105 protein-coding genes, 2 rRNA genes and 1 pseudogene (1 of these 108 only partly in view) are annotated in these 115,343 nt (G+C 44.2%); 86 read left to right on the forward strand and 22 right to left on the reverse strand.

Translation table 11 applies throughout. The features are described from left to right. From MAMMFC1_RS07490 to MAMMFC1_RS07545, 12 genes are all read left to right on the forward strand, one after another. A 23S ribosomal RNA gene (locus MAMMFC1_RS07490) occupies positions 1–1,796 on the forward strand (it extends 1,109 nt beyond the left edge of the window). A 165-nt stretch (positions 1,797–1,961) separates the two neighbouring features. After that, positions 1,962–2,078, forward strand: a 5S ribosomal RNA gene (gene rrf, locus MAMMFC1_RS07495). A 673-nt stretch (positions 2,079–2,751) separates the two neighbouring features. Beyond that, positions 2,752–4,050 carry a phenylacetate--CoA ligase family protein gene (locus MAMMFC1_RS07500; protein ID WP_197723941.1) on the forward strand — a complete coding sequence of 433 codons (1,299 nt, stop codon included), beginning with the start codon at positions 2,752–2,754 and terminating at the stop codon, positions 4,048–4,050. Between the two features lie 21 nt (positions 4,051–4,071). After that, the gene (locus tag MAMMFC1_RS07505; protein WP_126307818.1) at positions 4,072–4,521 is read left to right on the forward strand and encodes a hypothetical protein; all 450 of its coding nucleotides are present in this window, start codon (positions 4,072–4,074) and stop codon (positions 4,519–4,521) included. Between the two features lie 720 nt (positions 4,522–5,241). Then, positions 5,242–5,766: an acetolactate synthase small subunit gene (gene ilvN, locus MAMMFC1_RS07510; RefSeq protein ID WP_126307820.1), complete on the forward strand. Its 525-nt coding sequence runs from the start codon at positions 5,242–5,244 to the stop codon at positions 5,764–5,766. Beyond that, positions 5,747–6,748, forward strand: coding sequence for a ketol-acid reductoisomerase (ilvC, locus tag MAMMFC1_RS07515; RefSeq protein WP_126307822.1), 1,002 nt, complete (start codon positions 5,747–5,749; stop codon positions 6,746–6,748). The genes ilvN and ilvC overlap by 20 nt, the downstream gene beginning before the upstream one ends. A gap of 393 nt (positions 6,749–7,141) precedes the next feature. Further along, entirely contained in the window at positions 7,142–8,689 is a 1,548-nt protein-coding gene (locus MAMMFC1_RS07520; RefSeq protein ID WP_126307824.1) for a 2-isopropylmalate synthase, read from the forward strand. A gap of 52 nt (positions 8,690–8,741) precedes the next feature. Then, entirely contained in the window at positions 8,742–10,406 is a 1,665-nt protein-coding gene (ilvB, locus tag MAMMFC1_RS07525; protein WP_126310506.1) for a biosynthetic-type acetolactate synthase large subunit, read from the forward strand. A gap of 390 nt (positions 10,407–10,796) precedes the next feature. Next, positions 10,797–11,744: an ABC transporter ATP-binding protein gene (locus MAMMFC1_RS07530; RefSeq protein WP_126307826.1), complete on the forward strand. Its 948-nt coding sequence runs from the start codon at positions 10,797–10,799 to the stop codon at positions 11,742–11,744. Positions 11,745–11,746: 2 nt separating this feature from the next. Continuing rightward, on the forward strand, positions 11,747–12,499 hold the full coding sequence (locus MAMMFC1_RS07535; protein ID WP_126307828.1) for an ABC transporter permease: 753 nt from the start codon (positions 11,747–11,749) through the stop codon (positions 12,497–12,499). 271 nt (positions 12,500–12,770) lie between these two features. After that, a complete protein-coding gene (locus MAMMFC1_RS07540; protein WP_158618682.1) occupies positions 12,771–14,075 on the forward strand; it encodes a DUF445 domain-containing protein in 1,305 nt (434 codons plus the stop codon). Beyond that, positions 14,072–15,415, forward strand: coding sequence for a DUF445 domain-containing protein (locus MAMMFC1_RS07545; protein ID WP_126307832.1), 1,344 nt, complete (start codon positions 14,072–14,074; stop codon positions 15,413–15,415). Before MAMMFC1_RS07540 ends, MAMMFC1_RS07545 begins: the two co-directional genes overlap by 4 nt. Positions 15,416–15,754: 339 nt before the next feature. Here MAMMFC1_RS07545 and MAMMFC1_RS07550 read toward each other — a convergent pair whose 3' ends face one another. Beyond that, positions 15,755–17,140 (reverse strand): PhoH family protein, encoded by a 1,386-nt coding sequence (locus MAMMFC1_RS07550; RefSeq protein ID WP_126307834.1) that lies wholly within the window; start codon positions 17,138–17,140, stop codon positions 15,755–15,757. 374 nt (positions 17,141–17,514) lie between these two features. Between MAMMFC1_RS07550 and MAMMFC1_RS07555 the strand changes: the two genes are divergently transcribed. Beyond that, positions 17,515–18,198: an NAD(P)-binding domain-containing protein gene (locus MAMMFC1_RS07555; RefSeq protein ID WP_126307836.1), complete on the forward strand. Its 684-nt coding sequence runs from the start codon at positions 17,515–17,517 to the stop codon at positions 18,196–18,198. Between the two features lie 84 nt (positions 18,199–18,282). Here MAMMFC1_RS07555 and MAMMFC1_RS07560 read toward each other — a convergent pair whose 3' ends face one another. From MAMMFC1_RS07560 to MAMMFC1_RS07570, 3 genes are all read right to left on the reverse strand, one after another. Continuing rightward, positions 18,283–18,972 (reverse strand): response regulator transcription factor, encoded by a 690-nt coding sequence (locus tag MAMMFC1_RS07560; RefSeq protein ID WP_126310507.1) that lies wholly within the window; start codon positions 18,970–18,972, stop codon positions 18,283–18,285. Continuing rightward, positions 18,950–20,029, reverse strand: coding sequence for a sensor histidine kinase (locus tag MAMMFC1_RS07565; RefSeq protein WP_126307838.1), 1,080 nt, complete (start codon positions 20,027–20,029; stop codon positions 18,950–18,952). Before MAMMFC1_RS07565 ends, MAMMFC1_RS07560 begins: the two co-directional genes overlap by 23 nt. Positions 20,030–20,298: 269 nt before the next feature. Beyond that, positions 20,299–20,961 carry a hypothetical protein gene (locus MAMMFC1_RS07570; protein WP_126307840.1) on the reverse strand — a complete coding sequence of 221 codons (663 nt, stop codon included), beginning with the start codon at positions 20,959–20,961 and terminating at the stop codon, positions 20,299–20,301. A 346-nt stretch (positions 20,962–21,307) separates the two neighbouring features. On the opposite strand from MAMMFC1_RS07570, the gene MAMMFC1_RS07575 reads away from it, so the two are divergent. Beyond that, complete coding sequence (locus MAMMFC1_RS07575; protein ID WP_126307842.1) at positions 21,308–22,570, forward strand: DUF1015 domain-containing protein; 1,263 nt, start codon at positions 21,308–21,310, stop codon at positions 22,568–22,570. Positions 22,571–22,686: 116 nt separating this feature from the next. Here the strand turns inward: MAMMFC1_RS07575 and MAMMFC1_RS07580 are convergent, their stop codons facing one another. After that, entirely contained in the window at positions 22,687–23,340 is a 654-nt protein-coding gene (locus MAMMFC1_RS07580; protein ID WP_126307844.1) for a TMEM165/GDT1 family protein, read from the reverse strand. Between the two features lie 495 nt (positions 23,341–23,835). Next, positions 23,836–25,512: an IS1634 family transposase gene (locus tag MAMMFC1_RS07585; RefSeq protein ID WP_158618614.1), complete on the reverse strand. Its 1,677-nt coding sequence runs from the start codon at positions 25,510–25,512 to the stop codon at positions 23,836–23,838. A 271-nt stretch (positions 25,513–25,783) separates the two neighbouring features. Between MAMMFC1_RS07585 and MAMMFC1_RS07590 the strand changes: the two genes are divergently transcribed. Both MAMMFC1_RS07590 and MAMMFC1_RS07595 read left to right on the forward strand, forming a co-directional pair. Then, positions 25,784–26,608 carry an SDH family Clp fold serine proteinase gene (locus MAMMFC1_RS07590; RefSeq protein ID WP_197723942.1) on the forward strand — a complete coding sequence of 275 codons (825 nt, stop codon included), beginning with the start codon at positions 25,784–25,786 and terminating at the stop codon, positions 26,606–26,608. A gap of 187 nt (positions 26,609–26,795) precedes the next feature. Next, entirely contained in the window at positions 26,796–27,944 is a 1,149-nt protein-coding gene (locus tag MAMMFC1_RS07595; protein WP_126307848.1) for a DUF362 domain-containing protein, read from the forward strand. Between the two features lie 171 nt (positions 27,945–28,115). On the opposite strand, the gene MAMMFC1_RS07600 is transcribed toward MAMMFC1_RS07595, so the two are convergent. Further along, a complete protein-coding gene (locus MAMMFC1_RS07600; RefSeq protein ID WP_126307850.1) occupies positions 28,116–28,502 on the reverse strand; it encodes a hypothetical protein in 387 nt (128 codons plus the stop codon). 444 nt (positions 28,503–28,946) lie between these two features. Between MAMMFC1_RS07600 and MAMMFC1_RS07605 the strand changes: the two genes are divergently transcribed. The 6 genes from MAMMFC1_RS07605 to MAMMFC1_RS07625 all read left to right on the forward strand — a co-directional run bounded on the left by MAMMFC1_RS07605 (position 28,947) and on the right by MAMMFC1_RS07625 (position 31,737). Continuing rightward, positions 28,947–29,195, forward strand: a complete 249-nt coding sequence (locus tag MAMMFC1_RS07605; protein WP_126307851.1) for a hypothetical protein — start codon at positions 28,947–28,949, stop codon at positions 29,193–29,195. Between the two features lie 68 nt (positions 29,196–29,263). Next, positions 29,264–29,731, forward strand: a complete 468-nt coding sequence (locus MAMMFC1_RS07610) for a helix-turn-helix domain-containing protein (RefSeq protein WP_126305634.1) — start codon at positions 29,264–29,266, stop codon at positions 29,729–29,731. Between the two features lie 10 nt (positions 29,732–29,741). Next, positions 29,742–30,413, forward strand: coding sequence for an IS630 family transposase (locus tag MAMMFC1_RS07615; RefSeq protein WP_126305635.1), 672 nt, complete (start codon positions 29,742–29,744; stop codon positions 30,411–30,413). Between the two features lie 123 nt (positions 30,414–30,536). Next, positions 30,537–30,698 carry a hypothetical protein gene (locus MAMMFC1_RS21405; RefSeq protein WP_158618683.1) on the forward strand — a complete coding sequence of 54 codons (162 nt, stop codon included), beginning with the start codon at positions 30,537–30,539 and terminating at the stop codon, positions 30,696–30,698. 63 nt (positions 30,699–30,761) lie between these two features. Beyond that, a complete protein-coding gene (locus MAMMFC1_RS07620) occupies positions 30,762–31,262 on the forward strand; it encodes a hypothetical protein (protein ID WP_126307852.1) in 501 nt (166 codons plus the stop codon). Positions 31,263–31,368: 106 nt separating this feature from the next. Continuing rightward, the gene (locus MAMMFC1_RS07625) at positions 31,369–31,737 is read left to right on the forward strand and encodes a MarR family winged helix-turn-helix transcriptional regulator (protein ID WP_269471884.1); all 369 of its coding nucleotides are present in this window, start codon (positions 31,369–31,371) and stop codon (positions 31,735–31,737) included. 40 nt (positions 31,738–31,777) lie between these two features. Here MAMMFC1_RS07625 and MAMMFC1_RS07630 read toward each other — a convergent pair whose 3' ends face one another. Then, positions 31,778–32,689, reverse strand: a complete 912-nt coding sequence (locus tag MAMMFC1_RS07630; protein ID WP_126307855.1) for a 4Fe-4S double cluster binding domain-containing protein — start codon at positions 32,687–32,689, stop codon at positions 31,778–31,780. A 111-nt stretch (positions 32,690–32,800) separates the two neighbouring features. Between MAMMFC1_RS07630 and MAMMFC1_RS07635 the strand changes: the two genes are divergently transcribed. The 3 genes from MAMMFC1_RS07635 to MAMMFC1_RS07645 all read left to right on the forward strand — a co-directional run bounded on the left by MAMMFC1_RS07635 (position 32,801) and on the right by MAMMFC1_RS07645 (position 36,096). Then, complete coding sequence (locus MAMMFC1_RS07635) at positions 32,801–33,631, forward strand: Cof-type HAD-IIB family hydrolase (RefSeq protein ID WP_126307857.1); 831 nt, start codon at positions 32,801–32,803, stop codon at positions 33,629–33,631. Between the two features lie 310 nt (positions 33,632–33,941). Then, on the forward strand, positions 33,942–34,598 hold the full coding sequence (locus tag MAMMFC1_RS07640) for a flavodoxin family protein (RefSeq protein ID WP_126307859.1): 657 nt from the start codon (positions 33,942–33,944) through the stop codon (positions 34,596–34,598). Positions 34,599–34,917: 319 nt separating this feature from the next. Beyond that, the gene (locus MAMMFC1_RS07645; protein WP_126307860.1) at positions 34,918–36,096 is read left to right on the forward strand and encodes a G1 family glutamic endopeptidase; all 1,179 of its coding nucleotides are present in this window, start codon (positions 34,918–34,920) and stop codon (positions 36,094–36,096) included. Positions 36,097–36,271: 175 nt separating this feature from the next. Here MAMMFC1_RS07645 and MAMMFC1_RS07650 read toward each other — a convergent pair whose 3' ends face one another. Then, positions 36,272–38,152, reverse strand: coding sequence for a PAS domain-containing protein (locus tag MAMMFC1_RS07650; RefSeq protein ID WP_126307863.1), 1,881 nt, complete (start codon positions 38,150–38,152; stop codon positions 36,272–36,274). 375 nt (positions 38,153–38,527) lie between these two features. Next, on the reverse strand, positions 38,528–42,331 hold the full coding sequence (locus MAMMFC1_RS07655) for a carbamoyltransferase C-terminal domain-containing protein (RefSeq protein ID WP_126307866.1): 3,804 nt from the start codon (positions 42,329–42,331) through the stop codon (positions 38,528–38,530). A 487-nt stretch (positions 42,332–42,818) separates the two neighbouring features. On the opposite strand from MAMMFC1_RS07655, the gene MAMMFC1_RS07660 reads away from it, so the two are divergent. The 15 genes from MAMMFC1_RS07660 (at position 42,819) to MAMMFC1_RS07725 (ending at position 57,977) form a co-directional block, all read left to right on the forward strand. Continuing rightward, entirely contained in the window at positions 42,819–43,634 is an 816-nt protein-coding gene (locus MAMMFC1_RS07660; protein WP_126307868.1) for a methyl-accepting chemotaxis protein, read from the forward strand. 368 nt (positions 43,635–44,002) lie between these two features. Then, complete coding sequence (locus MAMMFC1_RS07665) at positions 44,003–44,602, forward strand: GNAT family N-acetyltransferase (protein ID WP_197723943.1); 600 nt, start codon at positions 44,003–44,005, stop codon at positions 44,600–44,602. A gap of 91 nt (positions 44,603–44,693) precedes the next feature. Next, entirely contained in the window at positions 44,694–45,254 is a 561-nt protein-coding gene (locus MAMMFC1_RS07670; RefSeq protein WP_126307871.1) for an HD domain-containing protein, read from the forward strand. A gap of 492 nt (positions 45,255–45,746) precedes the next feature. After that, positions 45,747–48,506 (forward strand): sensor histidine kinase, encoded by a 2,760-nt coding sequence (locus MAMMFC1_RS07675; protein WP_126307874.1) that lies wholly within the window; start codon positions 45,747–45,749, stop codon positions 48,504–48,506. After that, the gene (locus tag MAMMFC1_RS07680; protein ID WP_126307877.1) at positions 48,472–49,161 is read left to right on the forward strand and encodes a response regulator; all 690 of its coding nucleotides are present in this window, start codon (positions 48,472–48,474) and stop codon (positions 49,159–49,161) included. Before MAMMFC1_RS07675 ends, MAMMFC1_RS07680 begins: the two co-directional genes overlap by 35 nt. A gap of 163 nt (positions 49,162–49,324) precedes the next feature. Next, the gene (kdpF, locus tag MAMMFC1_RS22885; RefSeq protein ID WP_126310509.1) at positions 49,325–49,411 is read left to right on the forward strand and encodes a K(+)-transporting ATPase subunit F; all 87 of its coding nucleotides are present in this window, start codon (positions 49,325–49,327) and stop codon (positions 49,409–49,411) included. A gap of 1 nt (position 49,412) precedes the next feature. Further along, the gene (gene kdpA / locus MAMMFC1_RS07690; RefSeq protein WP_174234368.1) at positions 49,413–51,119 is read left to right on the forward strand and encodes a potassium-transporting ATPase subunit KdpA; all 1,707 of its coding nucleotides are present in this window, start codon (positions 49,413–49,415) and stop codon (positions 51,117–51,119) included. 15 nt (positions 51,120–51,134) lie between these two features. Next, on the forward strand, positions 51,135–53,165 hold the full coding sequence (kdpB, locus tag MAMMFC1_RS07695) for a potassium-transporting ATPase subunit KdpB (RefSeq protein WP_126307880.1): 2,031 nt from the start codon (positions 51,135–51,137) through the stop codon (positions 53,163–53,165). A 58-nt stretch (positions 53,166–53,223) separates the two neighbouring features. Beyond that, entirely contained in the window at positions 53,224–53,799 is a 576-nt protein-coding gene (kdpC, locus tag MAMMFC1_RS07700; RefSeq protein WP_126307883.1) for a potassium-transporting ATPase subunit KdpC, read from the forward strand. A 67-nt stretch (positions 53,800–53,866) separates the two neighbouring features. Continuing rightward, the gene (locus MAMMFC1_RS22635; protein WP_269471870.1) at positions 53,867–53,992 is read left to right on the forward strand and encodes a hypothetical protein; all 126 of its coding nucleotides are present in this window, start codon (positions 53,867–53,869) and stop codon (positions 53,990–53,992) included. A 24-nt stretch (positions 53,993–54,016) separates the two neighbouring features. Beyond that, entirely contained in the window at positions 54,017–54,709 is a 693-nt protein-coding gene (locus MAMMFC1_RS07705; protein ID WP_126307886.1) for a response regulator transcription factor, read from the forward strand. Between the two features lie 296 nt (positions 54,710–55,005). Then, the gene (locus MAMMFC1_RS07710; RefSeq protein ID WP_197723944.1) at positions 55,006–55,497 is read left to right on the forward strand and encodes a CBS domain-containing protein; all 492 of its coding nucleotides are present in this window, start codon (positions 55,006–55,008) and stop codon (positions 55,495–55,497) included. A 485-nt stretch (positions 55,498–55,982) separates the two neighbouring features. Continuing rightward, positions 55,983–56,546 (forward strand): NADPH-dependent FMN reductase, encoded by a 564-nt coding sequence (locus MAMMFC1_RS07715; protein WP_126307890.1) that lies wholly within the window; start codon positions 55,983–55,985, stop codon positions 56,544–56,546. Positions 56,547–57,336: 790 nt separating this feature from the next. After that, positions 57,337–57,660, forward strand: coding sequence for a hypothetical protein (locus MAMMFC1_RS07720; protein ID WP_126307893.1), 324 nt, complete (start codon positions 57,337–57,339; stop codon positions 57,658–57,660). A gap of 32 nt (positions 57,661–57,692) precedes the next feature. Further along, complete coding sequence (locus tag MAMMFC1_RS07725; RefSeq protein WP_126307896.1) at positions 57,693–57,977, forward strand: hypothetical protein; 285 nt, start codon at positions 57,693–57,695, stop codon at positions 57,975–57,977. Between the two features lie 818 nt (positions 57,978–58,795). Here the strand turns inward: MAMMFC1_RS07725 and MAMMFC1_RS07730 are convergent. After that, complete coding sequence (locus MAMMFC1_RS07730; protein WP_126307899.1) at positions 58,796–60,076, reverse strand: IS110 family RNA-guided transposase; 1,281 nt, start codon at positions 60,074–60,076, stop codon at positions 58,796–58,798. A gap of 357 nt (positions 60,077–60,433) precedes the next feature. Between MAMMFC1_RS07730 and MAMMFC1_RS22640 the strand changes: the two genes are divergently transcribed. Further along, entirely contained in the window at positions 60,434–60,565 is a 132-nt protein-coding gene (locus MAMMFC1_RS22640; RefSeq protein WP_269471871.1) for a hypothetical protein, read from the forward strand. 719 nt (positions 60,566–61,284) lie between these two features. On the opposite strand, the gene MAMMFC1_RS07735 is transcribed toward MAMMFC1_RS22640, so the two are convergent. Further along, positions 61,285–61,680, reverse strand: a complete 396-nt coding sequence (locus MAMMFC1_RS07735; RefSeq protein WP_126307901.1) for a pyridoxamine 5'-phosphate oxidase family protein — start codon at positions 61,678–61,680, stop codon at positions 61,285–61,287. 138 nt (positions 61,681–61,818) lie between these two features. Between MAMMFC1_RS07735 and MAMMFC1_RS07740 the strand changes: the two genes are divergently transcribed. The 5 genes from MAMMFC1_RS07740 to MAMMFC1_RS07760 all read left to right on the forward strand — a co-directional run bounded on the left by MAMMFC1_RS07740 (position 61,819) and on the right by MAMMFC1_RS07760 (position 67,336). Continuing rightward, entirely contained in the window at positions 61,819–62,208 is a 390-nt protein-coding gene (locus tag MAMMFC1_RS07740; protein ID WP_126307904.1) for a winged helix-turn-helix transcriptional regulator, read from the forward strand. Between the two features lie 214 nt (positions 62,209–62,422). Further along, positions 62,423–62,626: a spore coat protein gene (locus MAMMFC1_RS07745; RefSeq protein ID WP_126307907.1), complete on the forward strand. Its 204-nt coding sequence runs from the start codon at positions 62,423–62,425 to the stop codon at positions 62,624–62,626. Positions 62,627–62,943: 317 nt separating this feature from the next. Beyond that, positions 62,944–64,974, forward strand: a complete 2,031-nt coding sequence (locus tag MAMMFC1_RS07750; RefSeq protein WP_126307910.1) for a 2-hydroxyacyl-CoA dehydratase — start codon at positions 62,944–62,946, stop codon at positions 64,972–64,974. Positions 64,975–65,013: 39 nt separating this feature from the next. Further along, positions 65,014–66,222, forward strand: a complete 1,209-nt coding sequence (locus tag MAMMFC1_RS07755; protein WP_126307912.1) for a 2-hydroxyacyl-CoA dehydratase subunit D — start codon at positions 65,014–65,016, stop codon at positions 66,220–66,222. Positions 66,223–66,319: 97 nt separating this feature from the next. After that, complete coding sequence (locus tag MAMMFC1_RS07760) at positions 66,320–67,336, forward strand: ABC transporter substrate-binding protein (RefSeq protein WP_126307915.1); 1,017 nt, start codon at positions 66,320–66,322, stop codon at positions 67,334–67,336. A gap of 296 nt (positions 67,337–67,632) precedes the next feature. Here the strand turns inward: MAMMFC1_RS07760 and MAMMFC1_RS07765 are convergent, their stop codons facing one another. Beyond that, positions 67,633–68,190, reverse strand: coding sequence for a TetR/AcrR family transcriptional regulator (locus MAMMFC1_RS07765; protein WP_126307917.1), 558 nt, complete (start codon positions 68,188–68,190; stop codon positions 67,633–67,635). Beyond that, positions 68,183–68,320, reverse strand: a complete 138-nt coding sequence (locus MAMMFC1_RS21410) for a hypothetical protein (RefSeq protein WP_158618685.1) — start codon at positions 68,318–68,320, stop codon at positions 68,183–68,185. The genes MAMMFC1_RS07765 and MAMMFC1_RS21410 overlap by 8 nt, the downstream gene beginning before the upstream one ends. 359 nt (positions 68,321–68,679) lie before the next feature. On the opposite strand from MAMMFC1_RS21410, the gene MAMMFC1_RS07775 reads away from it, so the two are divergent. Continuing rightward, entirely contained in the window at positions 68,680–69,477 is a 798-nt protein-coding gene (locus tag MAMMFC1_RS07775; protein WP_126307920.1) for a hypothetical protein, read from the forward strand. 391 nt (positions 69,478–69,868) lie between these two features. Here the strand turns inward: MAMMFC1_RS07775 and MAMMFC1_RS07780 are convergent, their stop codons facing one another. Together MAMMFC1_RS07780 and MAMMFC1_RS07790 are read right to left on the reverse strand one after the other, a co-directional pair. Beyond that, a complete protein-coding gene (locus tag MAMMFC1_RS07780; RefSeq protein ID WP_126307923.1) occupies positions 69,869–71,545 on the reverse strand; it encodes an ABC1 kinase family protein in 1,677 nt (558 codons plus the stop codon). 430 nt (positions 71,546–71,975) lie between these two features. Further along, on the reverse strand, positions 71,976–72,218 hold the full coding sequence (locus tag MAMMFC1_RS07790) for a helix-turn-helix domain-containing protein (RefSeq protein WP_126307926.1): 243 nt from the start codon (positions 72,216–72,218) through the stop codon (positions 71,976–71,978). A gap of 429 nt (positions 72,219–72,647) precedes the next feature. On the opposite strand from MAMMFC1_RS07790, the gene MAMMFC1_RS07795 reads away from it, so the two are divergent. Next, positions 72,648–73,688, forward strand: coding sequence for an HD-GYP domain-containing protein (locus tag MAMMFC1_RS07795; protein WP_126307928.1), 1,041 nt, complete (start codon positions 72,648–72,650; stop codon positions 73,686–73,688). Between the two features lie 227 nt (positions 73,689–73,915). Beyond that, positions 73,916–75,955 carry a methyl-accepting chemotaxis protein gene (locus MAMMFC1_RS07800; RefSeq protein WP_126307931.1) on the forward strand — a complete coding sequence of 680 codons (2,040 nt, stop codon included), beginning with the start codon at positions 73,916–73,918 and terminating at the stop codon, positions 75,953–75,955. Between the two features lie 269 nt (positions 75,956–76,224). Here MAMMFC1_RS07800 and MAMMFC1_RS07805 read toward each other — a convergent pair whose 3' ends face one another. Both MAMMFC1_RS07805 and MAMMFC1_RS07810 read right to left on the reverse strand, forming a co-directional pair. Then, positions 76,225–77,826 (reverse strand): PAS domain S-box protein, encoded by a 1,602-nt coding sequence (locus tag MAMMFC1_RS07805; protein WP_126307934.1) that lies wholly within the window; start codon positions 77,824–77,826, stop codon positions 76,225–76,227. Between the two features lie 26 nt (positions 77,827–77,852). Further along, positions 77,853–78,371 (reverse strand): V4R domain-containing protein, encoded by a 519-nt coding sequence (locus tag MAMMFC1_RS07810; RefSeq protein ID WP_126307936.1) that lies wholly within the window; start codon positions 78,369–78,371, stop codon positions 77,853–77,855. 170 nt (positions 78,372–78,541) lie between these two features. Here MAMMFC1_RS07810 and MAMMFC1_RS07815 point away from each other — a divergent pair, with 170 nt between their 5' ends. Both MAMMFC1_RS07815 and MAMMFC1_RS07820 read left to right on the forward strand, forming a co-directional pair. Next, positions 78,542–79,372, forward strand: coding sequence for an AraC family transcriptional regulator (locus tag MAMMFC1_RS07815; RefSeq protein ID WP_126307938.1), 831 nt, complete (start codon positions 78,542–78,544; stop codon positions 79,370–79,372). A gap of 99 nt (positions 79,373–79,471) precedes the next feature. Further along, complete coding sequence (locus tag MAMMFC1_RS07820) at positions 79,472–80,653, forward strand: multidrug efflux MFS transporter (RefSeq protein ID WP_126307939.1); 1,182 nt, start codon at positions 79,472–79,474, stop codon at positions 80,651–80,653. Positions 80,654–80,784: 131 nt separating this feature from the next. Here the strand turns inward: MAMMFC1_RS07820 and MAMMFC1_RS07825 are convergent, their stop codons facing one another. After that, the gene (locus tag MAMMFC1_RS07825; RefSeq protein WP_126307941.1) at positions 80,785–82,065 is read right to left on the reverse strand and encodes an IS110 family RNA-guided transposase; all 1,281 of its coding nucleotides are present in this window, start codon (positions 82,063–82,065) and stop codon (positions 80,785–80,787) included. Positions 82,066–82,422: 357 nt separating this feature from the next. Here MAMMFC1_RS07825 and MAMMFC1_RS07830 point away from each other — a divergent pair, with 357 nt between their 5' ends. Then, positions 82,423–83,013, forward strand: a complete 591-nt coding sequence (locus MAMMFC1_RS07830) for an isochorismatase family protein (protein ID WP_126307943.1) — start codon at positions 82,423–82,425, stop codon at positions 83,011–83,013. Positions 83,014–83,093: 80 nt separating this feature from the next. Here MAMMFC1_RS07830 and MAMMFC1_RS07835 read toward each other — a convergent pair whose 3' ends face one another. After that, a complete protein-coding gene (locus tag MAMMFC1_RS07835; RefSeq protein WP_126307945.1) occupies positions 83,094–84,029 on the reverse strand; it encodes an isoaspartyl peptidase/L-asparaginase family protein in 936 nt (311 codons plus the stop codon). A 349-nt stretch (positions 84,030–84,378) separates the two neighbouring features. Between MAMMFC1_RS07835 and fosX the strand changes: the two genes are divergently transcribed. The 9 genes from fosX to MAMMFC1_RS07885 all read left to right on the forward strand — a co-directional run bounded on the left by fosX (position 84,379) and on the right by MAMMFC1_RS07885 (position 91,476). Next, entirely contained in the window at positions 84,379–84,792 is a 414-nt protein-coding gene (fosX, locus tag MAMMFC1_RS07840; protein ID WP_126307947.1) for a FosX/FosE/FosI family fosfomycin resistance hydrolase, read from the forward strand. Positions 84,793–85,381: 589 nt separating this feature from the next. Continuing rightward, a complete protein-coding gene (locus tag MAMMFC1_RS07850) occupies positions 85,382–85,870 on the forward strand; it encodes an NUDIX hydrolase (RefSeq protein WP_197723945.1) in 489 nt (162 codons plus the stop codon). 177 nt (positions 85,871–86,047) lie between these two features. Further along, the gene (locus MAMMFC1_RS07855) at positions 86,048–86,848 is read left to right on the forward strand and encodes a serine hydrolase domain-containing protein (protein ID WP_158618686.1); all 801 of its coding nucleotides are present in this window, start codon (positions 86,048–86,050) and stop codon (positions 86,846–86,848) included. Positions 86,849–86,897: 49 nt separating this feature from the next. Continuing rightward, a complete protein-coding gene (locus MAMMFC1_RS21415) occupies positions 86,898–87,035 on the forward strand; it encodes a hypothetical protein (protein WP_158618687.1) in 138 nt (45 codons plus the stop codon). Positions 87,036–87,055: 20 nt separating this feature from the next. Continuing rightward, positions 87,056–88,360, forward strand: a complete 1,305-nt coding sequence (locus tag MAMMFC1_RS07860; RefSeq protein ID WP_126307959.1) for an O-acetylhomoserine aminocarboxypropyltransferase/cysteine synthase family protein — start codon at positions 87,056–87,058, stop codon at positions 88,358–88,360. A gap of 768 nt (positions 88,361–89,128) precedes the next feature. Next, positions 89,129–89,575 (forward strand): GNAT family N-acetyltransferase, encoded by a 447-nt coding sequence (locus tag MAMMFC1_RS07870; RefSeq protein WP_126307961.1) that lies wholly within the window; start codon positions 89,129–89,131, stop codon positions 89,573–89,575. A 250-nt stretch (positions 89,576–89,825) separates the two neighbouring features. After that, positions 89,826–90,251 (forward strand): MarR family winged helix-turn-helix transcriptional regulator, encoded by a 426-nt coding sequence (locus tag MAMMFC1_RS07875; RefSeq protein ID WP_126307964.1) that lies wholly within the window; start codon positions 89,826–89,828, stop codon positions 90,249–90,251. Positions 90,252–90,327: 76 nt separating this feature from the next. Further along, complete coding sequence (locus MAMMFC1_RS07880) at positions 90,328–91,080, forward strand: DUF169 domain-containing protein (protein WP_126307967.1); 753 nt, start codon at positions 90,328–90,330, stop codon at positions 91,078–91,080. A gap of 39 nt (positions 91,081–91,119) precedes the next feature. Beyond that, positions 91,120–91,476 carry an antibiotic biosynthesis monooxygenase family protein gene (locus tag MAMMFC1_RS07885; protein WP_232035798.1) on the forward strand — a complete coding sequence of 119 codons (357 nt, stop codon included), beginning with the start codon at positions 91,120–91,122 and terminating at the stop codon, positions 91,474–91,476. Between the two features lie 99 nt (positions 91,477–91,575). On the opposite strand, the gene MAMMFC1_RS07890 is transcribed toward MAMMFC1_RS07885, so the two are convergent. Beyond that, positions 91,576–92,091 (reverse strand): hypothetical protein, encoded by a 516-nt coding sequence (locus MAMMFC1_RS07890; RefSeq protein ID WP_232035733.1) that lies wholly within the window; start codon positions 92,089–92,091, stop codon positions 91,576–91,578. Between the two features lie 160 nt (positions 92,092–92,251). Between MAMMFC1_RS07890 and MAMMFC1_RS07895 the strand changes: the two genes are divergently transcribed. After that, the gene (locus tag MAMMFC1_RS07895; RefSeq protein WP_126307971.1) at positions 92,252–92,761 is read left to right on the forward strand and encodes a GNAT family N-acetyltransferase; all 510 of its coding nucleotides are present in this window, start codon (positions 92,252–92,254) and stop codon (positions 92,759–92,761) included. Between the two features lie 168 nt (positions 92,762–92,929). Here the strand turns inward: MAMMFC1_RS07895 and MAMMFC1_RS07900 are convergent, their stop codons facing one another. Next, on the reverse strand, positions 92,930–93,535 hold the full coding sequence (locus MAMMFC1_RS07900; RefSeq protein ID WP_232035734.1) for a DUF2271 domain-containing protein: 606 nt from the start codon (positions 93,533–93,535) through the stop codon (positions 92,930–92,932). Between the two features lie 584 nt (positions 93,536–94,119). On the opposite strand from MAMMFC1_RS07900, the gene MAMMFC1_RS07905 reads away from it, so the two are divergent. The 24 genes and pseudogenes from MAMMFC1_RS07905 (at position 94,120) to MAMMFC1_RS08020 (ending at position 115,336) form a co-directional block, all read left to right on the forward strand. Next, positions 94,120–94,278, forward strand: a complete 159-nt coding sequence (locus tag MAMMFC1_RS07905; RefSeq protein ID WP_126310514.1) for a penicillin-binding transpeptidase domain-containing protein — start codon at positions 94,120–94,122, stop codon at positions 94,276–94,278. A gap of 265 nt (positions 94,279–94,543) precedes the next feature. Continuing rightward, positions 94,544–95,548, forward strand: coding sequence for a hypothetical protein (locus tag MAMMFC1_RS07910; protein ID WP_126307975.1), 1,005 nt, complete (start codon positions 94,544–94,546; stop codon positions 95,546–95,548). A gap of 585 nt (positions 95,549–96,133) precedes the next feature. After that, the gene (locus MAMMFC1_RS07915) at positions 96,134–96,442 is read left to right on the forward strand and encodes a nucleotidyltransferase family protein (RefSeq protein ID WP_126307977.1); all 309 of its coding nucleotides are present in this window, start codon (positions 96,134–96,136) and stop codon (positions 96,440–96,442) included. After that, positions 96,439–96,792: a HepT-like ribonuclease domain-containing protein gene (locus tag MAMMFC1_RS07920; protein WP_126307979.1), complete on the forward strand. Its 354-nt coding sequence runs from the start codon at positions 96,439–96,441 to the stop codon at positions 96,790–96,792. Before MAMMFC1_RS07915 ends, MAMMFC1_RS07920 begins: the two co-directional genes overlap by 4 nt. Before the next feature lie 84 nt (positions 96,793–96,876). Beyond that, positions 96,877–97,080, forward strand: a pseudogene (locus MAMMFC1_RS07925) (N-6 DNA methylase); the annotation flags it as partial. 691 nt (positions 97,081–97,771) lie between these two features. Further along, complete coding sequence (locus MAMMFC1_RS07930) at positions 97,772–99,016, forward strand: MFS transporter (protein WP_269471885.1); 1,245 nt, start codon at positions 97,772–97,774, stop codon at positions 99,014–99,016. Between the two features lie 877 nt (positions 99,017–99,893). Further along, a complete protein-coding gene (locus MAMMFC1_RS07935; protein ID WP_126307983.1) occupies positions 99,894–100,130 on the forward strand; it encodes an acyl carrier protein in 237 nt (78 codons plus the stop codon). Positions 100,131–100,177: 47 nt separating this feature from the next. Further along, positions 100,178–101,470 (forward strand): beta-ketoacyl-[acyl-carrier-protein] synthase family protein, encoded by a 1,293-nt coding sequence (locus tag MAMMFC1_RS07940; protein ID WP_126307985.1) that lies wholly within the window; start codon positions 100,178–100,180, stop codon positions 101,468–101,470. 2 nt (positions 101,471–101,472) lie between these two features. Then, positions 101,473–102,735 (forward strand): beta-ketoacyl-[acyl-carrier-protein] synthase family protein, encoded by a 1,263-nt coding sequence (locus MAMMFC1_RS07945; protein ID WP_158618690.1) that lies wholly within the window; start codon positions 101,473–101,475, stop codon positions 102,733–102,735. Between the two features lie 24 nt (positions 102,736–102,759). Beyond that, positions 102,760–103,617, forward strand: coding sequence for a cyclase family protein (locus MAMMFC1_RS07950; RefSeq protein ID WP_126307989.1), 858 nt, complete (start codon positions 102,760–102,762; stop codon positions 103,615–103,617). A 67-nt stretch (positions 103,618–103,684) separates the two neighbouring features. After that, a complete protein-coding gene (locus MAMMFC1_RS07955; RefSeq protein ID WP_126307991.1) occupies positions 103,685–104,452 on the forward strand; it encodes an SDR family NAD(P)-dependent oxidoreductase in 768 nt (255 codons plus the stop codon). A 33-nt stretch (positions 104,453–104,485) separates the two neighbouring features. Continuing rightward, positions 104,486–104,944: a hypothetical protein gene (locus tag MAMMFC1_RS07960; RefSeq protein WP_126307993.1), complete on the forward strand. Its 459-nt coding sequence runs from the start codon at positions 104,486–104,488 to the stop codon at positions 104,942–104,944. A gap of 29 nt (positions 104,945–104,973) precedes the next feature. Next, positions 104,974–105,426, forward strand: a complete 453-nt coding sequence (locus MAMMFC1_RS07965) for a hypothetical protein (protein WP_126307995.1) — start codon at positions 104,974–104,976, stop codon at positions 105,424–105,426. A gap of 63 nt (positions 105,427–105,489) precedes the next feature. Further along, positions 105,490–105,756, forward strand: coding sequence for a TIGR04076 family protein (locus MAMMFC1_RS07970; RefSeq protein WP_126307997.1), 267 nt, complete (start codon positions 105,490–105,492; stop codon positions 105,754–105,756). A 30-nt stretch (positions 105,757–105,786) separates the two neighbouring features. Next, positions 105,787–106,728: an aromatase/cyclase gene (locus MAMMFC1_RS07975; protein ID WP_126307998.1), complete on the forward strand. Its 942-nt coding sequence runs from the start codon at positions 105,787–105,789 to the stop codon at positions 106,726–106,728. Between the two features lie 49 nt (positions 106,729–106,777). Then, on the forward strand, positions 106,778–107,848 hold the full coding sequence (locus MAMMFC1_RS07980; RefSeq protein ID WP_126308000.1) for an alpha/beta hydrolase family protein: 1,071 nt from the start codon (positions 106,778–106,780) through the stop codon (positions 107,846–107,848). Between the two features lie 263 nt (positions 107,849–108,111). Continuing rightward, positions 108,112–108,729 carry a TetR family transcriptional regulator gene (locus MAMMFC1_RS07985; RefSeq protein WP_126308002.1) on the forward strand — a complete coding sequence of 206 codons (618 nt, stop codon included), beginning with the start codon at positions 108,112–108,114 and terminating at the stop codon, positions 108,727–108,729. Beyond that, positions 108,713–109,705, forward strand: a complete 993-nt coding sequence (locus tag MAMMFC1_RS07990) for an HlyD family secretion protein (protein WP_232035736.1) — start codon at positions 108,713–108,715, stop codon at positions 109,703–109,705. The genes MAMMFC1_RS07985 and MAMMFC1_RS07990 overlap by 17 nt, the downstream gene beginning before the upstream one ends. After that, positions 109,702–110,598 (forward strand): ABC transporter ATP-binding protein, encoded by an 897-nt coding sequence (locus MAMMFC1_RS07995; RefSeq protein ID WP_126308004.1) that lies wholly within the window; start codon positions 109,702–109,704, stop codon positions 110,596–110,598. The genes MAMMFC1_RS07990 and MAMMFC1_RS07995 overlap by 4 nt, the downstream gene beginning before the upstream one ends. After that, positions 110,599–111,510 (forward strand): ABC transporter ATP-binding protein, encoded by a 912-nt coding sequence (locus MAMMFC1_RS08000; RefSeq protein WP_126308006.1) that lies wholly within the window; start codon positions 110,599–110,601, stop codon positions 111,508–111,510. It abuts the gene before it with no gap. Further along, complete coding sequence (locus MAMMFC1_RS08005) at positions 111,507–112,631, forward strand: ABC transporter permease (protein WP_126308008.1); 1,125 nt, start codon at positions 111,507–111,509, stop codon at positions 112,629–112,631. Before MAMMFC1_RS08000 ends, MAMMFC1_RS08005 begins: the two co-directional genes overlap by 4 nt. A 276-nt stretch (positions 112,632–112,907) precedes the next feature. Next, entirely contained in the window at positions 112,908–113,519 is a 612-nt protein-coding gene (locus MAMMFC1_RS08010) for a TetR family transcriptional regulator (protein WP_158618691.1), read from the forward strand. A gap of 151 nt (positions 113,520–113,670) precedes the next feature. After that, positions 113,671–114,930 carry an MFS transporter gene (locus MAMMFC1_RS08015; RefSeq protein WP_232035737.1) on the forward strand — a complete coding sequence of 420 codons (1,260 nt, stop codon included), beginning with the start codon at positions 113,671–113,673 and terminating at the stop codon, positions 114,928–114,930. 193 nt (positions 114,931–115,123) lie between these two features. Further along, complete coding sequence (locus MAMMFC1_RS08020) at positions 115,124–115,336, forward strand: hypothetical protein (RefSeq protein ID WP_126308014.1); 213 nt, start codon at positions 115,124–115,126, stop codon at positions 115,334–115,336. The last annotated feature ends 7 nt before the right edge of the window (positions 115,337–115,343 follow it).

Below are 115,343 nucleotides of genomic sequence, written 5' to 3' on the forward strand. Positions count from 1 at the left end.
ATAGCTCACTGGTCGAGAGATTGTGCGCCGAAGATGTCCGGGGCTAAAGCACGGAACCGAAGCTATGGCAGACGCAAGTCTGGGTAGGGGAGCGTTCTTATTGGGTAGAAGCAGTACCGGAAGGAACTGTGGACTGATAAGAAGTGAGAATGCCGGTATGAGTAGCGAAAAGGAAGGTGAGAATCCTTCCCACCGAAAGCCTAAGGATTCCTGAGGAAGGATCGTCCGCTCAGGGTAAGTCGGGACCTAAGCCGAGGCGTAGAAGCGTAGGCGATGGACAACTGGTTGACATTCCAGTACCGCCCGGAGTCGATTGAGCAAGGGAGTGACACAGGAGGGAAGTTAAGCGCGAGGATGGAAAGTCGCGTCTAAGCTGGTAGGGAAGAGAGCAGGGAAATCCGCTTTCTTAAAACCTGAGAAGCGATGGGGAGCTGTTAGCAATAACGGCGAACTTAACGGGACCACACTGTCAAGAAAAGCTTCTAGCGAGACAAAGGGAGCCCGTACCGCAAACCGACACAGGTAGGCGGGGAGAGAATCCTAAGGTGCGCGGGAGAACCCTCGTTAAGGAACTCGGCAAAATGTCCCCGTAACTTCGGGAAAAGGGGAGCCTATAGTGTGAATACATGAAACGGTAGGAGCATAAGTAGGTTGCAAAAGAGAGGCCCAAGCGACTGTTTAGCACAAACATAGGTGCCTGCTAAAGCGAAAGCTGACGTATAGGTGCTGACACCTGCCCGGTGCCGGAAGGTTAAGAGGAATGCTCAGCGCAAGCGAAGGTATGAATTGAAGCCCCGGTAAACGGCGGCCGTAACTATAACGGTCCTAAGGTAGCGAAATTCCTTGTCGGGTAAGTTCCGACCCGCACGAAAGGTGTAACGACTTGGGCACTGTCTCAACGAGGGACCCGGTGAAATTGAAATACCTGTGAAGATGCAGGTTACCCGCGACTGGACAGAAAGACCCCATGGAGCTTTACTGCAACCTGACATTGAATTTTGGTAAAGAATGTACAGGATAGGTGGGAGACTAAGAAACATGTACGCCAGTATGTGTAGAGTCGATGTTGGGATACCACCCTTTCTTTACTAGAATTCTAACGGCAAGAGTAACGAACTTCCGGACAGTGTCAGGCGGGCAGTTTGACTGGGGCGGTCGCCTCCGAAAGAGTAACGGAGGCGCCCAAAGGTTCCCTCAGCGCGGTTGGAAATCGCGCGCAGAGTGCAAAGGCAGAAGGGAGCTTGACTGCGAGACAGACAAGTCGAGCAGGGACGAAAGTCGGGCTTAGTGATCCGGTGGTACCGAGTGGAAGGGCCATCGCTCAACGGATAAAAGCTACCCTGGGGATAACAGGCTAATCTCTCCCAAGAGTCCATATCGACGGGGAGGTTTGGCACCTCGATGTCGGCTCATCACATCCTGGGGCTGAAGTAGGTCCCAAGGGTTGGGCTGTTCGCCCATTAAAGTGGTACGTGAGCTGGGTTCAGAACGTCGTGAGACAGTTCGGTCCCTATCCATCGCGGGCGCAAGAGACTTGAAGGGAACTGCTCCTAGTACGAGAGGACCGGAGTGGACTGACCAATGGTGTACCAGTTATCCCGCCCGGGGTACAGCTGGGTAGCTACGTCGGGAAAGGATAAACGCTGAAAGCATCTAAGCGTGAAACCAGCCTTAAGATGAGGTCTCTCATTCGAAAGAAGTAAGGCCCCTTGCAGAAGACAAGGTAGATAGGCCAGGTGTGTAAGTGGAGCAATCCATTGAGCTGACTGGTACTAATAGGCCGAGGGCTTGACTTAAGCAGCGAACCAAATCTTTGCGAGTGATAGCGAGCAAAAAGATTTGTGTGAGTCGCTTAGTTCCGAGCGTTAGCGCGAGGAACATCATTAATCCTAAATGCGAACTTTCTTCTGTGTTGTTTTCAGGGAATAGATCCTTTATGGAATGTTTACCTGAATTAAATATCCGGTGGCGATAGCTAAGGGGATCCACCTGTTCCCATACCGAACACAGTAGTTAAGCCCTTAAACGCCGAAGGTACTTGGTTGGAAACGGCCCGGGAGATTAGGTAGTTGCCGGTTGATAAAGGCACTCACGATATGTGGGTGCTTTTGTTTTTCCTTAAAGATAATTACTAGCCCCCAGGTTAAGCCCTTAAACGCCTGTGGAAGATACTAACGTATCTCTGAATGTCTCCTGCGTGTCGCAGATAAGAGTCTCCAAGTACATGTGCTACACTTGCTGGATTTATCGCGTAAACACGGAGGACTTGGTTGGAAACGGCCCGGGAGATTAGGTAGTTGCCGGTTGATAAAGGCATTCATGAAAGTGGGTGCTTTTGTTTTGCTGTGATCGTTTTCCAGGCTGAGATTGAGCTGAGACCTCAGATGGAATAGGCGCTGCCTTACCTTGCTTTAATGCTCTAAGCGGGGTATATTGATTGAATATTCCAAAATAATTTTTTCACAAATTAATTCTTGACATGAATAGAGGATATTTGCTATATTAAACACATAATACTGTATACAGAGCCGTTCGGCGGCAGAATTTAATGGTCTGTCGTCGGCCGTGCCAAACAGGAAGTGTGTCTAGGGTTCCGGCCAAGTGTGGTGACTGGTCCGAGCGGCACAGGGCTCACGCGAGCCAACACCGTGGGTACAAAACGCCCTAGCGGAAAGTTCCGGACTTTTTAGTACGGAATTTCCCTAGGGTCTTTTGCCTTTTCTTATAGTTGGCCTATGAGGGGGAAATACTTTGTATTGGAATCAACCGGCAGAGACCATGGAAAGGGAACAGCTGCGTTCTTTGCAGGCAGGCAGGCTAAAGGAACTGGTGGACCGGATATACCGGCAGCAGCCTTTTTACCGCTCCAAAATGCAGGAACAAGGTTTGTTACCACAAGACATCAATAGTTTAGAAGATATAGCCAAACTTCCCTTTACTGTTAAACAGGATATGCGGGATAATTATCCTTACGGTCTCTTTGCCGTCGCACCAACCGAGATTATTCGCATTCACGCATCAAGCGGAACTACCGGCCGGCCGACGGTAGTAGGCTACACCAAGCGGGACATTGGTATTTGGTCCGAAGTAATGGCCCGTGCTCTTACCGGTGTGGGCGTCACCAAGCAATCATTCGTACAAATTGCTTACGGCTACGGTCTGTTTACAGGGGGGCTGGGCGTACATTACGGTGCGGAACTTATTGGCGCCTCGGTCATCCCGATCTCTAGCGGCAATACTGCCAGACAAATCATGTTGATGAAAGATTTTGGCACCACCACTATCGCCTGTACTCCCTCATATGCTTTGTACATTGCGGAAACTATGCGGGAAATGGAGATTGATCCGCGCAAGACTTCGCTGAAAGTAGGAGTATTTGGGGCGGAGCCCTGGTCGGAACGTATGCGGGGCGAGATCGAGGAACAGCTGGGTATAAAGGCTGTTGACATCTATGGATTGAGCGAAATCATTGGCCCGGGGGTTGCCTGCGAATGTCTGGCGCAGAATGGACTGCATATTAATGAAGACCACTTTTATCCGGAAATTATCAATCCGGTAACAGGCGATGTACTGCCTGACGGTGAAAAAGGGGAATTGGTGCTGACAACCCTTACCAAAGATGGAATGCCCATGATACGTTACCGTACGCGTGATCTTACCATGCTGGAGCGGGAGGTCTGCTCATGCGGCAGAACGCTTGTCCGCATGAGCAAGGTTCTGGGCCGGAGCGACGATATGCTGATCATCAGAGGGGTAAATGTATTTCCGTCTCAGGTGGAAACTGTTCTCTTAAGTATTGGAGAGACTTCGCCTCATTATCAGCTAATTGTCGACCGCAAGGATAACTTAGATTGTCTGACTGTTCTGGTAGAGGTGACTGACGATTTATTTTCTGATGAAGTAAAAAGATTAGAAGCCTTAGAACATAAAATTAAATCGGAATTAGCCAGCGCTTTAAGTGTCTCTGCTACTGTACGGCTGGTTGGCTCCAAAACTATCGAGCGCAGCGAAGGAAAGGCCAAGCGGGTAATTGATAATCGGAAGCTATAACGAGTATAGGGGGAATCTAAGATGATCATTCAACAGATGTCCGTATTTGTTGAGAATCAGCCTGGTAAGATGGCCGAAGTCCTAGGAACCTTAAAAAGCAATGGCGTAAATATTCGGGCGCTGGCACTTGCTGACACTGCCGATTTTGGTATTCTCAGAATTATTGTAAATGAACCGGAAAGGGTTAGAAATATATTGCGGGAATCCGGTTTTACCGTTCGTTTGACGCCGGTGTTAACCATGATTGTGAGTGATAACCCCGGTGGACTATATGAACTGATTAACCTGTTAAGCAACGCCGGGGTCAGCATTGAATATATGTATGCTTTTGCTGCATATGGTTCGCAGGATGCCAGAGTAGTACTGAAAGTGGATAACTTAGTGCTGGCGGAAAGGCTGATATCCGGTGAAGATAAGCAGGATCCGGCGGTTGTTGAGAGGGATGGTACAGTTCCCGGCTATTATTGGTAGTAGCATTAACAAACTTTAACAAAAAAAGTTCGTGTATTTCACTTGACAAGGAACTAACGTGCTGGCATAATGGATACAAAGTGTTACATGATTGTAAGAAAGCGCATCTAGGGTTCCGCTGATTAACAGGCCTGGTCCGAGCGATGCATGGCACGGCGTGGTGCCCCGTGTTACACCGTGAGTAAAAAAGACTCTGCGGCAAGTTTCTTACTGAATGCTTGTGAGAAATTTTCCCAGAGTTTTCTTATATCTTCAACTTAAATTTGGCGACTGATTAGAAATGTTCAGATGCTAGGCGTGACGAGGATTGCGCAGTGCCGCGTACTGGGTTTGTACGCAAGCAAGCAACCGCAGAAACAACGACGCAGATGGGCGTTTGCGTTTATAAGCAGTCGTATAATGAAACAAGTAATGATTGGGTTAAAGCGCTTCAGCTAAAAGCCGCTTTCAGAGATGCCGGTGGTTGGTGTAAACCGGTGCGGTGCTGACGCCGTTACGTCGCCCATGAACTCTTTTGCTGAAACGTATAGTGCGAGTTGTCATTATACATTAGGTAAAAGCGTTAGCCGGACGTTACCCGGCAGATACCCAAGATGAGTCTTGGGTGTTGCAACGAGTAAAAGTAGGGTGGTACCGCGGAATTGCCGCCCCTACCGGCGGATACGTCTGCCGGTAGGGGCGGTTTTTTATTTTATCCAAAAAGAAAGGGGAGTGGCAACCATGCAAAACATCATTTCCATATTAGTACAAAACCAGCCTGGGGTGCTGGTCAGGGTAGCCGGTATGTTTTCGCGGCGGGGGTTCAATATTGACAGCTTGACTGTGGGCGTCACTCAGGATCCGGAATACTCCAGAATTACGGTGACTGTACGGGGGAATCATACTTTCATGAACCAAATAAAATACCAGCTGGAAAAATTGGTAGAAGTTGCCGCTGTTCAGATTTTGCCAAAAGAAAACTCGGTTGCAAGAGGGATGGCGCTGATCAAAGTAAACGCCGGCGACAAACGGGGGGAATTGTTAAAGCTCTCTGAAGTATTTCGCGCATCTGTCGTGGATATTACCGATACGGCAATAACTTTTGAAATTACCGGTGATGAAAGCAAGATTGAGGCTTTTGCCAACGTGCTTACCCCATATGGTATTCTGGAAACCATTCGCGCGGGCCTGGTGGCACTGGAGCGTGGTGAAAATACAATTTATAAAGTTGAGGAGAGCGACGAATATGAGCAAAATGTATTATGAACAGGACGCTATGTGGGATCTGATTGTAAACAAAACAGTTGCCGTTATTGGCTATGGCAGCCAAGGCCATGCCCATGCGCTGAATCTGACCGACAGTGGCGTAAAAGTCCTTATTGGCTTGCACGAGGGAAGCAAGTCGGCGGCCAAGGCTAAAGCCGACGGACTCCCTGTACTTAAAGTGAGTGAAGCAGCAGCCCAGGCTGACATTACTATGATTCTCATCCCGGATGAAAAACAAGCAAAAGTGTACAAGGAAGAAATTGCTCCCAATTTAAAACCCGGTTCAGCTCTGGCATTTGCCCATGGATTTAATATTCATTTCAATCAGATTACGCCGCCGGCGAATGTGGATGTGTTTATGGTGGCGCCCAAAGGACCGGGGCATTTGGTACGCCGGGTGTTTACCGAAGGTAATGGAGTACCCTGTTTGCTGGCTGTTCATCAGGACTATTCCGGTAAGGCCAGGGATTTGGCCTTAGCCTATGCGAAAGGAATCGGCGGCGCCCGGGCGGGAGTCTTGGTTACCACTTTCAAGGAAGAAACGGAGACCGACCTGTTTGGTGAACAGGCTGTATTGTGCGGTGGCGCTTCCGCACTGGTAAAAGCCGGTTTTGAAACGCTGGTGGAAGCCGGTTATCAGCCGGAAGTGGCATATTTTGAGTGTCTGCATGAATTGAAATTAATCGTTGATCTGATGCATGAAGGCGGCCTGGCGGCCATGCGTTACTCTATCAGTGATACCGCCGAATACGGCGACTATATGACAGGAGCGCGAATTGTCACTGATGAAACCAGAGCAGAGATGAAAAAGGTGCTGGCGGAAATCCAAAATGGCACGTTTGCTAAAAACTGGATCTCCGAGAATCAGGCTAACCGGCCGATGTTCAGCGCCCGCCGCCATCTGGAAGCTGAGCACCAAATAGAGGCGGTAGGCAAAGAATTGCGGGAAATGATGACGTGGCTCAAGAAATTTAAAGCATAAGTAACTATTTGGCTTAAAGTAGGGAACTGCTTATAAACCGTCATCTGCGTCGTTGCTTCTGCGATCCTCACTCCAGCGTACATCCCAGTACGCTTGCGTTCCGGTCCTCGTCGCGCCTAGCATCTAACGATTTCTAAGCAGTTCGAGGCAGTAGATAAATTAACGGATACAAGATTACTTGTTGTTAAAGTGGAAACCGCTTATAAACCGCCAGATGTGGGTCGCTAATCTGTAATTCTCATTACAGCATAGGACAAGTAACGCGCAATTTGGCGATTTCTAGGCAGTTCTAGGCAATGGCAACATGGTCTTTTTTGATACTCGGCCCCTCAAGAACGATTCGATGTGATTGAGGGGCAAAAATATAAATTGGAGAAAGAAGGGGTAATGAATATGGAAACTCGCAGGATCAAGGTGTTTGACACCACCCTCCGTGACGGTGAGCAGACGCCGGGGGTAAGTTTGCAGACAGAAGAGAAGATTGAGATTGCGCTGGCCCTTGCAAAGCTGAACGTAGATGTTATCGAAGCCGGGTTTCCCATTGCCTCGCCAGGAGATTTCGATGCTGTCAGTCAAATCGCCCAGCGGGTTAAGGGTCCCACTATCGCCGGTCTGGCCAGAGCCAATCAAAAAGACATTGAGACCGCCGGTCAGGCGGTAAAACACTCCGATCGTCCACGTATTCACACCTTTATAGCCACCAGCGATATTCATCTGGAACATAAGCTTAAAATGAGTCGCAACGAAGTGCTGGCACGGGCGGAAGAGGCGGTACGCTATGCAAAAAGCCTGGTGCCGGATGTGGAATTTTCGGCCGAGGATGCTTCCCGGTCCGACTGGGACTATCTGTGCCAGGTATATGCCGGCGTCATTGCCGCCGGGGCAAATGTCATTAATGTCCCTGATACAGTAGGCTACACCACACCGGACGAATTCGGCAGGCTGATTCTCTATATCAGACAGCATGTGCCGAACATTGACCAGGCCGTAATCAGCGTACATTGTCATGACGACTTGGGAATGGCGGTAGCCAATTCTCTGGCCGCAATTAAAAATGGAGCGGAACAAGTGGAATGCACAATCAACGGTTTGGGTGAACGGGCCGGCAACGCTTCGCTGGAAGAACTGGTTATGGCTCTTAATACCCGCAAGGAGTACTATCAGGCCGGTACGGATATTGATACCCGGCAAATTTACCGGACGTCCCGGCTGGTCAGCACTCTCACCGGAATTGTCGTTCCTCCCAACAAAGCTGTAGTGGGAGATAACGCCTTCGCTCATGAGTCCGGTATCCACCAGCACGGAATGCTGAATAATTCTCTCACCTATGAAATTATGCGTCCCGAGACTATCGGCATTAGCCGGAATGCCCTGGTTTTAGGCAAGCATTCCGGCCGGCATGCCTTTGAAGAAAGGCTGCGCCATTTAGGCTATGAACTAGGTCCGGAAAGGATTAATTCCCTGTTTGTTAAGTTTAAAGATTTGGCCGACAGGAAGAAAATGGTTTTCGACCGGGATATCGAAGCCTTGGTTGCGGAAAAGACGATTGAAAAACCGGAATGGTTTCAACTTATATATCATCATGTGGCAAGCGGCAATCAGACCGTCGCCACCTCGTCGGTGCGGCTTCAGTCAAACCATGGCATATCTGAGGCGGCAAGCTGCGGTGGCGGCCCTATTGACGCCACTTTTAAAGCAGTTGAACAGGCAGTGGGATTTGCCGTTGATTTAAAGGATTACCAGATCAAGGCGGTTACCGCCGGGGAAGATGCCTTAGGGGAAGCCACCGTGTGGATTGAACGGGACGGAAAAATCTTCACCGGCCGGGGACTCAGCACCGATGTCATAGAAGCAAGCGCTAAGGCTTACCTGAATGCGATCAACAGAATGCTGGCTGTCTGTGGTCATCCGGAAGTAGCCAAGGCGGCGGGAGGTAACTAAGTATGGTTCGCAGTATGACAATGACGCGGATTGAGGTGACGATCAAATGCTGATGACGGGCGCCCAGGCTATTGTGGAATGCTTGCACAAGCAGGGAGTTAATACCGTTTTTGGTTACCCGGGCGGAACCATATTGCCGCTCTACGATGCATTGTACGAAGCGCCGGTCAAACATGTCCTCACTACCCACGAGCAAGGCGCCGCCCACGCCGCCGACGGTTATGCCAGGGCCAGCGGCAAAGTAGGTGTATGTATAGCCACTGCCGGGCCCGGAGCCACCAATCTGGTTACCGGGCTGGCCAATGCTTTTATGGACTCGGTTCCGGTTGTGGCCATTACCGGACAGGTACCGACCGGCCTAATCGGACGGGATGCCTTCCAGGAAGTTGACATTACCGGTATTACCATGGCGGTAACAAAACACAATTTTCTGGTAAAAGATATAAAAAAATTACCGTCAATTATTGAACAGGCATTCGCTATTGCCTCCTCCGGACGGATGGGTCCGGTACTGGTAGATGTGCCGCGGGATATACAGGCGGCCCAATTTGATTTTTCCCATAGTATGGATAAAATTTCTTTTAAGGATTGCCATAGGCGCCACTACCCGGATAATAATGGCGCAGTTCAGCAAGCGGCGGCGGCCGTTAATGCGGCTATTCGCCCGGTGATTTTAGTAGGAGGCGGGGTCATAGCGGCCGGAGCCAGCCAGGGTGTAATCGAGCTGGCTGAGCAGGGCGACATTCCGGTGGTCAGTACCCTGATGGGAATCGGCGGTTTTCCCGCATCTCACAGCAACTACCTTGGCATGACCGGCCTCCATGGTCTTCGTTTGGCCAACCGGGCAGTACAGGAAGCGGATGTTCTAATTGTTATCGGCAGCCGGTTCAGTGACCGGGTAACCGGCGACAGGAGCCGTTATTCCCAAGGTAAGGCTATTATTCATATTGATATTGACCCGGCTGAAATTCAGAAAAATGTGGCTGCCCATTTAGGCTTGGTTGGCGATATGGTAAGCTTGCTTGCTGTCTTGAACCGGTACGTTGAAAAGCAGTCTAGAACCCAGTGGCGGCAAACCATTAATTCCTGGCAGGAGGAGCAGGCGGTATCCGTCTGCGCGGGAAGTCTTTCAGCGCCATGGGTTATGGAGGAACTAAACCGGCTGACTGCTAGTCAGGACACCATCTTTGTGACCGATGTGGGTCAGCACCAGATGTGGGCCGCCCAATACCTTAAAGTGGAACGTCCCCGCAACTTTTTATCTTCGGGCGGTCTCGGGGCCATGGGTTTCGGACTGCCGGCGGCAGTGGGCGCACAATTGGCTGCCCCGGAAAAACGGGTGGTACATATAGCCGGGGACGGCGGTTTTAAAATGACTGGCTGTGAACTTTACACTGTTGCTGTTCAGAAACTGCCGGTTATATCCTTAATTATCAATAACAGCGGCTTAGGCATGATCAGGCAGCAACAGAAGGCTTTCTACAATAGCCGCTTTTCCGCCGCCGTCCTTCCAGCCGCCGTAGATTTTACTTTATTTGCCAATTCCTTTGGGATTCAAGCGTATTCCACCAGCAGCAAAGACGAATTTACCCAAGCGTTTGCGACTGTGTGGGCACAAAACAAACCGGCGGTGATCGTAGTCAACATATCCTGTGACGACATGGTTTCGCCGATGCTGCTGCCCGGTGGCGCGTTGGATGAATATATCGATATATAAAATTGGAATTTGGTTGCTTAAAGCGGGGAACTGCTTATAAACCGTCATGCTGCGTCGCCGCACTATCTGCGTTGCTGTCATCTGCGATAAGTTAACTTGCGTTGATAACACTAACGAAATCAGAATCGTGCTCCTGCGGTCTGACTATGATAGTAGAACCGTAACTAGTAAACTTCATTGCAATAAGTTTTTTTCATATGCAACGGTATCTAACGATTTCTACGCAGTTCGGGGCATTTGGCAAACTGAGTAATACTAAAATTAAATTAATATGGAAAAACTTTCAGGGACAGTGATATGATAGAGGTATCACTGTCCCAAAAGTTTTAAATGCAAAGAATAAGCGGTTCGAATGCATTTCTTCTCTAACGTTCGGTTTTTTTTGAAGGGGTGAATAATAAGTTGAGTGATCTTACTCCTATCATCCGGGCTGAGAATCTGGGAAAAACTTATGGTGATTTCCAGGCGCTCAAAGGGGTTTCTTTTGCCATTTATCCGGGGGAATGTTTTGGATTTATCGGACATAACGGTGCGGGTAAAACGACGACCATGCGGATGATTTACGGCATGTCCAAAGTACAAGAAGGCAGTCTGGAATTGTTTGGCGAACGAATAAGTCTGACTCCTCCCGCTCTAAAGGCACGGCTGGGCGTTGTGCCGCAGGAGGATAATCTTGATCCTGACCTGTCGGTCATTGAGAATCTGGCAATCTATGGCGGCATCTACGGTTTAAAACAATCCGAGGCCAAAGCAAGGGGATATGAGCTGCTGCGTTTTATGGGCCTGGAAGACAAAGAAAATCATAATGTTGAAAAGCTGTCCGGCGGGCTCAAACGAAGGCTGGTTATCGCCCGGGCCCTGATCAACCGTCCGGAAGTTGTCATTCTGGACGAACCAACCACCGGTCTTGATCCCCAGGCCAGGCATCTGGTATGGCAGAAGCTTCGCGGCCTGAAAGTAGAGGGGGTAACGCTGCTGTTGACGACTCATTATATGGAGGAGGCGGCTCAACTCTGTGATCGGCTGGTAATTATGCATAAAGGCATTATTCTCGATGAAGGCAGTCCGCAGGAATTGGTTTCCCGCTGCGTTCTTCCTTTTGTAATTGAAGTCCGGTTGCCCATGTCGCGTATACCGGCCGGCATAAACGAAAAGGTTAGGCAAGCCGGCGGCGAAGTTATTCAGGTAGCGGAAGGACTGTTTTTATATTTCAGGGATGGACAAACCATATGGGATCAGCTTGCGGCATGGGGACTTCCCCCGCATAGCTGTTTTATGCGGCCGGCAAACTTGGAAGACGTATTTTTAAAATTAACCGACCGGGGAGGAGCGATGTAGATATGTTCGCGGCACTTCGAATTTTACGGCGCCATTTGGCAGTATTCCGCCGCATCTGGTGGACCAATGTCATGTTTAATTTTATTGAACCATTCCTATATCTTACTTCATTGGGGTACGGCCTGGGATCTTTTGTCCAGCAGATGGAAGGGGTGAGCTACATCCAGTACATCGCTCCCGGCATGGTAGCGTCTTCCGCCATGTTCGCCGCTACCTTTGAATGCACCTATGGAAGCTTTATCCGGCTTCACTACCAGAAAACCTTTCAGGCTATGCTGGCAGGACCGGTGACAGTACGGGACATTGTCATCGGTGAACTGGCCTATGGCACTTTTAGAAGCATAGTGTTCGGCATAGTCATATTGGTTGTAATTACCCTGTTGACTAACGTACAATCCTTCTGGGCTTTATTGATTCCCGTATTCTTAGTGGTTCCGGGCGTTGTCTTTTCCATCCTGGCGATGTGCTATACCGGTCTTACTCCCAACATCGACAACTTTAATTATTACATCACCTTGTTCATCACACCCAGCCATCTGTTTTCCGGGATTTTTTTCCCTATCAGCGCCATGCCGTCCTGGGTAGGGACGCTTGTCTGGTTTAATCCGATCTATCACAGTGTTGAGGTTTGCCGGGCCCTGGCTTTGGGTCAGCCGGATGCGGGACTATGGCTGCATGTGGGAATTCTGGCTGCCGCCGCCCTCATTTTGCTGCCTTTGCCGATACGGCTAATGGAAAAAAGATTAATTACCTGATAAAAAAAGCTGCCAATTTGATTGGCAGCTAAGCAGAGAGTGTGGGGGACGGACCCTTGGGCGGGGGAAAAGACTAGCGATAGGAAAGGCGTTTGGAAGTTTTGAGCTCCTTCCTTTCACTCCTATTTGCTGTTATTGTAGCGCACATTTTGCAGGAAATCAAAACGCCGGTAAGGCGGATTACCAGTCTGGCGTAAGGATATAGAGGAATACTAACATTTAAATTATGTAATCTTTGTATTGGACAAAATTGATGGGGTATTTCATTTGGTTGGGAAACAATATACTCGGTGGTGATGGTGTTTTCATGAACGAATGCAGCAATAAACGGGCAGCCATGGTTACGTTGGCTGCTGTTACTCTTGGCCTTTTGGTGAGCTATCCATTCAAAGAAACATTTATCGGCGGCGTTGTCGTCAGTGGCTGCAGTGCGGCGATGATTGGCGGCATTGCTGATTGGTTTGCCGTTACCGCTTTGTTCCGCCGTCCGCTGGGAATACCCTTTCGTACGGCTTTGATTCCCAACAACCGGGAACGAATTTTTGAAGCCATTGTTACAATGGTGGAGAAAGAACTGTTGTCAATGGATAATATCAAATTAACTTTAAAGCAAATCAGTTTGACAGAACTTGCACTGCACTATGGAAATGCTGTTGAAGCCAGGGAGCGTCTACAATTAATTCTCGGACATGTGATTGAAGATTTTCTCTTCGCTATTCGCGTGGATGAAGTACATAAAACATTGCTTCATTTTTTAAAGGACAATGCCGACGAAATTAAAGTGGCTCCTCTGGTTGGGCAGGCTGTGGAATGGTCTGTGCGTGAGGGGTTTGCCGATAGTTTTCTCGATCTTTTGGTAAGGGAATTTGAGCAGATGGCACGGCAGGAAGAGACCGTTCAATTGATTGCCAAAATCTACCGGCGAGCAATGGCGGCTTACTCTTCCCGGCAGAACCAGCGGAAAGTGGCAAGCTGGATACTTGAAAACCTTTTACATGTTGCCCCCGAGACGGTAGCGGCGGTTATCCAGGGAAAATTACTTGCCTATTTGGATCAACTTCACGATCCTGAGCAGTGTGAACGGCGCAAAATGAAGGTGTGGCTGCTGAAATTAGCTAAAGATTTAAAAACCGATTCCGAGTTTCAGCGGCAGGCCGAAAAGTTAAAAAAGAAGATATTATTCCAGCCAGAGCTGGAAAATTACCTGACCGCCTTATTTTGTGAAATGCGCACTGTACTGCTCGAAAATTCGGCCAATATGCGCAGCTGGACAAACAAGATCATGGAACAGTTTGGACAGTTTTGGTCCGGGGTTGCCTGTGATTCAAGCCAGCGGGAAGAAATTGACAATATGCTAAACAGCGGCCTAAGTAAATGGATTGACGCTCATCATACGGAAATCGGCAGCATGGTCGCGGGATATTTGCGAAGATGGAGCAGTGATGAACTGGTATGCTACATTGAAACAAGAGTGGGTAATGACCTGCAAATGATCCGTATCAGCGGGTCAGTGGTAGGCGGTGTTGCCGGGATGCTTCTGTTTTTGCTTACATCCTGGCTGGGGGTGGCGCGATGAACAAGCAGAAAGCCAACATCATTCTTGCCCTCGCTTTCCTAGTGTTTAGTCTGGCTGTGGCCGTTAAGTATTATTATCCGGCCGGCTTTTGGGCCAGGCTGCTATTAACCGTAGCGGAAGCAAGTCTGGTTGGCGGTATTGCCGATTGGTTTGCAGTGACGGCATTATTTCGTAAACCTTTGGGCTTTCCGTATCACACCGCCCTCATTCCGCGTAACCGGCAGCGAATTATAGCGGCGTTGGCTAACGCTGTGGAGCGGGACTTTTTGAGCAAGGAATCCATAAAAGCGCGGTTAGAGAAAGCAAGAGTGATGGAATGGATTATCAAGCAGGCTGACAGCAGAAGGACCGGCGTACGCCTTCGCCGGTTCATCTCTCAGATCGTTGAGGAGGCAATTGCTACCATCAATCCGGCGGTTGTCGGCAAATATTTGAATCAGGCGATAAAAAACGCTCTAAAATCGCAGCCAATCGCTACTTATGCGGCTGCCGGCGCCCGTTGGGCACAGGGGGAAGACAAAGACAGATTGTTGTATGAAGCCATTTTGGATGAATTGATTGAGTTGGTACGGGATTCTAAAACACGGGAAGCTATCTTTTTCTATCTTGAAGGAATTAAACAGAAGGAAGCAAACAAAACGTGGCTCGCCAGCGTATTAACCGGGGTGATGGAACAAACGGACAGTTTGAATCTGGTAGATGCCGCCATTGCTCTGCAGAATGAGATAATCATAGCATTAGCGGAAATGAGAGTGGAGCAGAATCACCCGATTTGGCTTTGGTTTCGTGAAGAATTGACCGTTGTGGTGGAAAATCTGGAAACAAACGAAAATTGGATTGCGGCAACTGACTTATGGAAGGACGGCGTTTTAAACCGTATTGATCTCTCCGAGCCTTTGGCGGCGGCAGCTGCCAGCGCCCTTCATTCGCTAGGCGGCAGTCAAACCGCGGCGCCGGCAGGTTCAGTCAGCCGGGGTGACTCGCGGCAGTTCATAGTTGATTCAATCATGACTGAAATAGAAAAGTACTGGGAAAAGTTTAAAAACAACCGGAAAATGATGAACCAGGTAGAAACCTACATCCGGGAACTGATTCTACAGATCGTGGATAACGAGCATCATTTAATTGGTGAAGCTGTGCAAACGGCGCTAAACAGGCTGACGGATGAGGACTTAAACTACTTTATTGAAGATAAAGCCGGCGATGATTTGCAATGGATACGCATCAATGGCGTGGTAGTCGGCGCTGTAGTCGGGCTATTTCTCACCCTATTTTTGCATTTTATTTATGATCCGTACTTAGTGCCAACAATACGTCAATTGGTTGAGATTCGCCTATAAGTGGGGAACTGCTTATAAGCCGCCATCTGCGTCGTTGCTCCTGTGGTCCTCACTACAGCGTACAACCAGTACGCTTCCGTTCCGGTCCTCGTCGCGCCTAGCATCTGACGACTTCTAAGCAGTTCGTGGCTTTTGATAGGTTGGCCAATTATAAGGAAGAGGTTGACGTAAAAGCAATATGGCAACACACATCTGCAGAAGCGGAAGCAAAAAATAAAAGCGCAAGACATTGCACTTGAAGTGGTGCAAGCTTGCGCTTTTCATATCGATACATTTCCCTAACGGATAGTTATTTTTTTCGAACATATTTAGTGTTGGGAGAGCCTTTTTAAATATAAGTTACAGCCGTAAGGACGCTTCGGCAGCCAGGGGTGACCGTTCGCACTCGTCATGGTTCAGGGTGACCTGGAAGCAGAGCTTGCTGCCCTTCATTTTTTCGGATGCATAAACTAATCCGTTGGTACGGCTGTCTAAAAAAGGATGGTCAATTTGTTCCGGGTCGCCAAGGAGTATGATTTTGGTACCTAGGCCAGGCCGGGTAATTACACCTTTTGCCTGGCGAGGAGTGGAATTTTGCATTTCGTCGAGAATAATCCAGTATTTTTGCAGTGAGCGGCCCCGCTGATAGGCCAGAGCTTCCGTCTGGACGATATGTCTATCAAATAGCATTTGTACGGTATCTTCGGCCTGTTCAATTTCCTTCGGCTCAGTCATGTTATGACCCGACATAAGGGTGAACAGGTTGTCGCGGATGGCGCGCATGTAGGGGTCAATTTTATCCTGCTCGGAACCCGGCAGATAACCTAAATCCTCATCCATCGGTACATTGGGTCGGCAAATCAGGAGGTGATGATAGGCCCGGGGCCTGCAGTCCAGGTGGTTGTACAGGCCGACGGCCAGAGAGTAAAAAGTCTTGGCAGTGCCGGCCGGACCCTTAATAATGACAAGCGGCGCTTCTTCCGCACTGAGCATGAGGCATTCTTGCATGAATACCTGCCCGACATTGCGCGGTGAAACGCCGAAAGGGTTACGGTTCCGATATCTAAGATGCACAATTTTATTCCCGTCAAAACGGCCAAGAGCGGTATGTCGGTTGTTATCAGTGGAACGAATGAGAAAAAATTGGTTGGTAATCAGTTCAATCGGAACCAGGTTATGAGTACCTTCATCAAAAAAGCTGAGCGCTGCCGGGTCAATGTAATTGCTGTCATCAGCATGGAAGGAGTTGATGATATGGGAGGAGGTATAGACAACGGCTCGACCGGTATATTGCTCTTCCACACTTGCGACTTTTTCGTTGCGGAAATCCTCTGCTTGGATGCTGAGGATGGCGGCTTTTACTCGCATATTGGTATCCCGGCTTACTAAAATAGTGTGCAAATTGTCTTCGGATAAACCTTTGCAGACCTGCAAAATCCTGTTGTCGGCCTTGGTGCGGTCCCAGTATGGCGGCATTTCGGTGTCAAGGTGATTAGACTCGATACGTAAAAGCCCGCCCTGATCATTGAGAGACACGCCGGTCAAGAGATTGCCTTTCAGCCGCATAGCGTCAATCATCCGGCTGACAAGACGGCTGTTGGCGCCGCGCTCACTGGTTTCGGACTTAAACCTGTCAAGTTCTTCCAAAACCACTTCGGGAATGATTACCGTGTGTTCGTTGAAAGCATTAATAGCGTAGGGAGAGTGTAATAGAACATTCGTGTCAAGCACATAATACTTTATCAACGCAATCCCCCTTTTTTTGATCTGACTTAACCTTAACATTGCAACAATTTAGCCTGGAATAATCCATCCTATAATCCATTTTACTAGAATGATATCACCAATATGTTAGCATTTTATTAAGTCCGCCTTAAAATGCTAAACTGGGCTGTTAGCTCACCACCTCACCAGATAATGCATATAGTACAGGGTAAAAAATCGAAACACAGTTGCCGTGAAAAAGGGTAGTCCTTAGCCTTTGCCAACAGAAATTTGACGCAAGCTATATATTTATTATACTGCTTATAGGCCTATTTGGCTATATCACGAAATTCAATCGAATTTCAGGAGAATTTCAGTCAATTTTAGTCAATCTTAGTCATGGTGGTGAACAAAAAATGAAATTTGGACTTATTGGCGTTGGCCGTATGGGGAAGGTTTTGGCTAGCAGGCTGTCTGCCCATGCGGATGTACTGATTTACGACCGGGATGGAGTTAAGCTGAATGAGGTAGCAGATGAATTAGGCCTTATGGCGGCAAATGATCTTGCGGAGATCGCATCGCTGGGAACAGTCGTCCTGGTTGTGCCTGATAGAGAGGTGATCAGCTGCATCAAGGATTTTAATTTGCTCAAAAGACCGCTTCATGTTATTAACGTTGCCACCAATGTAGCTCAACACGTTCTGGAAGAAACTGCAGCAAAGCATGTCCGTTGCATTGGGGTAAAATTTGTGGCCCATGCCCGCGAAATGGCTTTGGGCTCAGAGCCGGTAATTATTGTTAATGAATGGCCGGTGGAATTAACCATGCTGGCTGCGGAAATCTTTGCTCCGGTTGGAAAAATTATTATCGGGCAGGCTGATCAGGTGAGTCTCATTAATACCAAAGCAGTAGAGATGGCGTTGACGGCTGCCGTTGAGATTGAAGAAGCTCTAACCAAAGAGCACTATTATGATCCGGATATTATAAAAAGCGCTATCCGGCAAGTGGCGGCAGGCGCTTTAAAAGGATACGCCGACGGAGATCTGGGACCTTTTGCCCGGGAAATTGTTCAAGCGATACGGGCAAAAATGAAAAGATAAAACTCGTTTAGCTTTTCATTTTTGGAACCTGATAACAGACAAGGAAGAGGCATGACTCTCTTTAACGGGAAGTCATGCTTCTTATTATAACGGATTAAATCTATAGCCTGTTCCCCACAATGTTTCGATATACTCCGGGTTCGACGGGTCTTTTTCAATCTTTTTACGTATTTTTTGGATATGCACGGCTACGGTTGCCGTATCTCCATAGGACTCATCGCCCCATATGCAATCAAAAATATATTCCTTGGTAAAAACGATGTTTGGATGCGAAGCCAAGAATACTAAAAGTTCATACTCCTTTGTTGTCAGTTGAACCTCTCTTCCGTTCACAAAAACCTTGTGCGATGCCGGATTGATTTCCAGCCCTTTATGCTGTATCACTTGGGAAGCTGCTGTGTGTCCTTTAAGGCGTTCGTATCTCTTTATATGAGATTTGACCCTGGCTACCAGCTCGGCTGGGCTAAAAGGTTTCACTAAATAATCGTCGGCGCCAAAATCCAAGCCTCTGATTTTATCAATATCCTCGCCTTTGGCTGAAACAACAATGATTGGCACTTCCAGTGCTTTTCTGGTCTCTTTAATAATTTCATAGCCATCTTTGTGGGGCAGCATCAAATCCACAACAATCACATCATACATGCCGGAGACAGCCTTTTTCAGTCCCTGCAGTCCATCCGGAACGATCTCCGCCTTATACCCGTTTAATTGCAGAAAGTCGCGCTCCAGTTCAGCGATATCCAGATCATCCTCAATAATCAAGACGCGTTTCATCATAAACCTCGCTTTGGGTATTTTGCAGAATCGGCAACATGATTGTAAAGCAAGTGCCTTCATCAGCAATGCTGGTAGCAGTAATTTTTCCTCCATGGGCTTCCACCAGTTCCTTGGCTATGGCCAGTCCCAGGCCGGTGCTCATGAAGTCTTTTGTGCGCTCGGGGTCAATGCGGAAAAAACGGTCAAAAATAAAGGGCAGTTTATCTGCGGGGATTCCAGGTCCGTTGTCTCGGACATCAATGCAGACAAAGTCATTACGGTGGTACATTTTAATCTCTATGGACAAATTATTATCCGGTCCGTGTTTGACTGCATTATTAATAATATTATTAAGGGCCTGATGGAATCTTTTTCCATCTATGCCGACACAACCATCCTGCTCCAATTCATCGAGATATTGAAACCTGATTTTTCGTTCTTCAAGATCGAACTTGTATTCTTCCATTAGATCATTCATGAAATCCCGGATTGACACCGTTTCAAAGTGAAAATCTAATTTTTGCAGGTCCAACTTCGAAAATAAGAAGAGGTCGTCAATGAGTTTATTGATATAGACCGTGTTATGGTAAATTGTTTTTAAATATTTATTTTTGGTTTCGGCATGTTCGACCGGTCCGTCCAATAGTGCCTCAATATAACCTTGAATTGCCGTGATTGGTGTTTTCAAATCGTGGGAGATATTTGCAATTAATGTTTTTCTATTTTCCTCGTATTCGGCTTTTATTTTCTCGCTTTCATACAGTTTTTGGGCCATTTCGTTGAAAGAAGCGATCAACAAACCAATATCGTTTGGCTTGTCATACTCTATTTTTATATTATAATTGCCTTTGGAAATTTCATCCACACCTTGCCTGAGTTTTTCAATTGGTGTAAATATTCGTTTTTCTAAACGCCAAAGGAAGATAAAATGAATGACTTCCTTGATACCGATCAAAACTGCGAAAAAGATGCCGACGCCTTTGATGCCAACCCAGCTAAACAATAAGTAGAGGATGATTATGTTGAACAATACAGCAGCCGGGCGAATATAACGAAAATATCTGTGATATCTCATGAATTCCTTATGATGATGTCGCAAAAGGGTTGCATGAACTTTTCGCCGGTTTTGTTTATCCGGCCAGGAGTGGATGTGATGGTTGTCGCGTATAATCAGGATCACCTCCCTTTTATTACTAAAATATCACCATATTGTCTATTCCTTACCAGGGATATAAGGGCGCAAAAATGCTATTTGCGCCCTTAATGCACGGTTTCAAGACCTTATAACACTGCGAAGTGTCCTGTCAACTGATTTATTTTGCTATTATAGTTTTATACTTTGTTTTACCAGGCAAAGGACAATTCAGCCATTGCTTTAAATTTATGCTGTTCATTTTGGTCGTCTTTTTGGTTTCCGTCGAAGTCCATTATAATCTTCTCAACTTCATAATTTTTATTGATGAACATGTTAAACGTGAAATTGTGGTTTTCCATACTGCAGAACTCTTTCATAAAGACGTGATCCCCGTGATGATGGCACGTAGTATCTGCATGGCTTATTTTTTCCCGGATTAACGCTTTCATTTCTTCCGGTAAATCCCTGGCCTGCAGCGAAATAATGATGGTTTTATCGTCTTGCTCTTCGGCTTGCATGCTATTTAAGATGCTGAATGCAAAGGCAAGCTTATTCAGTTTTCTTTTTATACCCCCGGAATTAGCAGCATGATGACGGAGCATGTGCTTCATAAATTCATGACGCCTGCTTTCAGCCGGGTACTGCCTGGTAAATTCGGTATTGCTTTCATGCTTTACCTTTTTTCCCTCATAATCCAGGTCGGTTGAGATCTTGGCTTTGGTCTGCCCGGTTACTAAATTTTTTTCAAATTCATTTTGCAGGAAAAAAATTTTTGTTTGGTCTTTTTGCACTTCCACTTTTACGGCACCATTAAAAACCTCTTTGTCTTTCATTGTTTTGACTACGTCATACAAAAGCTTAATTTTATTCATGCCCAATAACCTCCTTATTTTCCCTGTGATGAGGTTATTATAAACAGCAATTTTAAATTGGCTTTAAAGCATTTATTAAAAATTTATAAAGATTCATAAATAATTTATTCAGCAAAATTTGCAATTAAAGATGATGCCTGTTAAGATCTGATAAGACCCTTTATTTTTAACAAAGAAAATATAATACTATTAAAGGACTTTATTCCCTCCCATGGAATTTAAAAGGAGTGTCCGATAAGCGGTTAAACGGCCTGCTTGGCTTTGCCTCTACAGAATGAATACATAAACCCGGCTGTGCCAATTCTTTAATGCGACTATATAGTTAAACACTTAAGGAGGAAAAATAGTGGCTGTTGTAAAACCATTTAGCGGCTTGCGCCCTGTTCCCGCATTAGCAGCGAAAGTGGCGTCGCTGCCTTATGACGTGATGGATTCGGAAGAAGCCCGCCAAATAACCAGGGACAATCCGTATAGTTTCTTACGGGTAACTAAATCGGAAGTTGATCTTGATCCGGGAATAGATGTTCATTCGCCGGTTGTCTATACAAAAGCAAGAGAAAATTTGGAGCAATTTATCAGGAATCAAATCCTGGTTCAGGATGAAAAACCATGTTTTTATATTTATCAACAGAAAATGGGACAACATATCCAGGTAGGTTTGGTGGCTGCCGCCTCAGTTGAAGAATACCAGCAAAACATTATTAAGAAACATGAACTGACACGGCCGGATAAAGAGCAGGACCGTGTAAATCACATCGTTGCTACCGAGGCTCAGACCGGTGCGGTATTTCTGACCTATAAAGCGGATGAAACAATCAACTCTTTAATAAACGGATGTTTACAACAACAGCCTGCTTATGATTTTACTTCGGACGACGGGATTAGTCATACGCTGTATGTAGTGGATGAACCGGCAAAAATCGCTGCCATTGAGCAAGCCTTTAAAAAAATCGACTGCCTCTATATTGCTGACGGGCACCATCGCTCCGCTGCCGCTTCGCGGGTATGCGACCTGTGCCGCCAGGGCAATAAAGCCCATTCCGGTCAAGAAGAATATAACACGTTCCAAGCCGTCATTTTTCCGCACAACATGATGTATATTATGGATTATAACCGGGTAATGCAGGATTTGAACGGCTTAACCCCGGAACAATTTTTAGCGGCAGTTCAGGAGAAATTCACTATTATTGCGCAGCAGGGAGCATTTAGACCCGGGCAGCCGCATTCTTTCGGCATGTACCTTGGCGGGAAATGGCATCAGCTTGTCGCCGGGTCCGGGTCCTTCCCCGAAGATAATCCGGTGGCTAAGCTGGACGTAAGTATCTTGCAGGACAACCTGCTGAATCCAATCTTAGGTATTCAAAACCCGCGTACAGACAAGCGGATTCATTTTGTGGGCGGTATCCGGGGAATGGAGGAATTGGAACGGCTTGTGGACAGTGGCAAATATACTGTGGCCTTTTCCCTGTTCGCAACTTCTATCGAAGAATTGATGGACATTGCCGACGCCGGCGAAATCATGCCGCCCAAATCAACCTGGTTCGAACCAAAATTGCGGGATGCCATGGTAGTGCACCTGGTCCCTTGCGCTTCCTATCTGAACCGTTAGCAGGAGTGTTCACTCGGCCTGACGGTATTGTCGACACATACGTGAATAAAAAACCGGCTTGTTGCCGGCATTTTAGATTAACCCCCCCTTTTTTTCATCAGGTGATAGCCTTTAAACTAGTCCGGCATCGTCTTTTCCGCCCGGGAAACCAGATGCATACATATCATCAGTACGGTAAGACCGGCAATGATTACTGACGGTGTAAGCACACTTCGCGGCAGGGATTCATATAACCCGAAAAGGCCAAACAAAATAAATACAATTGCCGCAAACCATTTAACAGTCCTTTCCGGTATTTTCCTGCCTAATACAATCCCGATGAGAATTCCGATAGCGTCAGCGATCATCATGCCTGTGGTAGTACCTATCCATACCGGAATGATGGAATTAAATTGCGCAGCTAATGCCACCGTGGCCAGCTGAGTTTTGTCACCCATTTCAGCTATGAAGAAGGCAATGGCCACAGCCCAAAACGGACTACAGCTTGTGGCCCTGTCTTCTTCGTTTAGCTTGTCCCCGCGAATAGTCCACAGCCCGAACAGAATAAAAGCAGCGGCAGCGGCAATCTGAATATAAGTCAGCGGTATAAAACGGGTCAGGTAGTTGCCGACCACCACGGCAAATAGGTGGTTTAATACCGTTGCGGCAAAGACTCCCCACATGACGGTTTGCCACCGGTAGCGAGTGGCGAAGGCCATAGCGAGGAGTTGGGTTTTATCTCCCATTTCCGCTAAGACAACAAAGACAAGAGACGTGACAAATGCGAGCATTGTTAGATCCTCCTTAGATGTAGTATATATAAAAAAGGAGACCTTTAGTATGACATTAGTTGTCATACTAAAGGTCTCGCTAATTGACGTTCGTCAACAACAGAGCCAGACGGTTTCCCATCAGCATGTTGACTCTGTTCTCCGAGCTACTCCCCTTTAGAAGTATTATGTTATATTTCATTTTAGAGTAAATACAGTCAATTGTCAACTATTTCTAAAGGAATAATCGGCAGACAGATTGCCAGCGTGAATGGACGTGAGAATGATAGTGGATCATATTTTAAAGGCGCTCATCTCGTCGAGATGAGCGCCTTTAAAATTGGAGAAACGTTTTTTGTTCTTACTCATTTTTCGCACCCTAATGTAAGCAATAAATAGTAATATGGTCGAGTAATTCAGAAGAGCTAAGGAATGTGCATCACAGACTTTTTTTTATAACAAGGGCAACTTGAATAAGCCCATGCTTGATGAGCCAATCACGAAATTTTCCTGGCACTATTCAAATTGAATGCCAAGTAGATCCATCCAAATGGGAAACGCTTTCAAATCTTCGTTACTTTGACACTCACACCTGTAATCTGGCCCTTCCCGGATCAGCACATAGGACTTGAATAGTATCAGCAACATCTCGGCTGTTGGCTGGGTCAGCTTGGCCCGATTCATCCCGATTCTCGGAGTCTGCGAATATCCTGCCAGTTGCTGACGAACCCGAAATTGCATCAGTCCTCGAATCAACAGCGCCACGGACAATAACATTAACAAAGCATCGATACGTCCTGGTTTCTTGAGAAATATCTGTGCCGCCAGCGCGGGTTCCTTGAGCGTCCTAAACTGTACCTCAACTCGGTGCTGCTCCTTATATTGGCGCAACACTTCGCGGTCAGACATCGCTTCTTCGGCTACGTTGGTAATCAAGACAAAACTCTCATCTTTATAACGGAGTAGATCGCATTTGTCGGTTTTCTCTCGGAAGATCTTGCCCTGCACACGCCAAGTCGTTTCTGTGATTGGAGGTTTAGGTGTTTTTCCCGGATTGCCACGTGATCTCTTTTCCACCGTGGTAGAGTCCAGGTTCCACTCCCATTCATAACAAGAATTCTTATGTTCCTGGTCGAATAACTGGGCTGCTTTACGGGCATCTGCTTCACAAGCAAACGGTCGATCCGCCAGAAGGGCTAGGGCCTTCTCCAAGGAATTTCGGTCTTTGGCTAGAATCTTGTCTACCCGCTCCCGACCGGCACTGGTTTTGACTACGATTAGACGGTATACCGATCCATCTACCCATTCTCGAAATCCTTGTGTCTGGTACTGGGCGCACTGTTTGCCTTCTCCAATCGCACCTTGAGAAACCCAATTTCCATCAGACTCAAATGCCAGTCGTTTTACCCGAACCGCCAGTTTCCGATAGAAAGCATCTGGACAGCGAGAAATGAACTGGACAGGGGTAGGCCGCTCTGTAAAAATCTTCAGGGTTGGCAAATTAATAAGCTTGGAATCGGCAATGTAGACCATCTTCTCAAGCCGCTCTCCATAGGTTTCCGTTAGAATATTGAGAGCCAAGCGGTTGAATTCTGTATCGGATGTATTGCCATCAAGCGGTAGACTGACCAGCGGAATTCCATGCTCATTGACGACTTTGCCCAAAACGACTTGTTTAAGATCCGGACGATGATCTTTACTATACCCATGGCAGACAGATAAACCTTGATAGTCTTCCTCCTCACATTCTTCGTAAGCACCAGCCAGAGTGATCGACGTAGTATCACAATGAAGTCTGTCTACAGGAACATCATAGGCAGCAAGACCCGCCAGACTAATCCGGCTAAACAAGGTTTCCGTACCGAAGGCACTGATTTTATCGAGAGTTCGAGCAATGGCATCGTCGGAAAAGTCTTCTGCCGCTAGACCTTCGCCAAATAGCATCGCAATATCGGTTCCGTAGAATGTTTTCCAGATGCGATAGAGGGGAGTGCGTGTATCGGCAAATGTTGATAATACTACACTCTTGGCCAAAAGACCGGGAGAAACTTTACATTGTTTCGAATCCCATTCTACGGATCGGTTAATGGTCTCGACGAACCCTAATTGATTCAAGTACTGATTTGCGACAACCGGAGCAAACGGCGTCTGTTGCTGCCGTTGCTCCAGGCTTGATGTTCCTTTCCAGCCCATGGTGTTCCCTCCATTTCCTTGATATGGATAGATTCGCCATCGGCCTTTGAAAACCATTTTCTTTTTGTATTTTCTAGAAAAATTTTTGTATTTTCTCACGAGACTGCGAAATATGGGTTCTTAATTGATTTTATAGAATATAGGCATCAAAAAAGGAAAAAATATGCTGGCGCAAACTTCCGGCTTCTTTCATATTATGTAATATACAATGCCGGGGAGTATACAGGCACGGTTTTCTTCGGAAACTAAGAAATGAATGGGGGGATTCCATTTGAATATTTCCGATTTGTTTTGGATATTTATTATCTTTATCACATTAGTCCCTATGTTTAAGCAGCGGAGCATAACCCATAACAGGCTGCAATATTTGCGAAGTATTGAACGAAAAAGAGGCACGCGGGTGATCAGCCTCATCCACCGGCAGGAAGCGGTAAGCCTGTTGGGAATCCCAATATCCAGGTATATAGATGTTGAAGATTCAGAGCAGATATTAAGGGCGATACGATTGACACCTGACGAAATGCCGATTGATCTGATCTTGCATACTCCCGGCGGCCTGGTTTTAGCCTCCGAACAAATTGCCAGGGCGATGATAGAGCACCCGGCCAAAGTGACGGTATTTGTACCGCACTATGCAATGTCAGGGGGAACGATGATCGCCTTAGCGGCCGATGAGATTGTGATGGATGCCAATGCCGTCCTTGGGCCGGTTGATCCTCAACTCGGCAAATATCCGGCGGCGTCCATTGTTGAAGTAGTAAAGAAAAAGGATATAAACCAGATTGAGGACGAAACATTGATCTTAGCGGATATGGCGGAAAAAGCATTGCATCAGGTTGAAAATTTTGTGCAAGAGTTATTAGAGGATAAGATGCCGGCAGAACAGGCTCGCGCGGTGGCCAAAATTCTTAGTGAAGGCAGATGGACTCATGATTATCCCATAACCTATGAAAAACTTCGGGAGATGGGGCTAAAAGTCAGGGACGATCTTCACCGGGAAGTTTATGTCCTAATGGAATTATATCCTCAACCGGCGCAACGGCGGCCATCGGTACAATATATACCGCTTCCTTATGATGATGAGGTAAAAAAATAAACATGGGCTATGAATATGAAAAGGATTTTTAAAAAAAAGATTACACCCTTGACAAGGGAAAATGGAATCGGTTACTATTAATTCGAAAGTTATCGAATTTTGTTATTGTATAAACGAACTACTGCGAGAGATTGAATGCGGAATAATTCCATTTTCAAAGCAGGTTAAACGGGATAGGAGGTTTAGAGTGTATAAAGTAAGTATAGCCAGATGTGCCAATTATCAATATAACGAGGTCGAAAAGTCGGTATTTCAGTGCCTTGATAAAATCCCGGAAATAAAACAAAAGATCAAATCTCAAACAAAAGTGTTGGTTAAGGCAAATCTTTTAAGAGGGAACGACCCGGAAGATGCCATCACAACTCATCCTGGCGTCGTACAGGCGATTGTACGATATTTACAGACTTTGGGCTGTAAGGTGATAATTGGCGACAGTCCTGGATCTGCCTTAAGCTATAATGAAAAACTGTTGCATTCCGTTTACAAAATTACCGGCATGATTGATGTTGCCAATACTACCGGCTGTGAATTAAACTATGACTCTGCCGTTATTGAAGTCGTAAACAGGTCGGCCCAAGGTGTTAAAAATATGCAAATTATCAAAATCGTAAACGATGTTGATTTTGTTGTATCGGCTGCCAAATTGAAGACACATGTGATGATGACCTACACTGGAGCTGTAAAAAATCTGTTTGGCGTAATCCCGGGACGTACGAAAATTGATTACCATCTAAGAATGAATAAGGCTGACAATTTTGCGGCCCTTTTGGTGGATATATGTGAGTATGTGAAGCCGGTTTTCTCTGTGATTGATGCGATTGAAGGAATGGAAGGGGATGGACCGGCGGCAGGGGATAAACGGCATGTGGGACTTATCTTGGCTTCTGAAAACCCTTACGCCTTGGATTTGGCGGCGATCCATGCCATCGGCATGGATCCCCAGGCTGTCCCAACAATGGTTGAAGCCGAAAAGAGGAACATTTTCAGCAATAATTTGAAAAATATCGAAGTTAAAGGCGTACAGTTACAAGAAATCCAGCTAAAACCATTCAAATACCCGGTTACCAAAAGTGTTAATGAATTAGGCGGAGTCCCTAAATTCGTTGAGAATTTTGTTTTAAATCATATGCGGCCTAAGCCTATATTTAATTACCAGACATGTGTTTCATGCGGTTTGTGCGTCGAGAGTTGTCCGCCGCGGGCTATTAAAATGCTGAATAACAAGCCGGTACTGAATTCCGACCGGTGCATCCGGTGTTTTTGTTGTCATGAGTTATGCCCCCAGAAGGCAGTACATATTAAGAGGAACTGGTTATATGAAAAAATATTAAAGTGAACTCGTTTAGCTTCTGCTTCGGAATTGGATAAAGTAATAAGCCTTGAGGCGGCATCGTTGTAGTCATTCTCAAGAGCTTCTGAAAGCTTCACTTGTGCGTTAGAAAATCCATTTCTTCAAAATACAATATTTCTTGGGCCGAAAAAGAAACCTGCCAGTAGCAGGATTGAACTATTTTAAGAATTTGATAGTCATTTCAGGGTAATATTTGAATTTGGTTGCAAATGGGTGGGAGATAAAGCCCGGCTCATCTTGAATCATTTTCTCAACTGTGCTTTTTTCGAGAATAGCATAAGGCTTAATCGTCCCAAAAGGTGTGTGTATTTCCGATGAAAGAATCCCGTTATCAATGCGGGAAAATTTAGCATTTTCTAAAACCACGGTATAGTCGCCCAAAACGTTCCCATTCTTTGTGAGGCGCATTCCAATTAGATTTTTCCCTGATAGGAATGACTTAATTGCTGAATATAGCGTATGATGGTTCTGCTCGAAGGCATCAATTGCTCGCTTGCAGAAAGGCAAAAATTCTTCTTGCATGAATTTGTCAGTGTCACTCACGCTTATCACTCCCGTTATTGGTATATTGTTCTTTCGAATAAACTTTCGCCACAGTCACCTGAGTATTCCTCTTTATCTTGTTATGTATTATGGCTAAATATACCGTTATCATTCGTCTTTGTTTTGTCACTATTCCGCTAATTATCATACGAATGTAGGTGATATCCACTCCCAGACCTGATCCGGTTTCGTGATTGTCAGATTCCTCAATAAATATGGCTGGATGTATTCCCTCCTCTCTTTAGCCTAAAACCAAGACTATATATTTCATCGACTAATTCTTTTCAAAACTTAACAGTTATAGCATTATCAGGAAATATAAGTTATATATTTAAAAATTTTTAAAAAACTTAATAATCGACTAAATTTTTCCGATATATTTAATAAGTATCTTTATAAATGGGCTGGAACATATTTAGCAAAAAAACAGGGAGGATGATAAACGTGAAAGCGAAAAAATTAGTTAGCTTACTGGTTTGTATGGTTATGTTATTTGCCCTTACAACAAGCGCGTTTGCTGCTTCGGGCACAAAATCTGTAACTGCCTCTGGGTCGATGGGCCTTGTTCTTGACGGCAACAAGAGCGGCCAATCAAATATAGTAACATTTAATGTTTCCGGATTACCCACAAATGCTGTCGTAACCAAGCTAGAATTAACTACTAGCAGTATGTCTAGTGTAGTGACATATTGATATTTAAACAAGAGTGCTAGCTTATAATCCCGCTTTATGTTACGCTAAAAGAAAACGGCGGTGAAACTATGGCTAGACCTAAAAAATATATTGTTATCCTGACGGATTCTGAATTAAAGGAGTTACAATCACTCCTTCGAAAGAAAAATACCTCTCATACTATTCGCTCTAGATGTCAAATTCTCATTGATCTGGATGAAGCTCATGGCAAAGTTCTGACCCATGAACAGTGTGCAAAATCCAATGGTGTCTGTATCGCAACCGTTCATAATACACTAAAAACATATGCTTCCGGTGGCATCCCTGCTATTGTGAAGTTGAAGAGAAATGTAAATTCCGATCAGGCCAGACGCCTTGTAGACGGACGCGCAGAAGCAAAAATCATTGAACTTGCCTGTGGGCCTGCACCGGACGGACATGTGCGCTGGACTCTCCGTCTGCTCGAAGAAAAATCACGAGTTGTGCTTGATACACCTGTAAGCCGGGAAGCCATCCGTCGCACTTTAAAAAAACGAACTTCAGCCTCACCTCAATGAGTACTGGTGTATCCCACCAAAAGAAAACGCCGAATTCGTAGCCTGCATGGAAGACATTCTAGAGGTATATGAAACACCCTATAATCCAATGCGTCCCGTTGTCTGCATGGATGAAAAACCTTACCAGCTTCTGGGAGATGAACGAAAACCGCTGCCAATGCGTCCCGGTGCTTCTCAAAAGATAGATTCGGAATACGTAAGGGAAGGAACCTGCAGTATATTTGTCTTCACGGAACCTCTTAGTGGTACAAGACATGTCAGTGTACGCGAACGGCGTACTGCTGCAGACTGGGCGGAAGAAATCAAATATCTTGTGGATGTCATGTATCCCGATATGGATAAAATCGTTCTGGTAATGGACAACCTGAACACACATAGGCCAGCGTCCCTTTATAAAGTCTTTGCGCCGCAAGAAGCTCGAAGAATTATAAAACGCTTAGAACTGCATTACACACCCAAACATGGAAGCTGGCTTAACATAGCAGAAATTGAGCTGAATGTTATGACCAGACAGTGCCTTTCCCGGAGGATTGATACTATATCCCGTTTAAAGGAAGAGTTGCAGTGCTGGAAAAATGAACGCAACCAGAAAGTATCGAGAGTTAACTGGCATTTTAGACTGGATAATGCCAGAATAAAACTTATATCTTTGTATCCCAAATTTGAGATCCAACAACAGTAATATTACGTTACCCCTCGTTGATGTTTACTATAAATATCAACGTGTCGATACACTAGTACAGGTGTCATTATACAAAAGGAATTACTTGTAAAACACAGCACTGGCAACTGGGCATCAGTACCAATGAGCCAAGGCGCACACACCGAGACTATAACCAGCGGAGCCATTCTCAATAAACCAGCCAACGGCACTTGGTCTGCCTGCTTCACCGGCGAGAATATCTCATCTAGCACCTCATCCAAAACCTTCAAAACGGTCAAATTAACAGTATACTATAGCTACTAAAATGTAATTAAGTTTCTTTTTACAAGAATTATCACCATTCCAGCCCAGGCAATAATTCTACTTTTGAAAAAAGAAGGTGAGATCATTATGCTTCACTCAATCAATCATAGTATTACTAACTTTACTGGCTACACAAAGACGTCGCCTAAGATGTCGGAATCTGCATATGAGAAGGCTATTCAAAACCTTGCCGCCAAAGAGGCCACTAAAGGCGTATTCCATAGCGGCAAGTCAGAGTATATGAGTTTGCTGAAAGACTATGTATCCGTCGCTTCCCCCGATAGACGCAGCCTGATAAACTATTTATTGCGTAATTTGCGTTGCTGCAGCTTCGACGATTTTGGAAACATAGATTACGCAGAACTCAAAGACGAAAATGGAAAAACCATTGGAATCTATTCACAAACGTATGGATGGAGCATAGTTGGTTCTTCTGCCGAAAACGCCCGTGAGAGTCATTTTTGCGCAATCTATAACGAAGCCTGGAATGCAACCTATAATAATAAAGGCAATACGTCGAGCGCAAGTAGCGCGTCGAACAGTTCTTTTGAGGCAACTGTGTAATACCAAAATAACCAATAATATTTTCACCAATGGAATCTAAAACACCGTATCGGCAGGTAATCACCGCCGAAACGGTGTTTTTTAGTTGATACCATACTCCCAAACCTTGCCGCGAGATACAAAGATCGGTTCTTCCCAAGAATGCACGGCAAGCAAATTGATTGAATCACTACGTATTGATGCCGGTTATTTAAGCAGGATTCTAAAACGTTTTGAAAAGGAAGGACTGTTGCAGCTGCTACATTCCCCGGTTGATAAGCGAATTCAATTGCTTTGCTTAACTCCTGAAGGGCAGGGAGTACTAAAAAAACTGGAAGAAGCATCAAACAATAACATTAAAAAACTTATCTCAGGACTCGCAGCGCACGAGCAAGCAAAGATAGCTAAGTCTATGACGGATATTCAACGCATTTTGGCAAAAGATAACACGAAAAGCATCAAAATACGTCAGATTCGAAGAGGGACAGGGAAATGAATAACTGGATTTATAACGAATCTAGACATTGCGGCAGTTTTTATAAGAGCAAAGCTCGTAAATTCCTCTGAATAATTGTGAGTTCATAGTCGGTCAGGTTCAATTTTTGCAGAGTATAACGTGTAGTTTCAGGAAGTCCGTCATAATCACTCGCGGATAATATCAGGTCTAGCTCACGCTCACTAAGAATGTCCGCAAACTCATTGGTTTGGCTGACGTGCTTATTCTGAGGGCAGGCAAGTTGACATTTTATACAACCCACCAGGGAGTTATGCCAGTTGCTGTCTACCCAAAGCGGAAATGGTCCGGGAGACTCATTGATATATGTAAGACATTTCTCGGCGTGGATAATATTTCTGTTTAGGTCAATACACCTGGCAGGACAGCTGTTTAAACAAACTTGGCAGTCTTCACACTCCGGCATTCTTTGTACGTTTTGCCATGTACCCGAGCTGACCGGCATGTCTGTTACCAATGCGATCAGCCGATAGAAGCTTCCCATACCACGGATGTAGGAAATGTTGTTCCTGCCGTAATAACTGAGGCCGCTTCTGACGGCAAGGAGTTTTAACGGAAGCTTGGCCCGAACCAAAGAAAAGTTTTCTTTCTTTAACTCGCGCTCCATAATATTTAATACTAGATTATCCGCTGTCGTATAGACGTAGGTGGGCGGCACAAGGATCGTTTGTTTTGTTCCTCGCCACATAATGTGGAGTTTCGTAATCGGCTGCGGCACTGCTGCGACGATAATCGACTGAGGATTGGATAGTACTGGGGAGTAATCATATTGAAACCCGTTCAAATAACCCCATAGCTTATTATTCACAAGGCCGGATTGAAGCAGCTCCGCCATTTCCCGCCGGAGATTTTGAAGATGATGAATAGGTACGATCCTTGCCTGGCAGCCGTTATTTTCTAGTTCGGCAAATAAGGCCGTTCTTAAAGACTTCATGTAAATCCCTCCCGATATGTAACTCTCATTTAATAATGCCGGTTACGGTGGTATAATTATAGAATTAGAAAAGGTATACAGCCAAAATTATTTTAAAGAAAGGACGCGTTTATGGCGTATAAATTAGTCTGTATTGATGTTGACGGGACACTTTTGAATAAAAAACATAAAGTTACCGAAAGAACAAAAGAAACAATATTGAAGGCGCATAAGCTGGGCATTCATATTGTGATAAGCACCGGACGAATGTATACTGATGCCGAATATTATTCAAATCTTATTGGTGTGAAGTCCCCGGTGATAGCGTCAAATGGAGCTTTCATAAAAGATAATAATAAAGTTATTTATAAGAATATTCTCGGCGAAAGCTTATCGCTGGAATTACTGGAAATATTTCGTAAGCACGGCATAAAGCCTTATTTTTCTACTCCCAATAAGTTCTATTATGGAAGTATTATATTTAAGCCTTTTTATATTGCAACTAAATTATTAGGCATGAGAACCAACAAACTAGATATGAAATATGTATTTTCCTGGCAACAGTGGCAAAAACTATTGCATAAAGAAAAAGATAATATTGTAAAATGTGAAATTATATATAGAAATCCAGCTTTAGTCACTAAAGTGCGGCAAGAACTAAAGAATACAAAACAATTAGAAACCGTCGATTCTTCAAAATATAGTATTGAAATTACCCGCCAGGGAGTCTCTAAAGGAAAAGCGGTAGCAATGCTGGCGTCTCTATATGATTTGAAACGGGAAGAGATAATAACCATTGGCGATAGTGAAAATGATTTATCTATGATAGAATACGCCGGTCTGGGCATTGCCATGGGAAATGCCCTGGATATTGTAAAACAAAAAGCTGATTACATAACAAGCTCTAACGACAATGAAGGAGTAGCCAACGCTATAAATAAGTTTATTTTTGGAAATATATAGTTTTCAAGAATGAGTTACAATCGTAATGCTAGGATAAGCGTAGGTTAAGCGGCAGCGTCGAAGCGTTCCTAGCATTACGATTAATAGAAAATCATTTTTGAATTCCATATAGATTCTAAATTCGGATTAATTCTTTTTTTCGGGCAAACAATTTTTTTATCACATGCTTCATCTTTATTCATCATATTGCTTTCTTTTTTTGAAGGAATTACAGTAAAGGTAATTCCTTCCTTACTTATAGAAAAGGTGGTATACTTGGCTTAAATTTTACCATGAGTACCACCGAATCGCAATTAGGGAGGGGTTATGCATGAAAATTCTCGCGGTCAACGGTAGTCCAAGAAAGAACTGGAATACGGCAACATTGCTGAATAAGGCGCTGGAGGGTGCCGCTTCACGAGGAGCTGAGACGGAATTAATCCATCTTCACGATCTCAATTACAAAGGTTGTATCAGCTGTTTCGCGTGTAAAACCAAAGGCGGTCAAAGCTATGGCAAGTGTCCCATACAGGATGACTTGCCGCCAATTTTCAAAAAAGTGGAGGAAGCAGATGCTATCATTTTAGGGTCACCCATATATTTTGGGAGGGTCACCGGTGAAATGGCATCATTTCTCGATCGGTTGCTGTTTCAGTATTGTGTATACTCTAATTCTCCCCAATCGCTGTTTCCAAAGAAAATTAATAGCGGGTTTATTTATACAATGAATGTTACAGAAGAAGAGATTAAGGGATATTTTGATCAACATCTTATTTTTAACGAAAAGGTGCTGCGACGCGTTTTTGGAGAATCAGAAACTCTCAGCAGTTTTGATACTTATCAATTTGAGGATTACTCAAAGGTAGTTGTAACCCGTTTTGATCCGGAAAAGAAAGCAAAAAGGCGCAAGGAAGTATTTCCCATCGACTGCAGCAAAGCCTTTGATATGGGGGCCAGATTTGCTGGAGCATCACCAGCACAAATTTGAGTGCCTTATCCATATTGTGTAAATGCTTGTTTGGTATCGATACAAGAATGGCAAGGTAACAGAATACCGTGAAACGTTGAGGTATGTCGAAGGAACTGTCCCAATTACATATTCCTTCGACATACTTTTTTTGTCTGAATTGTAAATTCAATGTAATATTTTTGCAGGAAATTAATTTAACATATAGAATATCTTAAATATGTTGCCAAATTTAAAATTATAAGGAGGTGAAAATAGAATAAAGAGGGGGTGGTAACTTAAGACAAAGACTACTGTCAAAGAAAGCACTTCCAAAATAAGAAAAAGGAGATTATTAGCTATGAAAAAAAAAGATTTGTTTAAAACAACAATAACATGTTTAATCATGTTATTGGCTTTGACTCTAATTAGCATAGATATTCAAACATACGCACAAGGTACAACTGAAACTAAGGAAACAAAGGTTATAGAAGAACCAATAACCAAGGAACCTACGGATAATAAGGATACTAAAGAAACTAAGGATAATAAGGAAACCAAGAATACTAAGGAAACCAAAACTGAACCAGAAGCGGTAACCAAGGAACCTAAGAGTGTACAAGAGCCGGGAACTAAAGGCGACGAGAGCATACAAGAGCCGGGAACTAAAGGCGGCGAGAATGTACAAGAACCGGGAATGAAATTACAACCGGTTACTGTAAAAGAATTAGGGATAACTGATGAAGACGCCAAAAATCAAATTATCAAACGGCATGGCGAGGACTTGGCAAAACATATGCAACTTCGCGTAAAAGGACCATTATCATCTGAGCCGCAGCAAAAGAATAGTAAATTCAGCGAAATACGATTTTCAAAACCAGCTACCGATAAAAAAGCCAATAACTTTTCTGGTTACATATCAGACATTCCAAAAGGAACTTTATTGGGAGCCGAGGGACGATTCAATGTACCCCAGGTGACAAATGACGGTCTGCTTTCTGCTTGGGTGGGTGTTGCGGATGCTACTCCTGATCAGCCTAAAGTAGTACAAGCCGGCGTAGAGTTTAGTTCATATCGCCAAGCTTGGGTTGAATTTTTCCCTGGTGAACCACTTTGGGTGCCTGCCGAATTCTCTATTAACCCGGGAGATTCTATATATATTGATGTTGCACAGGATACGATGTCTGGCGCCTGGACCATTTTAATAATCAACGAAACAACTAAAAAGTGGTATTGCGATGGGTTTAGTACAGATGTAAAATTTGACGCAAAACAGGCATGTTGGATTTTAGAAGTTCCCACGGCAAAAGATCAAACCGGTCAATTTATCAGCCCGCCTCCTACTCACGCTGATATTACGCACTTCACAAAAGCAGGCTGGGAAAAAGGGCAGTCCTATACTGTTTCCAGAATCAATGACGATAGTATTGAGGCGCTTTATAGATTCTCCCTCACTGACAAGCATGATTCAATACTGTTCAGTCCTAGTAATATCAACCCTGATGGAATGAGTTTTGACGTAAATACCAGCATTAAATAACTGTGAACACCCCCTAACCACTATAAGTGGTTAGGGGGTACCTTTGCTTGATACAATTTTTTAACGAAACTTCTGTTATATCCCAATGCGGTTTGTTGCAGTAATGAACCGCGGACCTATTTTGTTATATAGTTATATAAGTAAGGAAAAAATTTCCAATGTATGAGGTTAAATCTCATTCCGTTTTAGCATTAAAAGTAATTATAAAGCGGGTTCCCTTATCTTTCTTGGATTCTACCTCTATAATTCCGTTGTGGCGCCGCACAATCCCGGCACAAACAGAAAGCCCTAGCCCAGTGCCGTTTTCCTTGGTAGTGAAGAACGGGTCAAATATTTTTTCCCGATTTTCCTTACAAATTCCGCAACCGCAGTCATCAACACATAAGGAAACCGTATTGCCTTCAACAATAGTTTCAATAGTTAGCGTTCCGTGTTGACTCATAGCTTCAATTCCGTTTCTTGTAAGATTTAATAGCAACTGTTTAATTTCTTTTTCATTCAATAAGAGGTGAGGCAACTCTTCGGCTAGATTTATTTTCAATTCAATACCTTGCTCCATTGCGTCAGTGGATATAAGGGGAATAATTCCTTTGATTATGGCATTTAAGTCTTGTTCTTTATACTCTACCAGCTTATTTCTCGCCAAAGAAAGGAAGTTAGTAATAATCTGCTCAATTCGTTCTAATTCGCCTAAAACAATACAGAACTGTTCTACCATATCGTCTGGAACTTTTTTATTCAGGAATTGCAAATAACCTTTTATTACCGTCATAGGGTTTCTAATCTCATGCGCTACCCCAGCCGCCATTTCGGCTACTAAATTTAGACGGTCAAGTTTTACCATGTCTTCCTTAAGTTTTTCATATTCGGTGATATCATGGATTATTGTCATAGCGCCAATAATCGTATTTTTGTAATTACGAAGTGGAATTGCGTTAATTAAATAACAATTTCCATATGCGTTTTTTAAATAACAATCTAATGATTCTACTCCGTTTAGCGCTTGCTGACAGGGTGAGTTTTCCCAATTAAATCCTAGTGTTTCTAAAAGATATTGTCCTGACCTGCCTAGGAATTCTTCTTCTTTAAAATTTGATATTCGTTCCCAATAGGCTTTATTTACTGCGATAACGTTACCTTTGTTATCATATAGAACAATTCCCAAAGGGCATAATTCAATCAACTGGTTTAGCTTTTTATTTTCAGTTAAATATTGGTTTAAGAGTTCGTGCTGTTTTTTCTGGTTTTCTTCTCTAAATTTTTCATGCTCAGTTATATTGCTATTTATTCCAATAGCCCCAACAATAGCGCCTGTTGCTTGCTCCCTTACGGGTAACACGCTCATTAGGTATTTTTTTTCTGATGCAGTTAAAAATTCTTGACTGGTTTCAATCCCGTTCAACGCTTTAGTAATCGCAGATTTTTCGTGGTCAATCCCTAAATATTCATTGATGAGTTTATATTGTTTACCAATAAGGTCAACCCGGTTAGACGAAATATCTTCTGTAAATGCCTTATTTACCGAAACTATTTTTCCGTGGTTATCAACAATATAGATAGCCATCGGACATAAATCGAGTAACTGGCTGAATTTTGCGACTTGATTAGAAAGGGTTAGTTCTGATAATTTTCTTTCTGTAATATCCGTAACATTACACATAACTGCTTCAATTTCGCCGCTAGATGTGACGATCGGACTTATCAAACATTCAAAATAGTCATATTGCCCTTGTATATTAAGAATGTCTATGCAATTTTCATAGTCAGCAGTTCCAGTATTAAATACCTGTATTATTTTTTCATCCAGCCGCTCAAATGCTTCAGAGGGCAAGTTAATAAATTTTTTCCAATCTCTACCTATCATATCAGCCGGTTTTAAACCAAAATATCTTGCGCCCATTTCACTTATATAAAAATATTTGAGGTCTTTATTCATAATACTGACAAAGTCAAACTTAAATTTAAATTGCGGCTGAAATTTTAGTCTGTTAGCTAATACCTTTTCCAATTGTTGGTCAGTCGCAGCTAAACTTTTGATAAGTTCCTGTAATGGCATAAAAACCTCCAAAAATATCATGATAGCTTAAAATTATACATTCAATAAGGAAATTCCTCCAGCGGTAGTATTTTTTTGTTAAAAATGTAAATTATTAATAAATTCGACAAAATTTTACTTTGATACTTATTCAAAAATATAACAGCAACATCATGATATTAATGTGTAGCTTATTCATAATAGCAGAAAATGCATTTGAGGGAAAGTTTTTCTCTTCCCACAAATGCATTTTTAATAATTACCTAATTACCTAATTACCTAATAATTTTTTATCTTGATAATGAGTCAAGACTCCCGCCCCTACAGGCGGCGTTAATTCAGGTGGAGTAGACTCTCCACCTGAATCCCCGATGTTTCAGCGATGCTGAAACGAGTTCACTGTTTTATATAAGAGGTAAGACATGTTGGTGTTGTTTTTGTTTGAAATTCGATAATCTGTATACTTTCATCTTTTTCCGGATTCGCACAATTACTTAAAGTAGCAGCGATTTCTTTGGATTTATAAAAATCAATATATTTTTGCTGCCGCTTTTGCAACTTGACTTTAATTATACCTTTGTAAATCAGATCAATAACACAATCTTTGTAAGCAAGCGCTGCTAATACCGGTTCTTCTTCCACTATCATTTCCAAAACTTTATATACATCTTCATCTATTAAATATTCACTGTAAAATTGATTTTTCGAATACAAAAAAAACTTTTTATTATTACTATTAAAAGAATAATCAATTTTTATATTTATGTCATCCGATAGCTGTAGGTATAATTTATCCCATTCCACTGAATTCAGCCTGTCAATTTGTTCAAAATATTCTTTTACCTTTTTATTAATTGCTTGCGTAGGGTTATAAATGGATTTTGAATAAAAACTGTTTCCCTCTTTTTTTATTAGAATGTAGCCAAAGTTTACCGACGATATACCGGAAGAGTTAAAATTTTGTATCCACATATCCAATTCATCATTGTATTGCTCAAATGTCTGCTTAAAAGGATAGTGGCAATGTGGTACGGAAAACAAAATATCATTTCTGTCGGCAGTAGTCAGTATTAACTTATCCGCCTTTGCCGTTCCCCACCACTTGTTCAATTTTTCTTCATATTGGTGAACATTCACTAAATCGGAAACAATAAAAAGACTTCCTGTATTGTTAAGGTGTAAATCAGCATTTGTGATAATGGCTTCTAATATTTTTTCGCCGTTATTGCCGCCGTCTCTAAAGTTCAAATTACTGTTCGGACTTGGAACAAAAGGCGGATTTGCTAAAATAGTATCAAATTTTTCATTGCCAATAGGGGTGTAAAGATTACCCTCAACAAACCTTACATTGGATACTCCGTTTAGCTGCGCATTAAATCTCGCAAAACGTATAGCCCGCGGATTGATGTCGATCCCAATGACTTTCTTTCCATAGCAGCTGGCTGTAATTGCCTGGATGCCGGAACCTGTACATAAATCAAGTATATTTTCGGACAGATACTTCGGTACAGTATGTACTAAACCTAAACTGTCCATTCCAATATACATAACCGGACTTTCCTCAATATGGTCTTCTTCTTCATAGATCATATAGCGATGGTCGGTAGCTATAAAAAACTCATGAATACAGTATATATCGACTCTGGAAGCAAATAATTCTTCCCTTGGAATAATAATTCCTATGGTGCATAGGGTCTGGAAACAATAATCCCCAAGTATATCTATCATTCTTTCTTTGCTTAGAGAATGGCGCAACAAAAATAATCTTATCAGGTCTTCCAGCTTTCCTGCACCAAGTTTATGATTGCTGTAGTAATGAATATAAGTTGGCTCGATACTTTGCAGGGTTTCAATCGCAAGCAATTTACAGATATTGCTTTCTGAATAGCCATGTATTGTAAGGCTGTCACTAAACTGCTTAAGGGTATTATATAAGCTGAAAGCCTCATTGCCAAACTGTCCCAGTGTAATATCCGTAGGGACATTGATACTGTCGCTTTTTCTTCTAAATGTTTTATCGGTTAAATTGTATCTCTTAAGCTGTTTTGCTGCCCATTCCAATTTTTCCCGGAATACTTTTTCCGATAAATTTAACTCCAGCCTTAATTCCTCAAGCTCATCGTCTGTCCCTTTATAGCAGAGCATTAGCAGCCGCACTTCTTCATAAGTAAAAAATTTTGCAGGAATTAACCCGGATAAATCCTTTATTTCCGACATTCCCAGCGGATCCAGCAAAAGTAGCAGATCTTTTTCTAATTGGGCTGAAAAATGCTTGCCAAGGGGACTTTTAGCGAAAAAAACAGATGTTTCTTTATAAATTGCTCCTTGGGAAGAAATTCTTTCCAATTCATTTCTTGTCCACATTAAATTTTCCGTTTTGCCAAAGAAAATAGCTTCATCCAGCTGGTTCATCAAATGAGTAACATCTATTCTTTCTTCCGTTAAACCATGAGGATAATCCGATTCCTGCAATTGTGCCAGATGCTCTTCATAGCTTAATACAAGTGAATTTTTCTTTCTTATCCAATAGCCTTCAAGGCTAAGAAAATCTATATCGGTTGAAAGGAATGTGCTTATGGCCTCTTCCGGCGTTTCAATAATTGGTTGTCCGGCTATATTGAAGCTCGTATTTAAAATAACCGGACAACCGCCTCTTTCTTTAACCATTTTATGGCACAAATCATAAAAGAAGGTGTTTTCTTTCGTAACTGTCTGAACTCTACCCGTACCATCATGGTGAGTAACAGAAGGAATTTGATCATGGTATTCTTTTTTGATATTGGAAACTAACAGCATAAAGGGAGATGCTACAGCCTGTTCAAATATTGTAGATATCTCTTCCCAAGGTATTACCGGGGCAAAGGGCCTAAACGCTTCTCTGAATTTTACTCTATAATTCAATATGTCTTTCATTTTTTTAAAAGTTGGATCGGCAATAATTGATCTATGCCCTAAAGCTCTGGGGCCAAATTCCGAACCGCCTTCAAACCTGGCAATGATATTCCCTTTTGACATCTGAACCGCACAAGTTGAAACCATTTCGGGATAAGAAAGCTTTTCCACAGTGATTTCATTTGCGAACTTATGAATAGCAGCTTCTATTTCAGTTTCCGTATAATCTCTGCCAAGGGTTGCTTTCTCCAGTTTGCAGCGAACGTTACCCTTCTCAATGTTATGATAGGCCCAAAAGGCATTGCCTACAGCAATGCCTGCATCCCCGGCTGCCGGGAAAACAAAGATATCTTCCAAATTCAGTTCTGTTAAAAGCGTATAGTTGGCAACTGAATTTAAAGCTACTCCGCCCGCGCAGCAAAGTTTTCGGCAATTCGTTTGCTTAATTGCAAGTTCAACAATGTGTAACAGTGCCTCTTCCAATTCTGATTGAATTTTATATGCCAAATCTACAATATAAGGTCTAAGGTAGGCTTTCCCTTTTCCATCGTCATATAACTTTTTCAGTGCTTCTACTTCCAGAAACAAGTCATAGGCGGAAATATCTATACTGTAACTGTCCGGTTTGGCCTGTAACCACTCATGCCATTTATCGCAATAAGTTCCATAAGGGGCCAGTCCCATGAGCTTTCCGGCTTCCGGTATTGCCAGGTTTTTTCCAATGGCGGTTGAAAAACCAGCTAATTTTGTAATAAATTCATAGACAAACCCAAGGGTGGAAAGCGGCGCCAAATATGCTTTGACTTTTTCACTATGTAACAATTTTATCTCAGTTCCCTTGGCAATATACAAGCTGTATGATTCTGTAAGCCTCTCTCTGTCTGTAGTACCTGAAGCATCGGCAACAAGGACAATTGCTTCGTCAAAACCGGATGGCCAATACGCTGTATAAGCATGAGACAAATGATGACTTGGAATCCCATAGATTTTAGCCGATACTTCTTTGGGAAAGGCTCTTTGCAATATATCTATCGAATAGTCTATTCCCGGCATATTGGCGGTAATAGTGGAAACCTCATTCATTCCAATATCGCATTTTCGCAGACAATATTGAATCGCTTCATGAGGAATCTGAATATTTCTACAATCTCCCAATGATTGGTGCAAAAAACCTATACTATTTTTTGTCCGATCCAATCGTTCTTGCTGGATTGCTGTTTCGATATTTCCATTTTTTACAATTGCTGCTGAACGATCATGCCCAAGGTTAATTCCTAAATGATATATTGATCCATCCGAAGTCGCCATAAATTATTCCTCCCGATAAATCGTTTCCCAATTGTTTATAAGACCCGCTTTTGCGGGCGATAGGCAATGAAAGCCAATAAGCAAAATAAAAATACTGTTACTGCCATAAGCTGTGCTGCAAGCTAGTTTTTATATTTATTCCTAAAAAAGGAAAAAAGTTAGTATTACAGGTTTTTATTGGAAATTATTCGTCAGATATCTTGTTTTTCCTTCAAAAAAATTGATAAAAATATTTTTTTTGCAAGTAATAAGACAAAAATGGGACAATTTTCCTAAATTATTGGTACGTTTCTACTCAATTTTGCTTCGAACATTCCTCTTGCTTCACATTCAGGTGCTCTAAAGAATGTTTTCCTTGCCTCAGAGCGGAAAACAAAAGTGGTAACCAGCAGGAGTTTATCAATATTGTGAGAATTATGAAAAGAGTATAGTTGTTTCCGCTAAACTATGTCGTTATAAATAACATTATACATGGGGGCGAAAAAATATGAAAAAGTTACAGGAGATCATTAGTGCTGCCGAAACTTGCCGGGATGCAAGCGCGCTTGATTGCAACATTATCGTCTGTGATGCCGAGGCCAAAATCATCCACTTTGTACCGGCGAAATCCTTTGTAACCGATGTCCAGGTGGGTGCTATTGCCCAAGGAAAAGCAATCCGCGAATGTATTGCTCAAAAGAGGGTTGTTCATAGCATAATTCCTGAACGTATATACGGTTTACGATTAAAGTCGGTACTTTGTCCTATTATAGAGGAGGATGGACAATTGTCGGGAGTGATTGGTACCGCCTCTAGCTTAAAAACACAAGAGCTGTTACATAATGCGGCGAAAACCATTGCCGCAACTACGCAGCAAATCAGCACTACTTCCCAGGCATTGGCTGAGACGGCCTGTCACTTGGCTGAAGATTTAACCGATGTAAAAAATGGCATGGAACAGGTCTTGCATGAAATTGATAAGACAGATGATATATTGCAGTTTGTCAGCAATGTGGCCAGTAATTCCAATTTATTAGGGCTAAATGCAGCAATTGAGGCTGCCCGGGCCGGCGAACAAGGGCGGGGATTTGCCGTTGTCGCTGAAGAAATCCGCAAGATGGCCGTTGATAGCGATGAGTCAGTAAAAAATATCAGAAATATTCTTCAAAATATTCAGAAACAAACACATGCGGTAGTCAAGACGATATTGTCCGCTGTTGATGTAGGTCAGCAGCAGGCGGCCGCTACCCAGGAGATATCGGCTACTTTAGAACAAATGTCAGCATCAGCGGCAGATGTAACTAAGGTAGCAGAAATGAAATGAGCTAAAAGTATTTCCATTATTGGCAATGTTTATATTTTATATATCTACATAAATTATTTTATAGCATTGGGATGCAGCTACTTTCTGCCACAATATGGAGTTGCCCATTGTACAGAAGTAGAAACCAAATATAAGATATATTTCATTGCTGCCAAATGGTGAGAGCCGTTTGCCAGCAATGGAGGGAAGCAAAAAGAACGTCTTTCTGCTTCTTTTTGTTCTCAAATGCCATGGGGACAGTTCTCGTGACATAATTATGTCACGAGAACTGTCCCCCAGACAACATACCCCAGACAACACGGGATAAAATGATCACAATTGTTTATTAACGTTAAAGGAATTGGAAAGGTATTGATAATATGGTGTCAGTGGAGACGGAACGACTTGTTATTCGTAATTTTAAAGCTGATGATTGGTATGATTTATTTGAATATCTCTCACAAAAAGAAGTACTCAGGTATGAACCAAGAACTGAAAGTAACGAGGAAGAGTGTAAGAAGATAGCTGCCGAACGCGCGCAGGGTAACATCTTTTGGGCCGTGTGTCTTAAAGAAACCGGTAAAATGATTGGACATTTATATTTTGCGCAGAGAGAACCATATGATTATTTGACATGGATGCTAGGCTATATCTTTAATCCGGCTTATTATGGACAAGGTTATGCTACCGAGGCATGCCGAAAAATGTTGCAGTATGCCTTTGAACAATTAGATGCACATAGAGTTATTGCATTATGCAATCCGGAAAACACAGCCTCCTGGAGGTTATTGGAACGGCTGTCAATGCGACGAGAGGGTCATTTCCGAAAGGAAGTTTTTTTCAGAAAAACAGATGATGGAAACCCAATTTGGCTTGACGGATTTCAGTATGCTATATTGGCGGAAGAGTGGAACAAAGAGCGTAATAATAATTTGATATTTGAACCAATAATTGAAGCTTCATCTTTGGCGACGAAATTCTCTTATTAGTATTTTCGGAGCTACCATAGTATATATGTTTTTGATACAAAGCGACTTTTTAACGAATCTAATACATTGAACTGAAAAAGGAGGCAATTAAATGAGCTACATACCCAACCTGGTGGAGGCACGAGCTCTGCTTGCTAAGTACAACCGGGAGAAATTTCATATCCAGCACGGCGAGACGGTTGCAGGAGTAATGGGATGGTTTGCCGCCAAACATGATCCGGAAAATGAGGAGTTCTGGCGCGTCGTCGGTATGCTTCATGATATTGATTACGAACTGTATCCACAGGAGCACTGTGTGAAAGGCGAAGAAATCATGCGCAATGAAGATATTGACGAGAGGGTGATACATTCGACGCTCAGTCATGGCTATGGTCTGACCGGAACGCCGTATAAGCCTGAAAACGTGATGGAAAAAATATTGTATGCGGTCGACGAGCTTACCGGTCTGATCTGGGCGGTATCGCTTTTGCGTCCGAGCAAGAGCGTGTCTGATCTTGAATTGTCGAGCGTGAAGAAGAAATTCAAAGCTAATAACTTTGCTGCCGGATGCTCTCGCGACGCGATTCGCCAGGGCGCACAGATGCTTGGGTGGGAGCTTGACGAACTTATCAGCGAGACAATACTCGCCATGCGGACTCTTCCAGCGGAATAGAAGGGGAAGCTAGGATGCCAACAAATTGCCAAGGGGACAGTTCTAATGACACGAAGTATAATATTGGATTATGTCATAAGAACTGTCCCTATGACAAGAAGACTGCTCTATTGATCTTTGCATATTTATAAAAATAAGAGCGATATCTCATGTGGTTTTATTGAGATATCGCTCTATTCTTTGTTTTCAAGTGGCATAAAAAACTGAACTATATCAATTTCTAAACCATCTGTATAGTGCCAGGGGGACAGTTCTTGTGACATAAAGTATAACGTTGGATTATGTCACAAGAACTGTCCCCTGGACAACTAGAGCTACTAGATTTTACTTTTTTTTTATATCAGGATGCTGTTTCTTAATATCGTTTTTACAATGATTAGAGGTACAATAATAAATAAGTGCCGTTCTATGCTTTGTTGACGGCAAAATAAGATTGAAATATTGCTTCAATAGGGGATATTATAAGAGTGCTAATAGGAGTTGATATGGCACATGAAAAAAGAGGAGGAACGTCGGCCTGATCCTGAAGAGCTACTACAGCAAATTCATAAAGAGCATCGTGGTAAGTTGACAATTTTTTTAGGGGCGGCCGCCGGGGTTGGAAAAACATACACCATGCTGGAGGCCGCGCATGACCGCCTGGCAGAAGGAGTGGGGGTAGCAATTGGCTGGGTGGAAACACATGGACGGGCAGAGACTGGGAAATTGGTGACAGGCTTACCCCGAATTGCTCCTAAAATTCTAAAATACCGTGGCAAGAATTTAATGGAAATGGATATCGACGCCATCCTGGACCAAAAGCCGGAACTGGTTTTGGTGGATGAACTGGCACATACCAATGTGACAGGCTCCCGTCATGTCCGGCGCTTTCAGGATGTAGAGGAATTATTAAATGCCGGGATCGATGTTTACACAACGCTGAACATTCAGCATATAGAAAGTCTAAACGATGTGGTTGCCCAGATTACCGGCGTCATTGTCCGGGAAACGGTGCCTGATTCGTTTGTTGAGCAGGCCGACAACATCCAGTTGCTTGATATACCGCCGGAAGACTTGATTAAACGTTTAAAGGATGGGAAGGTTTATATTTCCGGTCAGGCCCAGCAGGCGTTAAAAAGCTTTTTTCGTCCGGGCAATATCAATGCCCTGCGGGAACTGGCCCTGCGGTTTACCGCCGGACGGGTCGATCAGGATATGGCGGAATATATGCGACAGCATCACATTGACGGCCCCTGGCCGGCAGCCGGCCGGGTGATGGTCTGCGTCAGCGCCAGTCCATTTTCGGCTCAGCTTATCCGGGCAGCCCATCGGCTGGCAAGAGGACTACGGGCTGATTTTCTGGCTGTTTATATAGACACCCCGTCACGCAGTTTTCCCATGGGAGAGAAAGAGCGGGACCGGGTTTGGCGTAATTTGCGTCTGGCGGAGGAACTGGGTGGTAAAATTGTCACGGCGGTCGGCAACGACATTGTAGAGGAAATGATAACGGTCGCCCGCAACGAAAATGTAACAGCTGTCGTGATCGGCAAACCGCGCCACAGCCGCTGGCGGGAATTTTGGCAGGGGTCGCTGGTGAATAAGCTGATCCGGCAGAGTGAGGGTATCAACGTCTATGTCATTCAAAGCAAGGCCGAGGCTGAAGCTCATTCCGCCATCAGCACGGCCCGGCCTGACGTGCCGGCGATACCCTGGCTGCCTATTGCCGGGGGCCTGTTAATGGCGGCGTCGGTAACGGCGGTAGGCTGGCTGGGGCGGGAGCAACTGGCACAGGTGAATATTGCCCTGCTGTACTTACTGCCGGTTTTGTTCAGCGCTGTCCGGTGGGGTCGCTGGCCCTCCTATGTTACAGCAGTGGCCAGTGTTTTAACATTCGATTTTTTATTTGTCCCGCCGTTGTTGACATTTACGATGACTGATATTCGTTATTTATGGAGCTTTATCATTTTCCTGGTCATTTCCTTTGTGATCGGCGGCCGGACGGAAGTGTTGAAGAAGGAAGTGCGGCTGACCCGGCAGCGGGAAACCAGTGTGCGTACCTTATATGATTTTAGCCGCCAGATTGCTGCGATCATTGACGTAACCCAGATTGCCCGGACGTTTGTTAGACACACCGGCGTAGCGATTGGCCGTAATACCGTACTGCTCTTGCCGGAGGCACAGGGAAGTCTAAAAGTAGAAGCACGGTATGATGCCAGTGCACCGGATGGCCGGGGAGACCAGTCGGAATTGCCAGCCGCAGAACATGCAGTGGCGAATTGGGTGTGGGCCAATGGCCAGGTAGCAGGGCGGTCAACCGAGACGTTGCCCGGCGCCGACTTTTTATTCGTGCCGCTGACCGTCGACTGCCGGACGGTGGGGGTGTTTGGCATCCAACTGGGTCAGCAGAAAATGACGCAGGAAGAACGGCAGCTCATTTATGCCTGGGCCGGCTTGGCGGCCATTGCCGTGGAACGGGGGAAGCTGACCGAAGCCGCCCGTCAGGCAGCGCTATTAAAAGAGTCCGATCGGTTGCGCACGGCGCTGTTTAATTCGGTGTCTCACGAACTCAGGACGCCTTTGGCGGCAATTAGCGCGGCCGTTGCCACCCTGCTGGACACGGGGGCGCAATACAGCGCCGAAATCCGGCGAGAATTGTTGGAGACAGTCAAAGACAGCGCCAACCGGATGGAACGGGTGGTGAGCAACCTGCTGGACACCGCCCGGCTTGAAAGCGGGATGCTTCAGCTAAAAATTGACTGGTGTGATGTGGAGGATATTGTGGGCACGGCGATTCGCCGTATGGGTGAGGCAACGAAAAATCATGTCCTGCGGACTCGTCTGGCCCCTGAATTGCCGCTGCTGCGGGCCGATTGCGTCTTATTGGAGCATGTTTTAGTCAATTTGCTGGATAATGCCATCAAGTATTCGCCTCCCGGCACGGAAATCACCATTGCCGCCGAGCAAAACGGGCCGGAAATTATTGTGTCGGTGAAGGATAGCGGTTGCGGCGTTCCCATGCAGGATCTGTCAAGAATCTTTGAAAAATTTTACCGTACGCCGCAGCAGGCAGTACAGGTTGCCGGTACAGGGCTGGGTTTATCCATTTGCAAGAGCATTACGGAAGCCCACCGGGGACGGATTTGGGCTAAGAATAATCCGGGTGGAGGAGCAAGCGTTGCCTTTTCTATACCTGTACCCGATAACGGCAGTAGGACTGTGGTAAAGGAGGGTGAGTGGAATGACGGAAAAAGGCCTCAGAATTTTAGTGATTGATGACGAGCCGCAAATACGGAAATTGCTGAATGTTTCCTTACAGGCGTATGGTTATCAATTAAGCGAGGCGGCAAATGGGCTGGGAGGAATTCAACAGGCGGCGGTTTTTAAACCTGATCTGGCTATTGTGGATCTGGGGCTGCCGGATATGGACGGCAAAGAAGTCATCCGGCAAATCCGCGACTGGTCGGCAATGCCCATTATTATTTTGACAGCTCGTGATCAGGAACAGGAAAAAATTGCCGCGTTGGACGCTGGCGCGGATGACTATATCACCAAGCCATTTGGCATAGGCGAGCTCATGGCCCGAATGCGGGTCTGCCTGCGGCGGATAGCTGCCAGCGACAACGAACCGATATTGCACTGCGGTGGTTTGGCTGTCGACCTGCTGCAGCGGCGGGTCACTGTGGATGATCGGGAAATTAAACTGACGCCGACAGAGTATGAATTGATCAAATTTATGATCCAGCATGCCGGGCGGGTGTTGACGCATAAGCAATTGTTAAAGGCGGGGTGGGGCAATTCCTACGGGGAGGATACCCACTACATTCGCATCTACATTGGCCAGTTGCGACGCAAAATTGAGCAGGACCCGACGCAACCCCGCTATATTGTCACCGAATCGGGCATTGGCTATCGGCTGATGGGACGTTAGACAATCTTGAATGCCAATATAAAAAAACAGATTGCTTTACCATAAGCAGTCTGTTTTTTATTTTTTACTTTTTTTTTATGCCGTAAGCCGATCTTTTAACAACATCTTTACCCCAGCCAGGGGTACAATAAAGCTGAAGTTCAAAGGAAATAGGAGGGAAACTATGGCTGACTTATGGTTGGCAGGAATTATTGCCATATTGTTACTGGTATACTTACTTTACGCTTTGTGGAAACCGGAGGAATTTTAACATGATGACAGATATTGTATTGTTTGGATTGTTCATCGCCGTGGTATTGCTCCTGGCCTGGCCGTTGGGCAAGTACATGGCCAAAGTGTTTACGATGGAAAAGACATTCCTTGATCCCGTGTTTCAGCCGTTGGAGCGGCTGCTCTATCGACTGGCGGGGATCAATCCGGAACAGGAAATGAATTGGCGGCAGTATGCCGGAGCGCTTCTGATATTTAACCTGTTGGGCGCGATTTTAGTTTTCCTGATTGAAGTCCTGCAGGGATCGCTATTTTGGAATCCCGCTGACCTTAGCGGCGTAACGCCCTGGCACTTGGCCTTCAATACGGCGGTCAGCTTTATGACCAATACCAACTGGCAGTCCTACGGCGGCGAATCAACCATGAGCTATTTCACCCAAATGACGGCCCTGACCGTGCAGAATTTCGTTTCGGCAGCCGTGGGTGTGGCAGTGGCGATGGCCTTAATCCGGGGCCTGACAAGAAAGACGGTTTCGACCATCGGCAATTTCTGGGTCGATCTGGTGCGCAGCATATTCCGCGTTTTGTTACCTTTATCCATTGTATTTACCTTGATTTTGGTTCAACAAGGGGCTATACAAAATTTGTCGTCTTATCTGACGCTGCAAACGCTGGATGGGGCGGAACAAACGCTGGCAATGGGACCGGCGGCTTCCCAGGAAGCCATTAAAATGCTGGGAACCAATGGCGGCGGCTTCTTTAACGCCAATTCCGCCCATCCCTTTGAGAACCCCACGCCGTTAACCAACTTTTTGCAAATGGTAAGTATTTTTCTCATTCCCGCCGCACTGGTGCTAACGTTCGGCCGGATGGCCCATGGCCGGCGGCAGGGATATGCCGTGTTGGCGACCATGGTGTTGTTGTTTTGCCTGATGTTGGCCGGTACCTATTTCAGTGAACTGTATGGCAACCCAAACCTGGCCGGTTTGGGCGTGGATGCTCCCACGGCGATGGAAGGCAAGGAAGTCCGGTTTGGTATTGGCGGTTCAACCTTGTTTGCCACCGTGACGACGGCGGCTTCCTGCGGTGCGGTTAATGCCATGCATGACAGTTTCACACCGCTGGGCGGATTCTTCCCCTTGTTGCAGATAAAACTGGGAGAAGTCATTTTCGGCGGTGTTGGCGCCGGGTTTTACGGCATCATGCTGTTTATCATCCTGAGCATGTTTATCGTTGGCTTGATGGTGGGTAGAACACCGGAATATCTGGGGAAAAAAATTGAAGCCCGGGAGATCAAAATGGCTACGCTCGCGGTGCTGCTTCCTTCGGTTACGATGCTGACCAGCAGTGCCATTGCCGCAGTCACAGAAGCAGGGACATCTTCTATTCTCAATCCCGGACCGCATGGCCTGAGTGAGATCATGTATGCGTTTGCTTCTGCCGTAGGCAATAACGGCAGCGCGTTTGGCGGCTTGAGTGCGAATACCTTCTTTTATAATTTAATGCTGGCAATGGGGATGTTGATTGGCCGTTTTGCTGTCATTCTGCCTGTTCTGGCTATTGCCGGCGGTATGGCGGAAAAGAAGATTTCCCCTCCCGGACCCGGCACTTTCCCCACAACCGGCTGGCTGTTTGTGGTGCTCTTGTCTGCCATCATCCTCATCGTCGGTGCGTTAACCTGTTTGCCGATACTGACTTTAGGGCCTATTGTTGAGTACCTGCTGATGCTGCAGGGGACTACGTTTTAAAAGGAGCGAATGGGAATGAATACTCGCAGCAGTTTTAATAAAGAGATCCTGGGAACCGCCGTGCGCGACGCTTTCCGGAAATTAGACCCGCGCACGCAATTGCGCAATCCGGTCATGCTGATCGTATATATCGGGGCGATTATCACAACCTGGTTTACTGTACGCGATTTTGTGCTGGGAGGCGGTCAGTCGACCTTCTTTACCCTGCAGATCACGCTATGGCTATGGTTTACCGTCTTGTTCGCCAATTTCGCCGAAGCGGTCGCTGAAGGACGGGGTAAGGCGCAGGCCAATGCCTTGCGCAGTACCCGCAGCCAGACCAAAGCCAAGAAAGTCACCGGCAGCGGGACGACCCTGGTGGATGCTGTCGAACTGCGCAAGGGTGATGTGGTGCTGGTGGAAGCCGGGGATTTTATTCCCGGCGACGGCGAAATTCTCGAAGGCATGGCATCGGTTGACGAAAGCGCCGTGACGGGAGAATCGGCGCCGGTCATCCGCGAAGCGGGCGGCGATAAATCTTCGGTCACCGGCGGCACCCGGGTATTGTCCGACTGGATTAAAATCCAGATTACGGCCAATCCCGGCGAAACTTTTCTCGACCGGATGATTTCCCTGGTAGAAGGGGCAAAACGGCAAAAAACGCCTAATGAAATTGCCCTGACCATTCTGCTGATTGGCTTAACCATTATCTTTTTGTTCGCCGTGACCACACTGGCCCCCTTGGGGATTTATTCGGGGATTAACATATCGGTCGCGGTTTTGATCGCCCTGCTGGTCTGTCTGATCCCCACGACTATTGGCGGACTGCTTTCCGCCATCGGCATTGCCGGTATGGACCGGCTGCTTAAGCGGAACGTGCTGGCCATGTCCGGCCGGGCGGTGGAGGCTGCCGGTGATGTGGATGCGCTGCTTCTGGATAAAACCGGCACCATTACACTGGGCAACCGGATGGCCACCGAGTTTATCCCGGCTCCCGGCATTAGTCCGGAGCAACTGGCCGATGCGGCACAGCTTGCCTCGCTGGCCGATGAGACACCGGAGGGGCGGAGCATCGTTGTATTGGCCAAGGAAAAATACAACCTGCGGGAACGAAATTTAACCGCCATGGAAGCCGAGTTTGTCCCGTTTACGGCTCAGACCCGCATGAGCGGCGTAAATGTAAAAGGCCAGGAGATTCGTAAAGGTGCGGTGGATGCCATTAAAAAATATACCCAAGGGCGGGGCGGGTCCTTCCCTGATGCCGTTGACAAAGCTTGTGAGACGATTGCCAAGAGCGGCGGAACGCCCCTTGTCGTGGCAGAGGGAGCGCGCGTGCTTGGCGCCATTCATCTGAAAGATATCGTGAAAGGCGGCATTAAGGAACGGTTCCGGGATCTTAGGCAGATGGGCATCAAAACCATCATGATTACCGGTGATAATCCTTTGACTGCCGCCGCCATTGCTGCCGAGGCCGGCGTGGACGATTTTCTGGCCGAAGCAACGCCTGAAGATAAATTGCGGTTGATTCGCCAGTATCAAGAAAAGGGCATGCTGGTTGCCATGACCGGCGACGGCACCAATGACGCGCCGGCACTGGCCCAGGCCGATGTGGGCGTGGCCATGAACAGCGGCACGCAGGCTGCCAAGGAGGCCGGCAATATGGTCGACCTGGACAGCAATCCCACCAAGCTGATTGAAGTGGTGGAAATCGGCAAGCAGCTTCTAATTACCCGCGGCTCCCTAACCACCTTCAGCGTGGCCAATGACGTCGCCAAATATTTTGCCATCATTCCCGCCATGTTTGCCGGTGCTTTTCCGGTGCTGAACGTCTTCAATGTCATGGCTCTGGCCACTCCGGAGAGTGCGATTTTAAGCGCAGTGATTTTTAACGCCCTGATTATCATCGCCTTGATACCGCTGGCCTTGCGCGGGGTACAGTACCGGCCGGTAGGAGCCGAGGTACTGCTCAGACGTAACATCTTGATTTATGGGGTGGGAGGAATTGTGGCCCCGTTTGTTGGCATCAAACTGATTGATTGGATCATTGTAGCGCTTGGCTTGGTCTAGTGATGGCAGCAGTGAGAGATGAATGTCACAGAATAGAACGAAAGGGTGTTGAAAAAGTATGTTCCGACAATTTGTAAGTGCGGCAGTAATGCTTGTTGTGCTGACCGTTATAACCGGTTTTATTTATCCGTTGGCGATGACCGGCGTGGCGCAGGCAGTATTTCCCGATCAAGCTAACGGATCGGTCATTATCCGGGACGGAGTGCCGGTAGGTTCCCGATTGATTGGCCAAAATTTTACCAGTCCCGGCTATTTCCATAGCCGGCCGTCGGCGGCTGGCAAGGATGGTTATGATGGGGCTAGCTCCTCCGGTTCTAACCTGGGGCCAACCAATCAGAAGCTGGTGGACACGGTGAAAGACAATGTGGAAAAAGTACGGGAAGAAAATGGGCTGCCTGAAGGGGCTGGGGTGCCTTCCGACTTAGTGCTGGCATCAGGCAGCGGTCTTGATCCCCACATTACGCCTGATGCCGCTTATGCCCAGGTTGAACGGGTTGCCGGGGAGCGCGGGCTAACGGTTGATTCGATGCGGCAACTGGTGGAACGGCATGTGGAAGGAAGGCAATGGGGCATTTTTGGCGAGCCCCGCGTCAACGTGCTGGAACTGAATCTGGCACTTGATGCGTTGAAGTGAACTCGTCCAGCTAAGGCTGAACATCAGGACTTCGGTGGGGGACTCTAACCCCCACCGAAGCAGCAAAGTGGAACTCCCACTTGCAGAAGTGGAAGTCTTGGAATTAGATAAATGTCATTGGCTGGAGGACAACACTGAGCCCGTGGGCAAGGTGTTATCCTCCAGTACCAGTGTGGGTGCACTGGACTGGTAGTACTACGATAGAGCAGGTGAAAACATGGCAAGTAATCGGATACGAATTTTAGCAATTGACGGGGACCTAGCGATGATTCGTTTGTTGCGAAAATCTCTCCGTGACAGCCACTACAAATTTCAAGCTGCCTTCAACGGAAAGGCAGGGATTGCTCAGTTCGAGAAAACGTTACCGGACGTGGTGACAGTTGATCTGGACTTGCCGGATATGGAAGGACACGAAGTAATCCGACAAATACGGCAAAGCTCAGACACTCCCATTATTGTAGTTACGGCGCGTAATCAGGAGACGGATAAGATTATGGCGCTTAATGGCGGGGCCGATGATTATTTGGCAAAACCGTTGAATCCTGATGAATTTTTGCTTAAGGTGCGTTTGGCATTGCGGCATCACATATTTGCAGGGGGTAAGTCTGTTGTTGTCTGTGGTGATTTAGTTATTGACTTGCTTAAGCAGCGGGTCGTCGTGGATGGTACCAGTTTGTATTTGTCGCCTATGGAGTATAGGATACTCGGCATTTTAGCCGGACAACAAGGCCGGGTTCTGAGCTGCCAGTATTTGTTACAGGCAGTCGGCAGACCGTTTACCCTGGCGGGTGAAAAGTACATCCGACAGTACATTGCCCAAATACGCTGCAAATTAAATGGTAATGTCCTTGATCGTTATATTAATACCGTGCCGGGATTCGGATATCAATTACGGTTACAGCCGGGCTAAGAGTGGATAAATCGTAGAATTGATCTAGGGAGAGGCGAAAGTATATGGCTAGTAATGAGATTCTCTTATTAGCGGTTGGCATGTTTTGTTTTGGGTTTGTATTCGGATTATGGCTTTTCCCATGGATTTTTCGGCTAAAATGAATAAAAAGGGTGTCCACATAAAAGACACAAAACCAAGGATTGGAAAAGGGTGCTATGATAACATTAACCACGTGTACCAAGCATATAAATCGAAATCGGTGTTAACCAATATCAAAGAAGTTTACAGGTTGAGAATTTGAGGCGATTTATAATATGCAAAGATACAACAGAGCAAATGGCAGAGAATTGATGGATACAGAAAGGAAATTAATGGATACAGGAAGGAAAGAAGAAAATATTATCCTTTTATTAACCCCGAAAGCAACGGTTGCATTTCTGTACGATCACTGTTCCCTGAGGCAGGGACTTGAAAAAATGAGGTATCATGGATATACGGCCATACCGGTCATTACAAAGGATGGAACTTATATCGGAACGGTCAGTGAAGGAGATTTTTTATGGCATTTGCTGGACAGTGATGTGTACACTATGAAATTACAGGAGGAATATTCCATTTTAGATATACTCCGAAAAGGCTGGAATCTTGCGGTGAAAATTGATACAATCATGAATGAGTTACTTCTTCGTGTTATGGATCAAAATTTCGTTCCGGTAATTGATGACCGGGGAAAATTTATGGGGATTATAACTCGAAAAGACGTAATAAAGTATTATTATAATTTAATGAAAACAAATAAAACTTGAGACTAAAATAACGGGCATAAAGTCCAGATCCTAATGGAGGAGGCCAGTGAAATCATTACGAAGTATAGGACGATTTATATGGTAACCCTTAACGGAATAAGTTTCGCGTACGATTATAACTATAGAATATTGTATTATTCAGTTGACGTAATAAGTGTAAGCAAGGAGGCTGTTGATGGACGATTACGTTGACTAATATCATTGAGAGACTTGAAAAAAAGGGTCTTGTTGAGCGAGTCCGAGGCGAAAAAGCACCTGAACAAGCCAAGAAGCCAAGTCGGCAAACTAAGAAATGGTGTTATATCTGCAAGACGCCACCGCCACCATTTACTCGTTCACAGCTGAACCCAGTATTATAAGTTAAGCCTTAGAGTGCCATAGGGGACAGTTCTGTTGCCATGAAGTATATAACATTAGATTATGTTACAGGAACTGTCCCTTAGACAATATAAATTTGTATGGTGAGGAGAAAAGGAGTGAATCGCATGGCAGACGTAAAAATCGCCGTTATTGTAGGGAGTCTCAGAAAGGATTCTTTTAACCGAAAAATTGCCAAAGCCTTGATGTCCTTGGCGCCGGCCGGTCTGGTGCTGGAAGAGGTGGATATCGGGCAACTGGCAATGTACAATCAGGATTTCGATGATGAGAGTATTCCACTTGCGGAATGGACAGCTTTTCGCGAAACCATGAAGCAGTATACCGGTGTGCTTTTTGTAACGCCGGAGTACAACCGTTCTGTTCCGGCCGTTTTAAAGAATGCTCTGGATGTGGGGTCAAGACCTTACGGTCAAAGTATCTGGAATGGCAAGCCAGCTGCAATTGTAAGCGTATCGCCCGGCGGGTTAAGCGCCTTTGGCGCAAATCATCATTTGCGGCAGTCACTGGTATTTTTGAATGTTCCTGCCATGCAGCAGCCTGAAGCCTACATTGGCAATGTCGCAAATCTGTTTGACGCCGCCGGTGAATTTGTGAATGCAGAAACCAAGGAGTTTTTGTATAAGTTTATGCTGGCATTTGCAGAATGGGTAAATAAAGTTGAACGGCAGTAATTGTAGAAATGTGCGCCTTAGCGGGGCTGTCTTAGTGCGACAGCCCCTACATATCAATTAATCATCTGAATTAAAATGAACATGAGCGCCAATGGGACAATTCTCATGACCTGGAGTGAACATTAGATTATGCCATAAGAACTGTCCATATGACAGCACCTTTTATTAATGCTAATATCCTCAGCAATGAACGAAGATACTTGGTTCATGGGTTTTTCTATTTAGCTAAGGTCCGTTGTAGTAATAAACAACGGACCTATTTTGGTCTTTTCCGGTTTTATAATATTTTTTCTTTAGCCATCGCGCTAAGCGATTTCGTTCTTCTTTGGCACATTTATAGGAAAATACCAGTGAGTCGAAGAACAGTCACCTGACTCGCTGTTCAGATCATAGTTGGCATTGAGCTTGGAAAAGACGGCCTCGAAATCTCAGTCGAGCATGACCTCATTGTTCTGCATAAGCATGAACTGGCTGTGTATTCTGCGATAGCACAAAAAATGTAATTACAGCCTTTAAAACAACCATCGCGTAGCTCCGGGCGGGGGTTGTTTTTTTTTGAGACACACCGTTTTATTTAGCTATAAAAAATACAACATAATATCTATATAAAATATAAAGAAAATATAAAAATTGCATATAAGGATGCTATTCCCTCACAAGCAAACTTCAAAAGGAATAAGCTGACAATAAACTAGCGATGAAAAATTATGTTACATCATTACATCAATGGCAGCCCGGTTTTGGTAATACAGTATGGGACCCTATTGGAACCCAAAGGGAGGGGTTTAGCTTGGTATCGATTTTTAATTTGACCCCCATGGAGATCGTAGCAATCGCCGCCATTGTTGGCATCTCTTTTGCGCTTCCTTTGTCAACCGATGAAGACGCTGTCTTCGGCAATGTTCTCGATCTTGCCGCCGAGATGGTTTTTATTATCGCCGCCCAACGCATATTGATAAAAAACACCTTGGCGGCGGCTCCAGCCCCCGCCAAAGATTCCGCCGCGAACCTCCAAAGGCAGATCAACAAGCTGCAATGTCAGGTGGCCAAGAGGTCGGCCGTCCTGAAACGGTGCACGGCGACTGGTAGCCCGCAGAACGACTTTGCCGAATAATCAACAAAAAGCCAATAAGGAGTTGTTTAAATGTGGCTTCGATTTTTAACCTAACCCCCATGGAAGTCACCGTCACAGCCGTTATTGTCGGTCTTGCCTTCGGCTTGCCGCTGACCGTCGACGAACAGAATGTGTTCGGCAACGTTCTCCTTGCTGCCGGCTATGTCATTCTCATCATCGCCGCCCAGCGTACGCTGATTACCAATGCTGAAACCGCAGCGCAGGCGGCAGCGTCGACGCAGAGCATGCAGGCGCAGATCGACGATCTACAGAGGCAGCTTGCGGCAATGCCCGAAGTGCCGGAGGCGGTAAACTAGCCTTGCTATTATAGACAGACGTTAAGGAGGATTACTTATGCGTTTGGATTTTTTAGATCGCGCCAGTTTCCGCGGTTTCAGCAATACCGATATAGTCCGCTGCTTCGGCTGGATTCTCGGCGTTATTGTCATTCTCTTACTGGCCATCGAGCCAGAGTCCTGGTACCGAGCCGAGACGAAACCCACCTCGACAACTACCGAAACGACGGCGACGCTGTCAGCGTCATCGCCGACCGCAGAACGGCCACAACGACCACTACGGCATCAGAATCGAAGCCATCGACCTCTCCGAAAGCCAGACCGCCGGTTAAGCCGTTAACCCTCGGCGATCTGTATCCGCGTCCGCACCTGTCGGTGCAGTCATTCCTCAAGGCCTGTCGCAGTAACCGCGAAAAAACATCGCGGATTTTGCCGGATCATCCTCGATCTTTTGAAAAAAATGCCTAGCTGGCAAGCGTTTCGCCGGACGGCGCGTGGCGCAGCGAAGAAGGAAGGAATATGGCCGTGGCTTCTTCGTGATAATGACTTGATCTTTTCCTTGGGGTGTTTCTTGGGGCGATTATTATTTTATTTTGCTGGTTGAGCCGGACTCCTTTTTCGGCGGTACAAGCTCGGTGGTAGACTGGCGCGAAACGATGTTTACGCAGCTATTAAGAAAAAAGGATTTAATTGTTTGGTGGGGGCCGGCGATTTACGAAAGCAATCTGGTAATATGTCAAGCTCATAAAAAATAAATATCGTAAGCAATGCGCCAAAAAAGGGTAAATCTAATAAGCTCTTTCCTCAAGAAGGAGAAAAAAGTTAAAAAATGGAAGTCATTAAATTTGGCTTACTCTACTTTTAGAGTAAAGCTGATGGTTGGCCAGCAATCCAAAAATCAGCCGGATAAATTTACGAGCAGTAAGTGCGAGTGCGCGTTTATGCTGATGAGTTTTAACTTCATCGTATTTCTTGTGGTAAAAAGCTGCGTATTCCGGTATATGGTTCTTAACATGACTGGCAGCTTCAATTAGATAGTATCTTAAGTAGGAATTGCCAGCTTTTGAAAGAACGGTGTCGTCAGCCCTAAAATTGCCGGATTGATTTTCACGCCAAACAAGACCGGCATATTTAGCAAGAGCACTGTGAGAGTTAAAGGCGTCGATGGAGCCAATCTCCGCAATGATGCCGGCAGCGTAAACCGGGCCGATGCCAGGAATGGACAACAGAGAGTGATAAGCATTTGGGTCAAGCCCCTTGAGGTTTTTTTCAATTGCCTTATTAATGGCCTTTATTTCGGACTCATAAGCGGAAATAAGGTTGAAAGATGAGGCGATAGAGAGGGTTAAAGGTTCATATAGGCATTTATCCAATCGGTAAGAATTGCGAGCTGCCTGCTGAAGTAAAGAGGCTGTATGGCCAGGATTTACAAACCGGTTTTTACCTTTTTGGCCAATATGATCAATCAGTGCTTGCAGCGGCATATTGGCCATGTCCTCGGTAGAGAGGAAGTCGGTTAAAACCGAAGAGGCCGTAGCACCGTAATGGTCGGAAAACGGCTGCTGATCTTCGTCGAGCATAGAAAGTTCACTGAATTTAAGAAATATATTCGAGAGCATATAGGTTTTCTCGCGAGTAAGCGAAGCGGCGATATGTAAACGATGGCGGGTCAGGCGTTGCAGAGCAAGAAACTGGCTGCCGCGCCAAGGCGCAGTAGTAATTCGGCCGACTCTGGCAAAATCAGCGATTACAAAAGCGTCAACAGCATCGTTTTTCCCTAAGTCGATGTACGATTTTTTGTAATTGGCAATCATCTTGGGGTTCAAACAATAAACGTGAGTATGAAATGGCATTAACAGCTCACAGGAAGACAAATAATTGGCGATATGAATTCCGTAGAAAGACGTGGACTCCAAAGCAAGCATCAGCTTGTTGATGTCACGGTTTCCGTAAAGGAAGGCATGAAGTTTTTCGGCCATTTCAATGGCTCCCGGGTGATTGTTCGGTACAGAAAACCGCAGAAGTTTCTGTGCTTCGTAATCAATAGCACAGACGACATTTTCTCGGGAACTTACGTCAATCCCCACAAATAAAGTAGAAAGAAGATCCGCCTTCTTCATAAAACTTCACCTCCTTTTTGGCAAAAAATAGGGAAGATAGAAAGGAATACCCTGATCTTACTCACTGACCGCACCCTCGCATAATCAGCATTCATCTGTGAAAGCAGCTTGCTGGAAAGCTTTCGCCCAGAGACGCAACATCTGTGTTAGCGGTATTGGATGAATAAGGCAGGCGTCACGCTTTATAAGCAATAACCAAAAGGTTTTGCAGGAGAGATCAGACGTTACCTTTGCTAAATTCTCTTACGAATATTTTAGCATCAGGGGATTCAAATCCGGGTAGTAAAAAATAAAATAAGCTTTGTAAACAATGGCGGATTATTGCCTACAAAACTTATTATACGAGGAGGGATGGCCATGACCTTTGGCTGCGGCTGTCAAAATTTCACCGGTACCAACAAAGGCCATTGTTGGGCCTGGATTATTGCGATAATAATTCTTGTGTTCTTTTTTACCGACCTGGATGACTGCTTCAAAACCAGTCTCTGAATTGGGGAGGAGTTCCCGTGGGATACTGTACCGGTGGTCACGGGGTTTGGCATAGGGTTCCTGATACTCATCATCGTTATTTCTATGTTTATCGCAGGTGCGGGCTTGTAGGACGACAATATAGATTCATCATGGTCCTGAGAGGAAGGGGGAGATGTTCAGTGACGAATCGTGGTTGGGGGTGGTGCCGGTGGGACTGGGAACTGCTTATCGTCCTCCTCCTCATTATCCTGTTCTTGATATTCATCACCGTGGAAGGCGAGGCGCCTTTTAGTTAGCGAACTGATACGGGATATAACCGAGGGGGGCTGTTGCGCTAAGAGAGCGATGTGCGAGTCTAAGGACGGTTCTAGCAGGGTTCAATCGGAAGTTTTGCGGGGCAAAAAGGCTCAACAAGTAGTGAAAATACTACAATGTTGAGCCTCTAAACTATCTACGCGCAAAATTTTTGATTGCCCGAAAAGTGCCATGGGGACAGTTCCGATGACATGAAGTATAACATTGGATTATAAGAACTGTCCCCTAGACAACACAACCTTTCTCCCAAAATACAGGTAACACCCGGTACAAGTCGCACCGGCAATTGTAAAGCGAAATAACAAATCCAATGTCATTTCTCCAGCCTCCTAACAATGTGCTTCTGGATAAAGTAATTATGACTCTTTTGGTGTTTACCGACTTGACGCTTAATTTACGACCATAATATCCCTTGGTGTTGTTTAAACTGTCAATGATCTTTTTTCACCCGATATAGTTTGGTATACTGCCTGGACATTGTCTAAAGAAAATATCTCGAACTTTCCATCGCCCACGGCGTATAAGTTACCGAGAGAAGGCATTACTTCCAAGGCTTTTCGTTGTGTTTCCTCAGTAGTGCAGAACACCGCCTTGCCGCGAACGCGGAGGGTATTGAATTCGGCGTCAACACAACAAATTTCCACATGGGGGTTAGCCACAAGCTGCTTGTACATATCTTTTTGATTAGAAGTACTAAAAGCTAACTTTCCGTTGTAGTCCATTACAAACCCCAGTGGTCGAACATGTGGATGATCTCCGCCGGCTGTCGCAAGATAAAATACCTTGTTTGTTATTAAAAAACTCAAAACCTCTTTCATTGTAGATCGCTCCTTTATAATATCTCTTTTGTTCTTGAATTGCTTATGATATTATTTTATTATAATCTCAGTTAAATACAAGTACGCATATTATAATGATAAAGTATGAAAAATCATACCATAGATAGGAGACTATATATGAGCGAGAAGGTTATGGATGAAACATATGTCGCGGAGAATCAGCTTTGCCCGCTTCGTTTTACTGTCGATGTTATAGGTGGTAAGTGGAAGCTACCAATAATTTGTATGCTTGCCAACGGTCTACCGACAAGGTATAGCAGTATCAAGCGCAAACTGACAGGTATAACAAATATGATGCTGTCGCAGTCGCTAAAAGAATTGGAGGCATCTGGTATTATCCATCGAGAGCAGTACAATGAAATTCCGCCTAGAGTTGAATACACGCTGACCGATAAAGGGAAAAGCATTATCCCGCCCTTGATCAAGCTAGCCGAATGGGGGGCAGAGCATATGCAGGAAGGTAAGACATGCGCGGTTTTTTGCGATACATGTCAATCGATAAAATAGTAAGTTGTTTTACACCACCGATATTTATAGAAAATCCCTCGTTGTCTGGGTCGAGTAGAAGCACATCCCTCACGGCGCGCACCCCTCAAAGACCGGACTTGCCCTATTAAGGCATCCGGCTCTTCTTTTGGCTTCTGCGATTAAGTACTTCAAACAACTTACGCTGAGAGTGTCATGGGGACAGTTCTTGTGACATGAAGTATAACCTTGGATTATGTCATCAGAACTGTCCCCTAGACAACACAACGATATGCTGATGACGGAAAAATACGTTTCCGGCGTCTACGACACCGCCATTTTTGAATTTGCCGACAGCAATATCCGCCAAACGTTTAACCACATCCAAAAAGAAGAGCAACAGCACGGCGAGGATCTGTTCCATTACATGCAGGCCAACGGCATGTACAATGTCCAATAGTTTTTCCATCCATTGGCCGGGTAAAACGCTTTCGCCCCCTGCCAGGCTGTTGAAAAACTTCGCTAATGTGTGTTTTTCAAGCTTCAGGCCTCAGGCAAATTATGTAGTTATAATTTAATAATATTGACAAGAACATATTTTAATTATAGAATAATTAAAATAATAGTTGACTAGCAGAAACAACTAGAGGCTATATCTCCGGTGATCCGGCGATAGGGCCTTTTCTTTTTTATGTAAATAAAACGGTAGTCTTTTAGAAAAATCAACTCGACAAACGATCTTTTTAAAAGCTGCAGATGAAAAGGAGTGAAGTCAGCATGAAGATTATTGAGGTATTGGACCAGAAAATAGCGGGTGATATACAAAAAATTAAGGTGATTGGGATTGATATTGGTTCCCGTACAGCCAAAGCAGTTTTATTTCATGATGATGAGTTATATACCGCGGCAATTCTGACAGGCATTGACATGCAGGAAACGGCGAATGAATTGGTGGCAGACCTGCTGACACAATCCGGTTTAAACAAAACAGATATAAATTATATCGTTGGGACTGGTTATGGACGTGTAGCCATGAAGTTTGACAATCCTTACCAGATTGTTTCAGAAATTTCCTGTCATGCCATGGGTATACATTATCTGGCTGCGGGAGTAAAGACGATTATTGATATCGGCGGTCAGGATTCTAAAGCCATCAAAGTCGATCCGGAAACTGGCCGTGTGGTGGAATTTGTCATGAATGACAAATGTGCGGCGGGTACAGGACGCTTCTTAGAGAAAGTCGCGCAGCTGTTGGATTATAATTTGGATGAGTTGGGGACAGAAGCCCTTAAAGCACAGAAGTTATCGGATGTAAGCAGTCAATGTGTGGTGTTTGCTGAGTCGGAGGTCATTTCCCGGCGGGCTAAAGGTGAGCTGCGGGAGGATATTGCTGCCGGTATTCATTATGCTGCCGCCCGGAGAGTGCGTAGTCTGTTAAGTCAGGTTGGACTGGAACCGGGGCTGGCTTTTTCCGGCGGGGTATCCAATAATGCTGGCATGAAAAAAGCAATTGAAGAAGTAATTGGCAGCCCGGTCAGTCCTATTAAACTGGACGCGATTTATGCAGGCGCACTGGGGGCGGCCATTTATGCTCACAATTACTATTTAGGAGGGATGCAGACAGGAGAAGCGGAAAGGGAAAATCGCAGACTGGACCTTACTGCTTTGGAAAGCAGGATTGCCCAGCATCATGAAGCGATTATCCACGGTGCCGGCGGGCAAAAGAAGGTTGGTTATTTATGCACATATACACCGCTGGAATTAATAAATGCCGCAGGGATAGCGCATGCAAGGCTGTTTAAAATGGGCAATACTGAGGTTGTGGCTAGTGGGGAGCAAATTACTCAAAGCGTATTTTGTGACTTTACGAAAAGTATACTGGGAGCTTTTAAAGAAAATGATGCCTTATATAAATCCCTCGATAAAGTTTATATTTTCTACACATGCGATTGTATTAAGAAAGTAGGAGAAGCAATCGGGGAATTCTTTGCACCATCAGATATATACACATTACCACGCCTGCGCCATAAAGATTCTTCGCGCGACTATTACCGGACAGTGATTCTTCATTTCCAAAAAAGTCTGGAAGAATTGTCCGGAAATATAATTACCGAAGAAGCAGTACGTGAGCAAATCAAATTATACAATAAGGTGCGAGTGCTGTTGAAAAAAATATCTGAGCTACGCAAGCGGGAAAATCCACCCATTACCGGCAAGGACTTTTTGGAATTGATTAAGGGCTACCACTATTTGCCGCCGCAAGGCTTACTGGAGTTGTACGGACGGATCTATGACAATCTGGCAGCTGTGCCGAATAAGGGACAACGCAAAATCCGCTTGATGATGGCCGGCGGCATTGTGGCAGACGGCGACCGCCGCTTACTGGAATTGATCGAAGATGATATCGGTGCAAGGATTGTGGTGGAAGACCATTGTACCGGTGTGAGAAATATTTTGCATACAATCAATGAAGAAGGAGATCCATATCAAGCGCTGGCTGAAGGTTATCTGGATCAATCCCCTTGTACACGGATGAAGCCCCTGGGAGAAAGCGTTGATATAGCAGGCGAGTTAGCTAAAGAATATGATGTGGATGGTATTTTATACGTGTATCTGAAGTTCTGTCCTTGCTATGGCATGATTAAACATGAATTTTTTAAACATTATCAAAAATTGGGCATTCCGGTTTTGGAATTGCCAATTGACTATTCGGCTAGCGACCAAGGTCAGTTGAAAACCAGACTGGAAGCATTTATTGAGGTGTTGGGAGAAAGAGCAGGTTCAGTAAGGCTAAAAGAAGCGCATTAGCGTTGTATTAAATATAACAAGAGAGGAGAAGCCGATCACATGCAGATTGAAGATATTAAAAGCCCCGTGGATTATCTTATTTATAGTAAAAATGAGATTCATGGTTATTCACGGGCCATAGGAAAATTGTTTGATCTTTCCACTTCCTATATTTCAGATGCTGAGAAAGCCTATAAAGAAGGGAAAAAAGTTATCTGGAGCAGGACTAACGGCTGGGAAGTGCCACTGGCATATTCTTGCGGCATCATACCGGTTGCTTTTAGTGAAATGGGACGTCTGAGTGATTTTGAGACGATGCGTATTGGTGAGGAATATTACCAGTTTCCGCCGGAAACCTGTTCTATGGTGAAATGCACAGTCGGCCAGTGGCATAAACGAAAAAGCAAGAGTATTAACCGAATCCTGGGGGCGGGGGTGGCTTGTGAACCATTTAATCTGGCTTTGGAACTGATGAAACAAGCTGGTTATGATGTTCATACGGTTGATGTGATTTATCGTGCTCCCGGGATGAAGGGAGATGAACTTGAAAATTTGGTTGAGTTCTTTATCCGGCAAATTTATGATACCGTGGAATGGCTCACCGGCAGTAGAAAGATTGATGAAGATAAATTAAAGCAAGAGATACAACGTAAGAACCAATTAATTTCCAAAGTGCGAAAAATCTTGGAATTGCGAATAGGCAACCCTTTTTATATGCGCAGTCTGCCGGCTATTTTTTTGCTTACCGGTCTGAATGCGGGCTATTTTGGCAAGCCTGAGGAATATGAAAAGGTATTGGATTTATTAATCGAAGAATTAGAAAATGCCCCGGTCAATGAAGAAGATTTGAAAAGAGTTATTCCATTGGTTTGGGTGGGGAATGCCGGGCAAGAGTTTGGTGTTTTTGAAGTTATTGACCAGGCAGACGGAGCTTTACTAGGCTTTAGGGGATATCCATTTAATATTTGCCGGGAGGATATCCCGCCGGTAGAAGCATTAGCCCGGCATGTATTGGGCAATCAGGACGCCGGAGCTTCCGTTTATGTACAGCAGGTACTTGAGAAGGAAGCCCAGAAAGTAAATGCCCGCGGGCTGATTTTATATGGTTATCTTGGTTGCTCTTACAGCACGATTGCCAGGGAAATGTGGGGAGATCATTTCAGAAAGCAAGGGATTCCAAGTATTAACCTGGAGGGAACTTTTCAAATAGGGCCTCCCAGTGGGCAAATACTGACCAGAATTAAGGCCTTTACGGAGATGCTTGCCTAAAAAACCAATACCTGGGGTTGTAAATCATAAAAAGATAAGGGGTTATTTGTACCTGCCGACAATCTTTGTTGAGTACAATATAAAGGGGAATTCTATTATGAAAAATAGCAGCAAATATAAAATGATCATAAGTATGGCACTCATTTTGGCAGCTATCCTTATCATACAGGGGTGTTCATTCCGCGAGAAAGGGAATAATGTCCAAACAGTTGATGAAAAACAGTATAATATTATAAAAGTTTCCACCCCTGCGGAAGTTACAGTTCCGTCGGTCTATTTTGTGGGAGAGGAAATGGGCTTCTTTGCTGAAGAGGGGATAAAACTGGAATATGCCGGAGTGGTCCCGTCCACTCAAGTGATAGCTTCCGTTGTGGCGGGGAAAATGGATGTCGGTGGGATACACCATGTCAGCAGGACCATAACCGGCATTGCCGCAGGAGCTAAAATTAAGGCAGTGGCGGCAGGTAATGAAACTACTGAAAAATTACCCTTTTTGGTATATGTGACCTTAAAAGACAGTCCAATTAAAACAGCTCAAGATCTTATTGGAAAAAAAATAGGTACGCGCATATCCGGAAGTATCAATGAATACTTGCTTTATAGCTATATGAAGCAACATAATATAGCTGATCCCAAAAATAAAGTAGAATTTTTGGTAATGAAAGAACCGGAGATGGAGCAGGCTTTGCGTCAGAAAGATATTGATGTGGCGGGATTCAGTAAAACACCTGATTTTATAGCGGAAAGAGGAGAGTTTAAAGTACTCTTTAGCGATTATGATGTCTGGGGTAGCAATGGCGGCGGGGCACCGTTTTATTTTTCTGAGCAATTTATTAAAGAAAAGCCGGATGTAGTCAAGCATTTTGTCGCTGCTGTGGCCAAGACCAACAATTGGATCAATGAAAATCCGGAAAAGGCTATTGAAATTACAGCTAAAAGAGCTGGTAGAGATATTAAATGGATTAAGAAGGGTCATTTTGCCCCAAATGCTATTATCAAGGATGAGACTGTTCAGCTATGGATTGATCAGCTAACGGAATTTGGTGAAATTAAAAAGAAAGTAACATCTAATGAGGTTTATACCAACGAATTTAATCCATATTTTAACAGATAAAGCTCACGCAATGGTAAGGAATACAAAAGAATTAGTTGGCATAATTGGGCCCCTCAGGGAAATGATTGACGGTGTTCCGTATATATTGAATAGATGTTTCTGGGATAAGGTTACGCCTATTAGGGATTGAGTTATGTTCGCCTAGACTTTTGTTTAGGCGATATTTTTATTTACAGGACAGGTACATTGTCCCAAGGATAAAAGAACTATAAGTAGCTAAGAGGTGATAAAATACCCAAGTGGGATGAGGAATCTGTCCCTATGTATCATAGGATTGTATAAAAGCGTGATTTCCACTATATTATGATTTTGTTCCATCCGTTTGATACTGCATCCTTCGCTGTATCTGTCAGCTCTTCCAAGGACATTTCAGAGATGGAACTAAGCCAGTTGGTATATATACCTACAATACCTGAAGCAATATATTCTGCATATACATTAAATTTCTCAGCAGACATGCCAGACTTGGTATAAAAAGATTCCTTGATGGTATTTTTAAGTATATCCTTACATTCTGTTTGGAGGAATGCATAAGAAGTGGTTTCCGAAATACGGCGATATAGGCCGATATCCTCCATCATAATTTTATTGAGGCCTTGAAAGAAAGAATTTATATCAAAAGTTTGGTTCTTTTTCAGTAGCATCAGCACTTTGCCTGCCAGTTCGGTTTCAAATTCTTTTAAAATATCGGCAGTGGAATTGTAATGAAGATAAAATGTTTTTCGATCTATGTTTGCTAAATTTGCTAACTCAGTAACTGTAATCAGATGGAATTCTTTGCTTGGAATGAGCTGTAAAAAAGCTTTGCGTATGCCTTCTTTCGTTTTAACGATTCTACGGTCAATTCTATTCATGATAATTCTCCATTCCGCCGCTGTCACTGGCGGCACAAATAGTAATAAAAAAGATGTGCGACTTCACCATGTTTATTATTATTAAGCCGAGGAGAAGATAAGCTAGATTTTCCACCTTCAACAATTCCATACAAACGTCAAAGCAGTTGTTAATCGACAGCAACTGCTTTGACGTTTGTATGGAATCAGCCGAAAAGTATTGGGTTCCAGTGTTTAATCTTTTGGAGGATTCTATCCGCATTACTGTTGCCAATCCCAAATGGGTTATAGCTGTTTAAGATAATAAAGACGATATCTATTTGGGTGTGCCATTTTTTAGCGACTACGAAGTATTTTTCACGCTAATCTCCTATGTTAATCTACAATTTTGGTAGTTTTGTAGATTAATACGCACTATCTAATATATTATAATTGATTTCATTCTAAAATCAATTATAATACACACATGGGGAATAATCAATGACTGTAGATTATTAAGGAGGTCCACTTATGCTAGAGAAATTATTTTCATTCTATCCGGGTAATTATTCATTGGAAGATTTCACCTACGCATTTAGTCCGGATAACCCTCAATTTGATTTGGTTCTGGGTATTGCATTACTTACCTTTTTCTTAGGATATATAGAATATATATATAGTTTTCAGTTGGTAAGGAGAGAAAAGAGTGCGCCCTATCCTGTATGGATGCATACTTTTTATTTTGCACACGATTCAATGGGCGCTATCGTATTTGCACTTGCTTCAAAAACAACTGGAGGTTTTTGGTTTTTCACAGCAGCAGCCGTTGCACTTGTAATATGGAATTTATTTGAGGTATATAACCTGTATAAATGCATCTACGTAGAACGTCAGGAAATTTGGGGACATCTGCATGATGAACCGGTTTCAGTAAAAGAAGCATGGTTCAGAGTGATCGGTCAGATCATAATTTTTATAGGCGTTGTAAACCTGTTTAGGGTATTTATGAATGATCCTTATATGTTTAAATGGTTTATTTTTACCAATATATTAATCGCCATCGCACCCGGTTTTTACTGGGAGAAAAGAAAAACACAGATTGGTGCTTCATATAAGCTGGCTATTGTGATACTTCTTGGTACAATAAACTCTTTCACCCCACTTAATATGTGGGTATTGGTCAGCGATTATTTTTCATTTTCCAATAATCCTTGGTTTTATCTCATAGGAATCGTAAGTATTGGATTCGCAATCAGAAATATAGTAGTTCTTAAGAAAATGTCACAAAAGCCTAGCCATATGGAAGATGGGACAAAGACAGTCTGGTAAATTCGTGTTAAAAACGACAAGTTCTAGGAAAAAGATATTGAAGTATGCTTTTTGACTTTAGCCATTTTTATTGCTTCTGTGGCAATTAAGTAAATTATTCGAACCCCTTGCGGCCGCGATATGTAAAAAGAACCGACTTAGGGCACCTCATGGGAGTGGAGAGTTGTATGAGTCAAAGGACCGTCCCGTGCGCCACGAAGATTTAACTACAAATCAAGACGGCGCAGCTGTGAATCCTGCCGGGGGCGCCATGAAAAAAGGCTTTACGAAGTTTTCGTAACGTCTTTTTTCTATAGGAAAGTATAACAACGAGAAAGAACTGCGGGATAACAAATACGTATTGCCTTGCCCACTGGAGGCATATAATAGATGCATAGAAACAGGCTGCAATTTATAGCTTGCCTGACCGGATAATGGCGTACAACAGCCAAATAAACAAGATCATAGCGATGACAAACCCAATCTCCAGTACCGGAATATTCCAAAGCGGGGAAACTTGGCCGACGAGGCTGGAACTGATAATGACACTGGCCATGATCATGCTGAAGGCCAACAAAATGATGCCGAAGGACAGCCGGTTGCTAATCCGTTCGATGGTTTTTAAACTATACTCCATATCCGGTATGATGATCTCTAGACGTAATCGGCCATGTTTTACTACGGTGCTCAGTTCCTGCACATGGCGGGGCAGATTCAGCATCAATTCCCTAAAATCACTTATGGTGTGCCATACCATTTTGCCCAGAGTTAGGGGATGGAGACGTTCCCGTAATAATTTTTTCCCAAAAGGCTCCGCGACAGTAAGTATGCTAAGCTGCGGGTCCAGTCTTTCAACAATTCCCTCCATGGTCAGTAACGCTTTGCCTACCAATGCAAGGTCGGCTGGCATCTTTATTTTGTGTTTCTGTGCGGTTGCAAAAATTTGAATGATTGTATCACCCAGGCTGATTTGACTTAAGGGAACTCCATAGTATCTTTCTCTTAGCAACTCAATATCATCGTGGAGCTGCGTCCGGTCGACCCGGTCAGGAACAATTCCCATGCGGAAAATCGTTTGGGCCAACTCTGCTGAGTTTTGCCGCATTAAGCCAATAACGAGAGAAGCCAAATGATATTTTTTTTCAGAGCTGAGGCGGCCAACCATGCCAAAATCCAGGAATGCGATAGTTTCGCCCGGCAATACCAGCACATTGCCAGGATGAGGGTCGCCATGGAAAAATCCTGCTATAAAAATTTGCTGAAAAATTTCTTTGGCAAAGTGCTCCGCTATGTGGGAGCGATTGTAGCCCTGCTGTTCTAACTGTTCCAGCTCACTTATTTTTACTCCCTCAACATAGGCTGCTGTCAACACTTTTTGCGAAAAACATTCCCAATATACTGTTGGAATATAGATAGTGGGATCCGCTTGATAGTGCTTCAGAAATTTTTCGGCATTGCGAGCTTCAATAGTATAGTCCAACTCAACGAGGAGTGACTTGGCGAGTTCATCAATCATATCCGTCAGTTGATACGTCTCAGCCCAGGAAAAACGACGTTCTGCCAGGACAGCCAGCTCACGCAGAATTTCTAAATCGGTTTCGATCATGGCAGCAATGCCTGGACGTTGAATTTTCACCGCTACTTGTTGACCGGTTTTTAATTGCGCCCGATGCACTTGCCCGATGGAAGCGGCCGCTAGTGGCTCCGGGTCAAATTGCTGGAATAGTTCTTCAAGGTCGGCCCCCAATTCTTCCTTTAGCAAAGTACGTACTTCGCTAAAGGGAAAACTGGGGACGTCATCCTGCAGTTTTTCTAACTCCGCAGTGATTTCAGCAGGCAGAAGGTCCGGTCGTGTGCTGGCAATTTGTCCTAACTTAACATAGGTTGGACCCAATTGTTCAAGCAGCAGTCTGATGCGTTCGCCTAAGCCGCCGGTATTGTTTTTGCCAACTACCGGATGGGAGCGGTGACCATAGGGGATGCTCTGGGGCAAGCCTATTTCTTCCACAATATAGTCAAAACCATGATTGAGCAGGGCGGCAGCAATCTCACGATATCGATTGATATGGCGTATCTTTTTGCCAAACATAGATAACCTCTCCTAAAGAAACAGCGTTACGGTTGCATAGCCTTTCATCTTTTATATACCCGGCTACTGACGGAGAATATACATACTTTCGCTCGGATAAAGATTCTTTTGGCAAGCTATAATAAGCCGGGATAAAAATATTCACATAAGAAGGGATGTTTGCTGTGAAAAAAATAGGGTTGGCCTTATGCGGTGGCGCGGTGAGGGCGTTAGCCCATATTGGTGTGCTAAAGGTATTCAACCGTGAGAAAATTGGCATTCATTCAATTTGTGGCACCAGAAATTGCCACGGGGACAGTTCTGATGACATGAAGTATAACGTTGGATTATGTCATAAGAACTGTCCCTATGACAAGACGTTGCTCTATTGATCTTTGCATATTTATAAAAATAAGAGCGATATCTCATGTGGTTTTATTGAGATATCGCTCTATTCTTTGTTTTCAAGTGGCATAAAAAACTGAACTATATCAATTTCTAAACCATCTGCAATAGCAAAAAGCACATCTAATGAGTAAGCTTTTGTGGAATTCGGTGCTTCTATCTTAGATAAATAACTCTTGCTGATGCCAATTTTATCTGCCAACTCCTCTTGGGAAAGTCCTTTGCGAATGCGGTAATGGACGATTTTTTTAGCAATTTGGCGATATCGTTCGTCATTGCTAGTTTTCATAAGTGGGCTCACCTCTATAACAAAATTATAGAGGCCTTTTTGCCAGAGGTCTTTTCACTTATGGTGAAATAAAATTTTAATAAATTATTGCACTATTAGTGAAATATATGTATAATGAATTAATAACGACTGGCAATATAAGTAAATATCTTATGTAAAAAGATGCTCATAGTTATTCCTGTTTGCATAATATTTAATAAACAATAATTGCCAACCTTTTTTGCAATTCATCTTAACTTTCCATGCAGCTTTTATGAAAATATTAGCCACAACTATCTCATTAGGATAGTGGCGGATAATATTTCTTTTCAAAGTCTTCCTCGCCAGGAGATTGTTTAACTAACCAACCAGTGGCATAATTATTTTAGCTTAAGTTTCGTAATTTGTTGGCAAACAGCGGCGCTAATATCAGGTGAGGTAAGAAAAAGTATGAACGGAAAAAAATGTCCTACTGCAGATGCTAGACCGGGCATGAAACTTGCAGCATCCATAATAAAAGAGAGCGGTCAAGTTATTCTGGCCGAAGGTACCGTTTTAACAGATACCTTTATAGAAAAACTGAAACTTTTGAATCTGGAATTCGTAGAGATTGCAGAAAATACAGCAGAGGAAGCACCTACCCCTTTGGCGAGTGTTGAAACTTTTGATGCAGTTTATGACGATACACTTCAAGTAATTGACAATTGTTTTTCTACTATGCGATATTTTAAGGAAGTTCCCTTGATGCAGATGAAAGAATTGGCTGATACTTCCATTGATCTAATGGCTGATACGACGGGAGTCCTTAGTTATCTGCAAATCGTAAGAAAACAGGATGATTATACTTTTCGTCATTCCATCAATGTTGCAATTATCTCCGGTATAGTAGGAAAATGGGTGGGAATGTCAGGAGAAGAATTAAAGGACTTAATTTTTGCCGGGTTATTGCATGATATCGGCAAGACACAGATACCGCTTGAAATATTAAATAAACCGGCCAAATTAACGCCCGAAGAAATGAAAATCATGAAAAATCATACCATTAAAGGCTATAAAATGCTTCTGGGAGAACTTGGAGCTCATGAAAGTATATTATGTGGAGTATTGCAGCATCATGAAAAAATTGATGGAACAGGCTATCCTTTCGGGATAAGCGGGGAACAAATTCATCCTTTTGCAAAAATAATAGCTGTTGCAGATATTTATGATGCTATGACATCAGATCGGGTTTACCATATAAAGCGAACACCTTTCGAAGTGATCGAAGAAATAAAACAAGAAACCTTTGGCAAGCTTGATCCCGCCATTTGCATAACATTTTTACGCAATATATTAAATTATTTTATGGGGGCAAAAGTACTGCTAAGTGATGGCGAAGAAGCCGAAATTATTTATCAAAGGAACCATGCGTACCCTACTGTTTGCACACGGGATGGAAAATTTATTGATTTGGAAATAAACAGAGATATTTCTATTGTTGGCTTCATATGAAAATTTGTTTTTTTTCTAATTAATAAACCTACTTCGTCATTTTAGAAGGGGGGAGAATGTAAATGTTTTACAAATATGCTGCATTAATTCTACCAGCATCGGGTATAAAGCAAAAATGTTAAAAAACTCAGTTATCAAAATCAAAATAACTGAGTTTGAAAAATCAAAATAATTGCTGACAGAGAACAAAGACAGCACTTATATTTAGATGGGAGATGTTTTATTCTATGAAAATCACCAGTATGAAAACCAAGTTACTTATCATCTTATTACCCTTTTTTATTCTAGCTTTTGGAGCATTAGGCGGGATAAGTTATTATCTTTCCCAAGAGGCTCTGAGCCAAAGCGTTGATAAAACAGTGGAAGCAATCAGTTCAGACTACGCCTCCCGTGTTGCAGGTCAAGTATACAGTGCCAAGGTTCAGTTAGAATCATTCGCAGGTCTTAAACGAATATACGATCCTACTGACAGGCAAGCACTTAGAGACGCTTTATCTGATTGTAGCAAGCGGCTCGACATTTTGGAGAATATAACATATATAGCGCCAGATGGTGAAGCTCTGCGACCAGACAACAGTACCGTCAACCTGGGCGACCGTGAATATTTTAAACAAGTCATTGCAACCCAAAAACCGGCTGTTTCCGATGTTCAGATGAGCAGGACAACCGGAAAAGCAGGAATAAATGTTGCTGTTCCGGTCCTTTATGAGGGGAAATTAACCGGCGTACTGACTGGTTCTATTTCGATAGATAAAATGAACGGGGTGGTCAAGGAAGCAAAATTCCAGGATACCGGGTATGCATTGGTACTGGATTCCAATGGTACGGTCATCGTACATCCCCGTTTCCCCGAAATGCAAGGCAAGCTCAATCTCGCCCAAAAGAAGATCAATTCTGAATTAAAGCTACAGCAATCCGAACTTGACGACCGTCTGGTAAAGCTAGTTCAAGAAGTTGTCGCTTCAGGTAAGACGGTGCGCGGCAAATATCAATTTGTTGACGGCATCGACAGAATCGGGACCATTACCTCTATCAATCTGCCAGGCGGCCAGCGCTGGTTTATGATGGTAACAGCGCCGGAAGCCGAAGCAACCCATGAATTAAGTGCATTAAAACATTCCATGCTCTGGGGCTCATTAGCATGCATCTTGCTGGCTGTTGTATTCATTTTCATTATAAGCAAACGTATTGCGGCCCCTATCACGCTGATTCGAGATGAATGCATCCAGTTGGCGCAGGGCGATCTGCGAGAACGCCCAATCAATGTTTCCGCCTATGGTGAGGATGAGATTGGGCAATTAACCAGAGGTTTCAAAGAAATGCGAACCAGCCTCTATGCACTTGTTGCAAAAGTATTGTCTCAAGCCGAACAATTGGCGGCATCCAGTGAAGAGTTAACCGCAAGCGCTCATCAATCGGCGGATGCGTCCAACCAGATAGCCAGTTCCATCGCTGAAATCGCCAGCGGTTCAGAGCAACAGGCAGCGGCAGCTAGCCAAGTTGTCAAAGTAGCGCAAGAATTGTCGGCAAGAACCGAGCAAATTTCCCTTACCGCGCAAGAGGTGTCTTCTATTGCCAATTCTACAGTACAATCAGCGGAACAAGGACGTCAGTCAGTAGAGCGGACTGAGGAGCAAATGAATGAAATCGGTAAAGAATCGGCTGCACTTGAATCTGCTATTGGTGACTTAAGCAAAGGCTCTAAAGAAATCAGTGAAATTGTCACCTTGATTGCCGCTATTTCCAGCCAAACCAACTTGCTTGCCCTAAACGCTGCCATTGAAGCGGCAAGAGCAGGGGAAGCGGGACGGGGATTTGCGGTTGTGGCTGAAGAAGTCCGTAAGTTAGCGGAAGAATCAAATTTGGCCACACGAAAGATCGATAGCCTTATACAGCAAAATCAGATCAACATGGACCGTGCCGTTGCCGCTTCCCAAACTGGAGCGGAAGGTATCAAATCAGGCATCCTAATGGTTCATAGCTCAGGAGAAACCTTTAAGAATATTGTCGAAGCAATTCTCAAATTATCTGGACAAATCAAAGATATCGCTGGAGCTATAAACCAGATGGCTGAAGGCAATCAGTCTCTATTCACCGCCGTTCGAGAAATTGAGGCCGTTGGCAGGGCATCGGCGGCAGAATCGCAAACAATCTCCGGCGCGACCGAAGAGCAAGCTGCATCCATGCAGGAAATTGCAGCTTCAAGTCAAAACCTGGCGCAAATGGCCACAGACTTAACGCAAGCCGTCAGTAAGTTTAAGATATAGTAGGGCTCTGGATGGAGAGGCAAGCCCGATGCTGTATAACTACTTAAAATGCAATTGCTTTGGTTACGAACCAGACGAATAACCGATTAACAAGTAAGTTTATGTAAAAGGAGTGCCAAAATGGCACTCCTTATTTTTGGAGAGCATATTTTATCCATCCCCGCTATCGCTAGCTTATTCTCAGAAATAATACGCCTGTCCCTTGTTTTACTCTTGTTTTGATAAGCGTCGCCGGTTTAGTTAGTTGAATGCAAACAGCAGCTTGCATGTTAGTGATTTAAAACTTTCATTAGATTAAGAGCTGTTGCAAGATTCAGGCGTGTTTCGTAAGAATCGAGAGAAACATTTAATATCTGTTCAATTCGTTGTTTTCTAAGTTGGATGGTTTTATGGTGGAAATGCATTTGTGCGCCTATTTCTTTAAAGCTCAAGCCCGCTAAGATTTTTTCCAGTGTTTCAATTAAATCAGGGTATTCCATCAATGGCCCGATCATCTGAGTGACAAAGGCTGCCGCCTCATCCGTAAGGGCGAAGGGGGCAAGAACCCGATAAACCCCGCAGTCTTCGTAGTGATATTTTTTTTTGTCCGGCCATACCTGCTTGCCAATTTGTACGGATGTTTCGGCGTTCTTTAAACGATTGGCAAAGTTTGACCAGCCATCAATGTAATTTGCGATTCCAATGTTAACGGGCAGATCTGGCAAATACGTTGAAACATACTTAATGTAATCATCAGCTATGTCCAGTTCTTTGTCTTTGCGGGAAGCGGCAAGGGAGACGGGGCTTATGATACCCACTCCTTTAGTGGTTTCCCAAGCAATAGTATTTTTCTTCCGGTTTACATGATCTACCAAGGCATCAGTAATTTGTTGTTTGCGATATATATTGTCTTCATTCTTAGAAAGTATATCAATATTGTCGAGAGCGAGAAAATAAAGAGAAAAATTTTCGGGAATATATATCTTATTCTGCCAGCCCGAATCTTGAACTTCAGAATAGTTACAGTCGTTTCGAGTGGCAAGCTGGTTAAAAAAATCACGCTGCTTATGGCGTTCATAGGTATGTTGTAAAAGGCTTTCGGCTTTCTTTCGTGCACTAATGTTTCGTGTAACACCGATGAATCCAATGATATCGCCGTCACTATTGCGGGCAACACTTACTGATGATTCCAGCCAGATCATGTTTCGATTCTTACTGAGTTGCTCCCATTCTATAAGGAAAGAGAGCGGGGCGCTATCATTTTCCATAAATACGTCGATCGCCTTTCGAAAGACGTCTTGTAAATATGGTAGCGGCGTTTGAGTTACCGGCTTTTCTTTAAACTCTGCGACAGTAAACCCCAACAGCCTTTCAATTGAAGGACTGATATAGCGGACAATCATTTTATTATCTAAAAACCAAATCACGTCATCAGTATTTTCGGCGATTAGTCTGTATTTTTGTTCGCTTTCCTTAATTATCGCTTGGTTTTTCTCAAGCGCGGCAATGTATTTTTGTTCTTTTTCGGTCGCATCCTTCAAGCGTATAATCATGGAATTAAATGAGCTTGAGAAATCTCCCATGAAATCAACGCGTTGGCTATAGTCGCCCGAGGCAAGCATACCAGTTTGCCATGTCAAATGCCGGAGATTCGATTGTAAAGTTTTTAATAATCCAGACCAATATCCGCGCAAATTTATCTTTTGCGATAAGTCTCCTTCGGATAACGCATAGGAAAATTCACGAAGAGCCAAAAGGTCCTCCGCCAATTGTCTAATCCCCGGGTATTTATCGGAATACTCGGACAGTTTTGCGGGAAAAACCTTATTTTGTGTCAAGTCATTTAATTGTTTGATCAGCTCATCAATTTCGCCTTTTAATTCCGTACTCACTTTAATAACCCTTTCCGAAAGCAGGTTTATTCCTTGCAAATTTTAGCGACAAACCGGCAGGTACGGTCACCGGTACACCAGCAGTCTACTTCCTTTACCGTGAATTTCTTACCGGTAAAGCTTTCTAAGAGGCCGGCAATAAAACCTTCATCATATACGCATATCTGATAGTCCAGCTCAGGTAACCCGGAACAATCCAAATCTTCCGAGATGCTCAGCACGTACTTTCCTTGTTCAAAATCGCTCGTTTCTAGGCGTAAAATACCAATCGCTTTATCCGCAAGAATGGATTGCAAAGATTTGATAAAGTCATTGAAATTTTCAGCTTCGTTCATGGCATTCTGATAAAATTGTTTTCCCGCTAGCATTCCAGATTCATAAAATAACTTGTCTGCCGTCTCTGAGCCATAATTAGTTTCCAGCACATCACGAAAGCAAAACTGCATCAGACGGTAGATCTCCGTTCTAACCATAGGTCCCAGATTAGGCCGGCCTTCTTTAACATCTCCCAATAGATCCCAACTAAACTCGTACTTTCGCTCCATAATATTACTCCTCATAATAATGCAATTTTTGCTAATGTTCGCGATGGGATACTATTTTTCCTGCGATTCTTTAGAAAAAAAGCGGATCTACTATTGTATACTAGAAATAGAATTTATGAGACATTCGTGCCGACAGTGAGTTCTCAATCAATGAAGCATGGAGGAAGTCAATGTACGTAAAAAATCTCTTTTTTCATATTCATTACTGTAATTGCAGACAATCTAATGAATATAGGAAATATCAGCGTAAAATTACCAGAACACTTCAGCACCATGAACTCATTTTTATTAGCGGAGGGAGTGGCAGCATTATAATTGAAGAAAAAAGATATCCAGTTAAAAAAGGTATGCTGTTCTACATATCCCCGGATGTTTTACATTCAATAGAAACAGATATTAAAGAACCTATGTGCTTTTTATCCGTACATTTTAGTTATGCTTACGTAAGCTTTAACGACAGCAAATGGGCTATCAGAAGCGAAGTGAAAATACTTCCATTACAGCCTGCGCAAGAATTAAAGGATTATTATTCTATAGAGGATATATTTAAAAAATTAGTTGATAGTTGGATTATGAAACTTCCGGGATATGAGTTTATCACTAGGACGTCTCTGCAGCAGCTATTAATTGCAATTTATCGAAATAAAAGTAGGCAAAATCAAAATTACTCGACTTCTTTAAAAGTAGAAAAAGTTATTGAATACATGCATCAAAACATAAATCATAAAGTGACCCTGCCTGCATTAGCAGAGAAGGTGCAGTTGTCATCCTTTTACCTGTCAAAGGCTTTTAAAGAAATAACGGGATATTGTGTAATTGAATATTTTAATAAAATAAAGATTGATAAAGCCAAAGAACTTATTGTCGAGGGTGATAAAAAAATAAAAGAAGTGGCACAGGCGCTTGGCTTTACAGATGAATTTTACTTTAGCCGGATATTCAAAAAAATTGAAGGAATAAGTCCTTCGAAATTTTACAGCAAAAATGTCCATGGAGTCTAATATAGTGCATGGTATAGAGCCTATCTGCCGGGTTAAGATATTGTTGTCAATTCTTCATGTACAGAGGAATGAAACTTAGCAGAAGGGGGGCTTGTATCCATGCTGATTTGGGAAAGAAATTTGCTTGTTTGTTGGTTTGGGATGTTTGTAACAGGCGTGGGAATGAGCCAGATCGCACCAGTGTTGCCGCTTTATATAGATCGTCTCGGGATACACGACACAGCGCTAATTGAGCAATTTTCAGGAATTGCTTTTGGCATTACCTTTATCATATCCGCTGTTTTTTCACCAATCTGGGGCCAGGCTGCTGACCGGTTTGGACGAAAACCAATGCTCCTGCGGGCGAGCCTTGGCATGGCAGTCGTTATATTCAGTATGGGGTTCGCCCAAAATGTATATCAATTGATCGGACTGAGGTTGCTGCAGGGGGTGATAACGGGGTATAGCACAGCCTGTACTACTTTGATTGCCACCCAGACAGATATGGAACATGCGGGATGGGCTTTAGGTACACTTTCGACGGCAAATGTTGCAGGTTCGCTGCTTGGACCCGTGATTGGCGGGTATGTGGGAGAGAACCTGGGGCTGCAAAATGTATTTTTTCTAACGGGTGCACTGATGCTGATTGCCTTTATTACCACCGTTTGTTTTGTAAAGGAAGTTTTTATCCGCCAAGACAAAAAGGAGATTAGTGCTAAGGAAGTATGGAATGCTATTCCCAATAAAAGTTTAATCACTATCCTGTTTGCGACCTCTTTTGTATTAACTTTGGCGTTATATTCCGTAGAACCAATCATCACAGTGTATGTAACCCAATTATCCAGCACTACCAATCATGTTGCTCTAATAGCTGGGATGGCCTTTTCCGCTTCAGGTCTGGCCAATATACTTGCTGCTCCAGGATTAGGCAGCCTTTCTGATAAGATTGGAGCACAGAAAGTTATGTTAATCGCCCTCGCAGTGGCCGGCCTTACTTTCATACCGCAGGGCTTTGTGAAAGATCCTTGGCAGTTAATGATGCTTCGCTTTCTATTAGGCCTAGCGATGGCAGGACTGAATCCTTCTGTGAATACTTTGATTAAGAAAATTACACCGGCTTCTCTCACTGGGAGGGTTTTTGGTTTTAACATATCGGCACAGTACTTAGGTGTATTTGGCGGTTCTGTTTTAGGTGGGCAAGTGGCAGCCTACTGGGGTATCAGATATGTATTTTTCATTACAAGTACATTATTGCTGATCAATGCAGTGTGGGTTTATTTTAAAGTGTATAAAAAAACTTAGAAAATAAAATTAGCAATCTGGTAATATGTCAAGCTCATAAAAAATAAATATCGTAAGCAATGCGCCAAAAAAGGGTAAATCTAATAAGCTCTTTCCTCAAGAAGGAGAAAAAAGTTAAAAAATGGAAGTCGTTAAATTTGGCTTACTCTACTTTTAGAGTAAAGCTGATGGTTGGCCAGCAATCCAAAAATCAGCCGGATAAATTTACGAGCAGTAAGTGCGAGTGCGCGTTTATGCTGATGAGTTTTAACTTCATCGTATTTCTTGTGGTAAAAAGCTGCGTATTCCGGTATATGGTTCTTAACATGACTGGCAGCTTCAATTAGATAGTATCTTAAGTAGGAATTGCCAGCTTTTGAAAGAACGGTGTCGTCAGCCCTAAAATTGCCGGATTGATTTTCACGCCAAACAAGACCGGCATATTTAGCAAGAGCACTGTGAGAGTTAAAGGCGTCGATGGAGCCAATCTCAGCAATGATGCCGGCAGCGTAAACCGGGCCGATGCCAGGAATGGACAAGAGAGAGTGATAAGCATTTGGGTCAAGCCCCTTGAGGTTTTTTTCAATTGCCTTATTAATGGCCTTTATTTCGGACTCATAAGCGGAAATAAGGTTGAAAGATGAGGCGATAGAGAGGGTTAAAGGTTCATATAGGCATTTATCCAATCGGTAAGAATTGCGAGCTGCCTGCTGAAGTAAAGAGGCTGTATGGCCAGGATTTACAAACCGGTTTTTACCTTTTTGGCCAATATGATCAATCAGTGCTTGCAGCGGCATATTGGCAATGTCCTCGGTAGAGAGGAAGTCGGTTAAAACCGAAGAGGCCGTAGCACCGTAATGGTCGGAAAACGGCTGCTGATCTTCGTGGAGCATAGAAAGTTCACTGAATTTAAGAAATATATTCGAGAGCATATAGGTTTTCTCGCGAGTAAGCGAAGCGGCGATATGTAAACGATGGCGGGTCAGGCGTTGCAGAGCAAGAAACTGGCTGCCGCGCCAAGGCGCAGTAGTAATTCGGCCGACTCTGGCAAAATCAGCGATTACAAAAGCGTCAACAGCATCGTTTTTCCCTAAGTCGATGTACGATTTTTTGTAATTGGCAATCATCTTGGGGTTCAAACAATAAACGTGAGTATGAAATGGCATTAACAGCTCACAGGAAGACAAATAATTGGCGATATGAATTCCGTAGAAAGATGTGGACTCCAAAGCAAGCATCAGCTTGTTGATGTCACGGTTTCCATAAAGGAAGGCATGAAGTTTTTCGGCCATTTCAATGGCTCCCGGGTGATTGTTCGGTACAGAAAACCGCAGAAGTTTCTGTGCTTCGTAATCAATAGCACAGACGACATTTTCTCGGGAACTTACGTCAATCCCCACAAATAAAGTAGAAAGAAGATCCGCCTTCTTCATAAAACTTCACCTCCTTTTTGGCAAAAAATAGGGAAGATAGAAAGGAATACCCTGATCTTACTCACTGACCGCACCCTCGCATAATCAGCATTCATCTGTGAAAGCAGCTTGCTGGAAAGCTTTCGCCCAGAGACGCAACATCTGTGTTAGCGGTATTGGATGAATAAGGCAGGCGTCACGCTTTATAAGCAATAACCAAAAGGTTTTGCAGGAGAGATCAGACGTTACCTTTGCTAAATTCTCTTACGAATATTTTAGCATCAGGGGATTCAAATCCGGGTAGTAAAAAATAAAATAAGCTTTGTAAACAATGGCGGATTATTGCCTACAAAACTTATTATACGAGGAGAGATGAAAATGGAAGATTTAAAATCAGCAGCAACCGAACTGCTGAAAGCAGACAAAACAGCACTAGTAGTTATTGACTTGCAAAAAGGGATTGTAAACAGGGAGCTTTCACCGTATACGGGGGCGCAGGTGCTTCAGAATACAGCCAGGCTCGTCGATGCGTTTACAGCAAAGGGCGCTTTTGTAGTTCTGGTAAGAGTTTCGTCCGTTGACGGAAAAGACATGTTTAAGCCACGGGTGGATCTGAAAGCCAATCCGGTGCAGTTCCAAGAAGGATGGGATAATCTTGTACCTGAACTGGCGAATATTAGAAATGTGCATGTAATTACCAAGCGGCAATGGGGAGCGTTCTATGGTACCGATCTTGACTTACAGTTGCGTCGTCGCGGGATTGATACTATTGTATTATGCGGTATTTCCACTGGGATTGGCGTAGATACTACTGCAAGAGAAGCTTATCAACATGCTTACAATCAAATTTTTGTGGAAAATGCTATGACAGCTTCAACAAAAGAAGAGCACGACTATGTTTGTAAATATATCTTTCCAAGAATAGGTCAGATCCGGACAAGTGAGGAAATAGCGCTTTCATTAAGATAATTTAGTGGTAAGCAACCTCTGTTAAAACATTGACGAGTGCGGCATCCCCCGTTCAATAGACATGGCAAGGATACTGGCGGTTAATCCGGGTAGGTTCCCACCCAGAAACTCTCTTTCGAACCGGCTTTGCCCCGGAACATGCCGGTGGTGTTGAACGGCATGGCAATATTGCCGTCCCTGTCGACGGCAACCAGTCCGCCGCTGCCTGGGGGCAGGCTGGTGTAGATCAGGTTATCCGCCGCCTGCTTAAGGGTTAGTCCGGCATATACCATCTGGGCATGAATGTCAAATGCCGCGGCCCGGCGGATGAATTCCTCGCCATGGCCGGTGCAGGAAACGGCGCAGGTGCGGTTGTTGGCGTACGTACCGGCGCCGATGACCGGAGAATCGCCCACCCGGCCGAAATGTTTGTTGGTTATGCCGCCGGTAGAAGTGGCTGCCGCCAGGTTTCCCGCCATATCCAGCGCAACGGCGCCGACGGTCCCCAGCTTTTCCTGGCGGCTGCCGCCGTGGTCAAGCAGTATGCTGCCTGCCGCCAGCGCCTTCTGCCATTGCTGGTAACGCAGATCGGTGGAAAAATAATTGTTGTTGACCCGTTCCACGCCCATGGCGTCGGCGAATTCCTCCGCACCGCCGCCGGCCATGAATACATGGGGCGACCGCTCCATAACCAGACGGGCGAGATGAACGGGGCTCTTTACCGTGCGCAGGCCCGCCACCGCACCGCAGGCCAGGTTGGTGCCGCTCATAATGGCCGCATCCAGTTCGTGAAAGCCGGCGTGGTTGAATACCGAGCCTTTGCCGCAGTTGAACAGAGAATCTTCCTCCAGGGTTTGTACTGCGGCTTCCACCGCATCCAGAGCGGCGCCGCCTGCCGCCAAAATATCGAGAGCCGTCTGCAGGGCCGCGGCAAGGCCCTCATGGTACTTAGCCAGACGGTCGGGGGTAAGTTCGCTCATTTGGTCCGCTCCGCCGTGAATAGCGACGGCGAAGGGCCGGGGTGAGACAGAGTGCATGGCCGATGCTCCTTCTAATGTAGTTTATTGGTGCTCATATAAAGTTTGGCATAACTTATCGACTTCCTTCTTAGAATCTATTACAGACAGGCAAAAATGTTTTGGTCGATCGCTAAAATCATTTATGTTATGTACCTTATAGTATGCCATTGCCGGCCAACTGATCATGCTTTTTTATTTTTCCAAGGGAATTTATTTGACATTGGTAGGCTATTTAAGCTAATGACCCAAAAATTAGTGATTTCCGTAAGGGAAAATTATTCTAAATTCAATTTGGAAATGGGACTACTTATTTATTAGCAAGCGTATAGAGTTGCGTATTGATTAGATAAAGGATGAAAGTATATATATGATTGAAAGCGTAAGCCATATTACGTTTGTTGTGAAAAATTTAGACCGGACTACTCAATTATTTAAAGAATTATTTAATGCTAAAGAAGTTTATTACAGTGGTGAAAAGAAACATTCTTTGTTTAAGGAACGTTTTTTTATTATCGGTAATCAGTGGATAGCTGTTATGGAAGATACAAATATACTTAACAGGACTTATCATCATGTGGCATTTAAAATATCAGATTCTGAGGTAGATAAGTATTTGAATAAAATTAAAGCTCTAAATTTAGAATTAAAGCCTCCAAGGGAAAGAGTAACTGGAGAGGGATATTCCATATATTTTTATGACTATGATAATAATTTATTTGAGCTTCATACGGAAACATTAGAAAAAAGATTAGCTTCATATACAGAGATAGATGATATGTAAATGGTTATAGAAAAGAAGAATACGACAAAAAGCTACAGGAAAACATTACCGATCTGCTGGCAAGAATGAAACGGCAGGCGTACAAGCCGCAACCGGTAAAGCGAGTGTACATCCCCAAAACGGATAACAAGACAAGACCGCTAAGAATACCCGCCTTGCGACAACGTCCCCGCGACAACGTAATCGGAAAGCCAACAATGTGTATTTGGGGAGGATTCAGTATAATTAATAAAAGAGATTATTGCTAATATATTGTATGAATTTGGCAGGAGCTTCTTGCGATTTGCAGAATAACAAGAGTAATTGGTAGGTAAAAAAAGATAAACCCGTGAAAAACAACTTTAGAAAATTTTTATTTATGACTGACTTAACAAAAGTAAGAGGTCATATTTCTGAAAATGGAAATATGGCCTCTTTTTGTGAATATTTTGCAAAATCGGTCATTTAGCACAATTACAGGATATGTGAATAAATGCGGATTTAAAGTTGTAAAAATTAATAATCCTAAAGATGAGTATAACGAAAGTTATATTTTGGAAAAGGAGATGAATGTGGTCGGGGACACATCGGCCAAGCAGAAGCATTTTTTATGGACTTAAGAACTGCCAACGGTTGGGAATCAAACCAAAAAGGTGGTTATTCAATGAATATCGATTTTTATAATATTGGCGCAGTTAAAGATGAAGATATAAATTTCGTTGTAATAGTATCACGATATCATGATAAATGGATAATGGCCAGACATAAGGAGCGTACTACTTGGGAAATTCCGGGCGGTCATAGAGAACCGTTGGAGGATATAGACCTAGCTGCTCATCGCGAGTTATTTGAGGAAACCGGGGCAAAGGAATTTGCCCTGTTCCCGGTCTGTATATATTCTGTTTCCAATGAGGAAACCATATCCTTCGGAAAACTTTATTATGCTGAAGTAACTTCAATCGGTCCACTGCCAAATTCTGAGATTGAGGAAATTCATTTGGTAAGTGAATTTCCTGAAACAAACCTTACATACCCATTAATCATGCCCTTTTTATATAAAAAAGTATTGGAATATTTATCAATAATAGAAGAGATATAGATGTTGGGGCATTTACTAATATGAAAGCTTCTTATTGCCAATTGATCGGAATATCTCACAGCAACCAGACGCACCACTAGCAATAATGTTTTAGCGATAAAACCTTGGGACAGAAAGGCCATTTTAGCAATGGTGAATTCGTCCCGAAGTAAAAGCGCACCATGGAGGATCACCAATATGAAAATTACTGATTACTCCAAAATAGCAATTAAATATGATAAATTAAGCCTTTGCGACTTAGTTGGCGGATTTAGGAGGGGCGGTATGGACCGCATGACAGCAATAGAGAGTGTGGCGTTAGGTGTTTTGAATAAGTGGTTTTTCTTCTGTGCAACACATTTTGATATCCCGGGATTTCAGATCTGCATCAGGCGAAAAGGAAGGATTATCTTTAGCCAAGCGTATGGTTTTGCCAATTTGAGGGACAACAGGCCTTACACAACAGATTCCCTCGGACATCTGGCATCTCACAGCAAAATGCTGGCAGCCTGCGTGACGCTTCAATTGCAGCAAGATGGCGTTCTTAACATTCTTGATCCCCTTACCCGCTATCTTCCTTGGTTATTGCAGCACAACGATAAACAATTCAGGGAAATCACAGTCAGGGACCTGTTAACTCACCGGTCAGGATTATTCAGAGATGGGGCCGACGGGTACCATTGGGCACTTGAAAGACCATTTCCCAATGAGAAAGAACTTATCGAGGAGGTTTTACAAACCGCGCTTGTATATCCCCCCAACACCGTGACAAAATACTCCAACATTGGTTTTGCGCTTCTCGGGCTCGTTCTGCAAGTGGCATCAGGTTTAAGCTACAAGGAATTGGTTCGTAAAATGACGCTTGGCAAGCTTCAGCAGCAATCACTGTTTGCGGATTACATCGCTGACAATCCCGGGGATTTTGCCGATGGACATTCAAAAAAGCTCTACGCGGGCCAGCGGAAAATTTTTAGACACGTTCCTGCGAATAGGGGATGATTTTGTCCAACTTGATCGCCGAAAAGACGGTGCCTACGAAAGTCAAAAGATGTCGGGCTTTAGCAGTGTCGGTGAACCTGTGCGCTTTACAATTGACCGCGACCAGGTTATTAGCGTGAAGTTCGGCAGCCTAACCATCTTTCCGGAGAAGGTTTTTCTGGAAAAATCAAAAACGGCATTTATATAAATAGTACGAGGAGGATTTATATGACAGCAGAGCAGTATAAATTTGATACACTCAAAGTACGGGGCGGGTATGATCCGGTCCAGCATAATTTAGCCGTTTCGGTCCCCATTTATCAGACGGCTTCCTATGAACTTGGCGATACCGAGCGCGTTGGCCGGCTGTTTACATTTGCGGAATTTGGTTATCTTTATACCCGAATTGGTAACCCGACGGTGGCAGTGCTGGAAGAACGGCTGACTGTTTTAGACGGCGGTGCAGCAGCTGTGGCTGTCGGGTCGGGTATGGCAGCCGTCACGTATACTCTTTTGAATCTGACGGAGGGCGGCGGCCGGGTTTTGACAACGCCTTATTTATATGGTGGAACCGTTGACAGTTTTAAAAAAATTTATCCGAAGTTTGGCATTGCTATTGACCAGGTTACAGCGCCGGATGATATTGATGCGTACCGCCGGGCTATCAAACCGGATACCAAAGCCATTTATGTAGAAAGCATCAGCAATCCCAATGCCGTGGTTGCCGACATTGAAGCGCTGGCCCAAATTGCCCATGAGCACGACATTCCGTTGGTTGTCGACAATACTGTCGCCACTCCCTATCTCCTCAATCCGATAAAATACGGGGCTGATATTGTGGTATATTCAGCGACAAAGGCGTTGAGCGGTCATGGCAATGTCATTGCCGGTGTCATTGTGGAAGCCGGCAAGTTCAATTGGGCTAATGGCAAGTTTCCGCACTTTTTAGAACCCTATCATACCCTGAGAACCAAGGAGGGACAGCCGAGAAACTTTCTCGAAGTATTCCCGGGCTTCCCATTCTCGTTTCGTATCCGTTTAAACTATTTGGCCTATTTTGGCGCAGCACTCAGTCCCTTTGATGCCTATTTGGTTTTGCTGGGGCTGGAGACACTTTCCGAACGGGTGAATAAACAGGTGGCTAGCACGGAGGCCGTGGTTCGTTATCTCGAAAAGCATCGCGGTGTTGCCTGGATCAAGCATCCGCATGCTCAAACCAGTCCCTATCGGATATTAGCGGAGAAGTACCTGCCGAAAGGCGCCGGCTCATTGCTTACTTTTGGTTTCAAAGGAAGCGAACAACAGTCAGCCAAGTTTATTGATGCACTAAAATTATTTAGTTATCAGGCTAATATTGGTGACGCCAGGTCGCTGGTTATCAATTCTCCCAAAACCACGCATGGCGAACTGACTCCCGCTGAACAGGCCGCTGCCGATATTAGTTCAGATACCATTCGATTATCCATTGGCTTGGAAGATCCGGGTGATTTAATTGCTGATTTGGAGCAGGCGTTTGTTAAAGCATTGGCGTGATACATTGAAGGGCGGTTGCGGCGGGAGTTTTTCAGCCGGGGCGTGTTCCATGACGCTCTGGCCATGGGATTTTCATCGAGGCTGGCAAGGATACTGACGGTTAATCCGGATAGGTTCCCACCCAGAAACTCTCTTTCGAACCGGCTTTGCCCCGGAACATGCCGGTGGTGTTGAAAGGCATGGCAATATTGCCGTCCCTGTCGACGGCAACCAGTCCGCCGCTGCCTGGGGGCAGGCTGGTGTAGATCAGGTTTCCGTCGCCTGCTTAAGGGTTAGTCCGGCATACACCATCTGGGCATGAATGTCAAATGCCGCGGCCCGGCGTTGGTGCCGCTCATAATGGCCGCATCCAGTAGACAAAAATGTTTTGGTCGATCGCTAAAATCATTATGTTATGTACCTTATAGTATGCCGTTGCCGGCCAACTGATCATGCTTATAACTGGAATTATATATTACGTCTACTTTCTTGCAAGTATAATTATAAAATGGCTTGCTCCATCCAAATTGTTCTTCGCTCCCCAAGATATCGGATAATAAAACGAGATGATATTTCCCATAGCGTGGATTGAATCCTTCTGTAGAATGATGATCTATAGAAAGGGCGTGGGGATATTGACGAGGTGGAAAATGTACAGCAAAGTTCATCAACTGAAGGAACGTAGCCTAAAAAAAGTCGCAAGCGGCGCGAAGACTCAAAGTGCCATGGGGACAGTTCTGATATGTCGCCAGAACTGTCCCCTAGACAACATGTAGGAAGGGTGATTCTATGGAATTGCGAAAAGCAAATATCGCTGATACTCAAAGACTCGTAGCACTGAGAAAACAACAACTCCTGGATGAAGGGATAACGCCTGTTCACAATATTGATTTAGAACTGAAAAACTATTTTTTAACAAATTTATCGAACAATACATTTATATCATGGGTTGCAATTGAAAATAACAATATCATTGCCACAAGTGGGATTTGCTTTTATCAATTGCCTCCATCCTATACAAATCCCTCAGGACGTATTGCGTATGTAACAAATATGTTTACAGTGAAAAACTATCGCAGGCAAGGCATTGCTTCCCAATTGCTGAAAAAGGTTATTGAGGAAGCGAAAAATTTAAATTATAATAGCGTGCGTCTTCATGCATCTTCTGATGGGAAAAATTTATATACAAAAATTGGATTTGTTGATTTATATGGGTATATGACACTCAAGCTATGAAGTGCCATGGGGATAATTCTGGCGACATGAAGTATAAACATTGGATTATGTCCCGAGAACTGTCCCATAGACAGCAGGTCGCCGATATATTGCTAGATAGCGAAAATAATGGAGTCTATCATCAAACCGGTCTAAAGATTCCGAAACAAGTTCCCCGTCCCTGCGTTTTTCAAGATAGCTAAGATAGCATTGACTGATAATTAGTATTTGCGTATAATGTAGTTGTCAAGACAACTAAGCGGAGATGTAGATGAAATTTAAATTAGATGATTCATTGGGGTTTATTCTAAATAGGACAAGTACAAAGCTTAAAAATGAATTGTTCAAATGCTTCAAAGAATATAACGTTACGCCAGAGCAGTGGGCTATACTTAACCGTTTATGGGAACAAGATGGTGTTACTCCGAAAGAGTTATCGGAAAGTACCTTTAAAGACAAACCAAATACTAATCGCATCCTTGAAAAATTGCAAATGAAAGAGTTGATTGTCCGAAAGCCTCATCCGGTAGATAAAAGAGCTTATCAAATCTTCTTGACTGATCGCGGCTGGGCGTTAAGAGAACGGTTAATTCCTAAAGCCATGCAATTACTAGAGGAAGCAACAGTAGGAATAGAAAAGCATAAAGTCGTAGAAATGAAAACATTGTTAAATCAAATATATGATAATCTTAAGTAGTTTTTTATCATTTTAGTTGCCGTGACAACTAAAATGATAATGATATGAAGCACAAAATGAAAGTGAGGTCAACAATATGGAAAGTCGCTTGGTGAAAGAATTGAAGCTGCGTTATGAACCAGTAGCTGTTTTGCTTAGCAATGAAAAACCTGAAGGGGCACTTCAGAGTAAAGAAGGGCATTGGAGCTGTACAATTCCGCTATTTATTGCGGCGGCCAAAGGAAAAACATCCGTTTTTGAGCGAAAAACGACAGGATGTCCTGGTGGTATAGTCGGATTAGGCTTTGGTCAATTTCCTAATTATCCAGGTGGGATTGAATACTTTTTGACAGTTGGTAAAAGCGGTCAATTTGAAGGGGAAGGGTATAAAAAAAATCCAGAGCTGGGAGCAGAATTTGTAGAGTGCTTACCAATAACCAATATTCCCTATCATTATGTTATCTTTAAACCTTTCTCCCAAGTTGATAGTGCTAAGGAAAAACCTGAGTTAATTGTGTTTTATGTTAATATTGATCAGTTATCAGCACTTACAGTACTTGCAAACTACTTTAGACCAGGGAATGAAAATGTTATGATCCCTTTTGGCTCCGGATGTCAGTCTATTTTTCTTATCCCCTACGCCGAGGCGCAGAAGGAAAATCCGAGAGCAGTAGTGGGTTTGACAGATATTACGGTGCGTCCCATGGTCGAAGCGGACATGCTATCATTTTCTGTTCCGTACAAAATGTTTTTGGATATGGAAGAAAACATAGAGGGAAGTTTTTTGGAGAAACACTTGTGGCCCAGAGTAGCGGCGAGAATAGAAAAAGGAAGTAAAGTATCGGTTTAATAGATAGAAATTAAAAAGGAGGAAACGCCATTGCGTTTAGTGGAGATGGACGAGAATACGACCCTTCAGGAGCAATTAAAAGAAGATGTGGGTCCGGTAATCTTGATTAACCAGTTTAACGTTAAGCCTGAGGAGGCAGATCAACTTCTTAAGGCATGGGCAACAGACGCCGCTTTTATGAAGCAACAAGCTGGCTTTATTTCCACCCAGATTCACCGAGGAATTGGTAAAAGCTGCGTATTCCTTAACTACGCCATTTGGGAGTCTGTTGAGTCTTTCAAGAGGGCTTTTAGTAACCCGGAATTTCAATCGCGGCTTGCAGATTACCCTTCCAGTACTGTGGCATCACCACATCTATTTCGGAAAGTTGCGGTACCGGGAATCTGTGTAGAATAGTCAGAATGAGTGTTATAGGGACAGTTCCGATGACATGAAGTATAGCATTGGAACTGTCCCCTAGACAACACGTTGAAACATCAAACGAAAAAATGTTGTTTACTTTTTGATGAACTCAGGCAGATATTCGTAATTTTCATGCTTTATGACAAACCAAAGCTGTCCTAATTTTTTGACCGTGATATTCTCCTGGCTATCATATAAGGCTTTTGTTGAATCTGTCATAACATATTGAATCTCATATTCATAGGTTTCATCATCAATTTTATTTAATTCATTAATCGAATAGCTTACAACATGAGGGCTGGAACCGCCAATAACCCAATGCATGCTATGATACTTTTCATATTCCTGCTCTTTCAGTTCGTTGGTAAGAATGGCATAGCGAAAAGCGCCATTTCTTTGTTTTAATGCTTCAGCCCATATCATGACTGCCTGATGTTTATCGCGGGGAAATACCGCCGCTGTTTCAATTTGTGCAGTTGCCATCGCATCCTTGGGTCTTGTTGTCTCCTGTTGCGCATTTACCATTCCCACAGAACTGATAATTGTAAAACAGACCACGGTAGCTATCGTTTTTTTTAGTAAAGATTTTTTCAATAATAAAATCATCACATTCTCCTTCTTAATCGTCCCCACCCTCGCACCAGACAAATTCCATTTTTCGATTCCATAATTTGAAATTACCACGGTGACGGTTTCGACGACATGAAATATAACATTAGATTATGTTACAGGAACTGTCCCTCAGACAACGGTAAGGAGGCCCTTAATAATGAAAATAATTGAAACAGAAAGATTGTATCTGAGGGAACTGCTAATCGATGATAAAAAAGAATTAATGAAAGTCCTTTCTAATCCTGAATCTATGGAATTCTATCCAAATCCGTTTAGTGAAGAGAAGGTAGAAAAGTGGATTCAATGGAATATTGAGAATTATAAAAAATATAAACACGGACTATGGGCTGTAATATTAAAAGAAGGCGAAGTGTTTATTGGAGATTGCGGCATAACAATTCAAAACATTGGCGATGAAACTGTACCAGAGATTGGTTTCCATATTATTAAAGAATATTGTAATAGGGGATTTGCAACGGAAGCTGCTCTTGCCTGTAAGGAATATGCATTTAAAATTTTACATTATCCTGAAATATTTTCATATACCGCAGTACGAAATATTCCATCACAAAAAGTTGCTGAGAAGATTGGTATGCGGATTTATAAATATTTTGAAAAGTACGGTGAGAAACAAATTGTTCGAGTTGCAAGTAACAAAGTGCCATAGGGACAGTTCTGATGACATGAAATATAACATTGGATTATGTCATCAGACTGTCCCCTAGACAACACAAAGACCAGGATCTTTTGCGTGATCTCAGCCAAGCGGCAGGGTGTTTACTATAAGTCATAAGCAGGCTGATGGGCGAGGAGGGGGAATGAACCGCTGCCGGCGTTAAGAAGCGGGGACAAAATCAGCCTGCACGGCTTGCAGCAGAGGGCTGTCGCTGTTGGTCACCGCGACGGCGGCGGACTGGCCGGCAGCCGGGCCGACTGTTATCGTTCCCTGCCAAAGCGCGGTTTTCTCCCACTCGATATTTGCCTCTACTTTGTAAACATAGACACCAGGGGCGACAGCCGCACCGGCCTGGTCGCGGCAATCCCAGACAAGCGAAATGCGGCCGGACTGCGGGGTCGCTGAGCTCACGGCGTCGAGGGCGCCGGTGTTGGCTTCGGGCTGAAACGATTTTTGCCAGTGAGGGACGGCTTCGGGCCTTTTTTGATAGCCGCCGCCAGCCGTGAATTTGGTCATTAACAGTGTACGCACATGCTTGCCCTGGGCGTCCTCAATCCAGACGGCTAATTGGTCGCTGGCCCGTTTATGCATCCGCTGAAAGTCAAAACCGATCGAAACCTGACCCGGACTTGCCGCCGCGCCTATTTGGGCTGCTGCTGGTGGCGTCGGCCTCGGCACTTCATTACGCGGCGGCTGCACGGCATCACCACAGGCAGTCAATAGCAGGCTGAGCGCCAAAATAGACAGGATGCCAACCGTTTTCATCATGATCGCCTCCTTTAGGGACGGGTCTGATTTGGATGAATGATGAACAACAATAAGCGGCTCTTTCTCGGAAACGAATCTTTGCCGTTTTGAAGCTCAATAAGATATGTTATGGCTTTGTCTTTAACTGTGAGCTCTCTTTTTATCTTTTTGTATCTTCTATAAAGAGAATCGATTTTCCTACAGTAGAGCACCTAGAAACATTTTTTTTAAGGTGATTTCGCCGTTAAAGCCTTTAACGGTGAAAAATTTAATGTCATGAATTATCCGGGCGATATAACTGGAATTATATATTACGTCTACTTTCTTGCAAGTATGATTATAAAATGGCTTGCTCCATCCAAACTGTTCTGTGCTCGGATATCAGTATAACATTTTTCGGTATTATATTGGAGTACGCACATTCTTGGTATATAATACAATCAAGTGTACTAAAGTATCTTTTTTATACTAAAAGAAGTGATTATACGGATAAACAGTCCATGAATCCCAACTGTACTAATCATCCCTGTCCAGTGAGTGCCAGAGTGCCATAGGGACAGTTCCGGTGACATGAAGTATAATATTGAATTATGTCGTGAGAACTGTCCCCTAGACAACTATTCGGTTGGTTTGTTGGCTGTGTAGAAAAACAAGGAAAACGTTATTATTTTGCCACGAATATTCAGGCACCAGATGGAGCAACCGGTGGTAAGGCTAGAGAAATTTCCAAAGCAATTCTTAAAGAGCTTGGGGTCTTATAAAATTATACCGTTCGTATAAGATGGGGGTATGCTAAGTGCATACCCCCATCTTATTTTAGTTTTATAAAAATTTTGGTAATTTATTGTACATATAAAGGTTCTTGATGAAATAAAATATTGCTATATTTTGTATAAATATGGCAGGAATTTTACGTTTATAAGCAAATTAGCTATAACTATAAAGAGTCAGGAGGACATGTAATGCTTATCCATTCTGTCTAGTTTAGTGTAGCCGATCCAAATATCATTTGATGGAGGTTGAGATATGACTAGATTATTTAAGTGTTTATTTATCGTTGGCATTATGCTTGGATGTGCCGTATCTCCAGGCCTTGCAGCTTCCAATTGGATAACAATGCACGAAAAGCCGACAGTTGTATATCAGATTGATACGGAGACGGTACAAATTTCGGGGGATGATTCAGATAAACAGTTGGAAGTATGGATGAAAAATTTAGATAAAGATGGAAGCGGGTCGTACATGGTAGCTCATTATTTGGTAAAGGAAAATGGATTGAAGTACATTCTAAAGGAGCGAACGGGGTATTCAGCAAACGGAGTGATTACCAGCACGTTTCAAAATAAGTCGACAAATTGGACTGTAACTACGCCTGACAGTCCAATCGGTACTATTGCGACGCGAATTTTTGCTGAATATCATAAAAATCAGGAATCATTCAATATTAAAACTCTAAGTATTAACCCAGAGGGAGCGGAAACACTTCCTGCCCTAGATCAAGAAACTATGGCAATATCCGAAGGTTCGGGAATAACGGTAGACCAAAACGAAGTCAAAAAGGCATTGGACGACGAACAAATCAAAATGGACAATAAAAGCATAGGAATCAAGAACTTTTATGTTCGTGACAGGAGGGGCCCCGCCTTATTTAGCGGTATCACACACTACGTGACAGCGGACTTCTGTCTATCAATTGATGCCAAAAGTAAAAGAACTGAGACATTAAAGTTTTCCACAGAAGATACCCGGGCAGGTTTCCATAAACAAGACGGAGTCCTGACGATACAGATTGACGGGAAGGATTGGGTCTTATCGTCGCCATTAAGTTCTAACGCATATGGACGTACCAGTGCAAATTATATGTTTACATTTAAACTCTCCAATTCATTAATTCAAGCATTAGCGGTTACAAAAAACACAGTCATTTTGAAGTGGAAGCATGATTATAACAATAGTTGGGAGGATCGCGAACGTATAATTCCAGATAAAACATTGCGAGCCATACAACTTATGTACATTGGGTGTAAATAAGAAACTCAGACATACTTTTCATTATTCGTGTCTGAATTTGTTCATGCGTTTGTCGGGTGGCGGCGAAAAGTAGTATTCGCCGTTAGAGATGATATGGAGAACCGCCAAATGACCTAGATATTCCCGAAAGTTATTCAAGTCCAGAAAAGATATCCAAAGAGTTAAGTAACAATTGGCATTCATATGCTTATATGCATGTTATTAAATAACCAACTTATGGCAATAGAAAAAGGACTTAATATACCAACTGAAGATATAAATGTTCTTGATAAAGTTAAAGCCGGCATTAATAAATACGCGATCATTATTTGCAGTGTAGGGCATCTGGCGAACGAGTGTTAGTAAAGCTGAACATGTTGGAAGGGGCGGATAAGCGTCCGGGATAACCACCTATCCTCTGGTAGTATATGGGAATAATACTTAGATGCTTGAAATATCAATAATCTGCGATTATGCAGTTTTTCCATTTTGAGCAGATTACAGGAATATATCAGCGTGGTATAATAAATTAATAAAATTGATTTACAGTATGTATGAATTCTACTATGCGTGTTTAAAACAAAACTGAAGGAGGCGAGAAATGATATGTCCAAAATCACGGAACTTACTATAGATAGCATTAAAGACACGTTAGCTCGTGATAAAGAGCGGTTGACAGCAAAATATCATCTTTCGGAGATTGGTGTCTTCGGTTCCTACACTCGGAATGAACAACACGTACGATCGGATATTGATATATTGGTGGATTTCAATCAGGTAATCAGCGCGTTTCAATTTATTGACCTAAAATATGAACTGAGCGATATGTTGGGGGCAAAAGTCGATCTTGTCTCTAAGAAAGCGCTTAAACCTCGGATTGGTAAACGTATTCTTGATGAGGTTCAATATATATGAGCCGAAAGAAGAATCGTGAATATCGCGACTACATCGAAGATATTTATAACGATTTGGTGAGAGTGAGAGAATTTACAGAAGGGTTGACCTTCGAGGAGTTTATGCTTGACGTGCGGACACAATATGCTGTTTGCAAAGCGTTGGAGAATATGGGAGAAGCGAGTAAACATATTCCAGAGTCTATTCGCCGGAAATTCCCACAGATACCATTCAAGCAAATGGCCGGATTACGTGATGTAGTTACACATAACTATGATGGTATTGGTTATGACATGATTTGGCAAGTGGTTACGCACGATTTGCCACCGATCGAGGGACATCTTATGGATATATTATCACAGAACTTTTAGAGGATAAGGCATTTGGCCTTAAATGTCATGGGATAGTTCTAATGACATAAAGTAAACGCTGGATTATGTCATGACAAAAAATACTCTCGCCGCGTCTCCATGGAAGAAATCGAGAAGAACGACTATAATCTGAATATATCAAGATATGTGAGCACGGTTGCAGAAGAAGAAACCGTCAACCTTGCAGATGTCAAAAAGAATTTGGATGAAATCGAGGATGCTATTAGCAAGGCAAAGACTAAGCACAACCAATTTTTAAAAGAGCTTGGTTGGCCTGAGTTGCCATAAAGCAAGAATATTGTATCAGGTATATCTGAAAGCCGCTTAATAAATTTGACATTATTATGGACTTATAAAAAATGATAGCTATTCTCTTTTTTCTGGCTATAACTATTTTCTGTGTTCTGATACGGTTTCAAGCTCAAGGGAACTCAAAACCTCATTCGTTTGCGTGATGGACTTCCCAGTTTCATGCTCGAAGGGGGGACAAGGATAAATTGGTGACCACCTATCCGGGGAGGTAGTTCGGGCAGTGAAAAACTGTGGTGCTGCCCCTGGCTGGTGATTCACCGGCAATATCCAGCACAGAAAAGGTTGCGGCGAAGTGGGGCATTCTGGCCGCGGGCCGTGAAGAAGGGGCGGAGACTTTGTTCTTTTGCCATGACAACTGAAATATTCTAACAATGAAAAAGCAGGCTGACTTTGCTGCCATGCTGGTTGATTTAGATTGCATGATCAAGCTGGTATTGTATATTATTGATGGTATAATGGAATAGAAGGAGCGGGACCTTGTAACGGCAGCCTAAGGCTGCGCGTTTCTTTTGGTTGGGAAAAACGGGTATACCACCGGGAATAAGGCCGCTATAAATTATCAAAATGCATCCGCTTTACTGCTGCCAGGGGGCTGTGTGCCCTGCGGACGCAGTATGGCTAGAAGCAGGAGGAGGGCAAACTGATTTCAGGAATGAACTTGGGGTCGATGTTACGGGCCCTCAGGCACCGTAATTTTCGTTTGTTTTTTTTCGGGCAGGGGATATCCTTGATTGGGACATGGATGCAGCGGACAGCAATTGTCTGGCTGGTGTATCGTCTGACCGGGTCGGCGCAGGTGCTAGGCACAGTGGACTTTCTTGGGCAGATTTCCGGCTTGGTTCTTATTCCGTTTGCCGGGGTGATGCTGGACCGGTGTGACCGGTACAAGGTTGTCATTACGACGCAAGTTTTCTCTTTGCTGCAAGCGACGGTTCTTGCCGCCTTAGTGTTGTCGCAAATGATCGCTGTCTGGCAGATTGTCCTGCTGAGCATCGTATTAGGTATGGTTAACTCATTTGATATGCCGGCCAGGCAGTCTTTTATCTCTCAAATCGTGGATGACAAAGAAGATCTGAGCAATGCTATCGCCCTTAATTCTGCCATGTTTAATGGCGCCCGGATCATTGGTCCGTCGGTCGCGGGGCTTGCCATCAGTGCTTTTGGTGAAGGCTGGTGTTTTTTAATTAATGCCGTTAGCTTCGCCGCGGTGCTGGTGGGGCTTGGGCTCATGCAGGTAAACCGTCTGGATGCTGTTAATAGTTGCGAGGAAAACCTGATGGAAGGATTCAGACAAGGTATTTCTTATACGTATCACGTTGTGCCAATTCGGATGGCGCTCGCCCTGCTGGCTTTGATAAGTTTAGCAGGAATGCCGGTAATGGTATTGATGCCGATTTTTGCCGGCGAGGTATTAGCGGGCGGTGCGGACATATTAGGCTTATTGATGTCCTTCTTCGGCATGGGAGCTCTTGCCGGAACTATATTTTTGGCTTCCCGTAAGACAGTGCTGGGCCTTGAGAATATTATTGTAGCGGGTGGTTCTGTTTTTGGAATTGGGTTGACTGTGTTTGCCGCATCCAAAGTGCTGTGGCTGTCTTTAGTATTGGCCTTTGTCATGGGAATCGGGCTTATTGTCCATATGGCTGCTACAAACACCATCATCCAGACCCTTGTGGATGAGGATAAACGGGGACGGGTGATGAGTCTCTATATATTGTCCTTTGGCGGTATCGCGCCGTTTGGGAGCCTGTTAGGCGGTTATCTGGCTGAATTTATCGGGGTGTCGGCGACATTTTTGACATGTGGCGCCATCTGCCTCGCCGGTATCGCTGCTTTTGCTTATGCCCGCCCGGTTTGGCGCAGCCATGCTGAGCCCATTTTCCGGGACAAGGGCCTCATATGTGAAGATTGATTTTAAGCACTATATCTATTGCATTTAAAATTGACATCCGGGTATTAGGATCAAGCTGAGGTTAAGCGACAGCGTCGAAACGGTCCTAATACCCGGATATAATTTCTTTAATGTGTTCCATACGCCTCATTTTGGCTTGATTGCAATGGCTTTTTCACTGATTCTGTTAGTTAACATGGAATTTACAGATGTTTAATTTTATATGATTGACAAGAATTGGAAGTCTATGCTAAGATAAAAATAAATCAATTGATTGATTGAATTCTAGGGAATGAATTATAATTTTACCAACGAATGTAAAATTATCTTAATGATTCTAATGATTGACATGGATATAAAATCTGTAGTAAATTTATATTGTAAAATTTTTCCAGTAATAAGCAAATAATAATACCCTTAAATCTTATGAAATTCTTTCGTCAGAATGCTCCGATTTAAGGGTTTTGTTCATTAGTTGGGAAAAATGCTTCTGTAAAGTACTGTTCAAACAAAAAAAGAATATAACAATAGTTTTCTCTATGCTAACAAAAAAACAACACCCTTAAATCAGTGAAGTTCTTTGGCCGGAATCCTCTGATTTAAGGGAGCAGTTTAGCATACTTTATTTCGTATGCATTTGTTTATTATTATAAGTCACGAATTGAGTTCAGTCAATATATTTTTGGGTATTTATGGAATAATATTTCCAAAATTTAGAAAACAATTTTTAAAGAAGTCTTAGAGTCTGATTATTGATCCGATATCTGACGGTAATGAATTTTGCAAGAGACGGAATCCAGGCAGGTTTCGAAGGGGAGAACCAGGCGGATAAAAAGTAGTGAAACCGCCGGTAATATAAACAAATATGAAATATGAGATATGAAAGGAAGTGAAAAAAATGGAACAACAAAAACTAATTGAGATAATTGCCAAGTCATTAAACATACCCAGCGGCGAGATTGCCGCTACTACGTCTTTATCCCATGAAATAGGTGTTGATTCAATTGAAATGGTAACCCTTTGCCGTAATTTAACCAAAACCTTCAACTGCAATTTAAATGTCGCTGAGATTAAAGAAGCGGATACCGTCGAAAAATTGTTCATGTATATTGAAGAAAAGCAAAAGGTTTCTTAGAGAACGTCAGTAGACTGCATTAAAAATAAGGGGGGCAAATTGAAAAAATGAAAAGTAAGGCATCGGAAAAACGGCGAGTGGTGGTGACTGGGTTAGGAGTCATTTCGCCAATTGGCATTGGCAAAGATAAATTCTGGGAAAATTGCATCAAGGGAAAATCCGGCATAAAAAAGATTGACAGATTTCCCGTAGATCAATTCCAATCACAAATATGTGCTGCTGTCGACGACTTCGATCCCAAAGAGTTTGATTTGAAAGAAAATCAGATATTGCGATTGGACAGATATGCCCAGTTTGCGGTAGCGGCAGCTAAAATGGCCATAAAAGAATCAAAACTTAATATGGATGAAATTAACCCGCGAAGAGCCGGCGTCAGCATTGCCAATGCTATTAGCGGCACCCCTTTTATGGAAGAAGAATTTTTAAGACAAACGGAAAAAGGCACGGAGCCGTTCAATACTGCCTGGACCAGCAAAGCTTTGTATCCGGCGTTTACCTATAGTACTGCTTCTCTCGAAGTAGCAGCGGAATTTAATTTCCGGGGACCTTGTTCGACTTTGCCTACAGGATGCGCGGCCGGATTGGATGCGATAGGTTTTAGTTTTGATATGATCAGGGGCGGATATTCCGATGTTATGATTACCGGCGCTTCGGAAGCGCCCATATGTTCCGTCACCCTTGCCGCTTTTGATGTTTTAGGCGCCGTCTCGTCCAAAAGGAATGCTACGCCGGAAAAAGCATCACGGCCATTTGACAAAGAGCGGGACGGTTTTGTTCTGGGTGAAGGCTGCGGCATACTGGTTTTAGAAGAAAGAGAACATGCTTTAAGAAGAGGCGCTGTTATTCTGGCTGAAATTTATGGGCATGGCTCAACCTGCAATGCTTACCATATGACGGAACTGCTTCCTGACGGGGAAGATTTAAAAAGGGCCTTGGAAATAGCTTTGCAGGATGCCGGCGTATCGCCGGACCAAATTGATTATATCAGTTCTCATGGCAGTTCCACCCAGCAAAATGATGTTAATGGGACAGCTGCTTATAAAGCAGTACTGGGAAAAAGGGCGTATGAAGTACCGGTCAGTTCTCTAAAATCGATGAACGGTCATGCCTTGGCCGCCGCCAGTGCCATGGAAGTGGTTGCTTGTGTTCAGTCATTGGTTAATAAAGAAATTCATCCAACGATTAATTACGAATATCCTGACAGTCGCTGCGACCTGAACTATGTACCCAATAAGAGTATAAAAAAAGATAATTTAAATCTGATTTTAAAAGATGCCAGTGGTTTTTCCGGCATTCACAGCGCGTTGGTAATGGGAACTGAATCTGCTTTGGGAGGCTGATGATGGCTATGATGGATATGAATATGCGACGGGTTGTTATTACCGGTTTGGGCGCCATTGCCCCTAACGGTATTGGCAAAGATGAGATATGGGAAAACTCCGTGGCCGGCAAAAACTGCCTGGATCAAATTACTAAGTTTGATACTGAAAAAATCCCGGTCAAAATGGCCGGTGAAATAAGGAATTTCGTGGAAACGGATTTCCTATCGGCAAGACAGGCGCATAAACTGGATGTTTTCACAAAATATGCAATAGCGGCAAGTGATCTGGCGCTGAAGGACAGCAACGCTGATTTGAATCAAGTTGATAAAACCAGATGCGGCACATACATTGGCAATTGTTTCGGCGGCTGGACCTTTAACGATCAACAATTGAGGCTGCTGCATACAAAAGGAGTTGACGAGTTTAGTCCTTTTGTGGGAACGGCATGGTTTCCGGCGGCTCCTCAAGGTGAAATTACAATTAGAAATAAATTAAAAGGACACAGTAAAACCATCGACGCCGGCCGGGCAAGCGGCTTGGCGGCTATCGGCTACGGGGCGAGGGCTATCGCCCAGGGAAGAGCGGATATTATCCTGGCCGGGGCCAGCGAGGCGGTGATGACTCCCTTTACCTTCTCGGCAATTTATACCGAAGGCGTGGAAGAACCCAGCCACAGAATTTCCGAAAATGGAATTTATCAACCCTTCGACAAAAAAAGAAGCGGTTGGATTCCCGGCGAGGGTGCGGCTATTTTAATGCTCGAAGAATACGAACACGCCCAACGGCGAAATGCAAAAATTTATGGAGAAATCAAAGGTTTCAGTGAAATTGCCGGCGCTTGTCATCCCCGTTTCCTGGCTACCGACGAATTGGGTCTGGATTATACTATCGCCGAGGCCCTTAAGGAAGCGGAAATGGATCAAAATGATATTGATTTGATTATGGCCGACGGCTTGGGAACAAGCGCTGGTGACTTAAGTGAGTATCAGGCGCTGCAGAAAAGTATGAGCAATGTTTATTCGCGAATTCCTGTTACCGTTCCCAAAACCATGACCGGCAACCTGTATGGCGCGGCCGGCGCTTTGGATGCATTTTGGGCAACCCTGTCCATAGAAAGTAATATCGCCTTACCCACTATTAATTATGAAGACCCGGATCCTTTATTTGATTTAACTATAGTGGATGAAACAAAAACAAACCTATCCATCGACAATGTCCTGATTAATGGGCGCGGCAACGGCGGGATATGCGCTAGTTTAGTCATTGGATCAGTCTGTAGCTAAACCATGGATTTGAGAGAAAACATAATGAATTTGCATAGCGACCGTAACGACCGTAACAACTATAACATTATCGATTTAAGTGTTCCTATTGATGTAAATAGCTGGGAACCTAATCCGGTAAAAAGGACAATAGTTGACCATCGAACCGGGGCGGACTTACTGGGAGAAACTCTGGTTTTAATGCGAGGTACAAATATTTTTTCCCGGCTGAAGGAAATGATTAAACAAAAATTGGGTTATGGCTTAGACCACCGGAATTTCCCGGAGGAAAAAGGTCTGTCGTTGTATACATATCAACTTACCACCCACACCGGCACTCACTTGGATGCCCCGTATCATTTTGGCGACGTCACCCAAGCCGGAACAAAAGCAAAGACCATCACCGATATTCCGCTGAAGTGGTGCTTTGGCAACGGCGTCTTGCTGGACGTGGAAGCGGATGCTGCCGAGGCTGTTTCCCGCGGGGAGATTATTGCCAAACTGGAGGAAATGAATTACCGGCTGCAACCCTTCGATATTGTCTTATTGAAAACAGGGGGAGATCAATATAGCGGCACGCCTCAATATTTCACAAATTTCCGGGGTGTTAGTTCCGAGGCAACAGAGTACCTGATTGATTGCGGCGTCAAAATCATTGGCATCGATAGTTTTGGTTTTGATCCTCCCTTTGGCAAAATGATCGAAAAATACCTGAGTGATAGAAATGTAAATTATTTATGGCCGGCTCATTTTTTGGGGCGGAAAAAAGAATATTGCCATATCGAACGATTGGCGAATTTAGGTCAGATCGCAAATCCCATTGGGTTTAAAGTATGTTGTTTTCCTATTAAATTAACCGATAGTGATGCGGGGTGGTGCAGAGTAGTGGCCATAGAAGGTTGAAATCAGGTTTGAACAGCCAAAAAAAGCCAAAGAAAGAAAAAAATAAGAGTTGAGAGGAGTGCGGATAATGGAAAGGACAGCCTTGGTTACGGGGGCGGGTAAAGGAATTGGCAAATCCATTGCCCTGCGACTGGCGGCAGATGGTTTCCACGTTATTTTAGTGTCACGGACAAAAGAACGATTAGAGGAAGTTGCCGGTGAAATTTCTGGAGGCAATGGCAAATCCGCGTATTTCACTTGTGACGTTTCCAAACAGGAAAATGTGGAGGAAATGATAAGCGCCCTGATGCAAACGGTAGCAAAAATTGATGTGCTGGTTAACTGCGCCGGCCGCAGCGGCGGCGGCAAGACGGCGGCGATGGATGATGGACTTTGGCACGACATCATCAATACCAATCTTAATAGTGTTTATTATGTAACAAAGGCAGTTTTGAAGAAAGGAAATATGGATTCCGGCAGTGCGATAATCAATATCGCGTCAACAGGCGGGAAACAGGGTGTAGCCTTCGGAGCTGCGTACAGTGCTTCCAAAGCCGGAGTAATTGCCTTCTCCAAAGCTCTGGGGAAAGAGCTGGCCAAAACAGGGATAACAGTAAATGCCGTCTGTCCCGGATTCGTCGAGAGCGAGATGGCGCAGAAAGTCAGAGAAGCCAATAGCAAGCTGTTAAACATCCCGGTAGAGGATGTGAAAAAGAAATTCGAAAACCTTATACCCATTGGAAGATATATCGAACCGGATGAAGTTGCCGGCATGGTGTCCTATTTAGCATCTGACAAGGCAAGAGGAATTACAATTCAAGCCTTAAATGTCTGTGGCGGGTTAGGCAACTATTAAATTTTTATTTATTAGTAAAGGAGTGGAGAGCGAATGGTAAACAAATCGCCGGCGGCAGCACAAACCCTGCAGTTTGAAGTTACAAATTACATTGTATCCTCAGAATGGCTTCCCGTTGAGGATGAAGACGGCCACGTTCTGGGGGTTCAAAAACGGGAAGGCAACGCGGTCTTTACCAACAGAGAAAATGCAAAATATTCTTTTGTCGGCGCCTTCGATGTTCCTTACGGCAGGGACGGAATAGCAAACGGGTACACAAAGCTGGACTTTGCAGACGGATCCGTGATCATGCTTGCCTGGACATCGGCTTTGCCCTGGGTTGACGGCCAACTTCCCTCTAATAAGGGGCAGGGAACAATTATTAAAGGAACCGGCCGTTTCGAAGGCATCCGGGGAACGTCTGTCTTCAGCGGCAGGCAGCTAAAACCTGCCTCACAGGACCCCAAGTTCACCGCGGTGGCCAATGTGACCCTTACTTATACGCTTCCCTAATACTTTTAATGTACAAAGGAGACGGTAGCGTGAACTACAAATTATTTCATCAAACAACTGCCGCCATTGCGTTTTTGACCATTGTATCCTTTCTGGTTTCCACCCTGGTGTCGGAGCTTATTGGTGATCATAATCTCATCGCAGTTGTTAAAAGAACCATTGTTTACGGGTTATCAATATTGATAGTTTGCATGCCCCTGCTGGTTGTTTCCGGCAGAAAACTGGCCGCCTCATATCCCAATAATCCTTATGTCGGGGCCAAAGCCAAACGGATGAAGTGGATTGCCCTAAATGCGATCATCTTCCTGATTCCTTTGGCCGTTACTCTGAATTATTTGGCCCAAAACAACCAATTGAACATCAGCTTCTATTCCTTGCAGGCGCTGGAAATAATCTGCGGTTCAGTCAATATTCTGCTGTTTGGCAAAATGTATACCGATGGGAGACAAATAAACAGTGAAGTATTTCCTCTAAATAATTAATTAGCGATTTCAAAATTTAAACTTCTTAAATTTTTAAAAGGAGAAAGGAGAAAAGAGAAAATCATGAGTGAAAAAGAGATTTTGGTTAAGGTAACTTCGACTAGGGGAACTTGCCAGGTCGGCCATAAAGAGGGAGATGTGTTCAAAGTGTCAACAGCCGACCCGGGCGGGCTTTGCGGCGCCGCTTACCACACGGTATTCCCGATAATCGCCTTATTAACCTGGGACGGGAAAATACCCCGGGATGATCCGGACAGAATCAATACGTGCTGCCCGGATGTCGAGAATTTGGTAACTTTTGAGATTGTCCGGCAAGAGGTTGAGGAATGAAAAGGGTTAACCGACAGGAGGTGTAAAGACATGGAAGTTACCATGCATGCCGTAGAAATCAATGCCGACCTAGAAACGGTTTATGATATGTGCGCCAATGTATTAAAATGGCCGGAATATTTTCCGCCCTGCAAACAGGCCAAAATCATATCGGAAAAAGACAATGTGCAAGTAATCGAAATAACGGCCCAATCCAATGAGACGGAATTTACCTGGCAATCAGAACGGATATTGTATCCCGGGAGTTACCGGATTGATTTCCGTCAGTCCAGGCCCGGTCCCCTTGTGAAGTACATGCAAGGTGTATGGCGGGCAATTAAGTTGAATAAAGGGGTATTATTGACCCTGGAACATGCGTTTGAGGTCAAGGACAGTGTTGAAGGCCTGGTTGAGAATGTAAGCAATAAGGAAGAAGCCTTAAGATTTATGCACCGGACAATTGAAAATAACAGCAAACAAGAATTGGGTTCCATTAAACGAATATTGGAAAAGGCGGGTTTAGGAGAGGCGGAGGCCATATTTTCCAGCGGAATTGAAATTAAAACAACCGCCGGGCAAGTATACAACCTGCTGTATAATGTGCAAGAGTGGCCCAAACTGCTGCCACACTGCCAAAAGATTACAATGCTGTACGAAGACGGCCGCAATCAGGAATTTGAAATGACTGTTACCGGCGCGCAAGACAAAACGGAAGTTATGAGATCCATACGCCACGGATACGCCAATAATATAATTGAATATTTTCAGCCTTCATTGCCGCCGGCATTACAAAGGCATGAAGGGAAATGGATCATTACCGGGACGGAGAATGGGGTGCATCTTGAGGCCTGGCACAGTATAACACTGTTGAAAGAAGGGGTTAGAAAACTATGGGGGGAGATGGAAATGGAAAAAGCCTTAAAAATTGTCCAACAGGCAATTGACAGAAACAGTATGACAACCATGCAAACGATTAAATCCTATTTAGAGTGAAATGGAAATAATAAAGTGAATATTTTGAAAAAAGAGGAGAGGAAGTCCAATGTCAGAAAACAGAAAATCACCCGTTTTCCAAAATTTCAATCGTCTGATGGCCGGTGGGTTTGATCACACCGACTATACCAGAATGGTCAACCGAGTTGGCCGCGGCGAAGATCATGTGCAGGTATGCGAGGAACTTGGCGACAAATCCTATGCTTATGCCGAAGAAGAATTGCAAAAAGGGCACCAGGAAACAGCGAAAATCTTTTTCATAAAAGCGGCAGCGGATTATCGAATTGCCGAATACGACATTGTTGAAATAAGCGACGAGAGACTCCGGATTTACGGGAAGCTTTTGGATAGTCATGCCCGCGGTCTTCAATTGTATGACAATTTTACCGCTGAAAAAGTGGAAATTCCTTATAAAAATTCTAAAATGAGCGGCTGGATGCTGATCCCGCGGCAAGCGGCGCCAGACGTTCCCGTCATTGTTGCCATCGGTGGACTGACAGGCTTTAAAGAGGAAGTGCATACAGTAGCCATGTCGCTGATCAACAGGGGTTTGGCCGTCCTGCTTATTGACGGGCCGGGCCAGGGAGAATCGCTGTACTTCAACAAATGTTATTTGGAAATAGAAATTGAACAGGCCTACGATGTAATATTCGACTACATATTGAGCCGCAGTGACGTAGGAAACAAAATTGGCATATTTGGCGCCAGCTTCGGCGGCTATTTCGTTCCCCGCATAGCCGGCTTTTTATCACATAAACTGGCTGGCTGCGTAAGCCGCGGCGGGTCGTATGAACCGAAGGAAATGGTTGGAAAATATCCGCATTCTTTAGAAAAACTGGCGATCCGGTTCGGAACAACTGAAAAATATGTAACCGAAAATCTGCTGGACAAAATGACCTTGCAAGGGATTGCCGAGAAAATAACCTGTCCCCTTTTGATTATTCACAATGAGCAAGATCCTCTTTTCAATGTTGCGGGAGTAAAAAGGACATATGCGGAAGCTGCGGCCACGGATAAAACAATTAAACTTTATCCGGGTGTCGACCACTGTGTGACTCTCGATGATACGGAAGTGCACAGATACTTTGTAGATTGGTTTGCCGACAGACTGTTAGCATAATAAGATCGCATAATAAGAACAAATCTGACAGCTAATTAATATCTATAATATCTATAATAAAGAAACCTATATATAAAGAAACCGCTTAAGTTTTAACGGTTTCTTTATGTTTTTACCCAATAATCCATATAATCCATCCCAAAATGATTCCAACATTAATTTTACTGATTCGTTTTAAAATGAATTGATTTAAAAGATTGACAAAAAAATGAAATGAATGATAAAATTAAAATAAATCAATCGATTGATTGAAAGGAGGCTTTATGGAAACGAATACACAGAGCAAATTAATTAAAGCGGCCACCCCCCTATTTGCGACAAAAGGGTTCGCCGCGGTGACCGTTCGCGAGTTGGCAGAGGCCGCCAAAGTTAACGGCGCACTTATTTCTTACTATTTTTCGGGGAAGGAAGGTTTGTACCTGGCGGTATTGGAAGAGCAGTTCGTTCCGATTATACAGATGATGCAAGGGCTGGCGGCCACGAACCATCTGTCGGCCATGGAACGGCTTACCCAATACGCCCGGAATATCATGATTATTCATCGTCAGAATCCTTTTTTAACGCAATTCATACATAGTGAGCTTGTCAATCCATCCGCCTGTGGCGGAGAAGTAGTAGCCAATTATGTTTCCCGGCTTTCGCAACTCATTCAGGTTATTCTGAAAGACGGTGTTGCCAGCAGCGATTTTAAACCAAATTTCAGCCTTGATTATGCAACAGTCTTTTTCGCAGGCATCATAAATTATTACTATATTATCAAGCCTTTCGTAAATGAATTGGCAAAGCTCTCAGATCAATCAGACGAAGAATATTTTGTCCAGGCGATTCATCTTTTTCTACATGGGATTATAGGAGGAAGAGTACATGAACAAAAAAATTAATAAAAAAATAATTGTCGCCGCCATTGCCGTTGTTGTTCTGGCGGTGTTGGCTGTTGGGGGCTACAGGCTGTATCTGCCCAAGGAAAAAAGCATTAAGGCTACCGGCACAGTGGAAGTAACCCTTACTGACATCGTGCCTAAAACCAACGGCTATATGTCGCAGTTAGCCATTCAAGTGGGGGATACCGTTGGGGCCGGTCAGGTCGTTGCGCATATTACCCGCGCCGATTTAAAAGCGCAGTTGCTGGCCGACGAAGCTGCCCACAGCAAGGCGCAAGCCCAGTTGGCCGACCTGGAAAAAGGCTCCCGGCAGCAGGAAATTCAGCAAGCCGAAGCCAATGTGGTGTCGGCGCAGGCAACGTATGATAAAGCAAAAAACGATTTGGAGCGTTATCGGGTTCTGTACCGTGACAATGCCATATCGGCGCAGCAGTTTGACACCGCTCAGGCCAGCTATGATGTTGCCCACAACACTCTCCTTGCCAGCCAATCCCAACAGAGCCTGGTAGCCGAAGGCAATCGCCCCGATGTTATCGAAGCCCAGCGGAATGAAGTAAAGCGGCTGCAGGCCGTTATCGAAGTCACTCGCGCCGCCCTGGCCGACACCGTTGTTGCCAGTCCCCTTAACGGGGTGGTATTGACCAAAAACTTTGAAAACGGCGAGTATCTCAATGCCGGTTCGGCCATCGCCACCATTGGCGATCTGAATGACTGCTGGGTCAAAATCTACGTTTCTTCCGCCGAACTTGGCCTTATTGAAGTGAGTCAGCCGGTAGATGTTCATATCGATTCTTATCCCAACAGGGTGTTTGCCGGCACGATTAAGGAGATCAGCCAAAATGCGGAGTTTACGCCGCGCCAGAGTATTACCCAACGGGAAAGAGCCAACCTGGTGTTTTATGTGAAAGTAAAAATTGATAATTCCGAAGGCATCTTAAAGCCGGGAATGCCGGCGGATGTGGTCATCCAATTATGATCACGTTAAATAATATCACGAAAAATTATGGAACTTTAACGGCAGTAAATGATATTTCACTGTCGGTGAATGAGGGCGAAATATTTGGGCTGGTCGGGCCGGACGGCGCCGGCAAAACGACAATTATCCGGATGCTGACAGGGCTGCTTTCCCCAACTTCGGGAAGTCTTACCGTGTTAGGCGCCGCCAACCCGGAAAGCGTCAAGGATCACCTCGGGTATGTTCCGCAAAAATTCAGCCTCTACGGCGACTTAACAGTCATGGAAAACATTCGGGTATTTGGGTCGCTATGCGGACAATCAGAAGAGCAAATTGATGATTTAGCCACTCATATCCTTGATTTTACCAAAATACTGCCGTTTAAGGACCGTTTGGCTGACAACCTGTCCGGCGGGATGAAACAAAAATTGGCTCTGGCAGCCGGTTTGATGCATCAGCCGCAGCTGTTCTTTCTCGACGAACCGACCACCGGCGTTGATCCCGTTTCCCGGCGGGATTTTTGGCGCATGCTGTTCAAACTCAATAAGGAAGGTACAACTATTTTTGTATCCACACCGTATATGGATGAGGCGGAACTCTGTACCCGCATTGCTTTCCTGCATAACGGGCGCATTGTTTCCTGCGATTCCCCCCAGGGATTGCGCCGGACCTACCCTTATAAAGTGCTGGAACTGAAAACGAATGACCGGAACATTAAGGAACATCTGGCTCCATGCCCGCTTCTTGATATCAACATGTTTGGGGAAGCCTACCATTTAGTGGTGGAAGACATGGCGGCGGCCGTTCAGATAAAGTCCGCCCTGGCCGCAGCCAATATCGCTGTTGCTGAACTGGAAGAAATTCAACCCACGCTGGAAGACGTGTTTGTTGCTTTGGCAAGTGAGGTGGCTTGAATGTATGCTGTGGAAGTTAGCAATCTTACCCGCCGCTTTGGCGATTTTACGGCAGTAAATAATGTTTCGCTGAAAATTAGAGAGGGCTCCATTTATGGCTTTCTTGGCCCAAATGGTTCCGGGAAGTCCACCACCATCCGGATGCTGTGCGGCTTATTGGAACCGACCGCGGGAAACGGCAAAATACTAGGGCTGGATATTGGCCGTGACGGTGAGGCCATCAAGCACAAGATCGGCTATATGTCGCAAAAATTTAGCCTGTATGATGATTTAACCGTCCTGGAAAATCTGGAGTTTTATGCCGGTATGTACAGCTTGTCGCGCAATACGGCCAGACAGAGAATTGAAGAGATGCTGGCCATGGCCGGCCTGGAAGGCCGGCAGCATGAACTGGCAGTCAATCTTTCCGGCGGCTGGAAACAGCGTCTGGCTTTAGGCTGTTCCATTATTCATACACCGCCCATTCTTTTTCTTGATGAACCCACGGGCGGCGTTGATCCCAAATCCAGACGCATGTTTTGGGATATCATCTATCATTTAGCATCCCAGGGCACCACCGTAATGGTTACAACTCACTTTATGGATGAAGCGGAACATTGTGACGCCATTGGATTTATATTTGAAGGAAAGTTGATTGCCGACGGCGCCCCGTCCCAGCTAAAAAAGATGATCCCAGGCATATTGGTGCGCATTAATACGCCGCAGCCGATGGAATTGCTGGAAACCCTGGAAGCCAGTAAAATTCCTTATCTTGATATTTACCCCTTCGGGGCCAGTTTGCATATTCTCGTCGAGGTGGATCAACTGGACCAGGTTGTGTCCTTTCCCTATGAACAAATCACTCCGGGATTGGAAGACGTCTTTGTTCATTTAGTAAAGTCTCAGCATAAGGAAAAGGAGATGATAGCATGAGGCGACTGCGGGCCATGCTGATCAAGGAATTCATACAAATGCGGCGTGACCGGTTAACCTTGGCCATGATGCTGATGGTGCCGGTTGGACAGCTTTTGCTGTTTGGTTTCGCCATTAACACCGATGTCAAACATTTGCCTACCATTGTATTTAACCAGTCATTGCAGCAAGACAGCCGTGAACTGCTTGACTCCCTGGCGGCCAGCGAATATTTTAATATAAATTATGTGGCAAAGAATTTTCAGGAGGTAAATGACGCCGTTGATTCCGGCAAAGCCAAGGTGGGTATCATCATACCGCCTGATTTCTCAGATAATTTAAAGCATGGCCGAACGGCGACCGTCCAGGTGATTGTGGACGCGTCTGATTCCATGTCCGCCTCTTCCGCCATCAGCGCCGCCCAGTTGATCGGTCAGCTGAAATCACAGCAGATTCTGCTGCAGAAAGTGCGGGGCTATACCGGGCATACCGCCCAGAACCCTTACGATATTCGTATCCGCCCGTGGTATAATACGGACTTTGTGTCGGCTTTTTATATGGTGCCGGGTATTATGGGGGTTATTTTAACCATGACCATGGTAATGATCACTTCCATGGCTATTGTCCGGGAACGGGAACGGGGCACACTGGAGCAGCTTATCGTTACCCCTCTGAAGAATTGGGAATTAATGCTGGGAAAAATTATACCCTATAGTATTGTCGGCTATGTGCAAGTAACGGTGGCTATCGTGGTGGGCATCTTTGTATTTGACCTGCCCATTCGCGGCAGCATCGGCCTGCTGTACATTCTTACAGCCTTCTTTATTGTTGCTTCGCTGGCGCAGGGAATCTTCATCTCAACAGTGACCAAAACTCAAATGCAGGCCATGCAGATGTCCTTTTTCATTTTTTTACCCAGCGTATTGCTCTCCGGGTTTATGTTTCCCCGGGAGGCCATGCCGCTGGGGTTTAATTTACTCGGAAATTTATTGCCGATTACTTTCTATTTGCAGATCATGCGGGGCATTATTCTCAAAGGTGTGGGTTTGAGCATACTGTGGCCGCAGGTTATGGCCCTAACCTTATTTATAATCATCGTGCTAACAATCAGCATCAATAAATTTCAGAAGAAGATTGTTTAGGGGGCGGTAAGAGTATCCCATTCCACATAAAGACATTAATGAAGCGGAGAAGTGGATAGAAGGTAGAAGATAATGGTATATTATGTCTAACTTAGCTATAATATAGATGGAACGCATTACTACCGCTTAACCTCAGCTTATCCTAATACCCGGATGTCAGTTCTTTAATGCGCCATATATAGATTAAGAAAAATGGTTATTTTGCCGGGCAATTTTGCTGGTATGCAGCTGTAATTGCTGTAATAGCCACCAAATGTTTTTAAGGAGTTGCTTATTGTGGAACATGATACTGCCGCTAAAATTATCAATACCGCTATTCCATTATTCGCGAAAAAAGGATTTGTCGCCGTCACCATCCGGGAAGTGGCGGATGCCGCGCAAATAAACAGTTCGGCTATTTCTTACTATTTCAATGGTAAAGAGGGTCTTTACCATGCGGCGTTGGATAAAATTTTTTCACCTGTAACCAAGCTGCTGAGTACGGTAGAAACCATGACCGCAGTAAAACCGGTTGAACGCCTTACTTTGTATGCCCGCAACATCGGCACAATCCACCATGAGTGCCCTTTTTTAGCCCGCATCATCCATAGTGAGCTTGCCAATCCAACCCGTTGTGGTGAAATAATAATAAAGAAATACATTGCCCAGCTGTACCAGTTTGCGTGCCAGTCCTTGCGTGAAGGTATTGATAGCGGTGAGTTTTCTCCCGATTTGAATATTAGCTACGCTACCATATCTTTGGCCGGAATCATGAACTTTTACTTTCTTGCCACCCCTCTCATCAAGGAATTTGCCCAATTGTCCGAGCAATCCGATGAGGAATATATTTCCCAGGCGCTCAGGATTTATCTGAATGGGATCAAAGTGAGAGAAAATCCGCAAACTTAGCGTTCAATAGGGAATGCAGCATTAAAGAATTATGATTATATCCGGGTATCGGGATGCTTATCCTAATATCCGGATGTTGACTCTTTAATGCATCCTATATACTCTGTGTTTAAACCGGACGGGAAAGGAGGAGATGAAGCTGATTTCCGGGATGAAATTCGGGTCCATGTTCCGGGCGCTGCGGCACCGTAATTACCGTTTGTACTTTTTCGGCCAGGGAATATCACTGATCGGCACATGGATGCAGTGGACGGCGATTGTTTGGCTGGTGTACCGTCTGACCGGGTCGGCGCAGGTACTGGGCACAGTCGATTTCTTTGGCCAAATTTCCGGTGTGGTTCTTATTCCCTTGGCCGGGGTAATCCTGGACCGGTGGGACCGGTATAAAGTCGTCATTGCAACGCAGATTTTCGCCTTGCTGCAAGCGGCTATCCTGGCGGCGCTGGTGCTGTCGCAAAGTATCGCCGTCTGGCATATCGTAGTGCTTAACTTCTTGCTGGGTGTGGTTAACTCCTTTGGCATGCCGGCAATGCAATCCTTTCTGTCCCAAACCGTCGACGACAAAGAAGATCTCAGCAACGCCATCCCCCTTAATTCGGCTATGATTAATGGCGCCCGGATCATCGGTCCGTCGATTGCGGGGCTTGCCATCAGTGCTTTCGGCGAAGGCTGGTGTTTTTTGCTTAATGCCGTCAGCTTTGCCGCAGTGCTTGCCGGGCTTAGGCTCATGAAGGTGAACCGTCCGTATGTTGCAGCAAATAAGGAAAAAAACCTGCTGGCAGGACTCAGGCAAGGCATTGCTTACACCTATCGCGTTGTGCCAATCAGACTGGTGCTTGCTTTGCTTGCCCTGGTATGCTTGGCAGGCATGCCGGTTATGGTGCTTATGCCGGTTCTTGCCGGCCGGGTATTGTCGGGGGGACCGGAGATATTGGGTTTATTAATGGCCTTTTTTGGGCTGGGAGCACTTACGGGAACCGTATGTCTGGCTTCCCGCATGACCGTGCTGGGGCTTGAAAATATTATTGTGATAGCCGGTTCAGTTTTTGGCGCCGGGTTGATAGTATTTGCCGCATCCAAAGTGCTGTGGCTGTCCTTAGCCGCGTGCTTTATCATGGGCGTTGGGCTCATTGTTCAGTTCGCTGCCACAAATACCATCATCCAGACGCTTGTGGACGAGGATAAACGGGGACGGGTCATGAGCCTCTACACATTGTCCTTCGGCGGTTTTGCTCCATTCGGCAGTCTTTTGGCGGGCCATTTAGCCGAAATTATCGGAGCGCCGGCGACATTATTGATAGGCGGAACCATCTGCCTGGCAGGCGCCGCTGCTTTTGCTTATGTCCGGCCGGTCTGGCTCGCCCATGCTGAGCCTATCTACCGGAACAAAGGCTTTATCTGCGAAGATTAGAGCGATTCGCGTCAAACAGGTACGCTACGTAACAACATGACTCCCGCCGGCATATTATGTATCAGGCAGGATACGCCCTGTTCTATTTGTCCGGAAGGAGGGATTGAAATGTCTGATAGAAAGCGTTCCTGGGATCAACCTGAAATTGTGGATTGGGAGGAAGAAGATTACGAAGAGGAGACGATGCGTCAGGATGAGCGCCAGCTATTTGTCGGAGTTGGTTTCGGCTTTTGCTCTCCGCGGCGATTTTGTTCTCCGCGACGATTTTGTTCTCCACGGCGATTTTGTTCTCCGCGGCAATTCGGCTGTCGACCGTTTTTCTTCTGTTTCCCGCGCCAGGGTTGTTTCCCCAGACCTTGTTTCCCAATTTAGCTTAGGCCGGTTGATTACCTATCCATATCTATAGATTCTTC

Source organism: Methylomusa anaerophila (assembly GCF_003966895.1).
In the GTDB taxonomy this organism is placed as follows: Bacteria; Bacillota; Negativicutes; order Sporomusales; family Sporomusaceae; genus Methylomusa; species Methylomusa anaerophila.

What these genes read in the sequence shown, in the direction of transcription:
- MAMMFC1_RS07505 (WP_126307818.1), top strand. Translation starts at nt 4,072, where the DNA reads ATGATCATTCAACAGATGTCCGTATTTGTTGAGAATCAGCCTGGTAAG.
- ilvN (WP_126307820.1), top strand. Translation starts at nt 5,242, where the DNA reads ATGCAAAACATCATTTCCATATTAGTACAAAACCAGCCTGGGGTGCTG.
- ilvC (WP_126307822.1), top strand. Translation starts at nt 5,747, where the DNA reads ATGAGCAAAATGTATTATGAACAGGACGCTATGTGGGATCTGATTGTA.
- MAMMFC1_RS07520 (WP_126307824.1), top strand. Translation starts at nt 7,142, where the DNA reads ATGGAAACTCGCAGGATCAAGGTGTTTGACACCACCCTCCGTGACGGT.
- ilvB (WP_126310506.1), top strand. Translation starts at nt 8,742, where the DNA reads ATGACGGGCGCCCAGGCTATTGTGGAATGCTTGCACAAGCAGGGAGTT.
- MAMMFC1_RS07535 (WP_126307828.1), top strand. Translation starts at nt 11,747, where the DNA reads ATGTTCGCGGCACTTCGAATTTTACGGCGCCATTTGGCAGTATTCCGC.
- MAMMFC1_RS07545 (WP_126307832.1), top strand. Translation starts at nt 14,072, where the DNA reads ATGAACAAGCAGAAAGCCAACATCATTCTTGCCCTCGCTTTCCTAGTG.
- MAMMFC1_RS07555 (WP_126307836.1), top strand. Translation starts at nt 17,515, where the DNA reads ATGAAATTTGGACTTATTGGCGTTGGCCGTATGGGGAAGGTTTTGGCT.
- MAMMFC1_RS07560 (WP_126310507.1), bottom strand. Translation starts at nt 18,972, where the DNA reads ATGAAACGCGTCTTGATTATTGAGGATGATCTGGATATCGCTGAACTG.
- MAMMFC1_RS07565 (WP_126307838.1), bottom strand. Translation starts at nt 20,029, where the DNA reads ATGAGATATCACAGATATTTTCGTTATATTCGCCCGGCTGCTGTATTG.
- MAMMFC1_RS07570 (WP_126307840.1), bottom strand. Translation starts at nt 20,961, where the DNA reads ATGAATAAAATTAAGCTTTTGTATGACGTAGTCAAAACAATGAAAGAC.
- MAMMFC1_RS07580 (WP_126307844.1), bottom strand. Translation starts at nt 23,340, where the DNA reads ATGCTCGCATTTGTCACGTCTCTTGTCTTTGTTGTCTTAGCGGAAATG.
- MAMMFC1_RS07585 (WP_158618614.1), bottom strand. Translation starts at nt 25,512, where the DNA reads ATGGGCTGGAAAGGAACATCAAGCCTGGAGCAACGGCAGCAACAGACG.
- MAMMFC1_RS07610 (WP_126305634.1), top strand. Translation starts at nt 29,264, where the DNA reads ATGGCTAGACCTAAAAAATATATTGTTATCCTGACGGATTCTGAATTA.
- MAMMFC1_RS21405 (WP_158618683.1), top strand. Translation starts at nt 30,537, where the DNA reads ATGAGCCAAGGCGCACACACCGAGACTATAACCAGCGGAGCCATTCTC.
- MAMMFC1_RS07630 (WP_126307855.1), bottom strand. Translation starts at nt 32,689, where the DNA reads ATGAAGTCTTTAAGAACGGCCTTATTTGCCGAACTAGAAAATAACGGC.
- MAMMFC1_RS07635 (WP_126307857.1), top strand. Translation starts at nt 32,801, where the DNA reads ATGGCGTATAAATTAGTCTGTATTGATGTTGACGGGACACTTTTGAAT.
- MAMMFC1_RS07640 (WP_126307859.1), top strand. Translation starts at nt 33,942, where the DNA reads ATGAAAATTCTCGCGGTCAACGGTAGTCCAAGAAAGAACTGGAATACG.
- MAMMFC1_RS07645 (WP_126307860.1), top strand. Translation starts at nt 34,918, where the DNA reads ATGAAAAAAAAAGATTTGTTTAAAACAACAATAACATGTTTAATCATG.
- MAMMFC1_RS07650 (WP_126307863.1), bottom strand. Translation starts at nt 38,152, where the DNA reads ATGCCATTACAGGAACTTATCAAAAGTTTAGCTGCGACTGACCAACAA.
- MAMMFC1_RS07655 (WP_126307866.1), bottom strand. Translation starts at nt 42,331, where the DNA reads ATGGCGACTTCGGATGGATCAATATATCATTTAGGAATTAACCTTGGG.
- MAMMFC1_RS07660 (WP_126307868.1), top strand. Translation starts at nt 42,819, where the DNA reads ATGAAAAAGTTACAGGAGATCATTAGTGCTGCCGAAACTTGCCGGGAT.
- MAMMFC1_RS07670 (WP_126307871.1), top strand. Translation starts at nt 44,694, where the DNA reads ATGAGCTACATACCCAACCTGGTGGAGGCACGAGCTCTGCTTGCTAAG.
- MAMMFC1_RS07675 (WP_126307874.1), top strand. Translation starts at nt 45,747, where the DNA reads ATGAAAAAAGAGGAGGAACGTCGGCCTGATCCTGAAGAGCTACTACAG.
- MAMMFC1_RS07680 (WP_126307877.1), top strand. Translation starts at nt 48,472, where the DNA reads ATGACGGAAAAAGGCCTCAGAATTTTAGTGATTGATGACGAGCCGCAA.
- kdpF (WP_126310509.1), top strand. Translation starts at nt 49,325, where the DNA reads ATGGCTGACTTATGGTTGGCAGGAATTATTGCCATATTGTTACTGGTA.
- kdpA (WP_174234368.1), top strand. Translation starts at nt 49,413, where the DNA reads ATGATGACAGATATTGTATTGTTTGGATTGTTCATCGCCGTGGTATTG.
- kdpB (WP_126307880.1), top strand. Translation starts at nt 51,135, where the DNA reads ATGAATACTCGCAGCAGTTTTAATAAAGAGATCCTGGGAACCGCCGTG.
- kdpC (WP_126307883.1), top strand. Translation starts at nt 53,224, where the DNA reads ATGTTCCGACAATTTGTAAGTGCGGCAGTAATGCTTGTTGTGCTGACC.
- MAMMFC1_RS07705 (WP_126307886.1), top strand. Translation starts at nt 54,017, where the DNA reads ATGGCAAGTAATCGGATACGAATTTTAGCAATTGACGGGGACCTAGCG.
- MAMMFC1_RS07710 (WP_197723944.1), top strand. Translation starts at nt 55,006, where the DNA reads ATGCAAAGATACAACAGAGCAAATGGCAGAGAATTGATGGATACAGAA.
- MAMMFC1_RS07715 (WP_126307890.1), top strand. Translation starts at nt 55,983, where the DNA reads ATGGCAGACGTAAAAATCGCCGTTATTGTAGGGAGTCTCAGAAAGGAT.
- MAMMFC1_RS07730 (WP_126307899.1), bottom strand. Translation starts at nt 60,076, where the DNA reads ATGAAGAAGGCGGATCTTCTTTCTACTTTATTTGTGGGGATTGACGTA.
- MAMMFC1_RS22640 (WP_269471871.1), top strand. Translation starts at nt 60,434, where the DNA reads ATGACCTTTGGCTGCGGCTGTCAAAATTTCACCGGTACCAACAAAGGC.
- MAMMFC1_RS07735 (WP_126307901.1), bottom strand. Translation starts at nt 61,680, where the DNA reads ATGAAAGAGGTTTTGAGTTTTTTAATAACAAACAAGGTATTTTATCTT.
- MAMMFC1_RS07740 (WP_126307904.1), top strand. Translation starts at nt 61,819, where the DNA reads ATGAGCGAGAAGGTTATGGATGAAACATATGTCGCGGAGAATCAGCTT.
- MAMMFC1_RS07745 (WP_126307907.1), top strand. Translation starts at nt 62,423, where the DNA reads ATGTCATCAGAACTGTCCCCTAGACAACACAACGATATGCTGATGACG.
- MAMMFC1_RS07750 (WP_126307910.1), top strand. Translation starts at nt 62,944, where the DNA reads ATGAAGATTATTGAGGTATTGGACCAGAAAATAGCGGGTGATATACAA.
- MAMMFC1_RS07755 (WP_126307912.1), top strand. Translation starts at nt 65,014, where the DNA reads ATGCAGATTGAAGATATTAAAAGCCCCGTGGATTATCTTATTTATAGT.
- MAMMFC1_RS07760 (WP_126307915.1), top strand. Translation starts at nt 66,320, where the DNA reads ATGAAAAATAGCAGCAAATATAAAATGATCATAAGTATGGCACTCATT.
- MAMMFC1_RS07765 (WP_126307917.1), bottom strand. Translation starts at nt 68,190, where the DNA reads ATGAATAGAATTGACCGTAGAATCGTTAAAACGAAAGAAGGCATACGC.
- MAMMFC1_RS21410 (WP_158618685.1), bottom strand. Translation starts at nt 68,320, where the DNA reads ATGGAATTGTTGAAGGTGGAAAATCTAGCTTATCTTCTCCTCGGCTTA.
- MAMMFC1_RS07775 (WP_126307920.1), top strand. Translation starts at nt 68,680, where the DNA reads ATGCTAGAGAAATTATTTTCATTCTATCCGGGTAATTATTCATTGGAA.
- MAMMFC1_RS07780 (WP_126307923.1), bottom strand. Translation starts at nt 71,545, where the DNA reads ATGTTTGGCAAAAAGATACGCCATATCAATCGATATCGTGAGATTGCT.
- MAMMFC1_RS07790 (WP_126307926.1), bottom strand. Translation starts at nt 72,218, where the DNA reads ATGAAAACTAGCAATGACGAACGATATCGCCAAATTGCTAAAAAAATC.
- MAMMFC1_RS07795 (WP_126307928.1), top strand. Translation starts at nt 72,648, where the DNA reads ATGAACGGAAAAAAATGTCCTACTGCAGATGCTAGACCGGGCATGAAA.
- MAMMFC1_RS07800 (WP_126307931.1), top strand. Translation starts at nt 73,916, where the DNA reads ATGAAAATCACCAGTATGAAAACCAAGTTACTTATCATCTTATTACCC.
- MAMMFC1_RS07810 (WP_126307936.1), bottom strand. Translation starts at nt 78,371, where the DNA reads ATGGAGCGAAAGTACGAGTTTAGTTGGGATCTATTGGGAGATGTTAAA.
- MAMMFC1_RS07815 (WP_126307938.1), top strand. Translation starts at nt 78,542, where the DNA reads ATGTACGTAAAAAATCTCTTTTTTCATATTCATTACTGTAATTGCAGA.
- MAMMFC1_RS07820 (WP_126307939.1), top strand. Translation starts at nt 79,472, where the DNA reads ATGCTGATTTGGGAAAGAAATTTGCTTGTTTGTTGGTTTGGGATGTTT.
- MAMMFC1_RS07825 (WP_126307941.1), bottom strand. Translation starts at nt 82,065, where the DNA reads ATGAAGAAGGCGGATCTTCTTTCTACTTTATTTGTGGGGATTGACGTA.
- MAMMFC1_RS07830 (WP_126307943.1), top strand. Translation starts at nt 82,423, where the DNA reads ATGGAAGATTTAAAATCAGCAGCAACCGAACTGCTGAAAGCAGACAAA.
- MAMMFC1_RS07835 (WP_126307945.1), bottom strand. Translation starts at nt 84,029, where the DNA reads ATGCACTCTGTCTCACCCCGGCCCTTCGCCGTCGCTATTCACGGCGGA.
- fosX (WP_126307947.1), top strand. Translation starts at nt 84,379, where the DNA reads ATGATTGAAAGCGTAAGCCATATTACGTTTGTTGTGAAAAATTTAGAC.
- MAMMFC1_RS07850 (WP_197723945.1), top strand. Translation starts at nt 85,382, where the DNA reads ATGGACTTAAGAACTGCCAACGGTTGGGAATCAAACCAAAAAGGTGGT.
- MAMMFC1_RS07855 (WP_158618686.1), top strand. Translation starts at nt 86,048, where the DNA reads ATGAAAATTACTGATTACTCCAAAATAGCAATTAAATATGATAAATTA.
- MAMMFC1_RS21415 (WP_158618687.1), top strand. Translation starts at nt 86,898, where the DNA reads ATGTCGGGCTTTAGCAGTGTCGGTGAACCTGTGCGCTTTACAATTGAC.
- MAMMFC1_RS07860 (WP_126307959.1), top strand. Translation starts at nt 87,056, where the DNA reads ATGACAGCAGAGCAGTATAAATTTGATACACTCAAAGTACGGGGCGGG.
- MAMMFC1_RS07870 (WP_126307961.1), top strand. Translation starts at nt 89,129, where the DNA reads ATGGAATTGCGAAAAGCAAATATCGCTGATACTCAAAGACTCGTAGCA.
- MAMMFC1_RS07875 (WP_126307964.1), top strand. Translation starts at nt 89,826, where the DNA reads ATGAAATTTAAATTAGATGATTCATTGGGGTTTATTCTAAATAGGACA.
- MAMMFC1_RS07880 (WP_126307967.1), top strand. Translation starts at nt 90,328, where the DNA reads ATGGAAAGTCGCTTGGTGAAAGAATTGAAGCTGCGTTATGAACCAGTA.
- MAMMFC1_RS07895 (WP_126307971.1), top strand. Translation starts at nt 92,252, where the DNA reads ATGAAAATAATTGAAACAGAAAGATTGTATCTGAGGGAACTGCTAATC.
- MAMMFC1_RS07900 (WP_232035734.1), bottom strand. Translation starts at nt 93,535, where the DNA reads ATGAAAACGGTTGGCATCCTGTCTATTTTGGCGCTCAGCCTGCTATTG.
- MAMMFC1_RS07910 (WP_126307975.1), top strand. Translation starts at nt 94,544, where the DNA reads ATGACTAGATTATTTAAGTGTTTATTTATCGTTGGCATTATGCTTGGA.
- MAMMFC1_RS07915 (WP_126307977.1), top strand. Translation starts at nt 96,134, where the DNA reads ATGTCCAAAATCACGGAACTTACTATAGATAGCATTAAAGACACGTTA.
- MAMMFC1_RS07920 (WP_126307979.1), top strand. Translation starts at nt 96,439, where the DNA reads ATGAGCCGAAAGAAGAATCGTGAATATCGCGACTACATCGAAGATATT.
- MAMMFC1_RS07930 (WP_269471885.1), top strand. Translation starts at nt 97,772, where the DNA reads ATGTTACGGGCCCTCAGGCACCGTAATTTTCGTTTGTTTTTTTTCGGG.
- MAMMFC1_RS07935 (WP_126307983.1), top strand. Translation starts at nt 99,894, where the DNA reads ATGGAACAACAAAAACTAATTGAGATAATTGCCAAGTCATTAAACATA.
- MAMMFC1_RS07940 (WP_126307985.1), top strand. Translation starts at nt 100,178, where the DNA reads ATGAAAAGTAAGGCATCGGAAAAACGGCGAGTGGTGGTGACTGGGTTA.
- MAMMFC1_RS07945 (WP_158618690.1), top strand. Translation starts at nt 101,473, where the DNA reads ATGGCTATGATGGATATGAATATGCGACGGGTTGTTATTACCGGTTTG.
- MAMMFC1_RS07950 (WP_126307989.1), top strand. Translation starts at nt 102,760, where the DNA reads ATGAATTTGCATAGCGACCGTAACGACCGTAACAACTATAACATTATC.
- MAMMFC1_RS07955 (WP_126307991.1), top strand. Translation starts at nt 103,685, where the DNA reads ATGGAAAGGACAGCCTTGGTTACGGGGGCGGGTAAAGGAATTGGCAAA.
- MAMMFC1_RS07960 (WP_126307993.1), top strand. Translation starts at nt 104,486, where the DNA reads ATGGTAAACAAATCGCCGGCGGCAGCACAAACCCTGCAGTTTGAAGTT.
- MAMMFC1_RS07970 (WP_126307997.1), top strand. Translation starts at nt 105,490, where the DNA reads ATGAGTGAAAAAGAGATTTTGGTTAAGGTAACTTCGACTAGGGGAACT.
- MAMMFC1_RS07975 (WP_126307998.1), top strand. Translation starts at nt 105,787, where the DNA reads ATGGAAGTTACCATGCATGCCGTAGAAATCAATGCCGACCTAGAAACG.
- MAMMFC1_RS07980 (WP_126308000.1), top strand. Translation starts at nt 106,778, where the DNA reads ATGTCAGAAAACAGAAAATCACCCGTTTTCCAAAATTTCAATCGTCTG.
- MAMMFC1_RS07985 (WP_126308002.1), top strand. Translation starts at nt 108,112, where the DNA reads ATGGAAACGAATACACAGAGCAAATTAATTAAAGCGGCCACCCCCCTA.
- MAMMFC1_RS07990 (WP_232035736.1), top strand. Translation starts at nt 108,713, where the DNA reads ATGAACAAAAAAATTAATAAAAAAATAATTGTCGCCGCCATTGCCGTT.
- MAMMFC1_RS07995 (WP_126308004.1), top strand. Translation starts at nt 109,702, where the DNA reads ATGATCACGTTAAATAATATCACGAAAAATTATGGAACTTTAACGGCA.
- MAMMFC1_RS08000 (WP_126308006.1), top strand. Translation starts at nt 110,599, where the DNA reads ATGTATGCTGTGGAAGTTAGCAATCTTACCCGCCGCTTTGGCGATTTT.
- MAMMFC1_RS08005 (WP_126308008.1), top strand. Translation starts at nt 111,507, where the DNA reads ATGAGGCGACTGCGGGCCATGCTGATCAAGGAATTCATACAAATGCGG.
- MAMMFC1_RS08015 (WP_232035737.1), top strand. Translation starts at nt 113,671, where the DNA reads ATGAAATTCGGGTCCATGTTCCGGGCGCTGCGGCACCGTAATTACCGT.
- MAMMFC1_RS08020 (WP_126308014.1), top strand. Translation starts at nt 115,124, where the DNA reads ATGAGCGCCAGCTATTTGTCGGAGTTGGTTTCGGCTTTTGCTCTCCGC.